Annotated in this window: 109 protein-coding genes and 1 pseudogene (1 of these 110 running past the window's edge); 16 read left to right on the top strand and 94 right to left on the bottom strand. The window is 41.7% G+C overall.

Features of this window, described 5'->3' with window-relative positions:
• A protein-coding gene (locus P7J58_RS00550; protein WP_105153542.1) for a cobalamin-independent methionine synthase II family protein crosses the window boundary here: on the top strand, positions 1 to 1,025 show its 3' portion. 124 nt of this gene lie to the left of the window's left edge; only the last 1,025 of its 1,149 coding nucleotides appear in the window; the start codon falls outside the window, past its left edge; it ends in the stop codon at positions 1,023 to 1,025.
• Positions 1,026 to 1,036: 11 nt separating this feature from the next.
• Here the strand turns inward: P7J58_RS00550 and P7J58_RS00545 are convergent, their stop codons facing one another.
• The 7 genes from P7J58_RS00545 to folE are packed head-to-tail and all read right to left on the bottom strand — an operon-like array spanning position 1,037 to position 4,762.
• Entirely contained in the window at positions 1,037 to 1,261 is a 225-nt protein-coding gene (locus P7J58_RS00545; RefSeq protein ID WP_408555318.1) for a hypothetical protein, read from the bottom strand.
• Complete coding sequence (locus P7J58_RS00540) at positions 1,252 to 2,028, bottom strand: hypothetical protein (protein ID WP_408555319.1); 777 nt, start codon at positions 2,026 to 2,028, stop codon at positions 1,252 to 1,254. The genes P7J58_RS00545 and P7J58_RS00540 overlap by 10 nt, the downstream gene beginning before the upstream one ends.
• The gene (locus P7J58_RS00535; RefSeq protein ID WP_408555320.1) at positions 2,025 to 2,510 is read right to left on the bottom strand and encodes a hypothetical protein; all 486 of its coding nucleotides are present in this window, start codon (positions 2,508 to 2,510) and stop codon (positions 2,025 to 2,027) included. The genes P7J58_RS00540 and P7J58_RS00535 overlap by 4 nt, the downstream gene beginning before the upstream one ends.
• A 21-nt stretch (positions 2,511 to 2,531) precedes the next feature.
• Positions 2,532 to 3,026, bottom strand: coding sequence for a 2-amino-4-hydroxy-6-hydroxymethyldihydropteridine diphosphokinase (folK, locus tag P7J58_RS00530; RefSeq protein WP_408555321.1), 495 nt, complete (start codon positions 3,024 to 3,026; stop codon positions 2,532 to 2,534).
• Entirely contained in the window at positions 3,023 to 3,385 is a 363-nt protein-coding gene (gene folB / locus P7J58_RS00525; RefSeq protein WP_408555322.1) for a dihydroneopterin aldolase, read from the bottom strand. The genes folK and folB overlap by 4 nt, the downstream gene beginning before the upstream one ends.
• Entirely contained in the window at positions 3,378 to 4,190 is an 813-nt protein-coding gene (gene folP / locus P7J58_RS00520; protein ID WP_408555323.1) for a dihydropteroate synthase, read from the bottom strand. Before folP ends, folB begins: the two co-directional genes overlap by 8 nt.
• A gap of 8 nt (positions 4,191 to 4,198) precedes the next feature.
• Positions 4,199 to 4,762 carry a GTP cyclohydrolase I FolE gene (folE, locus tag P7J58_RS00515; RefSeq protein WP_408555324.1) on the bottom strand — a complete coding sequence of 188 codons (564 nt, stop codon included), beginning with the start codon at positions 4,760 to 4,762 and terminating at the stop codon, positions 4,199 to 4,201.
• Positions 4,763 to 4,929: 167 nt separating this feature from the next.
• On the opposite strand from folE, the gene P7J58_RS00510 reads away from it, so the two are divergent.
• Entirely contained in the window at positions 4,930 to 5,412 is a 483-nt protein-coding gene (locus P7J58_RS00510; protein ID WP_398582668.1) for an NUDIX hydrolase, read from the top strand.
• A 116-nt stretch (positions 5,413 to 5,528) separates the two neighbouring features.
• On the opposite strand, the pseudogene P7J58_RS00505 reads toward P7J58_RS00510, so the two are convergent.
• The 3 genes and pseudogenes from P7J58_RS00505 to P7J58_RS00495 form a co-directional block, all read right to left on the bottom strand.
• Positions 5,529 to 6,991 (bottom strand): annotated as a pseudogene (locus tag P7J58_RS00505) (IS1182 family transposase).
• A gap of 87 nt (positions 6,992 to 7,078) precedes the next feature.
• A complete protein-coding gene (locus tag P7J58_RS00500) occupies positions 7,079 to 7,756 on the bottom strand; it encodes a DUF4956 domain-containing protein (protein WP_408555325.1) in 678 nt (225 codons plus the stop codon).
• Positions 7,743 to 8,486 (bottom strand): polyphosphate polymerase domain-containing protein, encoded by a 744-nt coding sequence (locus P7J58_RS00495; RefSeq protein ID WP_408555326.1) that lies wholly within the window; start codon positions 8,484 to 8,486, stop codon positions 7,743 to 7,745. Before P7J58_RS00495 ends, P7J58_RS00500 begins: the two co-directional genes overlap by 14 nt.
• A 190-nt stretch (positions 8,487 to 8,676) precedes the next feature.
• On the opposite strand from P7J58_RS00495, the gene P7J58_RS00490 reads away from it, so the two are divergent.
• The gene (locus tag P7J58_RS00490; protein ID WP_408555327.1) at positions 8,677 to 8,979 is read left to right on the top strand and encodes a hypothetical protein; all 303 of its coding nucleotides are present in this window, start codon (positions 8,677 to 8,679) and stop codon (positions 8,977 to 8,979) included.
• Positions 8,980 to 8,999: 20 nt separating this feature from the next.
• On the opposite strand, the gene P7J58_RS00485 is transcribed toward P7J58_RS00490, so the two are convergent.
• The 29 genes from P7J58_RS00485 to ligA form a co-directional block, all read right to left on the bottom strand.
• Positions 9,000 to 9,266 (bottom strand): DUF2087 domain-containing protein, encoded by a 267-nt coding sequence (locus P7J58_RS00485; RefSeq protein ID WP_205032946.1) that lies wholly within the window; start codon positions 9,264 to 9,266, stop codon positions 9,000 to 9,002.
• Positions 9,267 to 9,320: 54 nt separating this feature from the next.
• On the bottom strand, positions 9,321 to 11,720 hold the full coding sequence (gene pheT, locus P7J58_RS00480) for a phenylalanine--tRNA ligase subunit beta (RefSeq protein ID WP_408555328.1): 2,400 nt from the start codon (positions 11,718 to 11,720) through the stop codon (positions 9,321 to 9,323).
• Position 11,721: 1 nt separating this feature from the next.
• On the bottom strand, positions 11,722 to 12,243 hold the full coding sequence (locus P7J58_RS00475) for a GNAT family N-acetyltransferase (protein WP_408555329.1): 522 nt from the start codon (positions 12,241 to 12,243) through the stop codon (positions 11,722 to 11,724).
• Positions 12,244 to 12,908: 665 nt separating this feature from the next.
• Positions 12,909 to 13,952 (bottom strand): phenylalanine--tRNA ligase subunit alpha, encoded by a 1,044-nt coding sequence (pheS, locus tag P7J58_RS00470; protein WP_024403151.1) that lies wholly within the window; start codon positions 13,950 to 13,952, stop codon positions 12,909 to 12,911.
• Between the two features lie 455 nt (positions 13,953 to 14,407).
• Positions 14,408 to 16,132 carry a glycoside hydrolase family 3 protein gene (locus tag P7J58_RS00465; protein WP_408555330.1) on the bottom strand — a complete coding sequence of 575 codons (1,725 nt, stop codon included), beginning with the start codon at positions 16,130 to 16,132 and terminating at the stop codon, positions 14,408 to 14,410.
• 10 nt (positions 16,133 to 16,142) lie between these two features.
• Positions 16,143 to 17,933 carry a glycoside hydrolase family 3 protein gene (locus P7J58_RS00460; protein WP_408555331.1) on the bottom strand — a complete coding sequence of 597 codons (1,791 nt, stop codon included), beginning with the start codon at positions 17,931 to 17,933 and terminating at the stop codon, positions 16,143 to 16,145.
• Positions 17,934 to 18,296: 363 nt separating this feature from the next.
• Positions 18,297 to 19,097 (bottom strand): HAD family hydrolase, encoded by an 801-nt coding sequence (locus P7J58_RS00455; protein ID WP_408550944.1) that lies wholly within the window; start codon positions 19,095 to 19,097, stop codon positions 18,297 to 18,299.
• On the bottom strand, positions 19,097 to 19,936 hold the full coding sequence (locus tag P7J58_RS00450; protein WP_253215301.1) for an SDR family oxidoreductase: 840 nt from the start codon (positions 19,934 to 19,936) through the stop codon (positions 19,097 to 19,099). Before P7J58_RS00450 ends, P7J58_RS00455 begins: the two co-directional genes overlap by 1 nt.
• A gap of 1 nt (position 19,937) precedes the next feature.
• Positions 19,938 to 21,038 (bottom strand): mannonate dehydratase, encoded by a 1,101-nt coding sequence (locus tag P7J58_RS00445; RefSeq protein ID WP_408555332.1) that lies wholly within the window; start codon positions 21,036 to 21,038, stop codon positions 19,938 to 19,940.
• 13 nt (positions 21,039 to 21,051) lie between these two features.
• On the bottom strand, positions 21,052 to 22,452 hold the full coding sequence (gene uxaC, locus P7J58_RS00440) for a glucuronate isomerase (RefSeq protein ID WP_408555333.1): 1,401 nt from the start codon (positions 22,450 to 22,452) through the stop codon (positions 21,052 to 21,054).
• A 1-nt stretch (position 22,453) separates the two neighbouring features.
• Positions 22,454 to 23,074, bottom strand: a complete 621-nt coding sequence (locus P7J58_RS00435) for a bifunctional 4-hydroxy-2-oxoglutarate aldolase/2-dehydro-3-deoxy-phosphogluconate aldolase (RefSeq protein ID WP_408555334.1) — start codon at positions 23,072 to 23,074, stop codon at positions 22,454 to 22,456.
• A 123-nt stretch (positions 23,075 to 23,197) separates the two neighbouring features.
• A complete protein-coding gene (locus tag P7J58_RS00430) occupies positions 23,198 to 23,914 on the bottom strand; it encodes a FadR/GntR family transcriptional regulator (protein ID WP_408555335.1) in 717 nt (238 codons plus the stop codon).
• 45 nt (positions 23,915 to 23,959) lie between these two features.
• Positions 23,960 to 25,759, bottom strand: a complete 1,800-nt coding sequence (gene uidA / locus P7J58_RS00425; RefSeq protein WP_408555336.1) for a beta-glucuronidase — start codon at positions 25,757 to 25,759, stop codon at positions 23,960 to 23,962.
• Between the two features lie 15 nt (positions 25,760 to 25,774).
• Positions 25,775 to 26,803, bottom strand: coding sequence for a PfkB family carbohydrate kinase (locus P7J58_RS00420; protein WP_408555337.1), 1,029 nt, complete (start codon positions 26,801 to 26,803; stop codon positions 25,775 to 25,777).
• Positions 26,804 to 26,858: 55 nt separating this feature from the next.
• Positions 26,859 to 28,412: an MFS transporter gene (locus tag P7J58_RS00415; protein WP_029185891.1), complete on the bottom strand. Its 1,554-nt coding sequence runs from the start codon at positions 28,410 to 28,412 to the stop codon at positions 26,859 to 26,861.
• A gap of 186 nt (positions 28,413 to 28,598) precedes the next feature.
• Positions 28,599 to 29,438, bottom strand: a complete 840-nt coding sequence (locus P7J58_RS00410) for a DNA/RNA non-specific endonuclease (RefSeq protein WP_408555338.1) — start codon at positions 29,436 to 29,438, stop codon at positions 28,599 to 28,601.
• A gap of 29 nt (positions 29,439 to 29,467) precedes the next feature.
• Positions 29,468 to 29,659: a DNA-directed RNA polymerase subunit beta gene (locus tag P7J58_RS00405; RefSeq protein WP_408555339.1), complete on the bottom strand. Its 192-nt coding sequence runs from the start codon at positions 29,657 to 29,659 to the stop codon at positions 29,468 to 29,470.
• A complete protein-coding gene (murA, locus tag P7J58_RS00400; RefSeq protein WP_408555340.1) occupies positions 29,652 to 30,935 on the bottom strand; it encodes a UDP-N-acetylglucosamine 1-carboxyvinyltransferase in 1,284 nt (427 codons plus the stop codon). The genes P7J58_RS00405 and murA overlap by 8 nt, the downstream gene beginning before the upstream one ends.
• A gap of 23 nt (positions 30,936 to 30,958) precedes the next feature.
• Complete coding sequence (locus P7J58_RS00395) at positions 30,959 to 31,183, bottom strand: DUF1146 family protein (RefSeq protein WP_012775178.1); 225 nt, start codon at positions 31,181 to 31,183, stop codon at positions 30,959 to 30,961.
• A 59-nt stretch (positions 31,184 to 31,242) separates the two neighbouring features.
• On the bottom strand, positions 31,243 to 31,659 hold the full coding sequence (locus P7J58_RS00390) for a F0F1 ATP synthase subunit epsilon (RefSeq protein WP_002936007.1): 417 nt from the start codon (positions 31,657 to 31,659) through the stop codon (positions 31,243 to 31,245).
• Positions 31,660 to 31,668: 9 nt separating this feature from the next.
• Positions 31,669 to 33,075 carry a F0F1 ATP synthase subunit beta gene (atpD, locus tag P7J58_RS00385; protein ID WP_002936008.1) on the bottom strand — a complete coding sequence of 469 codons (1,407 nt, stop codon included), beginning with the start codon at positions 33,073 to 33,075 and terminating at the stop codon, positions 31,669 to 31,671.
• Positions 33,076 to 33,094: 19 nt separating this feature from the next.
• The gene (locus P7J58_RS00380; protein WP_002936012.1) at positions 33,095 to 33,973 is read right to left on the bottom strand and encodes a F0F1 ATP synthase subunit gamma; all 879 of its coding nucleotides are present in this window, start codon (positions 33,971 to 33,973) and stop codon (positions 33,095 to 33,097) included.
• Between the two features lie 11 nt (positions 33,974 to 33,984).
• Positions 33,985 to 35,505, bottom strand: a complete 1,521-nt coding sequence (gene atpA, locus P7J58_RS00375; RefSeq protein WP_032497571.1) for a F0F1 ATP synthase subunit alpha — start codon at positions 35,503 to 35,505, stop codon at positions 33,985 to 33,987.
• A 3-nt stretch (positions 35,506 to 35,508) separates the two neighbouring features.
• Positions 35,509 to 36,042, bottom strand: coding sequence for a F0F1 ATP synthase subunit delta (locus tag P7J58_RS00370; RefSeq protein WP_002936016.1), 534 nt, complete (start codon positions 36,040 to 36,042; stop codon positions 35,509 to 35,511).
• Positions 36,043 to 36,549, bottom strand: a complete 507-nt coding sequence (gene atpF / locus P7J58_RS00365; protein WP_024409812.1) for a F0F1 ATP synthase subunit B — start codon at positions 36,547 to 36,549, stop codon at positions 36,043 to 36,045.
• 17 nt (positions 36,550 to 36,566) lie between these two features.
• Positions 36,567 to 37,283, bottom strand: a complete 717-nt coding sequence (atpB, locus tag P7J58_RS00360; RefSeq protein WP_002936020.1) for a F0F1 ATP synthase subunit A — start codon at positions 37,281 to 37,283, stop codon at positions 36,567 to 36,569.
• Between the two features lie 36 nt (positions 37,284 to 37,319).
• The gene (locus tag P7J58_RS00355) at positions 37,320 to 37,520 is read right to left on the bottom strand and encodes a F0F1 ATP synthase subunit C (RefSeq protein WP_002936021.1); all 201 of its coding nucleotides are present in this window, start codon (positions 37,518 to 37,520) and stop codon (positions 37,320 to 37,322) included.
• A gap of 136 nt (positions 37,521 to 37,656) precedes the next feature.
• Complete coding sequence (locus P7J58_RS00350) at positions 37,657 to 38,700, bottom strand: diacylglycerol kinase family lipid kinase (RefSeq protein WP_029173065.1); 1,044 nt, start codon at positions 38,698 to 38,700, stop codon at positions 37,657 to 37,659.
• Between the two features lie 10 nt (positions 38,701 to 38,710).
• Positions 38,711 to 40,669 (bottom strand): NAD-dependent DNA ligase LigA, encoded by a 1,959-nt coding sequence (gene ligA / locus P7J58_RS00345; protein WP_408555341.1) that lies wholly within the window; start codon positions 40,667 to 40,669, stop codon positions 38,711 to 38,713.
• 122 nt (positions 40,670 to 40,791) lie between these two features.
• Here ligA and P7J58_RS00340 point away from each other — a divergent pair, with 122 nt between their 5' ends.
• From P7J58_RS00340 to P7J58_RS00320, 5 genes are all read left to right on the top strand, one after another.
• Positions 40,792 to 40,938, top strand: a complete 147-nt coding sequence (locus P7J58_RS00340; protein WP_002936026.1) for an SPJ_0845 family protein — start codon at positions 40,792 to 40,794, stop codon at positions 40,936 to 40,938.
• 1 nt (position 40,939) lies between these two features.
• Positions 40,940 to 41,845 (top strand): permease, encoded by a 906-nt coding sequence (locus tag P7J58_RS00335; protein ID WP_029185884.1) that lies wholly within the window; start codon positions 40,940 to 40,942, stop codon positions 41,843 to 41,845.
• Positions 41,842 to 42,657: a TIGR03943 family putative permease subunit gene (locus tag P7J58_RS00330; protein WP_408554227.1), complete on the top strand. Its 816-nt coding sequence runs from the start codon at positions 41,842 to 41,844 to the stop codon at positions 42,655 to 42,657. The genes P7J58_RS00335 and P7J58_RS00330 overlap by 4 nt, the downstream gene beginning before the upstream one ends.
• Positions 42,658 to 42,735: 78 nt before the next feature.
• Positions 42,736 to 44,223, top strand: coding sequence for a glucose-6-phosphate dehydrogenase (zwf, locus tag P7J58_RS00325; RefSeq protein WP_408555342.1), 1,488 nt, complete (start codon positions 42,736 to 42,738; stop codon positions 44,221 to 44,223).
• Between the two features lie 255 nt (positions 44,224 to 44,478).
• Positions 44,479 to 45,153, top strand: a complete 675-nt coding sequence (locus P7J58_RS00320) for a DNA alkylation repair protein (protein ID WP_408555343.1) — start codon at positions 44,479 to 44,481, stop codon at positions 45,151 to 45,153.
• Positions 45,154 to 45,209: 56 nt separating this feature from the next.
• Here the strand turns inward: P7J58_RS00320 and P7J58_RS00315 are convergent, their stop codons facing one another.
• Together P7J58_RS00315 and P7J58_RS00310 are read right to left on the bottom strand one after the other, a co-directional pair.
• Positions 45,210 to 46,142 carry an alpha/beta hydrolase fold domain-containing protein gene (locus tag P7J58_RS00315; protein ID WP_408572530.1) on the bottom strand — a complete coding sequence of 311 codons (933 nt, stop codon included), beginning with the start codon at positions 46,140 to 46,142 and terminating at the stop codon, positions 45,210 to 45,212.
• 14 nt (positions 46,143 to 46,156) lie between these two features.
• A complete protein-coding gene (locus P7J58_RS00310; RefSeq protein ID WP_257211351.1) occupies positions 46,157 to 46,285 on the bottom strand; it encodes a hypothetical protein in 129 nt (42 codons plus the stop codon).
• Positions 46,286 to 46,400: 115 nt separating this feature from the next.
• On the opposite strand from P7J58_RS00310, the gene P7J58_RS00305 reads away from it, so the two are divergent.
• The gene (locus P7J58_RS00305) at positions 46,401 to 46,865 is read left to right on the top strand and encodes a TetR/AcrR family transcriptional regulator (RefSeq protein ID WP_099809861.1); all 465 of its coding nucleotides are present in this window, start codon (positions 46,401 to 46,403) and stop codon (positions 46,863 to 46,865) included.
• Between the two features lie 27 nt (positions 46,866 to 46,892).
• Here the strand turns inward: P7J58_RS00305 and ftsY are convergent, their stop codons facing one another.
• Genes ftsY through rnc form a run of 5 tightly spaced genes read right to left on the bottom strand, consistent with a single transcriptional unit; the run spans position 46,893 to position 53,990 of the window.
• Positions 46,893 to 48,158 carry a signal recognition particle-docking protein FtsY gene (gene ftsY / locus P7J58_RS00300; protein ID WP_408555344.1) on the bottom strand — a complete coding sequence of 422 codons (1,266 nt, stop codon included), beginning with the start codon at positions 48,156 to 48,158 and terminating at the stop codon, positions 46,893 to 46,895.
• Between the two features lies 1 nt (position 48,159).
• Positions 48,160 to 48,972 (bottom strand): Cof-type HAD-IIB family hydrolase, encoded by an 813-nt coding sequence (locus tag P7J58_RS00295; protein ID WP_408555345.1) that lies wholly within the window; start codon positions 48,970 to 48,972, stop codon positions 48,160 to 48,162.
• Complete coding sequence (locus P7J58_RS00290; protein WP_408555346.1) at positions 48,962 to 49,771, bottom strand: Cof-type HAD-IIB family hydrolase; 810 nt, start codon at positions 49,769 to 49,771, stop codon at positions 48,962 to 48,964. The genes P7J58_RS00295 and P7J58_RS00290 overlap by 11 nt, the downstream gene beginning before the upstream one ends.
• Positions 49,768 to 53,301: a chromosome segregation protein SMC gene (gene smc, locus P7J58_RS00285; protein ID WP_408555347.1), complete on the bottom strand. Its 3,534-nt coding sequence runs from the start codon at positions 53,299 to 53,301 to the stop codon at positions 49,768 to 49,770. The genes P7J58_RS00290 and smc overlap by 4 nt, the downstream gene beginning before the upstream one ends.
• 2 nt (positions 53,302 to 53,303) lie before the next feature.
• Positions 53,304 to 53,990, bottom strand: a complete 687-nt coding sequence (rnc, locus tag P7J58_RS00280; RefSeq protein WP_408555348.1) for a ribonuclease III — start codon at positions 53,988 to 53,990, stop codon at positions 53,304 to 53,306.
• A 188-nt stretch (positions 53,991 to 54,178) separates the two neighbouring features.
• Here rnc and P7J58_RS00275 point away from each other — a divergent pair, with 188 nt between their 5' ends.
• Positions 54,179 to 55,186 (top strand): acyltransferase family protein, encoded by a 1,008-nt coding sequence (locus tag P7J58_RS00275; protein ID WP_408555349.1) that lies wholly within the window; start codon positions 54,179 to 54,181, stop codon positions 55,184 to 55,186.
• 226 nt (positions 55,187 to 55,412) lie between these two features.
• On the opposite strand, the gene P7J58_RS00270 is transcribed toward P7J58_RS00275, so the two are convergent.
• Both P7J58_RS00270 and P7J58_RS00265 read right to left on the bottom strand, forming a co-directional pair.
• Complete coding sequence (locus P7J58_RS00270; RefSeq protein WP_408555350.1) at positions 55,413 to 56,453, bottom strand: ArsR/SmtB family transcription factor; 1,041 nt, start codon at positions 56,451 to 56,453, stop codon at positions 55,413 to 55,415.
• 11 nt (positions 56,454 to 56,464) lie between these two features.
• Positions 56,465 to 57,736 (bottom strand): MFS transporter, encoded by a 1,272-nt coding sequence (locus P7J58_RS00265; protein WP_408542353.1) that lies wholly within the window; start codon positions 57,734 to 57,736, stop codon positions 56,465 to 56,467.
• Positions 57,737 to 58,009: 273 nt separating this feature from the next.
• On the opposite strand from P7J58_RS00265, the gene P7J58_RS00260 reads away from it, so the two are divergent.
• Complete coding sequence (locus P7J58_RS00260; RefSeq protein ID WP_044773150.1) at positions 58,010 to 59,497, top strand: DUF1846 domain-containing protein; 1,488 nt, start codon at positions 58,010 to 58,012, stop codon at positions 59,495 to 59,497.
• A gap of 216 nt (positions 59,498 to 59,713) precedes the next feature.
• Here P7J58_RS00260 and P7J58_RS00255 read toward each other — a convergent pair whose 3' ends face one another.
• The 6 genes from P7J58_RS00255 to acnA all read right to left on the bottom strand — a co-directional run bounded on the left by P7J58_RS00255 (position 59,714) and on the right by acnA (position 68,471).
• Positions 59,714 to 61,138, bottom strand: a complete 1,425-nt coding sequence (locus tag P7J58_RS00255; protein ID WP_044688012.1) for an NADP-dependent glyceraldehyde-3-phosphate dehydrogenase — start codon at positions 61,136 to 61,138, stop codon at positions 59,714 to 59,716.
• Positions 61,139 to 61,347: 209 nt separating this feature from the next.
• Positions 61,348 to 63,081 carry a phosphoenolpyruvate--protein phosphotransferase gene (gene ptsP / locus P7J58_RS00250; RefSeq protein ID WP_408555351.1) on the bottom strand — a complete coding sequence of 578 codons (1,734 nt, stop codon included), beginning with the start codon at positions 63,079 to 63,081 and terminating at the stop codon, positions 61,348 to 61,350.
• A 4-nt stretch (positions 63,082 to 63,085) separates the two neighbouring features.
• Entirely contained in the window at positions 63,086 to 63,349 is a 264-nt protein-coding gene (locus P7J58_RS00245) for a phosphocarrier protein HPr (RefSeq protein ID WP_024378446.1), read from the bottom strand.
• Between the two features lie 141 nt (positions 63,350 to 63,490).
• A complete protein-coding gene (gene icd, locus P7J58_RS00240) occupies positions 63,491 to 64,684 on the bottom strand; it encodes an NADP-dependent isocitrate dehydrogenase (protein WP_408555352.1) in 1,194 nt (397 codons plus the stop codon).
• A gap of 2 nt (positions 64,685 to 64,686) precedes the next feature.
• Complete coding sequence (locus P7J58_RS00235) at positions 64,687 to 65,805, bottom strand: citrate synthase (RefSeq protein ID WP_408555353.1); 1,119 nt, start codon at positions 65,803 to 65,805, stop codon at positions 64,687 to 64,689.
• Positions 65,802 to 68,471: an aconitate hydratase AcnA gene (acnA, locus tag P7J58_RS00230; RefSeq protein ID WP_408555354.1), complete on the bottom strand. Its 2,670-nt coding sequence runs from the start codon at positions 68,469 to 68,471 to the stop codon at positions 65,802 to 65,804. The genes P7J58_RS00235 and acnA overlap by 4 nt, the downstream gene beginning before the upstream one ends.
• Positions 68,472 to 68,857: 386 nt before the next feature.
• On the opposite strand from acnA, the gene nrdH reads away from it, so the two are divergent.
• From nrdH to nrdF, 3 genes are all read left to right on the top strand, one after another.
• Positions 68,858 to 69,076 carry a glutaredoxin-like protein NrdH gene (gene nrdH, locus P7J58_RS00225; RefSeq protein ID WP_004299071.1) on the top strand — a complete coding sequence of 73 codons (219 nt, stop codon included), beginning with the start codon at positions 68,858 to 68,860 and terminating at the stop codon, positions 69,074 to 69,076.
• A 32-nt stretch (positions 69,077 to 69,108) separates the two neighbouring features.
• Positions 69,109 to 71,268: a class 1b ribonucleoside-diphosphate reductase subunit alpha gene (gene nrdE / locus P7J58_RS00220; RefSeq protein ID WP_408555355.1), complete on the top strand. Its 2,160-nt coding sequence runs from the start codon at positions 69,109 to 69,111 to the stop codon at positions 71,266 to 71,268.
• Positions 71,269 to 71,685: 417 nt separating this feature from the next.
• Positions 71,686 to 72,645, top strand: coding sequence for a class 1b ribonucleoside-diphosphate reductase subunit beta (gene nrdF / locus P7J58_RS00215; protein ID WP_205026213.1), 960 nt, complete (start codon positions 71,686 to 71,688; stop codon positions 72,643 to 72,645).
• 265 nt (positions 72,646 to 72,910) lie between these two features.
• Here nrdF and P7J58_RS00210 read toward each other — a convergent pair whose 3' ends face one another.
• The 34 genes from P7J58_RS00210 to P7J58_RS00045 form a co-directional block, all read right to left on the bottom strand.
• Entirely contained in the window at positions 72,911 to 73,912 is a 1,002-nt protein-coding gene (locus P7J58_RS00210) for a LacI family DNA-binding transcriptional regulator (RefSeq protein ID WP_029188556.1), read from the bottom strand.
• A gap of 94 nt (positions 73,913 to 74,006) precedes the next feature.
• Positions 74,007 to 75,983 carry a heparinase II/III family protein gene (locus P7J58_RS00205; protein ID WP_408555356.1) on the bottom strand — a complete coding sequence of 659 codons (1,977 nt, stop codon included), beginning with the start codon at positions 75,981 to 75,983 and terminating at the stop codon, positions 74,007 to 74,009.
• Positions 75,984 to 76,239: 256 nt separating this feature from the next.
• Positions 76,240 to 79,755: a hyaluronate lyase gene (gene hylA, locus P7J58_RS00200; protein ID WP_408555357.1), complete on the bottom strand. Its 3,516-nt coding sequence runs from the start codon at positions 79,753 to 79,755 to the stop codon at positions 76,240 to 76,242.
• 92 nt (positions 79,756 to 79,847) lie between these two features.
• The gene (locus P7J58_RS00195; protein ID WP_024399466.1) at positions 79,848 to 80,156 is read right to left on the bottom strand and encodes a preprotein translocase subunit YajC; all 309 of its coding nucleotides are present in this window, start codon (positions 80,154 to 80,156) and stop codon (positions 79,848 to 79,850) included.
• A 6-nt stretch (positions 80,157 to 80,162) separates the two neighbouring features.
• Positions 80,163 to 80,978, bottom strand: a complete 816-nt coding sequence (locus P7J58_RS00190; RefSeq protein ID WP_002936073.1) for a PTS system mannose/fructose/sorbose family transporter subunit IID — start codon at positions 80,976 to 80,978, stop codon at positions 80,163 to 80,165.
• Positions 80,965 to 81,741, bottom strand: a complete 777-nt coding sequence (locus P7J58_RS00185) for a PTS mannose/fructose/sorbose/N-acetylgalactosamine transporter subunit IIC (RefSeq protein WP_002936077.1) — start codon at positions 81,739 to 81,741, stop codon at positions 80,965 to 80,967. Before P7J58_RS00185 ends, P7J58_RS00190 begins: the two co-directional genes overlap by 14 nt.
• Before the next feature lie 18 nt (positions 81,742 to 81,759).
• The gene (locus P7J58_RS00180; protein ID WP_002936080.1) at positions 81,760 to 82,251 is read right to left on the bottom strand and encodes a PTS sugar transporter subunit IIB; all 492 of its coding nucleotides are present in this window, start codon (positions 82,249 to 82,251) and stop codon (positions 81,760 to 81,762) included.
• A 9-nt stretch (positions 82,252 to 82,260) separates the two neighbouring features.
• Complete coding sequence (locus P7J58_RS00175) at positions 82,261 to 83,451, bottom strand: glycoside hydrolase family 88 protein (protein ID WP_024413068.1); 1,191 nt, start codon at positions 83,449 to 83,451, stop codon at positions 82,261 to 82,263.
• An 11-nt stretch (positions 83,452 to 83,462) separates the two neighbouring features.
• Positions 83,463 to 83,897: a PTS sugar transporter subunit IIA gene (locus P7J58_RS00170; RefSeq protein ID WP_408555358.1), complete on the bottom strand. Its 435-nt coding sequence runs from the start codon at positions 83,895 to 83,897 to the stop codon at positions 83,463 to 83,465.
• Positions 83,898 to 84,182: 285 nt separating this feature from the next.
• The gene (locus tag P7J58_RS00165) at positions 84,183 to 84,824 is read right to left on the bottom strand and encodes a bifunctional 4-hydroxy-2-oxoglutarate aldolase/2-dehydro-3-deoxy-phosphogluconate aldolase (RefSeq protein WP_024399468.1); all 642 of its coding nucleotides are present in this window, start codon (positions 84,822 to 84,824) and stop codon (positions 84,183 to 84,185) included.
• A 10-nt stretch (positions 84,825 to 84,834) separates the two neighbouring features.
• Entirely contained in the window at positions 84,835 to 85,836 is a 1,002-nt protein-coding gene (locus P7J58_RS00160) for a sugar kinase (protein WP_408555359.1), read from the bottom strand.
• 16 nt (positions 85,837 to 85,852) lie between these two features.
• A complete protein-coding gene (locus P7J58_RS00155) occupies positions 85,853 to 86,494 on the bottom strand; it encodes an RpiB/LacA/LacB family sugar-phosphate isomerase (protein WP_002936092.1) in 642 nt (213 codons plus the stop codon).
• Positions 86,495 to 86,544: 50 nt separating this feature from the next.
• Positions 86,545 to 87,360, bottom strand: a complete 816-nt coding sequence (locus tag P7J58_RS00150) for a gluconate 5-dehydrogenase (protein ID WP_105135053.1) — start codon at positions 87,358 to 87,360, stop codon at positions 86,545 to 86,547.
• Positions 87,361 to 88,060: 700 nt separating this feature from the next.
• A complete protein-coding gene (locus P7J58_RS00145) occupies positions 88,061 to 88,735 on the bottom strand; it encodes a CPBP family intramembrane glutamic endopeptidase (protein WP_222812400.1) in 675 nt (224 codons plus the stop codon).
• A 9-nt stretch (positions 88,736 to 88,744) separates the two neighbouring features.
• A complete protein-coding gene (locus P7J58_RS00140; RefSeq protein ID WP_408555360.1) occupies positions 88,745 to 89,062 on the bottom strand; it encodes a hypothetical protein in 318 nt (105 codons plus the stop codon).
• A 9-nt stretch (positions 89,063 to 89,071) separates the two neighbouring features.
• Positions 89,072 to 89,761 (bottom strand): lysostaphin resistance A-like protein, encoded by a 690-nt coding sequence (locus tag P7J58_RS00135; protein ID WP_408555361.1) that lies wholly within the window; start codon positions 89,759 to 89,761, stop codon positions 89,072 to 89,074.
• Positions 89,762 to 89,786: 25 nt separating this feature from the next.
• Positions 89,787 to 89,972 carry a hypothetical protein gene (locus tag P7J58_RS00130; RefSeq protein WP_408555362.1) on the bottom strand — a complete coding sequence of 62 codons (186 nt, stop codon included), beginning with the start codon at positions 89,970 to 89,972 and terminating at the stop codon, positions 89,787 to 89,789.
• A gap of 19 nt (positions 89,973 to 89,991) precedes the next feature.
• Positions 89,992 to 90,501 carry a DUF3278 domain-containing protein gene (locus tag P7J58_RS00125; RefSeq protein WP_408555363.1) on the bottom strand — a complete coding sequence of 170 codons (510 nt, stop codon included), beginning with the start codon at positions 90,499 to 90,501 and terminating at the stop codon, positions 89,992 to 89,994.
• A 31-nt stretch (positions 90,502 to 90,532) separates the two neighbouring features.
• The gene (locus P7J58_RS00120; protein ID WP_408555364.1) at positions 90,533 to 91,291 is read right to left on the bottom strand and encodes a DUF3169 family protein; all 759 of its coding nucleotides are present in this window, start codon (positions 91,289 to 91,291) and stop codon (positions 90,533 to 90,535) included.
• Positions 91,288 to 91,503: a helix-turn-helix transcriptional regulator gene (locus P7J58_RS00115; protein WP_004299042.1), complete on the bottom strand. Its 216-nt coding sequence runs from the start codon at positions 91,501 to 91,503 to the stop codon at positions 91,288 to 91,290. Before P7J58_RS00115 ends, P7J58_RS00120 begins: the two co-directional genes overlap by 4 nt.
• 12 nt (positions 91,504 to 91,515) lie before the next feature.
• Positions 91,516 to 92,070, bottom strand: a complete 555-nt coding sequence (locus P7J58_RS00110; protein WP_029176221.1) for a DUF3267 domain-containing protein — start codon at positions 92,068 to 92,070, stop codon at positions 91,516 to 91,518.
• A 145-nt stretch (positions 92,071 to 92,215) separates the two neighbouring features.
• On the bottom strand, positions 92,216 to 92,413 hold the full coding sequence (locus P7J58_RS00105) for a hypothetical protein (protein WP_029176220.1): 198 nt from the start codon (positions 92,411 to 92,413) through the stop codon (positions 92,216 to 92,218).
• 203 nt (positions 92,414 to 92,616) lie between these two features.
• Entirely contained in the window at positions 92,617 to 93,069 is a 453-nt protein-coding gene (locus tag P7J58_RS00100) for a cytidine deaminase family protein (RefSeq protein ID WP_024378435.1), read from the bottom strand.
• Positions 93,070 to 93,143: 74 nt separating this feature from the next.
• Positions 93,144 to 95,762: an alanine--tRNA ligase gene (alaS, locus tag P7J58_RS00095; protein WP_408555365.1), complete on the bottom strand. Its 2,619-nt coding sequence runs from the start codon at positions 95,760 to 95,762 to the stop codon at positions 93,144 to 93,146.
• 213 nt (positions 95,763 to 95,975) lie between these two features.
• On the bottom strand, positions 95,976 to 96,461 hold the full coding sequence (locus P7J58_RS00090) for an LURP-one-related/scramblase family protein (protein WP_015646707.1): 486 nt from the start codon (positions 96,459 to 96,461) through the stop codon (positions 95,976 to 95,978).
• 362 nt (positions 96,462 to 96,823) lie between these two features.
• The gene (prsA, locus tag P7J58_RS00085; protein WP_024378433.1) at positions 96,824 to 97,825 is read right to left on the bottom strand and encodes a peptidylprolyl isomerase PrsA; all 1,002 of its coding nucleotides are present in this window, start codon (positions 97,823 to 97,825) and stop codon (positions 96,824 to 96,826) included.
• A gap of 62 nt (positions 97,826 to 97,887) precedes the next feature.
• A complete protein-coding gene (locus P7J58_RS00080) occupies positions 97,888 to 98,607 on the bottom strand; it encodes an O-methyltransferase (protein WP_408555366.1) in 720 nt (239 codons plus the stop codon).
• 74 nt (positions 98,608 to 98,681) lie between these two features.
• Positions 98,682 to 99,230 carry a DUF6630 family protein gene (locus tag P7J58_RS00075; protein ID WP_408555367.1) on the bottom strand — a complete coding sequence of 183 codons (549 nt, stop codon included), beginning with the start codon at positions 99,228 to 99,230 and terminating at the stop codon, positions 98,682 to 98,684.
• Positions 99,231 to 99,240: 10 nt separating this feature from the next.
• Positions 99,241 to 99,684 (bottom strand): hypothetical protein, encoded by a 444-nt coding sequence (locus tag P7J58_RS00070; protein WP_408555368.1) that lies wholly within the window; start codon positions 99,682 to 99,684, stop codon positions 99,241 to 99,243.
• A gap of 1 nt (position 99,685) precedes the next feature.
• Positions 99,686 to 101,488, bottom strand: coding sequence for an oligoendopeptidase F (gene pepF, locus P7J58_RS00065; RefSeq protein WP_408555369.1), 1,803 nt, complete (start codon positions 101,486 to 101,488; stop codon positions 99,686 to 99,688).
• 228 nt (positions 101,489 to 101,716) lie between these two features.
• The gene (locus tag P7J58_RS00060; RefSeq protein ID WP_408555370.1) at positions 101,717 to 102,658 is read right to left on the bottom strand and encodes a competence protein CoiA; all 942 of its coding nucleotides are present in this window, start codon (positions 102,656 to 102,658) and stop codon (positions 101,717 to 101,719) included.
• Between the two features lie 60 nt (positions 102,659 to 102,718).
• Positions 102,719 to 104,722, bottom strand: a complete 2,004-nt coding sequence (metG, locus tag P7J58_RS00055; protein WP_408555371.1) for a methionine--tRNA ligase — start codon at positions 104,720 to 104,722, stop codon at positions 102,719 to 102,721.
• Positions 104,723 to 105,062: 340 nt separating this feature from the next.
• Positions 105,063 to 105,809 (bottom strand): hypothetical protein, encoded by a 747-nt coding sequence (locus P7J58_RS00050; RefSeq protein ID WP_408555372.1) that lies wholly within the window; start codon positions 105,807 to 105,809, stop codon positions 105,063 to 105,065.
• Positions 105,810 to 105,890: 81 nt separating this feature from the next.
• A complete protein-coding gene (locus P7J58_RS00045) occupies positions 105,891 to 106,502 on the bottom strand; it encodes a DUF3885 domain-containing protein (protein ID WP_029180000.1) in 612 nt (203 codons plus the stop codon).
• Positions 106,503 to 106,814: 312 nt separating this feature from the next.
• Here P7J58_RS00045 and P7J58_RS00040 point away from each other — a divergent pair, with 312 nt between their 5' ends.
• Positions 106,815 to 107,495 carry a lysostaphin resistance A-like protein gene (locus P7J58_RS00040; protein ID WP_408555373.1) on the top strand — a complete coding sequence of 227 codons (681 nt, stop codon included), beginning with the start codon at positions 106,815 to 106,817 and terminating at the stop codon, positions 107,493 to 107,495.
• Positions 107,496 to 107,593: 98 nt separating this feature from the next.
• On the opposite strand, the gene P7J58_RS00035 is transcribed toward P7J58_RS00040, so the two are convergent.
• From P7J58_RS00035 to P7J58_RS00025, 3 genes are all read right to left on the bottom strand, one after another.
• On the bottom strand, positions 107,594 to 108,475 hold the full coding sequence (locus P7J58_RS00035) for a DUF975 family protein (RefSeq protein ID WP_099876035.1): 882 nt from the start codon (positions 108,473 to 108,475) through the stop codon (positions 107,594 to 107,596).
• 111 nt (positions 108,476 to 108,586) lie between these two features.
• On the bottom strand, positions 108,587 to 109,975 hold the full coding sequence (locus P7J58_RS00030) for an amino acid permease (protein WP_408555374.1): 1,389 nt from the start codon (positions 109,973 to 109,975) through the stop codon (positions 108,587 to 108,589).
• A gap of 159 nt (positions 109,976 to 110,134) precedes the next feature.
• On the bottom strand, positions 110,135 to 111,796 hold the full coding sequence (locus P7J58_RS00025; protein ID WP_332423242.1) for a hypothetical protein: 1,662 nt from the start codon (positions 111,794 to 111,796) through the stop codon (positions 110,135 to 110,137).
• Between the two features lie 155 nt (positions 111,797 to 111,951).
• Here P7J58_RS00025 and P7J58_RS00020 point away from each other — a divergent pair, with 155 nt between their 5' ends.
• Positions 111,952 to 112,779, top strand: a complete 828-nt coding sequence (locus P7J58_RS00020; RefSeq protein WP_024398279.1) for an exodeoxyribonuclease III — start codon at positions 111,952 to 111,954, stop codon at positions 112,777 to 112,779.
• A gap of 89 nt (positions 112,780 to 112,868) precedes the next feature.
• Here P7J58_RS00020 and P7J58_RS00015 read toward each other — a convergent pair whose 3' ends face one another.
• The 3 genes from P7J58_RS00015 to P7J58_RS00005 are packed head-to-tail and all read right to left on the bottom strand — an operon-like array spanning position 112,869 to position 114,998.
• A complete protein-coding gene (locus P7J58_RS00015; RefSeq protein WP_408555375.1) occupies positions 112,869 to 113,717 on the bottom strand; it encodes a class C sortase in 849 nt (282 codons plus the stop codon).
• Between the two features lie 43 nt (positions 113,718 to 113,760).
• Positions 113,761 to 114,036 (bottom strand): hypothetical protein, encoded by a 276-nt coding sequence (locus P7J58_RS00010; protein ID WP_029179994.1) that lies wholly within the window; start codon positions 114,034 to 114,036, stop codon positions 113,761 to 113,763.
• The gene (locus P7J58_RS00005) at positions 114,033 to 114,998 is read right to left on the bottom strand and encodes an Rpn family recombination-promoting nuclease/putative transposase (RefSeq protein WP_408555376.1); all 966 of its coding nucleotides are present in this window, start codon (positions 114,996 to 114,998) and stop codon (positions 114,033 to 114,035) included. Before P7J58_RS00005 ends, P7J58_RS00010 begins: the two co-directional genes overlap by 4 nt.
• Between the last annotated feature and the right edge of the window lie 345 nt (positions 114,999 to 115,343).

Below are 115,343 nucleotides of genomic sequence, written 5' to 3'. Positions count from 1 at the left end.
ACAAAGAAACTGAAGCTTCACTCATCCAAAAAATTGTTGCAGAACAAAAAGAAAACGGTTTGGATATTGTGACAGATGGAGAATTTGGTCGTTCAATGTGGCACCTAGATTTTCTCTGGGGCTTCGACGGTATCGAGCGTTACATTGCTGAGCATGGCTATCCATTTAAAGACCATGATGGACAGATTTTTGAAACACGTAAGGATATTGGATTGCGTATTACTGCTCCACTTTCTGCAAAAAATCACCATTTCATTGATATTTTCAAACAAGTGAAAGAATTAGCAGGAGAAACTGTAACCAAACAGACTATTTTCGGTCCAGCCCATGCCTTTAATGAATTGACAATTTTCAATGGACAAGTTGGACCAAATCAGGTCTACAAGACTCATGATGAATTAAAAGCCGGGCTCATCGCTGCCTATAAGGAATTTTTAGACCAGTACAAGGAAGCTGGTGGACAAATCGTTCAATTTGATGACTGCCTTTGGGAATTATTCGACCCTGCTAACCCTGTACCTTTCTTACCACAAGACGATTCTGAAGCATTGGCTGCTTTGGCTGACGAGTTTGTTGCTATCAATAATGCTGTTATTGATTACGGGCATGAAATTGGCTTGACCGTCTGGACGCACAACTGCCGTGGTAACTATGAAAGTCGCTCTGCAGCTGGCGGAACTTACGAAGCTATTGCTGAAAAATTCCTGCGTGACCAAAAATACGATCGATTCTTCCTTGAGTGGGATGATGAACGTGCAGGTGATTTAAAAGCTTTGGAAAGCTTGCGTGACAAGAATGTCGAAGTCGTTCTTGGTCTACTTTCAAGTAAAACTTCTGATTTGGATGATGAAGAACGTGTTTACAAATTACTCGAGGAAGCAAGCAAGATTATTCCAAAAGAGCGTCTCTACTTGTCACATCAATGTGGATTCGCTTCATGTGATTCAGGTAATGAATTGGCCATCCCGCAACAGTGGGCAAAGATTAAACAAGGTCAAGAAATTGCAGAGAAGTTTTGGTCTTAAGCCACTTCTTGTTATTCGTGCATAAAAGCCCCGCCATTTGGCAGGGCTTTTATTTGTTTATTAATCAATCCTAATATAGCAAAGGCGCCAACAGTAAAATCACAAGTAAGGCTAACAAATACCCAACTGTCACTAGGATAAATGAATACTTGAGTCCACGTTTCATACTTATACTCTTCGAAAATCAAAATCAGACGTTGTTGACTTGATTTGATGAACTTCAGTTCTATCTGCATCTGCGTCGCCTAGTCTGTTTTTGATTTTCATTGAGTATTAATTTCGAAAGATTGTGGAAGGTAATCATCACGCCAGACTGAGGCACAACTGTCAAGATAGCTGATGCAACAACTACTACACGATGCAGCAACTCTGGATTAATCCCCATTTCTAAATAGGCAGGAAGGAAATTACTTGAAGCAATACCTACCGCACCAGAAGAGGAACCGATAATACCACTAACCAATGCTGTCGAAACAGATAAACTAATCAGCGGCGATCCTGGTATTTGTTGAATCCATTCTTGAATGACTGCAAAACCTGCTGACAAGGTTAACACCGTCCCAAATGCTACTGTACTAGAAGTTGCAAAAGCAGGCACGATAGATGCCGTTGCCGCAGCATTCAAAATTTCTTTTTGATTTGGCAGATATGGATAAAAAATCAAGGCTGATAGAAGAATAGAGAACAACAAACCGATTGCTAGGACATTCGGCACCTTGTTCATAATGAAGATTGTTCCAATCAAACTAACGAGCGGTAAAACAGATAAAAATAGATTTGGAGTCTTATCAGAAACCACTACTGCAGTTTCATCCTCTTCTTCCGTATACGTCTCTCCATTTGCTAGACTTTTCTTGAGGCAGTAGGCCATGTAGAGCAAGCCAAATACTAATAGTGTCAAGCTGGCTGCCAAACTGATAATGGGTGCCGCGGTCAAGCTAGTTCCCAAAACTTTTGTCGGAATGACATTCTGGATGGAAGGTGCCCCAGGAAGAGTTGTCATCGTATAGGTACCTGCTCCCCCAAAGACAGGAATGGGAAAAGTGCCCAGTTGATATTCAACTCTTTAAAGAGGGGGCGTGAAAGGGGAAGCAAGGCAAAAATAACTACAAAAATACTGACACCACCATAGGTCAGAATGGAAGCAATCAAAGTGATCGCTAACAAGCCCTTATAGGGACTATCTTTTCCCATTACTTTCAAAATGCTATTGGCAATCGTCTGCGTAGCTCCACTTGCCTCCATATAACGTGCCAAGATAGACCCCAGCATAAAGATGGCAAAATTATTAATCAAAAAACCTGCTAAGCCCGCCATATAAGACTGCTCTTTACCCAACATAACTTCCAAAACATTCATCTGATTGGTCAGAATGATGATTAAACTAGCTAGTGGTGCCGCAATGATAACATGTAAATTTTTTGATGTCCAATAAATAATGGCTACAATAGCCAATAAAACTCCTAAAATTGCTAAAATATCCATAGTTCTCCTTATTTTCCCTTTTTAGTCAAGGGAGATTTTTTTAATGTCTGACGTATCTCCTAAATTACTTACTAGCTCTTCTACACTTTGACCCAAACTTGGATGTCGATAATCTGCTGCAATATCAGCCAGTGGTAAAAGAACAAATGCCCTTTCATGGGCATAGGGATGGGGAACAATGAGGTTTTCTTCCTCAATCACTTCCTCATCCCAAAAAATAATATCTAAATCGATGGTACGTTGGCCCCACTTTTCAATCCTGTTCCGATCCAGAGCCAGTTCAATCTGCTGGCAAAGGCCTAAAAAGTCTTGGGCAGATAAATCTGTTTCAACCTGACAGGCCAGATTGAGGAAATCAGCCTGATCTGTCTTGCCCCAAGCTGGTGTTTCATAGACGGGAGAAACCAAACCAAGTCGACAGTCAGGATGACGGTCTAAGGCTTCTAAAGCCGCCTTTAAATAAGCTTGACGATTCCCCATATTTCTGCCAATGCTGAGATAGGCTAGATGCTTCATGGTCGTTCACGCTCCAATTCAATCCCGACAGAATCATAGTGTCCAGCAATAGGCGGATTTTCCTTGTAAATGGCCAAGCGAACCTTCTCCGCCTTTGGAAATTGCTCAAAAATCTCTTGGCAAATAACACCCGCTACCTTTTCTATAAGGATGTAGGGCTTGCCTTCCACAACTGCTTTAATGGTTTCAAAGACCATACCGTAATGAACCGTATCTTCTAAATTGTCAGTTTGTGAAGCTGCTGTCAGGTCAACATACAAATCACAATCAACTGTGAAAATTTGACCGAGGACCTGCTCTTCTTTGAAAGCACCATGGTAGCCGTAAAAGCGGCATTTATTAAGAGAAATCTTATCCATGTTTTCCTCCCTGAGTCAACTGATCCCAGACCTTAACAATGTCACGGTTGGCAGCGACATTGTGGACACGGACCATTTTACAGCCTTTTTGGACTGCCCAGGCAGACAAGGCTGCCGTTGCTTGATCGCGGTCAGTCGGTAAGCTATTTCCCCCAAGCAGAAAATCCACCACGCGCTTACGAGATATTCCAAATAGAACAGGATAGCCAAGACCAGTAATGTGATCTAAACCTTGTAAGAGATCTAGATTATGTTGGACATTCTTCGAAAAGCCAAAGCCTGGATCCAACCAAATATTGTCTGCGGCTATACCAGCATCAAGTGCTGCTTGGGCACGCTCGGTCAGAAAGTTTTTGACCTCTCCAACAACATCCGCATAGCTTTCGTCTTTCTGGTTGTGCATGAGAATAATTGGTACCTTGTACTCCGCAGCTAGTGCTAACATATCTCCATCATAAAGACCCGCCCAGACATCATTTAATATATCTGCGCCTGCTTCAAGCGCTGCTCGTGCTGTACCTGTTTTATAGGTATCGATGCTGACAAGACAGTCATATTTTTCTTTGATAGCGCGGATAATCGGAACCACGCGAGCAATCTCGTCTTCTTCAGACACAAAGCTTGCACCTGGACGAGTGGACTCCCCACCAACATCGATGACAGTCGCGCCGTCTGCTAATAATTTTCCAACCTGAACTAAGGCTGCTTCTACTTCATTATAGTTACCGCCGTCAGAAAAGGAATCTGGGGTCACATTGAGAATTCCCATGATAGTCACTTGATTTGCTAAATCTTGAATGGACATAGAACCTCCTACTTATTGTGGATCATGGATAAGAGTTCTCGACGCAAAATTGCATCTTCCTTGTATTTGCCAAGGGCAACTGTGGTCACTGTTTTACTACCCGGCTTGCGAATGCCACGCATACTCATGCACATATGCTCTGCTTCTACCATGACAAAGACACCTTCTGGTTCAAGGGCATCTTGAAGTGCATGAGCCACTTGATGAGTTAAGCGTTCCTGTAATTGAGGGCGACGGCTTGCCACCTCCACTGCACGCGCCAATTTACTAAGACCTGTCACCCGCCCTTTACTCGGAATATAGGCAACATGTGCAATTCCGTAGAAGGGTACCAAATGGTGTTCACACATAGAATGAAAAGGAATATCCTTTACCAAAACAACCTCTTCATGTCCCTCTGAAAAGACAGCTGTAAACTGGTCCTTAGGGTCCTCTTGTAGGCCGTTAAACATCTCTATATACATTTTAGCTACACGTTTTGGCGTATCCAGCAAGCCCTCACGGTTTGGGTCTTCTCCTAATAATTCCAATAATTGGTAAATGGTTTGTTCGATTTGTTCTTGTTTTGACATAATACATCCTAAATAGTTTGATGCTCTTATTATACCGTAAAATCCCCTTTCAGAAAAGGGCTTTCAACTTCCGAATGCAGAAACTGTCCCCGACCAATTTTAATCTAGCCCATACCCATCGACTAGCTTTGTGATATAATGGAGGAAATGATTTTCAAGGAGCTACTATGACCAAAAAACCTGTCCAACTAGCGACGATTTGCTACATTGATAATGGCAAAGAATTTCTCCTACTCCATCGCAATAAAAAAGAAAACGATGTCCACCAAGGAAAATGGATTGGGGTCGGTGGCAAGTTGGAACCTGGTGAAACTCCACAAGCCTGTGCCATTCGCGAGGTCTTTGAAGAAACAGGACTGACCGTCACCAAGCATGCCCTCAAAGGGGTCATCACCTTTCCAGACTTTACTCCAAACACTGACTGGTACACCTATGTCTTTAAGATAACTGGCTTTGAGGGAAACCTAATAGAATGCAACGAAGGAGATTTAGAATGGGTTCCTTATGACCAAGTGCTCTCCAAACCAACCTGGGAAGGCGATCGGCATTTTCAAGAATGGCTCTTGGAAAACCGTCCATTCTTCTCTGCCTGCTTCCGCTATGATGGGGACAAACTGCTGGATTACAGCGTTGATTTTTATGAGGAGTAATTCTATAAACAGAAAAAGCCTTGGCAATCCAGGAGCCCACTGAAAAAGTCTCCAGTTACTCCGACTCTTATAAAAAATAGGAATTCTCCTAAATGATTGGGAGAATTCTTATTTTTCTACTCTTCCTTTTGGTTTATTAAGGTCATAATTCGCTTCATATTGACTATAAATATGGTGGTGGCTGCTTGTAATTCCATGTTGAAAACACCTGATGCTCTGGGACATCAAGACCGTGTCTTTGTTTCAATTCCGCATTTTTGGCTTCAATCTTGTAACGGTTTCTTGCTATTTCTTTGAAGTAAGGTGTTTCCTGGAATCGTTTTTGAAAAAGATGCTCATGACTCTTAATCGTAACGGAATAGGTCTTAGTCTGTGCACCTTCTTTATAACATCCCTCTTTACTAGGGCAAATCTTACATTTTTCCACATCAAAGTAATGCGTAATAACCTGATTACTATTTTGATTTTTCTTACCCGTCCGAGCTTTTCGAACAGCCATATGTCCTTGAGGGCAGACAAAAAGCCCCGCATCCTTGTTGTATTCAAAGCAATCGCCTTCCTTACGACAGCCCTTGGAAACAGAAGGATTTAGTTTTGAAACCAAATGAACGTTTTCTTTACGTGCCAGTTTTATGTTCTCTTTGCCCGAATAAGCCGCATCACCGATAATTGTTTCAACAGGAACTCCATTCCGCAGAGTCTTCTCATAAAGGTCTTTCAAATACTTACCATCACTCTTCTCACCAGAAGTTACGACACAAGCAGTAATAATTCGTTCATCTGTCATGGCAATATGCTCTTTGTAACCATAAAATGAGGTGTCCGCTGATTTATGCCCGATTCTTGCTTCCTCTTTCACAGAAGCTTCCATGTGTTCAATATCATCCTCGACAGCCTCTTTCAGATAGTTGAGTTTCTGCGAAATTGCAGGTAAATCGGTTAATTCTTGGTGTTTCTCGATAATTGAAATCAGTTGTTGAGAGTATTCCAACTCTTTTTCAAGATTATCTTCCTGAGGTTTTGTAGGAAATTCATCCTTTATTCTTTCGGCATATTGGTAAATCGTTTTCCGAAGTGCTTTCGACCGTTCCCTAAGGACCTCTTGAGGTTTCTTGTGACGATAATGGGATTTGGTATGTGTCGCATCTACAATGAGGATTTTTTGTTTAATGAGCTTGTGCTCAAGGGCGATTTGAACCGACTTTTGAATCAATACATCCAACAAGCGTTCATCTTTAATACGTAATTTTCTGAATTTGGTAAGAGAAGAGGCATCAATAACAGAATCCTCTGGAGCTAGACCAAGGAAATACTTAAAGGCCATATCCGATAACGAACGCTCGACAACATCGACATCAGATAAATGATAAATATCTTTCAACAAAAGGTATTTAAACATCATGATGGGTGAGTAAGCCTTTCGACCAAAGTCGACACAATAATGTTTCTCTAACTCATCATAGATAAAACTAAAATCACAGAGTTCCGTTAGCTGCCGTAAAAAATGATTTTTGGGAACAACAATATCATACAGGGGAGAATAGGAACTAAGATCTAACTGAATTTGATTATCAAGCATAGGAATCACCTCGACTCTAGTATAGCAAAAAAAGACATCAAGTTGATGACTTTTTCAGTGGGTTCGCAATTCAGGGCTTCTTTGATATTACAAATATTTCTTCTTAGGCATTTGCTTATTCAATACGACATCCAAGGGACCGGCTGATAGCACTGTATCGACCAATCGTTTGTCTGTAATTTTCTTATCAAGAAGGACTTGATATTCTAAGACAAGCGCTTCTTTTTTCTTTTTGTACTTGAGGGAAATTAAATCAGATTGCTTACAAGACTTACCAAATTGTTTTTCAAAAAATTGATCGTAATCAAAATTCATTGGTACAGTTACCAAAAGGTGACGACGATTTTGATTGACTTGCGCAAAACTACTATTTTCAAAGATAAGGATACATACCGATAAAACAAGAGTCATAAAGACCGCCAAACCTAGGAATCCCATACCCGTTGCCAAACCGATTGCCATCGCTAGCAAGATAGCCAACATTTCTTTTGATGAACCCGCAGCAGAACGGAACTTAATCAAACTAAAGGTCCCTGCAACCGCAACACCTGCACCCAAGTTAGCATTTACCAAGGCAATGATAACAGCAATTAGGGTTGGCATTAGGCTTAATGTAATGACGAATTCTTTCGTGTAATTGGCTTTGTATTTATACACAGCCGCATGTAGGATACCCATGGCTAGACTGACTCCAAAAACCATGGACATCTGCGCTAAGGTGATACTGCTATTGGCTGTTGAAAAAATGCTATTAAACAACTGCATGTTGATTTACTTCCTCTCCAGTGATGTTGTGGGCAAGTTTATAGGCATTGCCGTATTTTGAGAATGATTGTTTTTCAATTTGATATTTTTCAAGCAAGGCTACCAACCATTCTGGTCGTTCTTCAGGAACCTTTACTTCCATGATAACTTTTGTAGGATCCAAAAGGTCTTTACCAAACTTACCTTCCATGGCATCTACATCATAATCGCGGTAGAGCAAATTCTTGTCAATTGTGAGTCGAACTTTTCTATCTTCAATCCCTTTATAGGAAACACGATCATAGTAAATATACATTTTAGGTTTAATTGTGCCGTAGCGTTCTCTCAACATTTCGAGTTCTGAGGTTACCTTATCATCCTTGATTGTAGAATCAATCACCCCATTTTCGATATAATTTGTTACGGAAACTGGGTTTGAAGTTAGACGGTATTTATAGCCAATTTTATTTTCTTTTTTCTTGATTTCAAGAAAGGCTTGACTCGATTCAGATGGTGTCGCATCATAGACACGCATGCGAATCTTCTCACGTCCATTCTTTTTGGCAAGTGAATCTTGAATCATATCGAAATCTTCATTATCAAAGTAGATATTGGTAATCGTTGATGTCGCAAATTCATCTGCCATCATGTACTGACGAAGTTCCTTTTCTAAAAGTTCAAAAGTTTTTTTATCAACGATATATTTAGTCTCTTTACGCTTAAACTGCTTTTGTACGATTCTAGTTTTCATGTTTTTCCCTCTTTATCTCAAAACTTCTTAGCAGTTGCCTGCCTCATTTACAATACTTAGTTTACTGAACAACCTTTAAACGAAACTGAAAATAAAATTAAACAAAACTTAAACTGCAATTAAGTTGAAATTCTTTTGTCATATTTCGATCTGTGTTACAATTAGCATAATGATAACAAAGGAGAAAACTATGTACGAATTTGTCTTAGAATACGGCTCTTTCCCCGTAAAACTCATCGACGGTTTTGTTAACAATCGCTCAGAAATCCCTGATTTTCTAGCAGAAGATGAAGAAATGATTACCCGCTTGAATGAGATTAACGAACTCTTCCACCAACTTTTCTTAACAATCGAATGCAAGTTTGACTACATCGGCAAACAATTCCCTGACAAGATCGAACAACTACGAGAACTCTATCATCCCCTGGCAGACGATTTACTAGCTAAGTATGGTGAGGCAGTCGAATTGAAGATTGAACCTTTTATTTTGTAAGACAAAAGAGATGACCGCAATCATCTCTTTTCTTCTATTCTGTATTCCAAACCATACTGATCACGCGATAAGTAGCCATAATCCACCATGTAGCGTCTCAATATAGCATAGTCATCATAAATCTCAGCTAGAAAGGCGTTGACTTCTTTTTCAGTGAAGGTCGATCCTTTCTTAGCCAACTCTTCTTGTAAATAAGCAAACAAGACCTGCTTACTTTTCAACTTTTTCGGAATAACAATCAACTTCCCATCTCGGAAAAATTTTTCTTGAATATCTTGAGTGTTCATACTTCCCTCCAAAAAATCCTAGCCCACAGACTAGGATTTGACTAGATTTACAAATTATCGAATTTCAGCACCAAGCTCCACCAAAGCCTTACTAATTTTCTCCATATACTTAGCCACTTCCTCATCTGTCAGGCTATCCGCAGGATTTTGGAAGGTCAGGTTGTAAGCCATTGACTTCTTACCAGCCTCAATATTATTGCCCGCATAGACATCAAAGAGGGTCACTTTAGTCAAGCGTTTCACGCCAGCACCAGCAATGGCATTCAGGACATCCTGATGCTTGACATCGCTGCTCAAAAGCAGGGCAATATCACGGCTAACCGCTGGGAATTTAGAGATTTCGGTAAATGGCTGAGCAGGCTGGAGAGCTTCTTCAATCGCATCCAGATTGATTTCAGCCACATAGGTTTCAGGAATACCGTAATCCTTGGCCGTTTGAGGGTGTACCTGACCGACAAAGCCGATAACCGCCCCATTCAAATGAATTTCAGCTGTACGACCTGGGTGCAAGGCCGCAATCTCACTTGTGGCTACAAAGTCAACTGCCAACTTGTAATGACCAAAGATAGCTTCCAAAATCCCTTTGGCATGGAAGAAATCAACGGGTACAGCAGGTGTTTGGAAGTCTTTCTCAGCTACCAAACCAGTCAAGACAAGGGCAAACTTATTGATTTCTTGTGGCAGGTCCTCTTTTGGATTGCCAGACTGTTCAAAGATTTTACCGATTTCGTAAAGAGCCAAGTTCTTGTTCTTACGCGCTACGTTGTAGGCAACTGTGTCTAGCATACCAGACACCATGTTCTGACGAAGGGCAGAGCGATCAACGGTCATCGGCCACATGAGTTCGGTGACTGCGGTTGGACGAGCCGCAAACTCCACAGCCTTCTCAGGCGTTGTCAGAGCGTAAGAAATGATTTCTGTCAGACCTGCACCTTCTGCCAGGCTACGAACTTGGCGACGGATGTTCTGGGTCAGGGTCAGCTCACCTGCTGTTCCGTCCTCTTTCGGAAGAGTGGTCGGCAGATTATTATACCCATAAATACGAGCGATTTCCTCTACCAAGTCTGCTGGAATGCGAATGTCCCAACGACGACGCGGTACTGCGACTGTGAACTGACTTGCATCGCCAGTTGTTTCCATCCCTAAACGACGGAAAATGTCTGCGATTTGAGCATAGTCGAGGTTGGTCCCGAGCGAGCGGTTAACGTAATCAATAGTTGCTGTGACTGGGACATCCGATGTGTCCACGCTACCCGCAGAAATGATACCAGACAAGACCTGACCGCCAGCCAGTTCCGCAATCATAGCAGCGGCTGTATCCATAGCTTCCGTCAAGGTCGCTACGTTGATGCCCTTTTCAAACCGAGAAGAAGACTCAGAGCGAAGGTTGAGGCGACCTGAGGTCTTGCGGATAGACTTGCCGTCAAAGAGGGCAGCTTCCAGCACAACGGTCTTAGAACTGTTGTCAATTTCTGTGTTAGCACCACCCATGACACCACCGAGGGCAACCGCCTTGTCCGCAACGGAAATAACGATGTCATCGGTAATCAAGTCACGCTCTTCGCCGTCAAGAGTTACCAAGTTCTCACCCTCTTTTGCCTGACGAGCTACGATTTTCTTGCCGTCGAACTTATCAAAGTCAAAGGCGTGCATTGGCTGACCGAAGTAGAGCAAGATGTAGTTGGTGATGTCGACCACGTTGTTAAGTGGACGAATACCTGCGTTCATGAGCAGATTTTGCAACCACTGCGGGCTTGGTGCGATAGTCACATTTTCAATGACACGAGCCGTGTAGGCAGTCACCTTGTCTGATTCAATGGCCACTTCAATCACATCGCTGGCTTTTTTATCGCTTTCTTCCAAGGCCACAGGCTTGAAGTTGACCTTGCTGTCATAGATAGCTGCCACTTCGTGAGCCACGCCACGCATGGAAAGGGCATCGGCACGGTTTGGTGTGATGGACAGCTCGATAATCTCGTCGTCCAGGTCCAGGTATGAAAAGACTGGCTCACCCACGACTGCATCTTCTGGCAGGTGGTAGATTCCGTCCGCATAGACCTTCGGCACAACTGAGTCGGACACGCCGATTTCGCTCAATGAGCAGAGCATACCCAAGGATTCAACTCCGCGGATTTTGCCTTTCTTGATCTTGTAGTTGCCAGCGATACGAGCTCCTGGCAGAGCGACGATCACCTTGATGCCTGGCTTGACATTTGGAGCACCGCAAACGATTTGCGTGATTTCCTCACCCACATTGACCTGACAAATATTGAGGTGAGTATCTGGAATTGGCTCAGCAGACACAACCTGACCAACAACCAACTTAGAAAGGCCAGCACTCTTTTGCTCAACACCTTCTACTTCAATTCCTGTTGTTGACATTTTTTCAGACAAGTCATGGCTTGTCGCTTCAAAGTCAACCAGTTCTTTTAACCATTTATAACTTACTAACATATTATCCTTTCTGGTGCAATGGCCGTTTCAGTAGCCAATCCACATCAATCTTATCACCGACCGCAAATTCATGCTGGCCAAATTTTTCAAATCCGTATTTGGAATAGAATTTCTGAGCCTTGTAATTATGTTCCCAAACTCCCAGCCAGACCCAGTCACAACTAGACTGCTCTGCTTTTTCCAAAGCAAATTCAAACAAGACCTTCCCAAGACCGCGACCTTGATAGGCCTGCAAGAGATAGATACGCTGGATTTCAAAGGCATTTTCCAACTCCTGCTCCGTCTGGGCAGAACCTTGGTTGAGCTTGAGATAACCAGCCACCTGTTCATCAACTCTTAGAAAATAATGCTGGCAATTGGGATCAGACAACTCCCTTGTCAAAACCTCCACGGAATAAGCCTCCTCGAAGAAAGCCTCCAGCTCTTCTGGATCATTATCATGGGCAAAGGTTTCAGCAAAGGTCTGCTTGGCCAACTCCTGCAAAACAGAAACCTCTTCTAATTGTATAGGATCAATTTTCATCTCATTGCCTTTCATTACCTAAGTGGACTAAGTAAACCGCTAGAGCAGCTACCGCTTCTCTCAATCAACAATCTACTAACTTTATCAGATTACGACGGTATTTCAAGCGAAACGATATTTTTCGCATGAAATCTTAGTAAGGTAGCTAGGAAAATCGCTCAATAGCGATTCCCCTTCACTTACTCGTGCGGAGTTACGACGCTCTAAGGTTGAAAACGACATTTTTTCAACCTTAGAGCTAGTGAGACGATTAGACAGTTCGCCATAGCGACTGTCGTCTCATAAATAGGTGCTTCAGCACCATTTATGAGTATCGGATTCCGACGGTTTCTTGTTGAAAGCGATACTTTTTCAACTCTAAACCTAGTGAGGGGAGTAGGTAGACCGCCATAGCGGCTACCCTTTCTCTCAATCAACAATCTACTAACTTTATCGGATTACGACGGATTTCAAGCGAAACGATATTTTTCGCTTGAAAGCCTAGTAAGGTAGCTAGGAAAGTCGCAGAGCAGCGATTCCCACACCTTAAATAGTGCGAGATTACGACGTTCTAAGGTTGAAAACGACATTTTTTCAACCTTAGAACTAGTGAGACGATTAGACAGTTCGCCATAGCGACTGTCGTCTCATAAATAGGTGCTTTAGCACCATTTATGAGTATCGGATTAAAACTGCTCCGAGAATCGTACATCGCCTTGATAGAATCCACGAATATCGTTGATACCGTAACGGAGCATGGCAATACGTTCCTGACCAAGACCAAAGGCAAAGCCAGAGTACTTGGTCGAATCAATGCCACTCATTTCCAATACTTGCGGGTGGACCATGCCGGCACCGAGGATTTCAATCCAGCCTGTTTTCTTACATACGTTACAGCCGTCACCACCGCACTTGAAGCAGGAAACATCCACCTCAACAGAAGGCTCAGTGAATGGGAAGTAAGACGGACGCAGGCGAATCTGACGCTCTTCACCAAACATTTTCTTGATAATCATTTCAAGCGTACCTTTGAGATCGCCCATGGATACATTTTCACCGACAACCAAGCCTTCAATCTGGTGGAACTGGTGGCTGTGGGTCGCATCATCCGTATCACGACGGAAAACACGTCCAGGCGAAATCATCTTCAAGGCACCTTTAGAAAAATCATGTTGGTCCATGGTACGCGCCTGAACAGGCGACGTATGGGTCCGCATAAGGATTTCTTCTGTGATGTAGAAGGTATCCTGCATATCACGCGCTGGATGGTCTTTTGGCAAATTCATGCGCTCAAAATTGTAGTAGTCTTTTTCCACTTCAAACCCGTCAACGATTTGGAAGCCCATGCCCAAGAAAATATCTTCGATTTCCTCAGAAGTTTGGGTCAAGACATGACGTTTTCCAACCTTGACCTGACGACCTGGCAAGGTCACATCAATGGTTTCGGATGCTAATTGTTGTTGAATTTTTGCGGCTGCAACCTTCTGAGCTGTCTCTTCAAAGGCAGCTGTCAGCACATCACGCACTTCATTGACCTGTTTACCAACGATTGGTTTCATTTCGTTAGACAGGTCTTTCAAGCCTTTCAACAAGTCCGTCAAAGACCCTTTTTTACCCAAAACCGCAACACGCAGGTCTTGTAGTTCTTTTTCTCCTTGGTGCTGGATTTCTTTTAACTTTTCAAGCGTGGTTTGGCTTAATTCAGCCAACTGTTGTTCAATGTTTGACATAATTCCTCCAATAAAAAAACGCTTGACACCACTCGTATCGGAGCGTTGTCACGCGGTACCATCCGTTTTCATCTGCAAGGCAGACCTTAGTTCTATGAACCTATATTCACAAGTGAAGTGCTTGCACATAAGAGATGGTTTTCCGCTAATCAAGGCAGTTTTTTGAGGGAATACTGACTGTATTTTGAAAAAAACTAACGATGAGTAGCTGAAAAACTAGCCTTAGATGGAAGTGCTGAACTGTGAATACAGGTTCTAAGTCCTTGTGTGAGTGAATTCGACCAACTTTCACTGATTGAGCTTGCAGTCACGGCTCAACTCCCTGAGCAGTTTCCATAGGTGTACTAGTCTCACAGACTTCTATTCAATTAAGAATATTCTATCAAAAATAAGAATGTTTGGCAAGAAATCTTCCTAGAAAACTCCCTCTATCTAGGATAGAAAGGAGTTTAGTTTTATAGTTTTGCTTGCCATTTATTGGCCCAAACATTCTCATTTGGCACACCATAGAAGTCATCTTTTCCTTCTAATTTATCAAGGAGGGATTCGATAGTATTTTTATTGTGATGGTAGGCATTGATAGCAGTTTTGACCATGGTAACATCGTGAAGGTGAGTTGTATAGTTTAGTGAAACGAAAACGGTTGGAACTTCATGTACATACCAAGGAACCTCATTGGACATGGCCGTTTTCCACTGGATGCGGTAATTATTCTGCGCTCCATATCCAATGACATTGGCAACAGTCAAGGCTAAATCAACTTCTTCTCGGTATTGCAGCGTTTTACCTTTGATTCGAGTCGTACCATCATTGACAGTCACTTCATAACCACGCGCTTCCAAGGCAGCTTTAAGGTTATCAACCACTTCTGTACTTGCCGCCATAATCCCTTCTTTTTCACCTTCTAAGTAATACAAACGGATTCTGCGGTGGGTTTCTGGACTAATTGGAAGATTTTTCTGGGTATCCTTCAACAGCGTAATTGCTTTATCTGCTGCTTCACGTTGCCAAGCCAAGTGTTCTTCACAGCCGATAATAGCCAATTCATCAGCTGATTTTAGTAAGGTTCCTTCCGCTTGCTTGACATGCAGATTGAGTTTGGCTTTCAGACCTAAAATGCGACGGAGAGCATCATCAAGGCGTTCTTCAGTAATCACTCCCTTGCGGTAGCCATTGAGCATAAATTCAAAATCTTCTTCTAAGTTATTGAAGAATAAGAACATATCGCAACCCGCAGCAATGGCTGCAGGTACGTAGTCTTCACGACGCATGGCTGCTGTCATCCCCAACATGTGGCTGGCATCGGTTATGACCAAGCCATTGAATTCCAATTTTTCTTTCAATAAATCTTGAATCAATTCAGGAGCCAGTGTTGCAGGCAAAATGTCTTCGTCCTTCAAAGTTGGGTTGAGTCGTTGTTGGTAATATGGCAAGGCTATATGACCCGCCATAATCATCTCAACACCAGCTTCAATATGATGACGATAGACACGACCAAAACTCTTGTCCCATTCTTCTGGAGAGAGCTCATTGACACCGAGGACTAGGTGCTGATCACGTTCTTCTGTACCATCTCCTGGGAAATGCTTGATGCATTGAATAACATCTCTTTCAGCAGTCAATCCTTCTAAATAGGCACTGGTATAGGCAATAACATCATCCGCATTTGTGCCGTAGGCTCTGGTATTGACGATGGTATTGCGCCAGTTCTGAACAATGTCCACGCACGGATCAAAGTTGACATTTACACCTAATGCAGTCTCCTCTCTCGCAGATACGAGACCTGCTAGGTAGGGAATACGAGGATCCCGACTGGCTTCCGATTGAGCACCTGAAGAAATATAGGTTCCGCCTTTCACAGCCCCATCTCCACCTGAGTCACAGTTCGCTGCAACCAAGAGAGGTACTTTTGAATAGCTTTGCAACTCGTTAATCAGTCCTTGTACCTGTTCTGGACTGCCGTTCATATAACGAGCACCACCTATATGGTATCGGTTCATCAATTCCTGATTACTCAGATTATTTCCACTAAAGGCATCCCCTCCGAAGAAGAATAGATTAACAAACAATTGACCGATTTTTTCTTCATCAGTCAGATGAGCCAAGGTATCTTCTACCCAGGCAATCTGCTCATCATTCAAACAATAGGGTTTCTTCCGCAAATCAACTAATCTAGGCATCTTTTCCTCCTTATTTTCCGCGCCAAATCTGTGTATCTACCAAGCCACAGTAGGCATCAACAGGCGATACTCCTGTAAAGTCTGACTCTCCTGCTAGTTTAGCAACCAAGGCTTCTAATGTGACAGGCAAGCCATCGTAAGCATTGATATAGGTTGCAACCTGTGGCATATCTGCAAGTGCAAATGGGTGCTGAACAGAGACAACAATGGTTGGAATTTCGTGAACATAGAAAGGCTGGTCTGGTGTTCCCTTGGCAGCTGGCCAAATAATCCGCTGAGTTGTCCCTCCTGAGTTGACATCGACTAAATTGATAATCAAATCATAGTTATCTGTGATTTCCGCAATAGGACGCTTGGAAGCATAGACATTTGCAATCGCTGCCGGTCTTTCTTCTTCTGGCAATTTAGCAATCCGTGCTTCTGTATTTTCCCAGATAGATACTTGGTGCCCTCGAGCTTCTAATAGTTCTTTCAGCGTATCGGCTGCTCTCTTCTTGCCAGCATTGATCATGGCGCCAAAACCACCCTTATAGCCATCTACTTCTACCAACAAAATACGTTTGTAGCGTTCTGGATTGACTGGGAAAATTCCTTCTTGTTTGGCTTTTACCAAGGTAATCGCCTTGTCAGCTACTTCTTTTGCAAGCTGTTTTGCCTCATCTCTACCAATCAAAGCCAGTGCTTCTTCTTTTGGCAACATGATTTCCTGACGACGACCTTCAAACAAGTGAAGACCGAGTTTAGCTTTCAAGCCCAAGGTACGACGAAGAGCATCATGGAGGCGTTCCTCAGAAAGCAGACCATTTTCCAATCCTTCTTTCATCCATTGCAAATCTTCTTCTGGATCGTTGAAGAAAAGGAAAAGATCACATCCTGCCTCAATTGCTGTAGGCAATAGCTCTCGACGCGGCATAGATGCTGTCATACCGATCATGTGACTGGCATCCGTTACAATGGCACCATTGTAACCTAACTCTCCACGAAGCAACTCATCCAAGAGGGTTTTATTCAGCGAAGCTGGCAACATGTCATCCAATTCACGTTCTGGATGCATTTCTTTCTCAACATTTGGCAAATGAATGTGCCCCGCCATAATACCTGGAAGACCTGCGTCAGCCATCTCACCGTAAATCCGTCCAAATGTTTCCATCCATTCAGACTTGGTCATGGGATTCGAAGCAAAAGAAAGATGATGGTCACGTTCATCAATACCATCGCCTGGGAAATGCTTAGCAAACGACACAATTCCGTGTTCCATAATGCCACGCATGTATTCTTTGGATAATTCAATGACTTGGTCTACATTAGCTCCCCAAGTTCGGTTTGCAATGATTGGATTGCGCCAATTACGGCTGAGGTCCATAATCGGTGCAAAGGAGGCATTGCAGCCTACCGCAGCTGCTTCAAGTCCTGCAACTTTCCCCATTTCATAAGCATAGCGGGGATCAGCTGTCGCAGCAATCTTGATTTCATCCCCAATTTTCGTTCCATCCGTAACAGCGCCATTCCCACCAGATTCGGTATTGGCTGCAATCAAAAGGGGAATCTTAGACTTGGTCTGCAAAATATAGTTTTGCTCCCAAATATCTGCAGCAGGTCCAGGATTGTAACGAACAGCAGCAATCTTATAATCATTTAATACTCCAGTCAGATAGTCTTCCGTCCGCTGGCTCCCCATGTTGACAAAGAGATGACCGATTTTTTCATCCAAGGTCATCTGAGCAATGGTTTCTTCAATCCAAGAAATAGCCTCTTCGTCAAGGCTGTAAGGTTTCTTCCGTAAATCTACTAAATGTGTCATATTTGCCTCCAAAAAAGAAACTGAGAAAAAGTCCTAACACTACTTCTCAAAGTTAGTGTCAACATCTCAGCGCAGTGGTTGATTGGCTTTAACAGTCCAGTGGACTGTTAAAGGTTGGAGATAAGATTTGCGAAGCAAATCTCAGCAATTCGTGTACTACACTCCAAATCTGACCATTACGACAGTTGCGAACAAAGTTCGCTCCATTTCCAACCTCAAACTGTCTCCCAGACAGTTTGAGCTGTGCGGGGGTGGGAGTGAAACAGTCTGGGGATAGACTGTTTCAGCTCAACAACTAGAAATAAAGACTTGTTGACGAACTCTTTTTTGAATGGTCGAGTTCTTTCCTGCTCCCCCTTCTCTCTAGTCGTCTAAATTATTCCAAAATGCCTGTGTCAATTTTGTTTCTTTCTCACCTGTGAATGCTTGATGAGCAAATTCATCTGCAATTTTTTCTGTCAAATCTGTCCAAGATTGCATCTCTCGTCCTACTAAAATAGGATAGAAATGGACACCGTTCAATTCCGCTGCCTTTAAATCACCAGGCGAGTCACCAATCATCATAATCTTATCAGGACAATACCCTTCCTCTATTAACAGTTTGATGACATCTTCTTTCTTACCACGGTCTTGACAGTACAATTCTGTAACATAGTCCATCAAACCTTGGTCTGTCCACTCTTCTTCTACTGCTTCCTTATTAGCAGAAGAAACAACGTAGACTTTTCCTAACTGGCTCAATTTTTCCAAGCCCTTGTGAACGCCGATGAAGGCTAAAACAGGACCGCTATACTGCTTAATGGCTTGATTGACTTGAGTGGACCATTTTAAAGCGAGTTCCAAATCTTTAGACGGCTGCTCCTCTATCAATCTTTCCAGAGAAGCATTTGACAAAGAATCTGTGGTCGCGACCCAATTTTTCAAGTTGTCTATACCCGTCACACCTGCAAATTCTAGGCCTTTGACTAAGCCTACAAAACGGTTAATGCCACGTTCTCGCGAGTACAGATTAACTCGATTCCATTCAGCTAAAAACGGTTCTTTATCTTTGACATCAAAAACATCTGCAGCCAAGGGGCCGAAAAAAAGTTTATGTTTGTAGGTCATGGTGTCCATGGCGCAGCCATCAGAGTCCACACAAAATACGTATTCCATCTTCATCATTAGACTCCTGAATAGGCTGAGAAGCCACCGTCAATCGGTAAAACAACACCATTGACAAAACTTGCCAAATTCTCATCTGCCAAGAAGAAGACTCCTCCGACCAACTCTTCGGCTTCACCAAACCGTCCCATTGGTGTATTGGTCAAAATCTTGTTGGCACGTGCGGTCGGTTGACCTGCCTCATCAAACAGCAAACCACGGTTTTGGTTGGTAACCAAGAATCCAGGCGCAATCGCATTACAACGGATGCCAACTTTTGAAAAATGGACTGCTAACCATTGGGTAAAATTACTAATAGCAGCCTTGGCACCTGAATAGGCTGGAATTTTTGTCAAAGGAGTAAAAGCGTTCATGCTGGAAATATTGATAATATTTGCTCCAGAGCGACCGATCATATCCTGTGCAAAGACCTGTGTTGGCAATAAGGTTCCTAGATAATTTAGATTGAACACAAAGTTGATACCTGCTTCATCCAAGTCGAAGAAAGTTTTGGTATCAGCTGGCAGTCCAATCTCATGGAATTCATTGTCCGTTGTCGCTTTGGGATTATTTCCTCCTGCACCATTGATTAATATATCTACAGGACCAAAATCTGCTAGGACTTGCTGGCGAACTTCTTCCAAATTCTCCTTAGAAAGAACGTTAGATTTATAGGCTTTCGCAACGCCTCCTGTTGCTGCAATCTCATCAACGAAGACCTGAGCCGCAGCCTCATTCAAGTCCAAAAGCGCAACCTTTGCACCTGCCTTAGCAAATTCTTTTGCCAAATAGCCACAAAGAACGCCTCCTGCACCTGTAATAACAACGACCTTATCCTTAAACTCAATAACACGTGACATATTAGCTCTCCTTATTTCCAACTGTTTTGACTGTAATTCCAAAATCTGGTGTCTTGCCTGCTGCTCGCATATTGGCTTCATAGAGACCGTTAAAGTAGGTTGCCCCAAGGGCTCGGTCATACAGACCATAACCAGGTGTCTTGGTCTGGTCTCCCCAGATACGACGACCGTGGTCTGGACGCAAGGCACCAGTCCAGTCATAGTCTACCAATAATTTAACAACAGCGTTCATGTCAATGTCACCAGCCTGTGACAAATGTGCAGTTTCTTGGAAGCCCCAAGCACCTGCCGTCACATTGCGCGTATGCATAAAATTGATGCGATTGCGTTTGAGAGCATATTCTGTCATGGCAAGGACATTATTTTTCGGATCAGAAGCATAGGATCCGACACACATGGTAATTCCATTGTGCTCTGAATCATAGAGATTCAAAAATCGTTCAACGGCTTCTTGACCAGTGATGATGCGCGGTAAACCAAAGATTCCGTAGGGAGGATCATCAGGGTGAATGGCCATTTTGACGCCAGCCTCCTCAGCCGTTGGCATAATCGCTTTGATAAAATACTCCAAATTCGCCCATAAATCTTCTTCGGAAATATTCTGACGATAATTTTCGATAATAGCCTTCATTTCTTCCTTGGAATAGGATGAATCCCAACCTGGTAAGTTCAAATCATCCGCCACAGGATCAACACCTGCTAAATCAGATTTAAGGAAAGCTAAAGAGGTCGATCCATCTGGAAGTGGGTGATGCAAGTCTGAACGGGTCCAGTCAAACACAGGCATGAAATTGTAGCATACAACGGGAATACCTGCAGCCCCGACATTACGGATGGAAGTTTTATAGTTTTCGATTAACTCATCACGATTTGGCTTCCCTTGTTTGATGTCTTCATGGACAGGAATGGATTCAATAACAGTAATTTCAAGTCCTGCCTCTTCTACCATTTTTTTCAGCTCTAGTATGTTTTCAAGGGGCCAAGCTTGACCAACTGGCACATCATAGACAGCAGTCACAATTCCCTGCATACCAGGAATCGCCTTAATCTCCTCAAGTGTCACAGGATCCTTTTTCCCATACCATCGAAATGACATTTTCATGATTTACTCTCCTTTATTGTTCAAAAAATTCTTTGGCATTGTAATAGGATATGGCTTCTACAAACCGCCCTAAACGATTGTAATCTTCAGGCACTTCTTCATCAACAATCCATTGTCCAACATAGGTCGCTAAAATGCGTCTGAAATAATCATGCCGTTGATAAGATAAAAAGCTACGCGAATCTGTCAACATACCAACAAAATTAGCAAGCATACCCTGTTCTGCATAGGCATTCATCTGGTCAATCATGCCCAACTTGGTATCATTGAACCACCAACCAGCACCAAATTGTAGCTGGCTACGAAGCCCTTCCTCATTGGACTGGAAATTCGCCAAAGTATTGGCCAGAGCAATGTTGTAACTTGGATTGAGATTGTACCAAATCATTTTTGGAAGGGCATTTTCCTTGACCAAGTTATCTAACAAACGATTCAAATTCACAGTCAGACATGTCTGGTCGCCAATCGAATCCACACCTACATCTGCTCCAAGTTTTTCAAACAGTCCTGTATGGTTGTTCCGTAAGGCACCAAAGTGAACTTGTGTCACAAAACCATGTTTCTTGTACAGTCGACACAGTTCTCTAAAGATGGCAGTCTGCCATTTATTGATACTGGATTGGCCAGCCTCTTTCCCTGCAAGTCTTGCTAGTAAAATATCATCAAGCTCTTCAAGGCTTGCTTCTTCGTATGAAATAGCCGTAAAGCTAATGTCACTTGCTCGGCAACCGTGTTGAGCAAAATAGGAAACGCGCTGACCAAGTGCCTCTACAAAACTTGCAAAGTCTCTTACTGCTATCCCTGTTACTTCCTCCAAGCGTTTAATAAATGAATTGAAATTTCGATGTTCTATAAAGGCTTCATCGGGACGAAAAGTTGGTGCCACTACAGTATCTATAGTTGGGTCCTCAGCCAAGCGCTTATGCCATTCCAAACTATCTAGTGGATGGTCAGTTGTCCCAATAAAGGTCACCCTAGCATCCGCAATCAGTTTCCGTGGACTCATTTGATGTTCTTGTAAATAGCCATTGAGCTGATGATAGAGTCGCTCTGCATTTTCTTCGGTCAACAATTCCTCAACACCGAAAACCTGTCGCAATTCCAAATGACTCCAATGATAGAGAGGATTTCCGAAAGCCCGTTCCAAGGTTCTTGCCCAAGCCTTAAACTTATCTAATTTACTTGCTGAACCTGTGATTTCTTCCTCTGAGATACCATTTGCCCGCATCAAGCGCCACTTATAATGGTCACCCCCCAGCCACAGATCAACAATATCTTCATAAACCTTATCTTCAAAAATTTCCTTAGGATCCAAGTGGCAATGGAAATCATAGATAGGAAGTTCTGCTATTTTCCCGTAAAGCTCCTTAGCAGGCTCATTTTTTAGCATAAAGTTTTTATCATTAAAACTCATTTCATCCCTCCAAAGCTGCAACAAAACTGCGAGCAATCGTCGTTACACTTTCATAGCCTTCAGCCTGCACTCGACTTGCCAGAGCTGAACCGACTCCAACAGCACAAGCGCCTGCCTTTTTCCAATCTGCAACATTTTCAACTGACACTCCGCCTGAAGGCATCAAATCTACGTCAGGAATAGGACCGTGAATATCCTTGATAAATCCAGGCCCCAACACGCCACCAGGGAAAAGCTTGATAATAGGACATCCCGCCTGACTAGCTGTGACAATCTCTGTTGCAGTTGCACAGCCTGGAAAGTAGAGTACCTCAGCCTCTTGCGCCAAGTCTTGAATTTCTTTATCAAAATGAGGACTAACCAGGAAACTAGTCCCTGCATCAATGGCCGCTTGTGCCAGCTTAAGATTCATTACTGTTCCCGCCCCGATGACTACGGAAGAATCGTCTGAGAACTCCTCTTGTAATTCCTTGATCACTGTCGCTGCATTTGGAGTCGAAAATGTAATTTCAATATTTCGAATACCTCCCAAAATCGCATGGCAAGCGATTTCTTTCGCATCTTCTTCATCTTTTCCGCGAATCACTGCGAAAAAGTAATTTTCTTTTAATTGCTTTAACATCTTGACCTCCAATTAGAAAGCGTTGTCATTTATAGTTTTAGTATACAATTCATCAGATGAATTGTCAATAAAAAAGCAAAAAAATACCCAGAAGAATTCTTCTAGGCAGTCTATTTTGTATTTCTATTTATGATCATTGAGACCATGCAAGGTCATATCTTTATCGAACCATTCGCTTAAAACAACCTGTCTTACCGATATAATATGTGCTAACATGCTGTCATAAGCCGCAACAGGGTGGCGTTGCTTGATAGCCATTAAGATGTTCCTGTGGGCCTGTAAACTATCCGATTTCATCTGACGATTTGAATAATTTTCATTGATCAGATGAATAGATTGATTAATGACAGGCATCAGACTAGTCATTGCCAGATTCCCACTCATCTCAGCTAGCATACAGTGGAATTTCACATCCAACTCCAGATGCTTCGTGTCTCCAGCTGCAACGGCCTCTTCAATAGCAAGGACAATTTCTTCTAGTCGAGCAATATCTTCGTCCGAAGCAAACTGAGCGACACGCTCCGCAATTCTCGGTTCAAGCAAATACCGCACCTCAAACAAATCCGTCGTCAACTTCACACGGTCTCTTACCAAAGAAAAACCTAAGGGATCCTCTGATACTCCTTTTTTAGAGCTGATATAGGTTCCCGACCCTTGGCGCACCTCCAGAATATTTCGAGTAGTCAAACTTCGAACAGCTTCACGAACAGTCGAACGTCCAACTTCTAAATCTTGGGCCAATTCATACTCATTTGGAAGCTTGTCACCAACTTCATATCCTCTTTCCAAAATCAATTCCAATAAGCGTTCCGATGCTTTTTCTACCAAGGGTTTCGCCATGTGCTTGGTCCTCCAATACAACTTTCTATTTGCTACTATTATAGCTCATTTCCTCTTATAATGGTAGTTTGGAATGGCAGTCCAACGTTTCTTTATTTCTCTAACAATTTGCTTCGGTTGACGATTCCGTGAGAATAACCCCTTATGATTTCCTTGAATCCGAATGATACCAACCGTGGTTTCAAAATCAGCAAAATTCCAGACCTGCTCACCAACCAAATTAGGAATAGAATCAAAGACTCGATGGTTCATCTCATAGTAATCCACCTGAAATTCCTCTGTATAAGGAATATCCCACATCGAATGCAAGCCTGGAAGAGTATCTGCACCATATTCCGTCATCAAAATCGGCTTGTCAGGATAAAGTTTTTGCCAAGTCTCCAACTCTTGACGGAGCCCTTTCTCTGCCGCCTTCAAGTCACCATGAGCAACATACCAACCATAATAACGATTGAGACTGACAACATCGACCAAATCCATAACCTCATCCTTATCAGGCGTTGCTGTCATAATATTGACCAAGGTCACAGGACGCTTAGAAGGATCTCTGTCCCTCATGCGCTGAATCAGAGGTTCAAAGTAAGCACGTGCTCCCTTTTCATGCCCTGCCGGTTCATTGGCGACAACCCACATCACTACAGATGGATGGTTCTTATCACGCGCTATCAATTCATCAATAACCAGCTCATGAGCTTCCTTGGTTTGCATAACTTCCCAAGTGTTTTTTACTTCTTCAGAATCACCTGTCAAATTCAAGGCTGCATTGAAAAGCTGGAACAGACCGACTGCTGGCACTTCATCAATGACAACGATTCCCAAGCGATCTGCCAGCCGCATCATTTCCTCAGAATAGGGATAATGGGAAGTCCTAAAAGAATTTGCTCCAATATCCTTCAGTAAGTTCAAATCCATCAGATTGGCTGCTTCATTGAAACCACGACCATTAATAAAGGTATCTTCATGTTTACCAAATCCCTTGAAATAGAACGGTTTTCCATTGATAAAAAACTGCCCATTTTCAACCGCAACACTACGAATGCCGAATTGTTCTGAGTAGGTATCTAGCAAGTTTTCTCCGTCAAATAATTCAACTTTAGCAGTATAGAGATAGGCATCCAAGACCTCCCAAAGGCGTGGATGTTCAATGACCATTTGTCCATTTTCAAGAAGACCTACTTCCTGTCCCTCTTGATCTAAAATAGACATACGGATGGAATCGTACTGCCCAATTGTCTTCACATCAACATTTACTACTGCCTGAGTCAAATCTTGATTTTGCTCAGTCCGAATAACAATATCCTCAATCCTATTTTTTGGACGTTTATAGAGATGGACTGTCCGCTGGATACCAGCATAGTTGAAAAAGTCAAAATTTTCCTTGACTGTCTTTACAATTTGACCATTCTCATCCACTTCTTCACTATAATTCCCTACTGGAAGGGTTGTGTAATTCAACTCATTATTTGCACAGACTGTCAAACGGAATTGGTCAGCGTCGTATAAGTTTGATGGAATCAAGCATTCAAAAGGTGTGAAACCACCCTTGTGCTCCCCGATTAGCTGACCATCTGCATAGACTTTGGCCTGATGTGTCACCGAACCAAAACGCACAACCAACTCTTCATCATCAGCTACTACTGGAAGAGCTACCATCAGTTCATACCAATTATCTCCGACAAAACGACGTTTGTCCTTATCAACAACAAGATCATTAAAAGAACTTGGTACAACCATTACTTCATCTGTATCTAACAGAGTATGAACATCATTGTTCCCTTGCTTAAATTTCCATATTCCATTTAAAGAATAAACTGAGCGTGTTTTTGTCTGTATTGGATACAACATACTTTTTCCTTCTTTCTATCGTTTTATTTCACGTGACCCTTTTTTCAATAGCAAATCAATATCTGATTGACTGATGACATTAATGTCCCCTTCAATGGTATGTTTGAATTGAAAACTAGCCATACCTAAGTCGAGTATTTCCCGTGGCGTTTTTTCCTGCAAATAGCCAAAAATAATTCCTGCTGTAAAGGCATCCCCTGTCCCAACTCGGTCCAGAACTTGAATGGATTCTTTTTCCGTTTCATAAAGAATACCATCTTGATACAAGTATGCCTTCAGCAAATACTCATTATTGTAGGTCATTTCCCTCTGGGTAAAAGCAAGACTTTGCAAAGAATAAGTCTCCGCCAGACCTTTAACCACCGCCAACAAGACTTCTTTATTTTCATAGGGGCGTTTCAACCCCAATTCATCCTTCACATCTTTTCCAAATTCATTGAAGAGTTGAATAGGCTCTAGACCAAAGCAAATATCTGCCAAACTGACAAAAGGAGACAATTTCTCCCTCGCTTCTTCAAAAGAAGACCACAAACTTTCTCGATAATTCAAGTCAAAGGAGACCTTAACACCCTGCCCCTTTGCCATTTCCATCAAACGAAAGGCCAGTCGATAAATATCAGGATTCAAAGCGACCGTTATACCACTCACATGAAACCAATCGACACCGTCAAACATACCTTCCAAATCATAATCTTCTTCCTTGGATAAGCTGAAAGCAGAATAATCACGGTCGTAGGTCACCTGGCTAGGTCTAAGAGAGAAACCCTTTTGATAATAATAAAGCCCCAGCCTTCCCTCTTTTCGAATCACATTTTTCTGTCCAATCTGTCTTGCAAAGAGAAAGTGTTCTGCCATTTTTCCCACTTCATTCTTAGGCAGTGCTGTCACCAACTCGACTGAGTGACCAAGCTGAGCCAAGCTGACTAAAACATTCAACTCCGAACCACCAAACTGACAATCTAAACTCGTGGCCTGTGTTAAGGTCTGATAATGAGGAGGAGATAGCCGCAATAAAACTTCTCCAAATGCTAAGATTTTTTTCATACCGCCTCCTAGATGAAAGACCCAGCTGGAAGCCTCCAACTAGGTCGTTAATGTATTATTTATCGTCGTACTGGTCAACCTTATATTGAGTTACATCCACATAATCCATATCAGATAATGGAACATTTTTTGCAATCGCACGCACACGTTCTTCATCTTTTGCCGCTTTCATAACATGGATTTTCTCTTGAATACGAGCCATTTCTTCACGGTCTAGTTTGTAGAATTTCATCAAGAACAAGGATACGCTCAATACCGCTGCTGGAATCACTGTCAACAGGACAATCAGTGCCATTCTCAAATCTGTTGAGAATGCTGTTTCAACAGTTGGGTACTCTTTACCAAAACCGATACCTGCTAATACAAATCCAACAACCATTGGAGCAAATGAAGAAGCGATTGAGTCTGTCAATGAGAAGATAGTCCCAATCATACCTGACAAGTAACGACCAGATACTGATGTTTCATAGTCTGTAATATCCGCACCCATGGTCAATACCAAACCAGATGGGGCACTAGATGCGTAGCGAGCAATGATATAAACAACAAAGAAACCGATTGTGTAGAGATTCCAATTTGACAAGTCTAACATCCCTGGTTTAGCAGAAAGAAGCATAACTGCTAGAACGATGAGACCTGTAATACCTAATTGCAGTGCAGTTACATATGCAAAACGTAAACCTTTACGACGAGCTAGCTGAGCTGCTCCAACAGTTACGAGAATACCAGGTAAAATCAGAAGCATAGACATCTTTCCTGAAAGGGCATAATCACCAAAGATGATACCATACAGCATAACCCCGATAACGGAATCTCCAAACAGTTGAGCAACAAATTTTACAAAGGCTGCAGAGATTGAAAGAACCTGCAAAGGTTTGTTTCCTTTGATAACTTTCCAGTAGTCTTTCAACTTCGTTTCTTGTGTCTTCTCACCAAGACCAAAGTATTTCTTATTGTCTTTCTCCCAAATACCGATAATAGCAAGAATACCCAGAACAGCTGAAATTACTACTACACCGAGGAACAATTCTTGGAAGAAACTTGGAGTGAAACCACCATGTTTCGGAACCAATGTCCCTGATACAACAACCTGACTACCAGTCATCAACACAGTTGTGGCAATACCATCAACAATATTAAAGATTGGACGTTGCTTTGGATCATTGGTAAGCGCAACTTGTCCTGCTTTTGTAATAGTCTGTTGCAATGAATAACCAATTTTATGGATAATCATTACAAGGATGAATAGAGGAAGACGGAGACTCTCACTAACTCCACTTAAACCTAACATCATAAAAAGAGAAGCTGCTGTAATGATATTCCCCAAAACCAAGATGGGACGATATTTACCAAACTTAGTATCCGTTTTATCAATGATAACTCCGATTGTAGGATCGATGAACCCATCAAAAATACGAATATAGCCCATGAGTTGACTAACAAACAGGGCTGCCAGACCAAGCACGCCTGTCGATAAATAAGTCACGAAAGTAAAGGCAACCAAGTAAATATTCGTCGATGAATTGTTCATCGCAAATAATATAATTTGCCATAACTTGGCTTTATTATAAGTAACGTCTTCGACACGTTGCTCAACATGTTTTTCCATTGGAAATTCCTCCTAAATGTTTTCTACGACAAAGTCGTAAGCGTTTTCTTTAACTATATTCTAATATTCATCAGATGATTTGTCAACTGTTTTTGTAAATATTTTTAATTATACGTAAAAAAAGACGATTTTATATGAAAATCGTCTGATATATTTGATCTAGCGAGGGAGAATTCGTCTGACTATTTATTGATTTACTGTAATTGCCCCACTATTGTAGTTAATACTGAGTCCGCTCTGCACGTTAGGTACAAAGACATTAAACTCCAAGCTGCCATCGGATGATTTTGCTTCCAGATGACTTCCGACTGGAAGCAAATCATCCTCATCAGCATAGATCAAGGTTACACGGTAGCGAACACGTTTATTCTTGTCTAAGGCTTTTCGTACTAAGGTTTCAAAATAGTTTTGCCCCGTCGAATCCTCAGCTCTTGCCTGATTGGCCCAAGCTGTTTGAACTGCGATATTTTTAGGATTACTAGTCGAAGCATCGTAGCCTTTTAAACCGCCAATCAAGGCATAGCCCAGCAGATGCCCTCTATCAATCGCATGATCATAGGCACCTTCCAAATCCTGCACCTGATGCCAACCTGCTGGAGTCCATGATGTAGTTCCGTTTCCTGTTTCGTTGCGGTCCTTGTACTGTCTCGTCGCCTTGGTCATCAGGGCATTTGCCACCGTTGGAACCGTTTCTCCTTGCACAGTCTTTGTCTTATTATCCGCATAGGGCTTACTTGTGACCGATGCATCTAAATCCGTTTGATTCCCGTTAATAATAAATGCTCCAGCACCATTCCATTCAATCGAATTACCCAGTTGTTTTTTTACACTCCCCGTCAAGACAGAACGAGCCAATTCCTGACTAGGTGTGCTCTCACTTGCCTTAGACTGATTGACATAGTAGGCGTGATTCGCTGTTGACTGACTATTTGAGTTATTGAGTAGATAGCCACCACCGACAACAACTATAGTAGCTATCAAACTTAGCAGACTCATTGCTTGTTTTTTTACATTTTTCTTCGCCATTTTCTCTCCATCAAAAAAGCAGGTCTAGCCTACTTTCCTGTAAATTTACTCATTAATTCTTGCCACTTAGCTGGTGACAACACCGCAAATACATTGTCTCCATCTCCTATGACACCGTAACCAACCATTAATCCTAAAATAAACACCAAAATAGCAATCAACAAAACAACTGCTACTAAGATTAAATTTTTACCAACATAGCTAAGATTATCCTTATCCATTTTCATCTTCTCCACTCACACGTTCAATCGTTGCACCTAAAGCAGCTAATTTCTCATGAAAACGATAGTAACCTCGGTCTAAGTGCGTTAATTTACCTACAATCGTCTCACCTTCAGCAACCAAACCAGCCAGAATCAAAGCGGCACTCGCTCGTAAATCAGTAGACATAACCTGAGCACCTTGCAGAGCTTGTCCTCCCGTGATGATAGCTGTATCTCGTAAAATTTCCGAATGCAAATCCATCCGACGCATTTCTTCCAAATGTTGGAAACGATTCTCAAATACCGTTTCAATCATGGTAGATTCACCCTTTGCAACTGCCATTAGGGCTGTAAATTGAGCCTGCATATCCGTTGGGAAGCCTGGGTGTGGCAAGGTTTTTACTGTTACAGGTTTAAGCTTATCCACTTGCGAACGAACTCGAATCCCTTCAGCTTCTTCCGTCACCTCAACTCCCATTTCCAACATCTTAGAAATGAGTGGACGGTTGTGCTCCCAGACAGCATCCTTCACCAAGACATCGCCGCCAGTCATTGCCGCTGCCACCATAAAGGTACCCGCTTCAATACGATCTTGCACCACTTGGTGTTCTGCACCAGTCAATTCTTCTACACCAGTAACCGTAATTGTCTCTGTGCCTGCTCCCTTAACTTTGGCCCCCATTTTGTTGAGGAAAATAGCCAAGTCAACAATTTCAGGTTCCCGCGCAGCATTTTCCAAAACAGTTGTACCCTGCGCAAGCGTTGCAGCCATCATCAAATTTTGCGTTGCCCCAACACTTGGGAAATCAAGATAGATATGAGCTCCCTGCAAGTTCTCCGCACTTGCTTCAATATATCCAGCTCTTTGTTTAATTTTAGCCCCCATAGCTTGCAAACCTTTCAAATGCAAATCAATAGGACGGCTACCGATGGTACAACCACCTGGCATAGAAACCTTAGCATAGCCATTACGTACCAAAATCGGACCAAGAATAACAATAGAAGCCCGCATCTGACTGACATATTTGTAAGGAGTTTCATTTCCAAGTTTGCCAGTTGCATCAATATCGATTGATTTGGTAGCTTCATCAAATTTAACCCGAACTCCCAGACCACGTACAACATTATTCATTGTATAGACATCAGACAAAATAGGAACCTGAGTCAATTTGGTTTGCCCTTGACTTGCTAGAACTGTTGCTGCCAATAAAGGCAGAACGGCATTCTTCGCCCCCTCAATCTCAACCTGTCCTTTCAAACCGTTTTTACTACCTGTAACAATAATTGTATCCATTTCTTATCCTTTTCTTACTTAAATCACATATTTGCAAAAGAGCGTCCCATCATCAACAATTCTAAAAAGAAAGTCGAGACCAAGTATCCCAGTGCTATTGCCAGAAAGAGAATCAGCAAATTGATTTTACGCTGATTGTCCCCAGTCACCTTCAACCACCGTGACCAATCAACTGTTGTAACCAAGAGATGATGAGCCAGATAGATAAACAATATATGACTAAAAAACTGTAAAATTGAAATTACCATGTTTCCATTATACCATGAAATTAAAAAATGGAACTGAACCAAGTTCAATCCCATATAGATTAATGTTTCCCAACACGAATACGATTTATCGCACGTTGGAGGGCGACTGTTGCACGCATCTCCATATCAATATTACGAGCAGTCTGTGCTTCTTCCAATTCACGTTCCGCGCGCAATTTGGCACGTTCTGCACGACTAATATCAATATCTCGTTCCCGCTCAGCGGAATCAGAAATGACCGTAATAATATCCTTGTTGACTTCAATGATTCCACCATTGACCGCAATCCAGTCTACATGGTTTTCATCATCAACACGACGCACTTTCATTTCACCGATTTCCAAAACTGCAATCAGTTCTTCATGTCCAGAATAGACACCCATCTCACCATCAACCGTTTTGACCAAAACAAATGCTGCATGATGGTCATATTTGATACCGTCTGGTGTTACGATTTGTACAGTCATTTGTCCCATAAGCCACCTCTAGAATTTCATTTTAGCAGCTTTAGCGACCACATCCTCAATTGAACCAACATTTCGGAAGGCATCTTCTGGTAGATGGTCGTGTTTGCCGTCCAAGATTTCCTTAAAGCCTTTCACCGTTTCAGCTACTGGCACATAAGAACCTGGCATACCTGTAAATTGCTCCGCAACGTTGAAGTTTTGAGAGAGGAAGAATTGGATACGACGAGCGCGACCAACCAAGGTCTTCTCTTCATCTGACAATTCATCCATACCGAGAATGGCAATAATATCTTGCAATTCTTGGTAACGTTGAAGGACACGTTTTACTTCCATAGCTACTGCATAGTGCTCTTCACCAACGATTTGTGGAGCAAGTGCACGTGATGACGAAGCCAATGGATCCACCGCAGGGTAGATACCAAGCTGAGTCAACTTACGCTCCAAGTTGGTAGTCGAGTCCAAATGAGCGAAGGCTGTCGCTGGGGCTGGGTCTGTATAGTCATCCGCAGGTACGTAAATAGCCTGAATAGATGTAACAGAACCTTTCTTGGTTGAGGTAATACGCTCCTGCAATTGTCCCATCTCAGTTGCAAGTGTTGGCTGATAACCAACGGCTGACGGCATACGACCCAAGAGGGCTGATACTTCTGAACCAGCCTGAGTGAAACGGAAGATATTATCGATGAACAGAAGAACATCCTGTCCTTCCACATCACGGAAGTATTCCGCAATGGTCAAACCAGTAAGAGCAACACGCATACGAGCTCCTGGTGGCTCATTCATCTGACCAAATACCATGGCCGTTTTTTCAATTACTCCTGACTCTTTCATTTCCCAATACAAGTCGTTCCCCTCACGAGTACGCTCACCAACTCCGGTAAATACAGAGATACCACCGTGTTCTTGGGCAATATTGTGAATCAATTCTTGGATAAGGACGGTTTTACCAACGCCGGCACCACCGAAGAGACCAACCTTACCACCTTTTAGATAAGGTGCTAGGAGGTCGATAACCTTAATCCCTGTTTCCAAAATTTCGCTTGAAGTAGATAATTCGTCAAAAGCCGGCGCTTTCTTATGGATAGGCTCACGTTCAAAATCTGCCGGAAAAGACTCTTCAAGGTCAATGGTATCTCCCAACACATTGAAGACACGACCCAGCGTTTCTTTACCGACTGGAACAGAGATGGGACGACCTGTATCGAGAACTTCCATCCCACGTGTCAATCCATCCGTTGATTCCATGGCAATGGTCCGTACAACGCCATCACCAAGTTCCAAAGCCACTTCAAGCACGACTTTTTGTTTGGAATCATCATTTTTATATACAACGAGTGCGTTGTTAATCTCAGGAAGTTTATCTTCTGCTGCAAACGCAACGTCTACAACTGGTCCGACAACCTGAGTAATTTTGCCTGAACTCATTCTATTTCCTCTATTTCTATTACTCAAGGGCTGAGGCACCAGCTACAATCTCAGTAATTTCCTGAGTAATCGCTGCCTGACGAGCCCTATTGTATTGGATTGTCAAATCGTTAATGACATTCTTAGCATTATCCGTCGCTGTCTGCATGGCTGTCATACCTGCTGCATTTTCAGCAGTTTTGGCATCCAAAATCGCTCCATAAATAGTTGATTCTGCATATTGAGTCAAGAGTTGTTCCAAAATAACCTCACGGTTTGGTTCCAACTCAAAGGTAGCTGTATAACCATCTGCTTCATTGTGGTCCAAATCTTCTACAGGAAGCATCTGTTGTACACGCACCTGACTGGTCAAACTATTGACATGGTGGTTATAACAAACATACAACTCATCAAAGAGTTCATTCTTGTACATCTCAACAGACTTAGAAATGATTTTTTGAACCTCTTCAAAACTTGGATTGTCTGCTAAACCACGCAATTCAAAGACAGGATTGATACCACGAGCACGGAAGAAATCAGCTCCCATACTACCAATAGCAATAATCTCATACTCATCTTTTGAGTCATGGTCCTGTTCAATCATTCCCATCACAGCCTTCAAAATACTGGAATTATAAGAACCTTTTAGTCCACTGTCAGATGTAATGACAATATAACCAGATTTTTGAACTGGACGACGAATCAGCATTGGATTGCTTGTATCTGAAGCCATCAATTCTCCACGCAAGAGATCCGTTGTAATCTGACGAACCTTACTAGCGTAGATCTGAAAGGATTGCGCTAATTGCTCTGATTTGGCTAGTTTAGAAGCCGAAACCATCTGCATGGCACCGGTGATTTGACTGGTTTTCTTAGTAGATGCAATTTTTGATTTGATTTCATTTAGAGAACCTGCCATTATTCACTCCTTTACTTAAAGACAGACTGGTCTTTGAAAGCTTGGATAGCAGCATTCAATTCATCTGTATCAGGAAGATCTTTTGTTGTACGAATAACATCCAAAAGACCATCGTAGTGCAAATCAAAATATGCGTACAGTTCTTCTTCAAATGCCAAAATATCATCAATTGGCACTGAATCCAAGAAGCCATTTGTCAAAGCATACAAAATCAAAACCTGTTTTTCAACTGGAAGTGGCTTATGCAATGGTTGTTTCAACACTTCCACAGTCCGACGACCACGGTTGAGTTTGGCCTGAGTTGCTGCATCCAAATCCGAACCAAATTGAGTAAAGGCTTCTAATTCACGGTATGAAGCCAAATCGATACGAAGGGTACCTGCAACCTTTTTCATGGCCTTAATCTGTGCAGAGCCACCTACACGTGATACAGAAGAACCTGCATCAATGGCTGGACGGATACCAGAGTTGAATAAATCGTCCTTCAAGAAGATTTGTCCATCCGTGATTGAAATCACGTTGGTCGCGATGTAAGCTGAAATATCTCCCGCTTGTGTTTCAATAAATGGTAGAGCTGTAATGGAGCCGCCGCCCAGTTCATCTGAAACCTTTGCTGAACGCTCAAGCAAGCGACTGTGCAAGTAGAATACATCCCCTGGATAGGCTTCACGACCCGGAGGACGACGAAGCAAGAGAGATAATTCACGGTAAGCTACCGCTTGTTTTGACAAATCATCGTAAACAATCAAGACATGTTTGCCTTCATACATGAACTCTTCTGCCATCGCAACACCAGCATAAGGAGCCAAGAAAAGCAATGGAGATGGTTGTGAAGCCGATGCTGTTACTACGATTGTGTAATCCAAAGCACCATATTGACGAAGCGTTTCAACCTGAGTACGAACAGTTGACTCTTTCTGACCGATAGCCACATAGATACAAATCATGTCTTGGCCTTTTTGGTTGAGAATAGCATCAATAGCTACAGATGTCTTCCCTGTCTGACGGTCACCGATAATCAATTCACGCTGACCACGACCAATCGGAACCAAAGCATCAATCGCCTTGAGACCAGTTTGAAGCGGTTCATTAACCGACTTACGTTGCATAACACCTGGTGCTGGATATTCAATCGGACGAGTCTTACTAGTACGAATTTCACCAAGACCATCTACAGGTTGACCAAGTGGGTTGATGACACGACCAATCAAAGCCGAACCAACTGGCACTTCCATAATTTTACCAGTACGACGAACAACTGACCCTTCACGAATATCGGTAAATTGTCCGAGAATGATGATACCAACATCGTTAGTTTCTAAGTTTTGTGCCATACCAATGGTGCCATTTTCAAATACCAAAAGCTCTCCACTCATGGCATTGTCAAGACCTTGCGCACGGGCGATACCGTCACCGATATAGGTTACGACACCAGTCTCTGTGTAGTCAAAGTCAGGCTGAAAGCCTTCAATTTGTTGTTTTAGTAAAGCGCTAATTTCTTGTGCATTAATCAAAAGAACACCACTTTCTATTTTCTAAAGTTTTTTTCTAACGTCCTTCAACTGTGTCCGAACGCTTGCATCGATTACCTTATGGTTAACCGTTACAATAAAACCACCGAGGAGACTTTGATCAAGTTCTTCCGTGATATTACGTACACGCAAGGAAAATCGTTGTTCTACCAAGTGACGGAGACGCTCTTTTTGAGCTTCTGTCAACGGATAGACTGAAACCACACGGGCTTCAAATTCATTTTTAAATTTACTGATTTGTAATTGGACACGCTCAAGGGTTTCAAGAAGCAAGTCTGCATGACCATCACGAATAACATCTTCAATCAAGTCATTGATTTGCCAGAAACTAGATTGACGTACCGTCCTTACAAAGTCAGCCTTTTCTTCTCTCGATACTGTCGCTGACAGCAAGATTCGATTCAGCTTACTATCATGAATGATGGAAATCAAGTCAGAAATCTGGTCATACATATCCCAAATATCTGCATGATCACTGACTTTTTCAACAAATGATAGAGCATATTTTTGCACGATGGCATTTTCTCTAGCGTTCATCTACTTGTCTCCTAGTTTGTCCAAATAACGGTCAATCAAGTTACTATGAGCTTGTTGGTCCAAATCTTCCAAAATAATTTTGCTTGCAAGATCAACTGCCAATTCAGCAACTTGAACGCGCAAGTTTTCCTGTGCCTCTCGTTTTTCAGCTTCAATTTCCATTGTCGCTTTTGTTTTTAGAGCTTGAGCCTCAACTTCAGCTTGTTCTAAAATTCGTTTTTTCTCTAGTTTTGCACGTTCAACCGCATCTTGAATAATCTTTTGACTTTCGATACGTCCCTGTACCAACTCATCTTCACGTTGTTGAACAAGGTTTGCTGCTGCTGTTAATTTTTCTTCTGCAGCATCAATATCGTTCGCAATCTTATTGGCACGTTCTTCAAAAATACCTGTAATTTTATCCCATGCAAAAACACGAATAAGAATAATAAGTACTGCAAATGAGACTGTTACCAAGATAAAGTTTCCAAGAATGGTACTAGATTGCATTGTAATAGTTGTTGCCATAGTTGTCTTTCCCTTTCCTATTCACTCTCACTACTGATTTTTTTATTTAAGTACATAGATACCAACATGATAAATACATATCCCTGCAAGCATGAAATGAATACAGAAAATGCTGTCCAAACAACGTTCAGAGCAAAGGCAATCGGATATGCAAGTGCACTTTGTTGAGATAATTGTAGAAGAAGAGAGACAAGCACTTCACCAGCATAAATGTTACCGTACAGACGAAGAGCAAGCGACACAAGGTTGGTCACTTCTTCCAAAATGTTCATTGGAGCCATAGCCCAGGGTGTCACAAAAGATTTGAGGTATGCCTTGAAACCGCGACGACGAATACCCTCAACATGACAAAATACTGTTGCAATTGTTGCCAAACCGAAATCGTAAGCCATATTGGCCGTTGGAGAAGTCCACAAATTATGTCCTTCTGCTGTTTCCAATTTGGTCATCAAACCTAGATTATTGGCAACCAAAAGGAAAGTAAAGACTGTAAAGAAGAACAAGGAATACCGCTTTGCTTCCGCATCGCCAAGATTCCCTTTTGTAAAATTGATGGTCAATTCGTAAACGTACTCCAAAACATTCTGTTTTCCTTTTGGCTTGAGCTCCATCCGACGACTAGCCCAAAAAACAAGTAAGAAAATAATGGAAATGGTAATGACAGAAACCAATACCATGGTCAGGTCAAAGGTTACGGGACCAAGGGTAAGGGTTGGACTTAAATGTTCTTCCAATGGAGGTTCCCCCCTTTTCTATTTCTCTATTTTCTACTATTTCAAGACAAATGTCATAGCCAAGGTTACGAAGAAAGTTCCCTCGATAAAGGCAACACCCAAAAATACACCAGCCATCAATTTACTTTGCATTTCTGGTTGACGTGCAGTCGAACTAAGGTATGAAGCCACCAACAGTCCCTCACCGATACTTACACCAAGACAGGCCAATCCAAGGGCCAATGCGCCTAAACTCATAACGAATTCTCCTTTTAAAATTTAATACCATGTAAGGATACTCCTAAAACATCTATTTGTCAAGAAAATACCGCCATTGTAAGCGTTTAATTCGTTTTTGTAAAATAAAAAGAAAAGAGTATTTCATCTTTTCTTCCTATTTAATAGCTTCATCAATATGGTCTGTTTCTTCAATGAATCGTTTGGCCATATCTTCTCGATTCATCTGATCAGTATCAAGAGTGATTGCATGGTCAGAAACCAGATCTGTATCTGCGAAAAACTCTATATGGTTTGATAGGTTGTACAGACGAACAGGGGCTTCCCCACCAAACTCTCCATCTAGATTGAGCAGTAGACGGTTATCCGGGTTAAGATTTTCGATGGATAGGCTCTTGGTTTTTATGTATTCAACTAAATCACTCTCAATGTGTTTGCCACCGTCTAAGACTTGACGAATCAGATGCAGAATTTCAAATAGATTCCCTGTTTTAACCATCAATAAGGTAAAATTACCATCATCTAACTTAGCATCGGGAACAATCTGTTCAAAACCTCCAATTGAATTGGTTAAGGCAACAAAAATCATTGAAACCGAGCCTTCAAACACGCCCTCATCATGCTCTACACGAACAGGTGTAAATTGTACTTGTGGCAGGAGTTCTGCTCCTTTTACTACATAGGCCAAATAGCCAAACATGGTCTTAAGTTGACTGGGAACACTGTAGGTCAACTCCGTAAGTGTACCTGCCGCAGCAATATTGATAAAATAATGTTCTTGATGAAAACCATTTTTTTGATTTTTGGCTAAACCAATATCCATTAAAATTGTCTGCTGCTTACCGATAACTTTAGCTGCTTCTACAGGATTTCCCCTAGGCACTTTTAAAGCACGCGCATAGTCATTGGTGGTGCCAGTCGGTATGATGGCCATCTGCGGACGTTTTTCAAGCGGAGCAATTCCATTGACGACTTCATTGATCGTTCCATCTCCACCAGCCGCGATAATCAAGTCAAAGCCTGCAAGCGCCGCACGTGTAGCTTCATTCTTTGCAGAGTCTTTCTCAGCAGTTGTTTGGAAAGCTGAAGTTTCATAACCGTAGCCTTCCAAAATTTCCAATACTTCGGCCACATTTTTCTTCATGATTTCTTGACCTGAGGTCGGATTATATATTAGTCTAGCACGTCTTCTTTCTTCCATCGTTTTACCTTTACAAGCTCTCTAACCAAGCCTCATCTTTAATTTCGATACCTAGCTCCTGTGCTTTGGTCAATTTACTGCCTGCATCTGTTCCGGCAACCACAAGATTAGTTTTTTTAGAAACAGAACCTGCTACATTTGCCCCTAAAGCTTCTAATTTGGCTTTGGCTTCGTTTCGTTTCATTCGCTCCAATTTACCAGTCAGTACAACTGTCATACCCGATAGCGCAGCATTTTCATCTACTACTTGTCCGAGATAGGTCAAGTTTACCTTAGCTTCCTTAAGTTCGGATAAAAGTTGTTGCGCACCCTCACTAGCAAAAAAAGTTGTCAAAGACTTAGCAATAACCTGACCAAGACCTTCTAGCGAAGCAATTGCTTCTTGATCAGCAAATGCTAGAGTTTCTAAATCACCAAATTTTTCTACTAAAATCTTACTTGCCTTACTACCTACATGGCGAATGCCTAGTCCAAACAGGAGGCGTTCTGCTGAGTTGCTCTTAGAAGTTTGAATGGCTTGATAGAGCTTGTCAGCTGATTTTTCTTTGAAACCTTCCAAGGTCAATAGGTCATCAACAGTTAATTTATAAATATCAGCAACATCGTGTACCAAGCCTGCTCCAAAGAGTTTTTCAACGATTGAAGACCCTAGTCCTGCGATGTTCATGGCATCCCGACTTGCAAAATGTTCCAACTTACTCATCAGCTGGCTAGGACAAATAGGGTTGATACAGCGGAGGGCAACTTCGTCCTCATAGTGTTGTAGGTCGCTCTGACAAGACGGACAATGACTAGGAATGGGCATGATTTCTTGCTCTTTTCGATACTTGTCCACCACTTTCAGAACTGCTGGAATAATATCTCCCGCCTTATAAACAATGACCGTATCGCCAATACGAATATCTTTTTCGGCGATATAATCTACGTTGTGCAAGGTCGCTCGACTGACAGTCGTTCCTGCCAGTTGAACAGGACTAAGATTGGCAGTTGGTGTCACAACACCTGTTCGGCCAACAGTCCAATCAACCGACAAGATTTCTGCTTCTTTTTCCTCAGCTGGAAACTTGTAAGCTACTGCCCATCGTGGCGCTTTTACTGTAAATCCTAGTTCTTCTTGTATAGCTAGGTCATTGACCTTAATCACGATACCGTCGATTTCATAGGGCAAATCTTCTCGCCGCTCTGCCATTTTTTCAATAAAAGCCCAAACTTCATCCATGCTATCGGCCAACTGGTAGTCGTGGTTGGTCACAAATCCCAGAGCATCCAGTTTCTCCAGTACTTGTGACTGACTAGTCGCTTCAGATGGACTAGCCTCTTGGTAGAGGAAGGTAGCGAGACCACGCTGGGCCACCACTCCCGTATCAAGCTGGCGGAGGGTCCCTGCTGCTGCATTACGCGGATTAGCAAATTCAGCTTCACCAGCCTCCTGACGCTGTTTGTTAACACGGTCAAAAGAAGCCTTTGGCATATAACACTCACCTCGGACAGTGATGTCCACAGCTTCGGGTAGGGTCAAAGGAATATCAGCCACTCGTTTGAGATTTTCTGTGATATTTTCACCGACACTACCGTCACCACGTGTAGCACCCACGACTAAATTACCCGCTTCATAGGTCAGGGAAATAGATAGACCGTCAATCTTCAATTCACAGATATACGTTGCTTGAGGAAATTCCTTGCGAACTCGCTGGTCAAAAGCTTCTAATTCTTCACGAGAAAAAGCATCCTGCAAACTAAAAAGAGGATAAACATGACTATATTTTTCAAATCCGTCTAGCACCTTTCCCCCGACCCGATGGGTAGGACTATCTGGTAAAATCAGTTCTGGATGAGCTGTTTCCAGTTCTACTAATTCACGATAAAGCGTATCATATTCTGCATCTGATACGCTAGGTTTGTCCAATTGATAATACTCTTTAGCGTATTGATTGAGCACGCTAACTAATTCTGATATTCTTGTTTTCATAAGAATATTATATCATGATTTGAAGGTGCGAACTATATTTGCGCTTCAATAAAAACAGATTCCTTTAGATAATTTTTAGTAAAAAATGTATAATGTGTATATAAAATTTTTGGAGGTGCCCTATGGCTGTAACCTATAAACGACAAGATGATTTAGAAAAGATGCTGGAAGAATTTGCTTCATTTGAAAAACTGGAAGAAATTGAGTATCCTGATCCAAAATCAAAAGAAAATTCCGAGAAAAACAACTTGAATCAGGATAAAAAATAATATGTTCGGTCTTGATCAATTACCTACCTCCGTCCTACAGGCGGGGGCTATTTTCCTGTCTATCATGATTGAAGCCTTGCCCTTTGTATTGATTGGAGCATTGATTTCTGGCTTTATTGATGTGTTTATCACCCCTGAAAAAGTCCATAAACTCCTTCCCAAGAACAAGTTTCTTGCCATTCTATTTGGAACCTTTATCGGCTTCATTTTCCCGTCTTGCGAATGTGGTATTGTCCCTATTGTCAATCGGCTATTAGAGAAAAAAGTACCTAGTTATACTGCTGTTCCCTTTTTAGTAACGGCTCCTGTGATTAATCCCATCGTCCTTTTTGCAACCTTTACTGCTTTTGGCAATTCCCTACTTTTCGCCTTCTATAGAGCCCTAGGAGCCATCATTGTATCCCTAGTATTGGGAATCATTCTTGGTTTTTTCGTAAAAGGACCCATTCTTAAAGGAAGCAAGTTTGACCAGCACCAGCATGATTATTCAGATAAAACCAGCTGGCAAAAAGTTGGCTTCGCACTTATTCATGCCATCGATGAATTTTTTGATACGGGACGTTACCTAGTCTTTGGTTGTCTCTTTGCCAGTCTCGTACAAGTCTATATTCCAACTGCTGTCCTGACTACCATCGGTCACAGTCCATTAACAGCTATTTTACTGATGATGTTGCTGGCCTTTCTACTTTCCCTATGTTCTGAAGCCGATGCCTTTATTGGTGCATCACTACTATCCAGCTTCGGATTTGCCTCAGTAATGGCTTTCTTAGTTATCGGACCCATGGTGGATGTTAAAAACTTGCTCATGATGAAACATTATTTCAAAGGGAAATTTATAGCCGGTTTTATCATTACTATCACTCTCGTTATTTTGGGATATAGTCTGATACTTGGAGGTGTAGTATGATTCGTTTTTTAATTCTTGCAGGCTATTTTGAGATGACCATGTATCTTTATGTCTCTGGAAAATTAGACCAATACATCAATCTGCACTATAGCTATCTAGCCTATCTATCCATGGTTTTATCTTTCATACTTGCCATCGTACAATTGTATGTCTGGGTAAAAGAAATTCGAGTACATAGCCATTTAAAAAGCAAAATTGCCAAACTATCAAGCATTGGACTATTGCTCATTCCTCTTGCTATAGCCTGGCTCTTTCCTACGGTAAGCCTGGATTCAACAACTGTTGCTGCCAAGGGCTATCATTTCCCACTAGCAGCAGAAAACGATGCTAATACACAAAACCAAGAAGGGACGACTGTTCAGTATCTCAAGCCTGATACTTCTATTTATTTTACGAAATCTGCCTATCAAAACCAGATGCGTGAAATTGCTGATAAATACTTGGCTGAAGAAACCATTGTCGTTACTAATGAAAACTATATGGAAGTGATGGAAGCAATCTACGACTATCCTACGGAATTTTCAGGAAAAACGATTGAAATGACTGGATTTGTCTACAACGACCCTGACAATAGCCAGCAATTTTTCCTTTTCCGCTTTGGTATTATTCACTGCATTGCTGATTCTGGGGTATATGGCTTACTCTCTACGGGGGCTACCACAGAATTTCCTAACAATACTTGGGTAAAAGCTAGAGGAACAATCAAGATTTCCTACCACACATCGTTGAAACAAAATCTCCCAACACTTGAATTACAATCGATGGTTCAGATTGAACAGCCAGATTCCCCGTATGTCTACCGCGTTTTCTAATAAATGGGATTTAAAAATGAATTTTCTGACAATTTATGCTATAATAGTTCTTATACTCAACAGAATAGGAATGAAATTATGTCATCACATGTATTGTTTACCATTTTTGGTGCCAGTGGCGACCTTGCCAAACGCAAACTTTATCCGTCCCTTTTCCGTCTGTATAAGGCTGGACATATCAAAGAAAACTTTGCAGTCATTGGAACGGCCCGCAGACCTTGGACCAAGGAATTTTTTGAGCAAACCGTCATTGAATCACTAGGTGATTTGCCTGACACACCACGTCAAGCTCATGAGTTTGCAAGTCATTTCTACTACCAAAGCCATGATGTCAATGACACGGAACATTATGTAGCTCTTCGGAAATTGCAGGACGACTTGTGTGAAAAATACGATACCCAGCACAACAAGGTCTTCTTCTTATCCATGGCTCCAGAATTTTTCGGAACCATTGCCAAACACCTCAAATCTGAACAAATCGTTGACGGCCAAGGTTTTGAACGCTTGATTATTGAAAAACCTTTCGGAACTAGCCTTGCTACAGCTACCAAACTCAATGATGAATTGGCAGCAGCCTTCAATGAAGACCAAATCTATCGTATCGACCACTATCTAGGCAAGGAAATGGTGCAAAATATCTTTGCGGTTCGCTTTGCCAATATCATTTTTGAGCATATCTGGAACCGCGATTACATTGATAACGTCCAAATTACATTTGCTGAAGCGATTGGTGTTGAGGATCGTGGGGGCTACTACGATCATTCTGGCGCCTTAAAAGACATGGTGCAAAACCATGCCCTTCAAGTTCTTTCCCTTCTAGCAATGGATAAGCCAGCCAGCTTCAAGGAGGAAGATGTCCGCGCTGAGAAAATCAAGGTCTTCCAACACTTGCGTCAGCCTTCTGACGAAGACCTCAAGCGCAACTTCATCCGTGGTCAATATGCAGCAGGTTCCATCGACGGAAAAGACTACGTTAGCTACTTGGATGAACCAAATATTGCCGAAGGTTCTCAGACAGAAACCTTTGCTGGAGGGGTCTTCTTCGTTGATACTGACCGTTTCCGTGATGTTCCTTTCTTCTTCCGTACAGGTAAACGTCTGACAGAAAAGGGCACGCGCGTGACCATCACCTTCAAGCATGCGGAAGATATTTTTGGTCAGCCTTCTGAAGCCAATGTCTTGACCATCTTCATCCAACCAACCGAAGGCTTCATGCTATCTATCAACGGTAAGGAAGTTGGTTCCCACTTTGCTCTTACTCCTGCCAAACTCAACTTCCGCCACAATGCAACTGCTCTTGGAAATTCACCTGAAGCCTACGAAAAACTATTTTACGATGTCCTAAATGGTGATTCTACTAACTTTAGCCATTGGGAAGAAGTGAAAGCAAGCTGGAGCTTGATTGACCGCATTGTTGATTTGTGGACAAGCAACCAAGTCCCACTCCACACCTATCCAGCTGGAACTATGGGACCTGAGGCAGCCTTTGATTTGCTAGAAAGCTACGGTTGCAAGTGGGTCTGGACGCCAGATGTTTGGTATCGTGAACGTGGTTTGTTGAAATAGTCATTTAGTTTATCTTTGATTACTTAGACGTATGAGGAAACTCCGTTTCCTTATTTCCAACTTCAAATAATCTCATCATTATTTGAACTCACTTTGCCGTACTCCACGAAAGTGACTTGCTTCGCATGTCTTATTTCCAACCTAGAACAGCCTCTAGGCTGTTCTAGCAACCTGCACCTCGTTGCCTTGTACTAAAAGCAAACTAAACGACTACATATGAAAACTGGAGCAATCCAGTTTTTTTCGGAGATATTTATGACTGAATTAAACACTATTCTCACCCAACTTGAAGCAGCCAGCCATGCTGGCACCCTCAAGCGTTATGAAAAAATTGGCGAAACTAAGCCCTACTACGGCGTTCCGATGGGAGCTATTTCTGGTATCGCCAAGGCCTATAAAAATCGACTGGACTTGTTTGCTCCACTCTGGCAAACAGATATCCTTGAAGCACAATATTTAGCTATTCAAATTGCCAAAACAAAACCTGACCAGCTGACTTCTACTGCTTTAGAAGCTTGCCTCAATGAACAAGTTTCGGTCAACGTCCTCGATAAGCTGGCTTCCATCATTCTTAGCAAACGAAAAGACAGCAAGAACTGGGAAGAATACTTACTCACTCAAGACCAAGCCATTTTTCAACGCATTGGCTGGTTCCTTCGTGCCAAATATTTTGCTGGAAAAACTGCCTCAAATCAAGAAATTGAAGAGACTCTAGACCATATTCGCCAGCATTTACAGAATGCAGACCCACTTGTCCAATGGACCATGAACCAATGCTTGGTGGAGATTTCCGTTGCTTACCCTGACTATCTAGAACAAGGCCTTGCAATCGGTAAAGAGTTAGCTGTCTATGTGGACATGAAAGTACCAAAAGGCTGTACTTCTGCCTACGCACCAGACTGGATTGAGGCTTTATTGCGGAAAAAATGAAAACACAAAAGTCGCTAGTTCATTGAACTAACGACTTTTTGCTTTTATATTTTCAACTAATCAACCGGCATATATTTTGCGAGGTATTCTTCCACCAGCATCATATACTCTTTATAGACAGCATCGTCATTCTGTAAACCGTGACCCGAATGCTCGGCTGTAAGAAATTGATAGTCAACTCCTTTTTCTTTCAAGGTTTCTTCCAATCGGATTGCTGCTTTATAAGGCTGGACCTTATCCTCCTTGCCATAAAAAACTACACTTGGTACAGTTTCTTCCGTCACCCAATAAACTGCAGAAATTTGGTTGACAATATCCTTGTAGCTACCATCTGCAATCATTTCCTCTGTAATTTCTTGACCAGACATGGAACTGGTAAGCCCTGCAGCAGCCTCAAGATTAGTATCCGCTCCGTAGATGCCCCAATCCTCCATGTAAAAACTAGAAGGTCCAACAGCTCCAAAAGTCAATACTACTGGAACAGGAGCTTCTTTGGCATCTCGATAAGCATAAATCATTGCCAAGGCATGTCCTGCCGAGCCTCCTGCAACTGTCATTTTATCAATGGAGTAACCTTCTTTTTTAGCCGCCTCAATCACATATGGAATACTCTCCTTGATTTCTTGAGCTTGTGATGTTACACTGGCACCATTTGTTTCGGTTGCCAAGGTATAGTTGATGCCAGCTGCTACATAGCCCTTAGAAGCAAGCCATTGCAACATCTGCTGGTCGTCTTTTTTATCGCCACTCGTAAATCCACCCGCATGGAGATAGACAACCAGTCCATAAGATTTTTTACTAGTATCAGCAGGCAAATAAAGGTCAAACTTCTGTGCTTCTTCCTCTCCGTAGGACAAATCAGTCACCATTCTCCCCACCTGGTCAGACCATTCCACCGTATATTCTTTAGCCCAAGCAGGTTTCAAAAAGTTTTTTGAAGCCACACCCGCAAGAAGAGCTATCACAAATACCAGAATTCCGAAGCCCACAAACTTTCTCCTTCTCATAAAAAATTACCTCCCCAAAGTGTTCCACCTAAGAGTAGGTTAAGAAAAATACGGACCAACAAGCGACCAATTAAAAATCCAACAACTGCGATAATCCCTAAGATAAGCCAACGTTTGATTGTCATTTTTACTCCTTGACATTTCAATTTATTTCATTTAAGATGTAACAAGTGTAACATAGTCTATTTTCTAAGTCAATACCACAGGACCACCATGTAACAAAAGGAGGGAGTTTGTAACATGACTGCACAAGATTATATCCAAGAAGCCTTACTGCAACTCATTCAACAAAAGGAGTATGAAAAAATCACCATAACTGACATTGCAAAACGGGCTGGGGTAACCCGAATTAGCTTCTATCGAAATTTTGACAGCAAGGATGCTATATTGGAGCTAGCCTTGAAATCTGCATTCCAAGCCTATCAAACAGAGCATGGAACCGACCTATCCTTCTCGGCACTGTTTGCCTTTTTCCAGCAGAACAAGAGCCTGATTGACTGCCTCTACAAGAGCGAAAAGGAAATTTTTATCGCCCAGCTTCTAACAGACAAGCAAAGCCTTTCTACATTACCGACTGAGGTTGCCTATTCCTATGCCTTTGTCGGCTATTCTATTCTAGGAGCCTGCACTGCTTGGTACCAACGGGGCATGGTGGACACTCCAGAAGAAATTACAAAGATTATGGACCAACACAAAAGTAGCTAACTGTCACAGTTAACTACTTTTTTCATTCTATACCAATCCCTCCAAGAGCCCACGCACGAACTCTTCGGATTTGAATTCTCCGATGTCATCGATTTTCTCACCGAAACCAATCAGCTTGACTGGAATATCCAGTTCCTGACGGATAGCGAGGACGACACCACCTTTTGCTGTACCGTCCAGTTTGGTCAAGACAAGACCTGTCAATGGGGTAATTTTAGCAAATTCCTTGGCTTGACTAAGGGCGTTTTGACCTGTGGAGGCATCAAGTGCTAAGAGGGTTTCATGCGGTGCATCAGGTAGAGTCCGTTTAATAATGCGACCGATTTTTTCCAGCTCTGCCATGAGGTTGTCTTTATTCTGCAAACGACCTGCTGTGTCAATCATGAGAATATCTACGCCTTCTGCCACGGCACGTTTTACCCCGTCAAATACCACACTGGCTGGGTCTGACTTTTCTGGACCTGTGACCACTGGCACATCGACTCGGTGACCCCACTCGACCAGTTGGGCTACCGCACCCGCACGGAAGGTGTCCGCTGCGACCAACATGACCTTCTTACCAGCCTGCTTGTACTTGTAGGCCAACTTACCGATAGAGGTCGTCTTCCCAACGCCGTTGACACCGACAAAGAGCATGACTGTCAAATCATCTTGAAAATTGATTTGCTCACTGAATTGACCATCTTTTTCGTAAATATCCACCAATTTTTCGATGATAACCCGACGGAGTTCATCTGTCTTCTTAGCTTTCTGTAGCTTAGCTTCATAGCGGAGCTCCTCTGTCAGAGTAGAAGCAACTTGCACACCTACGTCTGACAAAATCAGCATTTCTTCCAACTCTTCGAAAAATTCTTCATCAACCGAACGGAAATTGGCAAAGAATTCATTGAGCCTTGCCCCAAAGCCTGTACGGGTCTTTTTCAAGGTCCGCTGGTACTTGTCCTGCTCACTTTCTTGCTCGACTGGAGCAACTTCCTCAACAGGCTCTTCCTTGACCTTGGTTTGAATAGCAGGGTCAAAGCCTTGTTCCTGCGCTTCCTTCACTCGAGCCGCAGCGGCTTCTTTAGCTGCATAATATTGAGCCATCATGTCTAAGGTCCGTTGTTTCTGAGCTTCTTGCTCGGCAGTCAAGTCAGTAGGTGTTGGACTGTCCTGTTCGTGACTAGCTGGCTCTGTTTCAGATATTTCAACGTCCTCGCCAGTAACCAACTGTTCTACTTCAATTTCTTCAACAACTTCTTCTCTAGGCTCTTCTTGAGCCTTTTGTCCAAATAATCGATCAAATAATCCCATATTAGTCCTCATTCAATACATAGTGCTCGATGGCCCAAGCAATGCCATCTTCATCATTGGTTTTTGGCAAAACAAGGTTGGCCGCAGACTTGATTTCATCAGTCGCATTCGCCATGGCAACACCCAAGCCAGCCCATTCAATCATCGAAAGATCATTTCCTTCATCACCACAAGCCATAACTTCTGACTTGTCAATCCCCAGATGTCCAATCAACTTGGCCAAACCATTTGCCTTGTGAACACCTTTTGGACTCCATTCGAGCAAGATATCACGCGATTTGAAAATCTCGAAACGCTCGTGAAGTTCCGCAGGAATTTTTGGAATTTGTCCCTCCAAAAAGTCTGCTGCCACAGCTGAAACTGCCTTATTGTAAACAAAATCTTCTGGCAGTTCCTCATCTGTCACAGGGATTTTATTCAAAAGTGGATTGGCTGTTAGATAGAGAGATTCATGGGCAGCAGGTAGCGAATAGACATCGCCACCATAGAGAATATCCAGTGGCAAGTCCAAATCATTTGTCACACGACGGATAGCACGTACATCTTCAATAGTGAAGCCAACCTTATCCAAAACCCGACCTGTATTTTCCTGGACTAGACCACCGTTAAAGGTGATGGAATACTGGCTTTCACCTAGCAAATCCAATTCTTCTAGAAAAGTACCGATAGCTTGCAAGGGCCGTCCTGTTGTCAGAACTACATAAACTCCACGCTCACGCGCTGCCTGCAAGGCCTTTTTATTGGCTTCTGAAATCCGTTTGTCCGATGTCAGAAGTGTTCCATCCAAATCCAATGCAATCAACTTAATTGCCATTTACTTCCTCCTCTAAATAGGCTAATACTGCTCCATCATTGCAATGACCAATAATAGAATCTGCCTTGGCCTTCACGTCCTCTCTTGCATTTTCTGTCGCAAGAGCCAGACCTGCAAAGTCAAACATATCCAAATCATTTTGATTATCACCAAATGCCACTACATCCTGACCGGTAATTCCAAAATGAGCACAGAGATGGCTCAATCCAACTGATTTATTTGAACCATTTGGAATTATATCAATATTGTCAAAACCAGTTGTCATGGCCGTTACGCCTTCAAATGTATCATTTAACCATCGTCTGGCATCGTCCATTTCCTCAGGAGAAAATTTGGCATTGATTTTTATAATCTCTTCTCGAACTTCTTCAAATGTGTCTACCAATCGAAAATGTGCGTAATAATTCGTCATCGCTTCTAAAAACTGAGGCTCAGCATTTTTTAATAAATAAAAGTTTTCGAGTCCAGACAGCACCATGGAACGACTGCTACCAAAGGGACCTGCATCAATACCCGCGATAATCGGCAGATAAATTTCAGGACTAATTGGTTCATCCATAAAGATAGTCTGCCCCTGATATTCAACGATTGATCCATTTTCTGCCACAAAACCGATTTCATCTACAAAATCTTCAAAAACAAGTTTCAGGCTTTGCATAGATCGCCCACTTGCTGCCACAAATAAATAACCTTTTTCTTTGAACTGATTCAGTATACGACGAAACCGTTCCTTATCAAAACTATGGTCTTCTCGTAAAAAGGTACCATCCATATCACTGGCGTAAATTTTGTTAATCATAATTTCTCCACATCTTTCAGCTTAACGGAAACAATCTTGGACACGCCAGATTCCTGCATGGTCACCCCATACATGGCATCCGCTGCCGCCATGGTCCCTTTACGGTGGGTCACGACGATAAACTGACTCTCCTTATCAAAACGGTTGAGGTAGTCACCAAAACGTTTGACATTGGCCTCATCCAAGGCTGCCTCCACCTCATCGAGAATTACAAAAGGAATGGTCTTAACACGGATAATGGAAAATAGCAGAGCGAGGGCCGAAAGGGCTTTTTCGCCACCTGACATAAGATTGAGAGATTGAATTTTCTTACCCGGAGGTTGAACTGAAATCTCCACACCCGCAGTCAATAGGTCACCTTCTGTCAAAATCAAATCCGCTGAACCACCGCCAAACATTTGTTTGAATGTCTGCTTAAAGCTTTCACGAATAGCTTCAAAAGTAACCTTGAAGCGCTCTTTGACTTCATCATCCATCTCGTGGATAGTATCTAGTAGTAAATCACGCGCCGACAAAATATCTGTCCGTTGCTCATTGAGGAAGGTAAGGCGATTATTAACCTCGTCATACTGCTCAATAGCATCCAAATTGACTGGACCCAAAGCACGAATAGCTCTTTCTAGGTCTTTGAGGCTTTGTTCAGCAACTGCAAGATTCTCAACTTCCTTGGCCTGAGACTGGGCAGCTTCAAAACTCAATTTAAAATGCTCGGTCAAATTACCAAGTAGAGTCCGTAATTTATCGCCCGCTTGCTCACAATCCGCCTCTAACTTAGCCTGCTTACGAATCAAATCATCATTCTTAGTCCGAGCTTGTTGCAATCTTTCTTCCAAGTCTTCAAACTGCCCATCAATATCTTCCAACTCAAACTTTAAGCGAATTAGAATCTGATTGGTCTGGTTTTGCTTATCAAATGCCGCCTGCAATTGTTCTTCAAGAATCTCAATACTAGTATCTTCAAGAGCTTCTAGCTTCTGGTCAATCATATCCTCTAAAAGAGAAATTTCCTTATCTGCAACCACTTTTTCTTCTTGCAAACGTCTCAGATCTGTCTGTTCAAAACGAAGTTGGCTAGTGAGTTCAGCCTGTTCCAAAGTTAGTTGACTCTTCTGAGTCTGTAGTTTCTGCAAGCTTTCTTGAATACTGTCGCGATTATCACGGACTTGATTGATTTGTTGATCCAAGGCTAGTTTTTTCTCATTCAAGGCTTGGACATTTACTTCTTCCTTAGCAGCAGCCTCTTCTAGCTCAGTCAAAATGGTCGGACTAACCTGACTCATTTGCAGGTCATACTGGGCTGATAGCTGAGCCAGTCTATTTTCTGCCTGTTCCTGATGAATCCTTGCGCTCTGCTGGTTCAATCTAGCTTCTTCCCCCTCCGCCTTAATCGTTTCCAAGGCTTCTCTGGTCTGGTCTAAGCTAGTTTTCTTAGCTGCAACCAAGCTTTCTTGCTCCTGCAACTGGCTAGACAGCTCTGCTATTTCTCCTAAAAGAGCATCGAGTTCTGGTTTGATAAAGGTCGTGCTGTTATTTCGATTACTACCACCAGCAAAGGCTCCACCAGGACGGATTTCCGCTCCATCCATGGTCACCATACGCACTTGAAACTTGGTTGCCCGCGCCGCCTGATTGGCATGGTCAATGGTATCAAAAATCGCGATAGTGCCTAGCAAATTTTGGAAAATCGCATCTAAATTTGGCTGATAAGTCACCAAATCACTCGCTAAACCCAAAAATCCATCGGAAGATTCTAGCAAAGAGATTTGCTGTCCAGAAAGCTGACGTGGCTTGATAGTTGTTAGAGGTAAGAAGGTTGCCCGTCCTTGCCGTTTTTCTTTCAAAAATGCGATAGCTCGTTTAGCAGTCGCTTCATCTTCAACGATGACGTTTTGACTAGCACCGCCAAGAGCAATTTCCAAAGCCGTTTGGTAACGAGTATCAAAGGTCAATTGTTCACTGACTGCTCCAATAATTCCTCCTAAGCTTGGTGCCGCCTGTAAGACAGCCTTAACCCCTGCGTAAAAATTGGAATGATTTTTTAAAATAGCTTCCAAACTAGACTGGCGAGCCTGCTTGCCTTTCAACTGATCCAGCAAATCAAACAAGCGACCTTGCTCAGCCTGATAAGCAGTCTGGGTTTGATCCAATTCCGATTTTTTGGTCTGATAGCTCTCAAGTAACTGGCGTAACACGTGATCAGCTTCTTCTAAACTTTTCCGACTCTTATCAAGTACTTCTTGAGCTGTTTGTTTTTCCGTCTGCAAGCGTGCCAAGTCCTCAGATTTACTCTCAGAAAGACTGATTTGATTGGCAATGTCCTGCTGAAGCTTGGTCAAGCGGTTTGAAGCTTCCGCCTCTTCCTGCATGAGCGCAACATACTGCTCACGCAGATGGTCCAAAATCTGATCTGGATCTTCTGAGAAGTAGGAAATTTCCTTATCCACCGCAGCAATATCTTCTTTCAAGCTAGACAAAGAACGCTCCAACTGAGCAATTTTTTCTTGCCTTTGCCCAATCTGTTGTTCCAAACTAGCCCGCTTCACTAGCATGCTTTCCAAACGCTCCTGAGCCTCTTGACGACTGGATTCATTCTGACTGGATTCCAGTTTATGAACCTCAATTTTTCGCTCCAAGTCACTGATTAACTTGGTCAAATCCAGTAAAACAGCCTGTTCACGTTCCATCTGTTCAGATAAACGATGACGCTTTTCTTTCAAGGTCTGGTTTTCCTGTTCCAATTCAGACCGCTGTTGGTAATAGCTGGTCAATTCAGTTTTGACAGATTCTAGTTCAGCTTCTTTTTCCGTTAATTTTTCCTTACCAAGCGTCAACTGAGCCACCAAAACATCCAGGTAAAGTTCTTTGCGTTGCCCATCCAATTCCAAAAATTTCTTGGCTGTTTGAGCCTGCTTCTCCAAGGGTTTAACCTGATTGTCCAACTCGTAAATAATATCATCCAAACGGTCCAAGTTACCTTGAGCCTGTTCTAGCTTACTTTCCGTTTCTTTCTTACGGGTCTTGTATTTTAAGACCCCAGCTGCCTCTTCAAAAATAGCACGGCGTTCCTCTGGCTTGGAATTAAAAATCGCTTCTACCCGCCCTTGAGAAATAATCGAGAATGAATCACGACCCAAGCCAGTGTCCATGAAAAGATCATGAATATCCCGCAAACGAACCTTCTTTCCGTCAATGAGGTATTCACTATCACCAGACCGATAAATGTGGCGTTCTACCTTGATTTCTTTCTCTTTGTGAGCAATAAAACCCGAACTATTATCTAAGGTTACAACAACAGAAGCGTAATTGAGTGGCTTACGGCTTTCCGTTCCTGCAAAGATAACATCTGGCATCTTGCCTCCACGCAGGCTCTTGGCAGAAGATTCCCCCAAGGCCCAACGCAGACTTTCTGTAATATTGGACTTGCCAGAACCATTCGGTCCCACAACGGCCGTCACTCCACGGTCAAAGACCACCCTGGTCTTATCCGCAAAGGACTTAAAGCCCTGCATTTCAATCGATTTTAGATACATACCTATCCTCTAGCCTCCACAGCATTTTTTGCGGCGGCTTGTTCAGCTAATTTCTTAGAGCGACCACGGCCACGACCTATAACTCGGTGATCCGCAGACACCTCCACTTCAAAGGTCTTATCATGGGCAGGTCCTGACTCGGCTACCACACGATAAGTAATGGCGATTTCACCATTGACCTGCAGAATTTCCTGCAAGGCAGTCTTGTAGTCAGTCACGCGCTCGAAGTTCCCTTTTTCCAAGCGAGGAATCATGACCTTATGGATAAATTCCTCCACGGTCTTTTCACCCTTGTCCAATAGCAGAGCTCCTAAGAATGCCTCGAAAGCATCTCCTAAAATAGTATCGCGATTGCGTCCTCCAGACTTCTCTTCCCCCTTACCAAGACGAAGAAACCGATCAAAACCACAAGCACGTGAAAAACCAGCCAAAGACTCCTCACGTACAAAGGTCGAACGCAACTTGGACATCTCACCTTCGGGTCTATCAGGATATTTTTGATAGAGATATTTGGAAATCATCAACTGGAGAACAGCGTCTCCTAAAAATTCCAAGCGCTCATTATGTGAAATTTTTAGAAGGCGATGCTCATTGGCATAAGAAGTATGGGTAAAAGCCGTTTCTAATAAATTCAAATCCGAAAAATCAATCCCAAAATCAGCCAATAATTTTGCATGTAAATCTTTCATCTATATGCTCCTTTCTAACTTAAACGAAATAGATGGTTTACATTTACTCCGTCCTAACATTATACCATATTTTCCACTGGACTTCTCTTGTCAACTAAGTTTCAGCCAGCACCTCTCCACATCTTTTTGCAAACATTTACATATCCAGCCTTTTTCGATAAAATGGAAGAAAAAAGAAGGGAGTTAAGATGCAAAACAAACCAAAACCACTCAACACATCACTACTCTCCCTCCTACAATTCACCGGAGCCATTTTAGTCATCGCCCTCCACTGCCGCAGATTATTTGAAGCAGACCAGCTCCACTTCATCCAAAAATCAATCTTTAGCCGCATGGTCGTTCCCTACTTCATGGTCACAGCCAGCTTCTTCCTCCGACGCAACTACCCCAGCCTCTCCAAACAATACCTCATCCGCTACAGCAAACAATACCTGACCTGGTCCGCCCTCTACCTCCCCTTCTACCTCATCTACCTACACCTCCAGGAAATCCCCCTTTCCTACTATCCCCTCGCTCTCCTAGTCGGACTGACCTACACCGGCACCAGCTACCAACTCTGGTACATGCCCGCTTTCTTGCTTGGCCTTGTCCTCATCCACTATTCCCTAAAGAAATGGGGCTGGCGCGTCACAGTCAGTCTTGCCTGCCTTCTCTATCTCCTAGGATCTGTTGAAACCTACTCCTCCTACCTGGCAGAATCGGTTTTCCTGACCGCATTTGATAACTACAAAAACTTCTTTTTCACCAGCCGCAACGGCCTCTTCTACGCACCGATTTTTGTCCTGACAGGCTTTTATCTAGCCGACAAACTCAATCAACCCATTTTCCAACACCGACAAAAAAACAAACTACTTGTCTGCACAGCCCTTTTAGCCTTTGAAGCCACTATCATCTATCTCAATCAGGGCTACGACAAGAACTTTCTATTTAGCCTGATTCCATTCACAGCCTATCTAGTCGCCTGGACCCTAACCACAGACCTCTTCCGCAAGAAAAAATTTCAATTTCTAAAAGAATACGCCAGCTATTATTATTTTATCCATGTTATCCCAGTGGAAATCAGCTTTTTCTTCCTAGAAACTAGTTCCCTGACCAAAATACAGCAAGGTTGGCTGGTTTTCTTTATCACCATCATCACTTGCCAACTGCTCAGCTGGTTAATCATTAACACTCAAAGAAAATCAAAAACAGACTAGCTCCAACAGTCTGGGAATAGACTGTTGGAGGTCGGAAATTAGACGAACTTGGTTCGTGACCGTAAGATGCAGATAGAACACTGTTCCTTATTATATTTCAAGGGAACAGGCTGAAAAGATCCACTGGACCTTTTCACTCATCAAATCAAGTCAACAACGTCTGATTTTGATTTTCGAAGAATATAAGCACAAAAGAACCTTGTAAGACTTAACTTACAAGGCTTTTTTACAAATCAAAATCCTCTTTCAACTTATCAATCACCTGTTGGAGCAGGTCGCGATTGACACTGTATTTGACATTCTTGTCTTTAGCATTAAAGAGAAGCAGGTCGCCGTTAATCAGTTTCTGGGTGTGGAAAGACACTGCCGCCCCTGTAATAGCCAGGCGTTCTGCAATGTCCTTGCTCTTGGCATGAGGCTTGGTCAGCTCCACCAAGACCTGATAGCGCGTGCTATCGCTGATGACTTTAAGAGCCGTTGTCAAATCATCCAGATCCAGCTCGTCATTTGACAGCATAATCTGATCAATTCGACAGGACGCTAAAAGAGCGACTTTCATATAGTCAAATTGTTCATTGCCATAATAAGCAAACCAATAATTCCACGGACTGAGAACGAAGAAGTGGGCAGTTTCTACACCCAAGCTATCCAAGCTAGTCATGGCTAACTGCTTGGATTCTCTGTAGAGTTGTTCAATGTCAAAATCCCTAGCAAAGGCTTCTCGCTCAACTCTTGCTTGCTCAAAATAGGGCTGATAGATTGGGAGCATCTTATCCAAGAGATGGACAGACCGCTGAACTGTTTCTAAAGGATTGCGAATGGCCAGTGACCAGTACCACTTATCTGCCGGCTTTTTATCCGTTTTTTCCAAGAGTTCCATGAGGCTGAGAGTCTTCTCACGATGTCCGTCATTTTCAGACGCCAACATGGTTCGCATGGCATCTTCTACTTCTTCTTGAGACAGCTTTAAAATCAATTGACAAGCTTCCTCAACTGTCTTTGGATCCTGTCCATCATTCAAGAGATAGAAATAAAGACTATGCAAAATGTTGAAGATATGTCCCCAGATAAAGACTTGATTGACTTCCTGACGAAAATCTGCCAACTTTTCTTCCATCTCATCACGAATGTCCAAGGCATCTTTGAGAATGTCTTTTTCTTTCTGTGAAAAATCCGCCTCAAACGGCTCCTCACGCTCCTTGACAATCAAGGGAATAAAGAACTTTTCAACAATCTCGCTTCTATAATCTCGGTAATCTAATTTCATACGTATACTTTCTAAGCTTTAACAACTACTTCATTTTTAGGCCTACGCCCCACAAGAATAGTATAGCTTACTAGTCCCACAGAAAGCAAGAGGAAGATGAGAGAAATACTTGTCGCAGAAAGCACCGTCACCATAAGAGCAACCAAGGCTTGACCAGCTACCATACCAATCTGGCAGAAAGCATCAATCCCACCACCGACAGTTGCCAATTTATCCTCTGGCAGTTCATTCATAACCAGAGCACTCATTTTCGGGTTGAAAATTCCCAGTGTCACTGCCGTTACGAAGATCACTGCCAGCACCACATAAATATTGTGAAGAAAGAAACCTGAGAAAAGTAAAACAGGCATAAGAGTAGAAAACTTGAGGAGGTTGACCAAGCTAACATTTTTGAAAAGAGCCATACCGATACTTGACCCCAAGATACTACCAACTGAGAAGAGAATGGAAATCAGAGCCACCGTTGTCCCCGCATTGACAATCACAAAGTCTGAAAACTCCTTCATATTAAGAATTGCTAATGGTGAGAGGGCAGTAAAAATCGCATTCAAGCTTGCAATGGTAATGATTGACGCTTTAAGAACAGGAATATTCTGCACGGCTTGGTAGGAATCTTTGATACTCTGACCAATTCCCTTGATAAGTCCTGCTTCTGTTTCGGTTTGTTCAACTTCTTGGATAGGACTCTCTTTCAACAACTTGGCAAAAGCTGGACGGAGGGTTGCCATGATGGCAAGGCTGACCAAGAAGGTCCCTGCATTGAAGAAGGCGAGATTCTGGTAAGACATAAATCCGATCAGGATGGCACCACTGGCTTGAAAGGCGATCTGCAAGAGATTTTTAACAGTCATTTTAAAAGCCATAGCTGTTTCACGGTCTTCAGCAGCCACAACCCGCAAGCTGACTGGCATATAGAGACCGTTTTCGTATTGACCAGCAAGGTCAGACAGGAAGTTGATGACGCAGACCACTGCCACAACCCACAGGGCTGGGGTAAATCCCATGAGGAAACCAACCAAGGTATACAAACCAACACGAACCAGTAGGGTCGCTAGGATGGTATCCAATTTGTTTTTGGTCTTATCTGCCCAGATTCCGATGAAGAGGCCTGCCAAAATCGGCAAGGTTTCAGAAGCGGTAATCATGGCCAGAGCAAATTTGGTATCTGGTAGAAGCAATACATAGTTCATCAGGGCTAGATAGTAAAGCGTATCGCCAAAGTTGGAAATCAAGTCCGCTACAAAGCTGGACAGGAACAATTTATTGTTGACTAGTTTTTTCATAAGAAACTCCTTTTAATAAAATTAAATATTTGTTTAATCTTATTTTACACTTTATTTTAATAAAGTCAATATTTAATTTTATAAAAATTAAATATTTTTTAAACACTTGTTTAATTTTTCTTCTATCTGACTTTTTCTTGACAAGATTAGCACAGTTTGTTATAGTATTGTTCGGGCACCTCTTTTGAGAGGTCGGAGAAAAGGCTCCCTAGTTTTAGGGAGCTATTTTTTGTTTTCCCAGAGATTAATACACATTTGGAGGACATATTTATAATGAAGAAAATCGCATTTGATTCAACTAAATACTTGAATTTGCAACGTGACCACATTTTAGAGCGTATTGCCCAGTTCGAAGGCAAACTCTACATGGAATTTGGTGGAAAAATGCTGGAAGATTTCCACGCAGCCCGTGTTTTACCTGGCTATGAACCAGATAACAAAATCAAACTCCTCCAAGAATTAAAAGACCAAGTAGAAATTGTCATCGCCATCAATGCCAGCAACATCGAGCATTCTAAGGCACGCGGCGACCTAGGTATTTCTTACGACCAAGAAGTCTTCCGCTTGATTGATACATTTAATGATATTGATATTTATGTTGGTTCTGTGGTCATTACCCAATACCGCAACCAACCAGCCGCAGACGCCTTCCGCAAACAGTTGGAAAAACATGGTATCAAGTCCTATCTCCACTACCCAATCAAGGGCTATCCTTCTGATATTGACCACATCATCTCACCAGAAGGTATGGGCAAAAATGACTACATTGAAACTAGTCGCAACCTCGTCGTTGTCACCGCACCTGGACCTGGTTCAGGTAAATTGGCGACCTGTATCTCCCAACTTTACCACGACCAACTGCATGGCGTAACATCAGGCTATGCCAAGTTTGAAACCTTCCCAGTTTGGAACTTACCACTCCACCATCCCGTTAACTTGGCCTATGAAGCAGCAACTGCCGACCTAGACGACCTCAACATGATCGACCCCTTCCACCTGCAAACTTACGGCAAAACTGCGGTCAACTACAACCGTGACATCGAGGTCTTCCCTGTCCTCAACCGTACCTTTGAACGTATTTTGAACAAATCACCTTACGCCTCACCGACAGATATGGGCGTTAACATGGTGGGCTACTCCATCGTTGATGAAGAAGCTGCTATTGAGGCTTCCAAGCAAGAAATCATCCGTCGCTACTATCAGACACTCGTTGATTTCAAGGCAGAGCGGGTGAGCGAGCAAGCAGTTAAAAAGATTGAACTCCTCATGAATGAAGTCGGTGTGACACCAGCAGATCGTAAGGTTGTTATCGCTGCGCGCGAAAAAGCAGAGCTGACAGCCAGCCCTGCCCTAGCTATTCAGTTGCCAAATGGAGAGATGGTAACAGGTAAGACATCCGACCTCCTCAAGCCAACTGCAACTGTTCTCCTGAATGCCATCAAGCAAATTGCTAACATCGATGATGAAACACTTCTCATCGAACCAAACTACATCCGTCCAATTCAAGAATTGAAGGCAGATTATCTGGATAAGACCAATACACGACTCGATGCAAGTGAGATTCTTAACGCCCTTGCCATTACTGCACAAGACAGCCCTCTTGCTGCACGTGCCATGAAAGAATTAGGCCAATTAAATGGTAGCGAAGCCCACTCGACTGTTATCCTTTCTGATGAAGACAAGAGTGTCCTTCGTAAATTAGGTATCAATCTTACCTTTGACCCTATCTACCAACACAATAAGTTTTATCAAGCTAAATAACCAAATCCTGTTCTAATCTCATTTTGAGGTTGGAACTTTTTTCGTGAATGAGTGGTTGCCTGTATATAATAAAAAAAAGGCTGGGACAAAAGTCCTGGCCTCCTTAGTTTTTTTCAATAGTTAAACTTGACGCAGTGGTTGAGTGGGCTCTAATTAGGGAGTGGGAAAGAACTCGACCAGTTTAAAAAGAGTTCGTCTTCCCACCCCCTTATTATTTTATTGAACGTCAAATACCACTGACTTCACTTTAGTCATCGCTTCGATACTGTAACGGATACCTTGTACACCTGCTCCTGAACCCTTGACACCCAAGAACGGGAAGTTATCTGGACCACGTTGCGTCTTAGCATTGATATGAACCGTACCAACTTCTAATTTAGAAGCAAAATCAAAAGCAAATGGATAGTTGCTTGTAAAGATAGAAGATTGAAGACCATACTCAGATTGGTTACACAATTCCAACATTTCATCCAATGATGAAACACGAATAATTGGAAGAACTGGTCCAAATGGTTCTTCCCAAGCAATTTCCATATCTGGTGTAACATGGTCAAGAAGGGTTGGCCAAATCAAGTTTTTCTCACGTTTGTATGGTGTCAATTCCGTTGCACCTTTAGCCTGTGCATCTCGAACTAGGCCTTCAATAAATTCTGCTGATTGTTCGTCAATAACTGGCGTAATGTCCTTGTTCTCAAATGGATCACCGACAGTCAATTTCTCAACTTCTGCTTTCAACTTCGCAGCCAATTCATCAGCTACAGAATCCATAACAAGAACACGCTTAATAGCCGTACAACGTTGACCTGAATAGCTGTAGGCACCACTTACAATTTCTTTTGCAGTGTGGTCCAAATCCGCATCTTCCATAACAACTGCTGCATCCTTACCACCCAATTCAAGCATAATTGGACGAATGCCTGCTAATTTACCGACTTTTTGACCAATTGGCGTTGAACCCGTAAAGTTAATGAAGTTTACTTCTGGATGTTCAATGATGTAGTCACCAATTTCTGAACCGCGACCAGTAATGGTATTAAAGACACCCGCTGGGATACCAGCATCTGCAAAAGCTTCCGCCAACAATAGACCAGAAATTGAACCCTGTGTAGGTGGTTTAAACATAACTACGTTGCCACCAATTAAAGCAGGTGCAATTTTTGAAGCCGATAAGTTAACAGGGTAGTTATACGGTGCAATCGCCAATACGATACCTACAGGTTCACGACGAACCAAAGAAACCTTTGACTTAGCAGTTGGCTCGTAGGTTCCACCCTCTAAAGATGAACCATAAACACGCAAACCTTCTTCTGCAGCAAAACGAATGAGGTGGGCAGAACGATCCACTTCTCCGATGGAAGCCTTGATCCCTTTCGAAACTTCTTTAGCTAAAATTTCACCGATTGCATCTTTACGTTCTTCCAAAATATTTGCTGCCTTATGCAAATATTGAGCACGTTCAAATGCTGAAAGGGCACGCCAAGCAGGTAATGCCTTTCTAGCAGCTTCCATTGCCTGATCAACTTCTTCTTTTGACATAGCAGGAACTGTACCAAGTTTTTCTTGATTAATCGGTGAGTGAATCGCGATTGATTTTTCTGATCCAACCCAAGAACCGTTAATATAATTATTATACGCCTTCATTTCTTCCTCCTTTGAGTATAATGTGATTATTGTAACATAACAAATCTTATTTTGCAATAATTTTTAGAAAATTTCAAATTTTCTTTCAAATTAATTTCAATCTTCAAAGTATTTTAAGCCGTATATCTCAAAAAATATATAGTACTCAATGCTGGAGCATACAAAAAAAGTTTGAAGTAGTTTATCTACTCCAAACTTTAAATTTCTTATTAATCGAAATCAACATACTCTTTTTGAAGTTCAAGAACTTCTTCTGCCGTTGCACATTCTGTCAAGGCACGGTGAGCATATTCTTCCATCTTAGCTGTATCAAGTTTCTTCATAAGGCTACGTGTACGAAGTACAGATGTTGCACTCATAGAGAACTCATCCAAGCCCATACCTACAAGAAGTGGAACAGCTTGTTGGTCACCAGCCATCTCACCACACATACCAGCCCATTTGCCTTCTGCGTGAGCAGCCTTGATAACATTGTTGATCAAGCGAAGGATTGATGGGTTATATGGTTGGTAGAGGTATGAAACTTGTTCATTCATACGGTCAGCAGCCATTGTGTACTGGATAAGGTCGTTTGTACCGATTGAGAAGAAGTCAACTTCTTTGGCAAATTGGTCTGCAAGCATTGCTGCTGCAGGGATTTCAATCATGATACCAACTTGGATATCATCCGCGACTGCAACACCTTCTGCCAACAAGTTTGCTTTTTCTTCTTCAAGGATTGCTTTTGCTGCGCGGAATTCAGTCAACAAGGCAACCATAGGGAACATGATACGAAGTTTACCATGTACAGAAGAACGAAGAAGGGCACGCAACTGAGTACGGAACATTTGGTTACCAGTCTCAGAAATAGAGATACGAAGAGCACGGAAACCAAGGAACGGGTTCATTTCGTGCGGAAGATCGAAGTAAGGAAGTTCCTTATCACCACCGATATCCATTGTACGAACCACAACTGGCTTGCCATTCATACCTTCAAGAACAGCCTTATAAGCTTCATATTGCTCATCTTCAGTTGGGAAGTCTTGTGAGTCCATGTACAAGAACTCTGTACGGTAAAGACCAACTGCCTCAGCACCGTTATCATTTACACCTTCAACGTCTTTTGGTGTACCGATGTTAGCTGCCAATTCAAAGTGTTTGCCGTCAGCTGTAACAGTTTGAGCATCTTTCAACAGAGCCCATTCAGCTTTTTGTTTTGCATAAGCTTCACCAGCTGCTTTAAATTCTGCAATCACTTCTTCAGAAGGGTTGATAACAACCTCACCTGTGATACCGTTAACAGCGAGTACATCGCCATCTTTAACGATTTCAGTAATGTTATTAGTACCTAATACAGCAGCAATCTCAAGTGTACGAGCCATGATAGCTGAGTGGCTTGTACGACCACCGATGTTTGTTACAAAGGCTTTTACAAACTGTTTGTTCAATTGTGCTGTATCTGAAGGTGTCAAGTCGTGTGCGATAACGATTGACTCTTCATCAATTGTCGCAGGGTTTGGCAAACGAACGCCAAGCAAGTGAGCTAGGACACGTTTTGCAACGTCGCGGATATCTGCTGCACGCTCTTGCATGTATGGGTTATCTTCCATACCTTCAAAAATAGCGATGAACATATCCGTTACTTCTTTCAAACCAGCCTCAGCGTTTGTTTTCTTAGCACGAATAGTTTCCTTAATTTGACCAATCATTTCTGGGTCAGCAAGAACCATCAAGTGTGCATCAAATACGGCTGCGGCCTCTTCACCTAGGCTAGCTACTGCGTTCTCACGAATAAGAGAAAGCTCGTTTTGAGATGCTGCAAGAGCTGCATCCAAACGAGCTTCTTCTGCATTTGTATCTTCAACTGTAACAGTTTCGAAGGACAAATCTGGCTGAACGAGTAGATATGCCTTAGCAACAGCAACACCATCTGATGCTGCAATTCCTTTAAGCATTTCTGTCATATTCTTATGCCAATCCTTCTTTTTCCATTGTTTCAGTGATAGCTGCGATTGCGTCGTCAGCATCAGCACCTTCAGCAGAGATTGTTACGTCAGCGCCTTGACCAACACCAAGACTCATAACACCCATGATAGATTTAAGGTTAACTGATTTATCTTTGTAGTTCAAAGTGATGTCTGAAGCGAATTTGCTAGCAGTTTGAACAAGCAAAGTTGCTGGACGTGCGTGAATACCTGTTTCTGCCACAATGTGGAAATCTTTTGAAGCCATATTTGGATTCTCCTTTATTTTTACAAAATTGTGAGTTATTTGTGATAACCCTTACAAAAGACATTATACCACTTTTTGAAATCATTTTCAAGATTTTTTTACCTTTCTTTCATGTTTCCGTCATAAAAAGAGAGGTTCATTTTACTTTTTCTTCATTATAGAATCTATTAGAACTTCTGAAAATTGACTAGTAGATTGATGAGCAACGTCCAAAATTTTAGCAAAATCAAGCGTAACATTTTTATTTATAAAAGCGTCTTCCAAGGCCTGAATAATTAAAGCAGCTGCTTCTTTCCAGCCTATATATTCCAACATCATACAAGCCGAAAGCAAGAGGGAACATGGATTAGCCAGATCCTTTCCTGCAATATCAGGAGCAGTTCCATGTGTCGCTTCAAAGATAGCATGACCTGTCTGATAATTAATGTTAGCACCCGGTGAGATGCCTATTCCTCCGACCTGAGCCGCAAGAGCATCTGATGCATAATCTCCATTTAGATTTGTAAGAGCAACCACCTGGAAGTTTTCCGGTGCCAATAAAATCTGCTGCAGAAAGTTATCCGCAATAATGTCATTTACTACCAAAGTCCCCTCTGCAAGTTCTGTAGCAAATTCTTCTTTCGCCAATTCATAACCCCACTTGCGGAAACCGCCTTCTGTAAATTTTTGGATATTCCCTTTGTGTACTAATGTCACGGTTCTCAACTGATGTTTCAAGGCATAATCAATTGCAGAGCGAATGAGGCGTTTACTCCCTTCTTCCGAAATCGGTTTGATACCAATACTTGAAGATTCTGGAAAACGGATATTTACCACTCCCATTTCTTCTTGCAGAAAGGAAATGACTTTGGCAACTTCATCTGAACCAGCCTCCCATTCAATACCTGCATAAATATCTTCTGTATTTTCACGAAAAATAGTAATATCCGTCTTTTCAGGCTCTTTCAGCGGACTTGGCACTCCCTTAAAATAGCGAATCGGACGCACACAGGCATACAAATCTAATTCTTGACGAAGTGCAACATTAAGAGAACGATGACCTTTCCCAATCGGCGTCCCCAAGGGACCTTTGATTGCAACTAAATGCTCACGGATTATTTCCAGTGTCTCATTCGGCAAAGAAGTTCCTATTGATTCATAAGCCTTTTCTCCTGCCAAAACCTCCCTCCACTGAATAGAACGTTGACCTGCATAGGCTTTTTTCACTGCAGCATCAATAACTTTTTGACTGACTGACCAAATATCCCTGCCAATACCATCTCCTTCAATATAGGGAATAACGGGATAATCTGGGACAATTAACCGTCCCTCTCTCATCAGGATTTTTTCTGCCATATTTACCTCTTTCCAATCGGGATGTAAACCAAATTCCTACCGCCTAAGTAGGAAGAGCGCGGACGAATCAATTTATTATTTTTCCGTTGTTCCTGGACATGTGCAATCCACCCCGCCATACGGCTCATTGCAAAAATCAATGTAAAAATATCACTATCAATACCTAGTACATGGTAAACTGTCGCCGAATAGAAGTCTACGTTTGGAATTAAACCTTTTTTGTTTTTAATAAAGCTCTCTACTTCCTCTGACAATCTATAAAACGCTTCATCGTCTGTTCCGAATGTCAAATCACGCGCCATCTCCTTCAAATACTCTTGACGAGGATCAACCGTTTTATAGACTCGATGACCAAATCCCATAATTTTTTCCTTCGAATCCAGCTTCTTCTGCAAATATCTCTCGGTATCACCACTCTCGCGAATAGCTAACAACATGTCAAACACTCGTTCATTTGCACCACCATGCAATGAGCCTTTCAGAGTCCCAATTGCCGTGGTAACACAAGAATATAAATCCGTTAACGTTGATGCCGTGACACGCGCAGCAAAAGTAGACGCATTCAATTCATGATCAGCATGAAGCACCAAAGCTTTGTTAAAGGCTTTGATTTGCAAATCACTCGGCTCCTCACCATTCAGCATATAAAGAAAATTCGCCGCAAAACCCAGATCAGACCGCGGTTCAATTGGAACCAATCCGCGTCTCAAACGAGCAAATGTTGCAATAATCGTCGGAACCTTGGCCATAATCTGAATAGATTGTTCATACAAAGCTTCTAACGAATTCTCTTCAGCGTGTACATTATATACTCCAAGGAGAGATACTGTCGAACGCAACACGCTCATAGGATGCAAATGTCGCCGTGATTGAATCAGAATACATTGCTCTACCGCATCAGAAATAGCATATTCCTCACGCAACTTTTTCTCAAAATAATTCAATTCAATTTGCGTTGGCAAATGCAAATTCCAAAGGAGGTAAATCACTTCCTCAAAAGAAGCGTTATTCTCCATCAATTCAGCAATGTCATATCCTGCATAGGACAAGCGGTCATTTTCAATTGCACTGATTCGCGTATCACAGGCAATCGCATCTTTTAACCCATTCGTTTCTGTCATACCTTTCCTCCTAGTTTCTTTCTTACTACCATAGGTAAAATACCTCCGTGGCGATAATAACGAATATCCGCCTCTGCATCAAACCGCACCAGAGCTTGAAACTCCTTTGTAACATCGTCTGTTTGCGCATGGACTGTTACAATTTGACCAACACCGGCATCTTCTGGCAAGTCGATTGTATAGCTCTCATGTCCAGTCAAGCCAAGACTTTCTGCCGACTGACCTTCTAAAAATTGTAAAGGAAGAACACCCATCATCACTAAGTTTGAACGGTGAATCCGCTCAAATGACTCAGCAAGAACAGCCTTCACACCAAGTAAACTTGAACCCTTGGCTGCCCAATCACGGCTTGACCCCATCCCATAGTCTTTACCAGCAATAACAATACTACCGATACCAGCTTCCTTATATCTCATAGCCGCATCATAGATTGAAAGAATCTCATCACCAACTCTTGTCCAACCACCAATTTTTCCATCTGCCAGCTCATTCTTTATACGAATATTTGCAAAAGTCCCACGCATCATGACTTCGTGATTTCCACGACGACTTCCATAAGAATTAAAATCCTTATAAACAATGCCATTCTCTTCGAGATAACGAGCGGCTGGACTCAATCGCGCAATATTCCCTGCCGGGGAAATATGATCTGTCGTTACAGAATCGCCAAATTTAGCCAAAACAGATAAATTTTCCAGTGGTTTTATGGATAAATCTGCCTGCATATTTTCAAAATAGGGCGGATTTTGAATATAGGTAGAAGATGAATTCCAATTGTAATTCTTATCTGTCTTTGTTTCAATCGCATTCCAAGCCTGACTATCTGTAAATACCTGTTGGTATTCTTCCTTATAAAGGTCACGAGTCACATAACGCTCAATGTAGTCATCTACCTCCTCACGACTTGGCATGATGTCCGCAAGGTAGACAGCTTGTTGCTTCTCATCATACCCCAGCGGTTCCCTTGTTAAATCTACATTCATATTTCCCGCAATAGCATAGGCAACTACTAGCGGAGGGCTCGCTAAGAAATTAGCTTTTACCAATGGATTAATCCGTCCTTCAAAGTTACGATTTCCAGATAATACCGCAGAGACCAATAAATCTTCTTCCTTAATCGCCTCCGCTACTTCAGGACGCAGATCACCTGAGTTACCGATACAAGTTGTACAACCATAACCAACCAAATTGAACCCTAAGGCATCTAGATAGGTCTGCAAACCTGATTTTTTCAAATAACCAGTCACTACTTTTGAGCCTGGTGCCAATGACGTCTTGACCGTCTTAGAAACCGCCAAACCTTTTTCTACCGCATTTTTTGCCAGTAATCCTGCCGCCAAAAGGACATACGGATTGGATGTATTTGTACATGAGGTAATCGCCGCAATAGCAACATGACCTGTTTGAATTTGCTCCTCTCCTTCAACGTACTTAACCATGGCTGTTTTATCTAACTCTGCTTCCTCCAAACCAAATCCACGCACACCTACTTCACGTATTAAACTAGCCTGAAACTCTGCTTTTGCATCTGTTAGTTCTATCAAATCTTGTGGTCTTTTAGGACCAGAAATAGATGGAACTACTGTCGATAAATCCAATTCTAAAACCTTGCTATAAGACGGAAAACGTTCAGCATCATAGAATAAATAATTAGCCTTAGCATAGGCTTCTGTCAACTCCACGTGCTCCTCCGAACGGTTGGTCAATCTCATATAATGTAAAGTTTCTCCATCAATCGGGAAATAGCCACAAGTCGCACCGTATTCTGGAGCCATATTGGAAACCGTTGCTCGATCCGCTAATGTAAGAGAAGATAAACCTGATCCAAAGAATTCGACAAACTTCCCAACTACATTTTCCTGACGTAGAAGTTGAGTGACCTTAAGCGCCAAATCCGTTGCAGTAGCAACCTTAGGCAATTGCCCTGCTAGGCGAACACCAATCACCTCAGGGATAGGAAAATAAGATGCTTCACCCAACATTGCAGCTTCCGCCTCAATACCACCTACACCCCAACCAAGTACACCAATACCATTAATCATGGTCGTATGACTGTCTGTACCAAACATAGAATCTGGATAAAGCAAACCATCGTTGTTGATAATAACATCGCTTAGAAATTCAATGTTTACCTGATGGATAATTCCTGTCGCTGGAGGCACAGCACGATAATTTTCAAAGGAATTCTCTGCCCATTTCAGAAATTCATAACGTTCATTATTTCTCTCGAACTCTAAGTCAATATTTTTCTCCAGAGCATCTTCAGTCCCAAAAAAATCAACTTGAACAGAGTGGTCGATGACTAAATCCACTGGAATTTCTGGGTTAATCAATTCAGGGTTTCCATCTGCTTTCACCACCGCATCACGCATGGAGGCTAAATCTACCACAACAGGAACACCTGTAAAATCTTGCAAAATAACACGACTAGGTTTAAAGGGGATTTCTCCTTTAGGAGATGCAGCCTGATAATGAAGCAACTCCATTATGTGATTTTTTGTAACATCCATACCATCTTCTTTTCTTAAAAGACTTTCTAATAAAATACGAATAGTATAGGGAAGTGAATGAATATCCACTTTTTCTTCCGTTGAAATCGAATCCAATGCATAATATGAATATTCTTTCCCTTTATGAAACAAGCTTCTTCTATGTGATTTTTCCATATTTTATAACCTCTTTCAGCATTATTGAATAGTATAGTACAAAAGGTAATATATATTCAATACATGTATAACCATAAATGTTATATTTTGTGACACCGTATGTTTCCTTCAAAATATTATGACATTTGCAAAAAAGCTAATTTATATTTTCCCGAGAGATTGTTAGGGTTCTCAAACTAAATAGAAACAGCTATGTAGACGCTATCTTTCGACTTAGTGGCAATGAGCTGAGGTACAATATATGGTGTTTTATAAAAATATTATGCACTATATTTTGTGATTTTAAATAAACTTCCTTCTTGACTTTAACCTTAAAATCTTGTATCCTAGATTGGTAACAAAATTGGGATTTTTTATTAATCCCTTATGGACAAAGGAGAAATTGAATGGTAACGATCTATTCAAAAAATGATTGTGTACAGTGTAAAATGACCAAGAAATTCTTGGACCAACATAGTGTAGATTATAAAGAAATCAATCTAGATGAACAGCCTGAATTTATCGATCACGTAAAAGGTCTCGGTTTCTCAGCTGCACCTGTTATCGAAACTGAAAATGATGTTTTCTCAGGTTTTCAACCAGGAAAACTAAAAGCCTTGGTTTAACTCCCTACTGTTTATAGAAAGAGATTGCGATTATGAGTTTAAAAGAGCTAGGCGATGTGTCCTACTTCCGTTTAAATAACGAAATCAACCGTCCTGTTAATGGGCAAATCCCACTCCACAAGGACCAAGAAGCGGTTAAGGCCTTCTTTAAAGAAAATGTTATCCCAAATACCAAACAATTTGATTCCATTTTGGACAAGATTGCCTTCTTATTAGAAGAAAATTATCTTGAGAAAGAATTTTTGGACCAATACAGTCCAGAATTTATCATCAGGATTGATCAATTCTTGAAAGACCAAAACTTCCGCTTCAAGTCTTTCATGGCTGCCTACAAGTTCTACAACCAGTATGCCCTCAAAACAAACGACGGTGCCTACTATTTGGAGAGCATGGAAGACCGTGTTCTCTTCAACGCCCTGTATTTTGCAGAAGGAAATGAAGAGTTGGCCTTGAACTTGGCTAACGAAATGATTCATTTGCGTTACCAGCCAGCTACTCCTTCTTTCCTCAACGCAGGTCGTGCCCGTCGCGGTGAGTTGGTATCGTGTTTCCTCATCCAAGTCACTGACGATATGAACTCCATCGGACGTTCCATCAACTCTGCTCTGCAATTGTCCCGTATCGGTGGTGGGGTTGGTATCTCTCTCAGCAACTTGCGTGAGGCAGGGGCTCCAATCAAGGGCTACGAGGGAGCTGCTTCTGGGGTTGTTCCTGTCATGAAACTTTTCGAGGACAGCTTCTCTTACTCTAACCAACTTGGCCAACGCCAAGGGGCTGGGGTAGTGTATCTGGATGTTTTCCACCCAGATATTATTTCCTTCCTTTCGACTAAGAAAGAAAATGCCGATGAGAAAGTTCGCGTGAAGACCTTATCACTCGGTATCACCGTTCCTGATAAATTCTACGAATTGGCACGTAAAAACGAAGACATGTACCTCTTCAGCCCATACTCAGTTGAGTTGGAATACGGTGTCCCTTATAGCTACCTTGACATCACAGAAAAATACGATGAATTGGTGGCAAACCCTCGCATTCGTAAGACAAAAATCAAGGCACGTGACTTGGAAACAGAAATATCCAAACTCCAACAAGAGTCTGGATATCCATACGTTATCAACATCGATACTGCCAACCGTAGCAATCCTGTCGATGGTAAGATTATCATGTCCAACCTCTGTTCAGAAATTCTTCAAGTACAAACTCCAAGCGTCATCAATGATTCTCAGGAATACTTGACCATGGGGACAGATGTATCATGCAACCTTGGTTCAACTAACATCGTCAACCTGATGAAGTCACCTGATTTTGGACTTTCTGTCCGTACCATGACACGCGCTTTGACTTATGTGACGGACCACTCGCACATTTCTGCAGTACCGTCTATCGAAGCTGGAAATGAACGTGCGCATTCTATCGGTCTTGGTGCCATGGGACTTCATTCTTACTTGGCTCAGAACTTGATTGATTACGGTTCAAAAACTGCCGTAGAATTTACCAACATCTACTTCATGCTCCTCAACTACTGGACCTTGGTAGAATCAAACAATATTGCCCGCGAACGCAAGGCTACTTTCCATAACTTTGAAAAATCAAAATACGCAGACGGCACTTATTTCGATAAATACGTGACTGGTGACTACCAACCACAATCTGACCGCGTCAAAGAACTTTTTGAAGGCATTTTCATTCCAAGTGGACAAGATTGGGCGGAGCTTCGTGAAAAGGTAAAAGCTGACGGACTCTATCACCAAAACCGCCTAGCTGTTGCTCCAAATGGATCTATCAGCTACATCAACGATGTTTCTGCTTCTATTCACCCGATTACCCAGCGGATTGAAGAACGCCAAGAGAAGAAAATCGGTAAAATCTACTATCCAGCAGCTGGTTTGGCAACTGAAACCATTCCATTCTACAAGTCTGCCTATGACATGGATATGCGCAAGGTCATTGATGTCTACGCTGCTGCAACAGAACACGTTGACCAAGGCTTGTCCCTCACCCTCTTCCTCCGTAGTGAGCTTCCAAAAGAACTCTACGAATGGAAAACCGAGAACAAGCAAACCACCCGTGACCTCTCTATCCTCCGTAACTACGCCTTCAACAAAGGGATCAAGTCTATCTACTACATCCGTACCTTTACCGATGACGGCGAAGAAGTCGGCGCAAACCAATGTGAAAGTTGTGTGATCTAAGATGTGAGGGCGTCAAAAGGACACAGCAAAAATAGGAAATACCGCAGAGATGTCTTGCATCTCAAAGGGATTTATCTTTTTTGCCAAGTCCTTAGCCCGAACTCGATTTCGACGTAGCAAGTTTAGCTGTTGATAAATCAACTAGCTAATCTACGCCAACCGCTATGAGCGGATTGGCTAGCTACCTTACTAACTTCGAAACTGAAGAAATATCGTCTTCAGTTTCTACGTGTCGTAAGACATTGATGCTAAAGCATCAAATGAATGAACGGTACTGACTACCTTACGACACTGTCGTTCATGATGTGAAGCAACTAATGAGCGCTCGATTAAAAATCCCTTTTAGGGGATTTTTTTACAGGCTACTATCTATTTGTGATATAATATTTGAAGTATAAGAAAAAGAAAGAGAATATGATGGAAACCTACTACAAAGCCATAAACTGGAACGCCATTGAGGATGTGATCGACAAGTCAACTTGGGAAAAATTGACCGAGCAATTCTGGCTCGATACGCGGATTCCCTTGTCAAACGACTTGGATGACTGGCGTAAACTGACTGCCCAAGAAAAAGACTTGGTTGGTAAGGTCTTCGGTGGATTGACCCTCTTGGATACCCTTCAATCTGAAACAGGGGTCCAAGCACTCCGCAATGACATTCGTACTCCTCATGAAGAAGCTGTTTACAACAACATCCAATTCATGGAGTCAGTCCATGCCAAGTCTTACTCTTCTATCTTCTCAACCTTGAACACCAAGTCTGAGATTGAGGAAATTTTTGAGTGGACCAATAGCAACGAATACTTGCAGCGCAAGGCAAAGATTATCAACGAAATCTACGAAACAGGTACACCGCTTGAAAAGAAAGTAGCCAGCGTTTTCCTAGAAACCTTCCTCTTCTACTCTGGTTTCTTCACGCCACTCTACTACCTTGGTAACAACAAGCTGGCCAACGTTGCGGAAATCATCAAGCTGATCATCCGTGACGAGTCTGTGCACGGTACCTACATCGGCTACAAGTTCCAACTTGGTTTCAATGAATTGCCAGAAGAGGAGCAGGACAAACTCCGTGACTGGATGTACGACCTGCTCTACCAACTCTATGAAAACGAAGAGGGCTACACACGCTCCCTCTACGATGCAGTTGGATGGACTGAGGAAGTCTTGACCTTCCTTCGTTACAATGCCAACAAGGCCCTCATGAACTTGGGTCAGGATCCACTCTTCCCAGATTCAGCAGATGATGTCAACCCAATCATCATGAACGGTATCTCAACCGGTACATCTAACCACGACTTCTTCTCCCAAGTTGGTAACGGCTATCTTCTTGGTGAAGTAGAAGCTATGACAGATGATGATTATTTATATGGGTTGTAGATCTGGAAAAATATCATTTCTATTTTTCTGGTTTAGAAATCTGTTGAGTTTTAAATCATATGTATGATATCGCTATCATAATTCATAATATTGATATACCATCTTAAGAAGATTGGTATAAAAATAGGAATTCTCCCACCAGTTAAGGGAAAATTCCTATTTTTTTGTATATATTAGGCGAGTCAAGGAGGATTTCAGTGAGCTCTCAATCCGAATATCCTACTTCGTTCTGCTCCTCTTCCTAAGAAGTAAAATTTAACTTAACTTAGAATGTAGATTCTTTCCAATGAACTGTGCAATCTAAAACCTGTTGTCGTTCCACTTGGTTTCCACCCTCAATCTGATTGATCAGCATCCTTGTTGCTTGACACCCTTCTTCAAAGGCGGGTTGAACAATGGTAGAGATAGTAGGGGATGAAAAATTTGTCCATTCAGTATTGTCAAACCCCAAAAGACCAACCTGAGGAAAGTCATATTTAAGTTCTTTCATAGCATTAAAAACTAAAGGTAACGCCCAGCAATTCGGAACGAACACTAGGGTCTTTTCCTGAGGATTTACCACCCCTTGAAGAAAACGTTTAATTTCCTCTATGTCCGTATTTTCATCTGCAATTGTTAAATCTTGATAACTTTGTTTACAATCTAACAAAGCATCCATAAACCCTGTAGCTCGTTCAATCCGTGTACTTAAGCGACTAATGTCAGCTGTAATAAGAATAAATTTTTGATAGCCATTTTCTACACATAGTTGAGTTGCATCATAGACAGCATCGTAATTATTTGTCTTAATCCAACTGGTACGATGTTCGTAAAGTTGACTGTCAAAGAAAACCATATGCTTTTTCTTATCCTCAATAATGCGCGAATATTTTCTAAAATGCGATGTCGGCTGAATAATAAAACCATCTACACCCAACATCAGCATGCTCTCAATATACTTATCTTCGCTTTCTTGATTGTAATTGCTGTTTCCGATGATAACTTGATAGCCACTCTTATGCGCTTCTTCTTCTATACCTTTGACAATTTGATTGGAAAATGTATTTGTAATATCTCCAATCAATACTCCAATCAACTTAGTATTTTTTGAATTTAGGCTCCGCGCAACAACGCTGGGTTTATAGTCTGTTTCGCGAATGACTCTCTCAATTCTTTCGCGTGTCTCTTTGGACATCTTTTCATATTTACCATTTAAGTAAAAGGAAACTGTTGTTTTTGAAGTCTGAGCCAGTTCTGCAATATCTTTGATGGTAAACTTCTCTGACACCTTACCGATACCTCCTTTAATTACTTTATTCTATCATACTATCCGTACTTTATCAGTTATTTTGCACAGAAATGACTGTATTTTTCTGTCCCTTCTAATTTTTGAGTCGGACAACTTTTCTCTTATCCCTATCCACTACTAAGCACTTACCTCTCAACTTATAACCAGCCACTTGAAGTAATTTCTCTCCCTTATATATATCATTATCAGAAACCACTAACAGAATATTCAGTCCCTTTCCTTGACAGCTAAAAGCCAAACCACTTTCTATCAAATGATAGTCTGTTTGGTAAACTGGCAATTGCTTGACACGAATTGTTTCATCTGCTAATAGAGTAAATGTAACTAATCGATCTCGAAAACTCTCTTTTTTGACCAGTTTATTGGTCTCTACTAGTTGGTTGTATCGGGGAGAACGCACGGTTTTCTGGATTTCAAAATCCTTTTGACTATATAGCCGAAGATCATTTAACTGCTCTTCTCCAATCTTGACCTTTTCATCTAAAATCAATTGACTGGTCAACTCATGCTGGCCTGAGCAATCAACGCTATCCACTATCAGCAATAAATCGCCTCCAACCATAAGGAGCTGTCGTTTATGCCAGTAAGGCAAGCCTTGGCTGGTCTGAGCCTGATAAATGCCCTGCATCCAATGACAGCGGTCAAAACCCTTATAACTGTGACTAATAAACTGAGGATATGTGTCATATTCCCATGAACCCTTTATCTGCTCTGGAGCATTGTCATCAAGGATACAAGTACTGTGAGCCCAAGCACTTTTAAGCAAGTAGCGCTCCTCGCATTCACGGTAGCTGAAACGACCGCTGTCAATTACGATTGGTTGTCCTTTATGGTAAAAACACAAGCTATTTTGGTCAGAGTGGCTGTGGGCACTTCCCATGGGACCGGCCTTGAAACATAAATAGCTGTCCACTTCTTTGACAATACTGTGACCTGATTCAGAAAAATGTTGTCCCCCTGACAAGCTGAGTTGAGCGGTCAAGTGTTCAAATATGCGCAAGCCATTTTCTCCGACCAAGAAGAGAACGCCTAAATCTAGCTTGGAATTATCTACTAGGTAGGTGCCATCTTCAAAGAAAATCGCAGTCATCTGTAAGATGTCAGAAGTACAATGAACATCGCTATCGCCAAGAGCCACACTTTTACCATCTGGTCCCGTCATCTGTAAGACATAGTCTGCCATCTTTTTCAAAATAGGTGTCCACTGTTTTCGATAATCTGGCAAGCTGAAAGCTAGTCTTAGCAAGAGTTTATAAACTTCCACATGGTAGAGAAAAGACTGCTCAAACTGAGTTCCATCTTCCAATATCTGAGTTTGAATTTGCTCTTCGATTTCCTGACGAGCAAAATGGTGAAGCTCTACTAAATCCACCTGATCGCCGATATAAGCATGGGCCAAGAGCATTGCGCCAGTCTGGAAAATTCCCCAATTACTCAACGTATCTTTGGCACGGTAATGACTGTGAAGATAAAATAATTGTTTTTGAATGGATACTAACAGTTGGCTACGCTCAGCTTCACTTAGTCCGCCCCAATCAATTAAAAATGGGAGAATATTGAGCCAGCTTAAACAACGGATAGCTGTATCTAAGGTGCGACTGCTCGTTCTTTTAGGATACCAATCTGTCACTTGTTCTATCCAACTAAAGATAAACCGTTTAACCTGCTCCATGTAGCGCGAATCTTTTTCAACCAGATAGGCCAAAACTAATTTCCACAAGTATTCCTGCCGATTGAGCATAAAGGTCCATTCCTCATCCCTATGGCAGTCGGCTGTCCAGTCAAGAGGAGCAAGATGATACCCGACTGAACAAGGTTCCATATCCCAATTGTCTTCAAAGATAAAAATATCATTTAATAAATTTTGACAGGAAAGGAGAAGCTCTTTATAAGCTGCATCTTGTTGATTGAGAATATAGGTTTTGACCGACTCTGCTGACTGATTAGCTACTATTTTTTCGAATATTGTTTGCATAACAAGTCCTTTCTCTATTGCTTCTCCAAAAGAAGAGAGGCTGGGCAAAGCCCAGATCCACTCCTCAAAGTTCATATCAACATCTCAGCGCAGTGATTGTTCGGCTTTAACAGTTCAGTGGACTGTTAAAGGTTGGAGATAGGAGTTCCAAAACAAATCTCAGCAATTCGTATTTCATACTCCGAATCTGATCTAATCAACTATGCGGGGGTGGGAGTGAAACAGTCTGGGGATAGACTGTTTCAGCTCAACAACTAGAAATAAAGACTTGTTGACGAACTTTTTTATCCGTCGAGTTCTTTCACGCTCCCCCTTCACCCACGAATTTCATTTAGGAGTGCGATCTGCGACACTTGAAATCCACCACTGCCCCCAAGGTTAGCAAACCTAAGAAACCAAGACCTAGACTTGCTTCTTCTCCTGTCTGGGGCAGACGGGGCTTACTCGGCTTTGTTTTTTCAGCGGCATGATGAACCACTTGTTTCACCTCTGGACTTGGTTGGTTTTCCTTGAGTTGTTTTTCTTCTTTTTCTGTTTTTTCGACACTTCCAGTTTGTTTATCAGAACCTTCTGGCATAGTAACCTTCCAGACAGTGGATGGATAAGCCGCCGTTGGCTCCATCTCAACAGTCAGACTGGAACCTGCCTTTGTCAACTCAATGCCATTCTTTACGGTTCGGGTAGACGGATTGTAAAAGGCGATGCGATAGCCACCTTCGACTTTCTGAATGGTATACAAACCGGCATCTGTTAAGGTAATATCATCTGTCAGCTTGTAGGCTGTATCCGTGTATTTCACAACGCTCCAGACATTCTGTTCTTGGTCGTATACCACTTGCAAATCCCTGTCTTGATGAAGCAATTTCACACTAGCAGCTGCCTGATTTACTTTTTCCATAGATTGGTTTGGAACAAGGACATAAGCATAGTTACTTGATGTTTGTGCATGTTCATGCCATAGGCTAACAAAGGAATTGCTCACTTCTTCTTTGGACTGGTTGTGGTTGATGTCGCTCCATTTGCCGGTTCGCTGATCTAACTTGGCATGAGTCGGCAATTGGTTCAAGAAGACATAGCCTATGGACTGATTGTCCTTGCCATTGGTCATGTAAAAGGATTGAGTCTTATCTGTCACTACTTCTTTGGACAAATCAACTGGCTGGCCATTTATGTAATAGCTATATTTTTCTCCGGTCAAGAGTTTACGATTTTCAATCGTTGTCACGGCGCCTTGAGCAGATTGATGCTGTATATCAGTACCTAGGAAAACAATCTTATTTCCCAGAACAATCCAAGCCTTACGAGCAGTCAGACTATTGTTCCAGTTATTGAAATCCATTGCAATCGTCGCCAAGCGGTTGCCTAACTGGCTTGCTCCAACAAAGTCACTTGCAAGAGTTACCTCGCCACTGCCGTCTTCTCGTTTGTCCTTGGTCGTTGTCGTTCCCGGTAAGCGATACGGGTCAACTGTTGCCCAGTAGTGGTTACTGTAATGACTCAAATCATCATTGTAGAGGTAAAACATACCATCTGCTGTATACCAACCCTTGCGGTTTTCATTGTTCATATCTTCATAGTTTTGAGTTCTAGAAGAGTACATGGACAAAGCAAAGGTAAAGCCTTCTTGAGCACTTCGATAAACAAACTTATCCATATTGTTGAAGGCTGCAATATAATCTTTATCCACTTCAGCAGGGATTTGATTATCAGTTAAAAGCTTGTTGACCAAATCAATATCCTTATAGGATTTGAGGCTGCGGTAGCTGTCATAGAAGGTATCAGAGGTCAGCTGCGCCTTAACAAAGGAGAGAAGTTTGGTTTTTTGCTCAGGCTGAGCCGATTCTGCAATACGGACCAAAGACCTTAAAATCTCCATGGCCTGAACATGTGATTCACCAGTTGCCCGACTGATGGAACGACCGCGGGTCATATCCATCAATTCACCGCGAACCAATATTGGCATAAAGGCTTTTTCAATCCATTCATAAAGAATGTTGGTCTGTTCTTCCTTGAGGGCAAACTCCGTTGGCTGAATAACCGGTAGTAACTGTGAAAAACCTTCAATAAGGACATTCCCGTACGCTCCTGTGTAGGCAACATTGGTGTGGTCGATAAAGGAGCCGTCCTTGTAGAAGCCCTCTCCCTTATCTACAAATTTCATAATCGTTGTCAAACCTTGCGCACCAGCCCTCACACGGTCAGCATCTTCGCGAAGAGCTCCTTCCAAGATGGCCACCTTGCTCAAATCCGTCTGATTACCACCAACTGCTGGGACTGGATTGGTCAATGTTTTACGGATAGTGGTTGGATCTGGTACAAATTTCGAAATCGGTTTGGTATAGGTTATAATCTCCTCTTGACTAAAGTAGGGATACATGTAGATTAGTGTATTGACAACTGCACGTGGAGTCCCAATTTCATAATCCCACCAATTCCCATCAATTGACTTATTTTCATTATAAACATTGGTGTAAAGCCAGTTCATTCCTTTTCTGACCAAATCGATAAGTGAGCGGTCGTGGTAATAGGCTGAGTCTGGATTCTCAACTACTTGAGCCATCTGCTCCAAGCGGCGATAGACCGTTGTCAGGTGGCTGGATTTACTAAAGTCAATATCGTTGAAAATCGTTTTGCCCTGCTCTGTTGGTTCAACCCATTTTTTAAGAGAAGAAGCTACGCCGGCATCTAAACGCCCTAGAAAGGCTTTCATCTGAGTATCATTAGATTGGTAGCGTTTATTGGCTAAAGAAATATCTTCCCAGTTGTTCCTTAAGGTATCAAAGACTGTTGCTTGATGCTTCGTAACTGTCAGCTCGAAACTAGATAGTTTGGTGTCTTTATCATAAATATCTACCTGAGTTTTTCCAGCCACAAGCGGACGAATCATATTTTTCTCCACAGTGGCCACAGTCGCATCTGCAATACGATAGGTCAGGTCTGGGCGAACAGGCAGGTAAACCTTATTGCTAGCAAGGGTAATTTCCCCTGTTTCAGGTTGGACAAGTTCTGGGCTTGGCTCTGGTGTTTCTGGTGTTTTTTCAGCATATTCTACCAGCGAGATGTTATCCAGCCAGGCTTGGCCTATACCATTCTCAAAAAACAGCTCCACCTTCAATTTACGAGTTTCGGGAGAAACTGTTAACTCCTTCTCCACCTTTCTTTGTTGTGTACCAGCCACAAAATTTGTGAAAGTAAATTCTTGCGGGCTCAAATCCTTGCCTTCTGCAGTCAAACTGCGCAAGCGAACACGAACACCGCTTCCCTTCAGATCCTTGGTTTCGACATCATAGCTAAAGAGGTAGCGCTTGCTAGGATCTACATCCACTGTTTGGTGCACTGCCACTCGGTAAGTATTTGTTGAAGAAATATGAAGTTTCCCATCATCAATAGAAACAGCTCCATTTTCTTTTTTAATATCATTCGGAATCCACGTTTCCCAGTCTGTAGCAGCCGATTCTTTCCAGTTTCCTGATGGTGCCGTTGTACTGATGAACTCCCCATTGGCTACTAGGTTCTTCTCTTCTTTTGTCGCCTGAACAGCTTGCGGACTGGCAACAGTTTCTACAGCGGTGCTTGAAGGCTGGCTTTCTGTTGACGTAACAGGACTAGCTTCAGAGCTGACCTCACTTGTCGTTACTGGTTCTGTCGTATGATTAGCTACTTCTGTCGCTTCTGAAGTTGTTTCCACTAACTGACTAGTTTGTGGACTAGCTGTTTCTGTACTTGGCAACTGATTGGCTGCAACCCTTGTTCCCAATATAGACAGCGCAATAAGAGCTGAACAAACTCCAATTTTATATTTACGAATGCTATAATATCGCTTCGTTTGACTGGTAAAAATCCCCATTGGTATTTCCTTTCCTTTTTATACAGTGTAAAACAATGTTACTACAACATTTTTTATTTCGCAATCGCTTTTCTCTCTTAAAGAAAGAAGAACTACTTCGTAAAAAGTAGTTCTTTGGCTTTTCCCATAATCGACTCTTTTTCAACGTAAACAATAATGCCTTTTGCAATCTGTAGTTCTACCAAGCTATCTGTTAGTTTGATAATTTTACCATGCAGTCCAGAGAAGAGGATAACCTCATCTCCAGCCTGTAAGGTTGATAAGTAGCGTTGGCGTTTTTCCAGTTGCTCCTCAAGAGCTTTTTGTTGTCGTTTACGATTGACATAAGACGTAAGTACAGGAAGTATGGTCGATAGAGCTACTAAAATAATTAGTGCATAGTAGAGTGTTTGTTGATCCATAATTGCTTATGCAAGGATGCCTAGCCAGCTACCCAAAATACCGATGATAACTGTCAAGATAACCAATTTATAGGTAGTCCATTTCTTGTTCTTGATGAGATAATAAACTAAAATCGTAAACAAGGCAGGAAGCAATGCAGGGGCAATCTTGTCTAACATTCCCTGGATGGTTACAATTTTCTGATCTGCTCCTTCTGTTAATTCACCCGCCGCAAAGGTAATTGGCACCGAAATTTTTACAAAGGTTACTGCTAAACCAGAGATAACTGTCACACCGATGATATTGGCTACCTTAGAAATTGTTGCCATTTGGTCACTCAATTTATCAATCACGCTGGTACCAAATTTATAGCCATACAATCCAGTCAATAACTTGATAGAGGTCAAGATAATGTTCATTCCAAGGAAGAAAAGAATCGGTCCCATAACCAGTCCTTGACCTGCTAGAGAGGCAGCAATCGTAGATAAAAGGGGAGCTAATACAAATTGTGAAAGTGAGTCACCAATTCCTGCCAACGGCCCCATCAGTGCCATCTTAATCCCACGAGTCTCTTCTTCTGGGAGATCATTTTCTAACATGACCAAATGAAGACTAGTAATGAATGGAAGAAAATGTGGATTGGTATTGTAAAACTCACAGTTTTCTTCTAAAGCTTTAGTTAATCCTTCTTTGTCGTCACCAAAATGCTTCTTAAAAGCTGGATACATGACATTTGCATAGCCAATCCCTTGATAATTACTGTAATTGAAACCATTCTGCAAGAAGAAGGCCCGTAGAGATGTGTTGAGATAATCTTTTTTAGTTAGTTTAGATCCAGTCATCGTGTGCTTCCTCCTGTTTCACTGCCACTTGTTCTGGTTTATTAAAGAATTCTTTAAGTGCAAAGATACTACCGACAATTGCGATACCAATTACAGGCAGTTGTAGATAGGCTGCACAAACATAGCCGAGCAACACAAATGGGATCAATTCTTTCTTAGCCATTACAGACAAAATCATTGCAAAACCGATAGCTGGAAGCATCTTACCTGCTACACTCAATCCGGTTAATAATACTGGCGGAATCATTTCAACCAATTTCAAAAGAGTATCCATTGAATAGGCACCCAAGAAACCGAGAGCAAATCCTAAAAAGGCGAAAGTAATCACTGTACCATTTGCAACACGTTTAAATTTAGAAAGGTTTCCTGCACGAAGATGTTTGATAGCTGATTCTGGAGCACCCGCATGTAGAGTATATGCTGAAGTTTGTAAGAATTGAATACCTACCGCAATAGGTGTTGAAAGTGCTAAAGCTGCTTCTGGTGTTACTTTTCCAGCACTTGTAATAGCCATCAAAGTACCAAAAATACCAGGTCCGATTGGATTTGGAGGAACGGTCCCCCCAGCACCAACACCAAATCCCATGTATGCCAGCTCACTGATAGCACCCATAGCTAAAGCCGTTGGTAGATCTCCTAAAATGATTCCGACCCCAAAAGAAAGCACGATACATCGGTTTGTGTAAAGCCCCAATAATAGACCGCTAAAACAGAAAGCTGTCCACAGACCAATAAGAGCTGCTTGAATTAGACTGATCGTCATGATAATTCTCCTTATTTTTTAAATATAATCCAATATATTAACTTCAACTGCCCCATCATTACCAGAAGGCGTTGTCTTTGTGTTGAAGCGAATCTTATAAACATCGTTCAACTCTCTCACTATAGCCTTATCTTCTGAACCAAAAAAGATAGACCGTGTTACTTGCGTTTTTCCAGGCGCATTATGAATATTTCCAATATTTAATTCTGTGATTGGTACTCCACCTTTAACCAAAGTTAGTGCATCTTGCAAATCTTTAATAACTAAGAAAATAGTTTGAGCAGGATTAGCCTTATGAATCACATCAATCACTTTCTGCAAAGAGAAGAAACGCATAGCTACTGAATCAGGAATAACCGTTTTCATTAATGTCTGCTGAATCTTATCCTCACTAACCTTATCATTTGCCACGATGACAGTATTACAACCTAAGGATTTAACCCATAGTTGTCCCTGTCCATGAATTAGTCGCTCATCAATACGAGCCATTACAATATTTGGTGTTGCCATTTTAACCTCCTACCAATATAATTCCCAATCTTTATAAAAACGAAGCAAAGCTTCTAAGTAATAATAATCGCCCCAAGTATTTCCTTCATTGACACCTTTTCCTGAATGCCAAGAGTAGACCCCATGTAAAAGCAATGGGCGACCTGGAGCTAACTCACGATTAGCATAGTTATCAATCAAGGACCGTAGCATCGTGTGCATAGCGTATTTATAAGTTTCCTTGTCCTCATCAACTTCTGGCAAATATTTAAGCATCTCGTGAATACCACAAACCGCTATTGCTGTCGCAGAAGAATCACGAGCGTGACCACTACCATCATTAAAAATTAAATCCCAATAGGAAACGTTATCCTCTGGCAAACGATTAAGAAAGTAGTTGGTTACTCCTTTAAACAAATTTAAACATGCGGGATCTTTAATTTTACGGTAAGCTAACGGAATACCGTAAATACCCCAAGATTGACCACGCGCCCAGGAAGAGTCATCACTAAATCCTTGTCGAGTAACCCCTTTGAGCGGTTTTCCTGTTTCAGGGTCAAAGTAATAGGTATGGAATGTTGAAGCATCATCTCGAATAACTGTATTAACAGAAGCGTAGAAATGACTAAGAGCTACATCATAATATTTCTGCTCACCTGTCTCCTCATAAGCAAAGAAAAGTAATTGTAAATTCAGCAAACAATCAATAATCAGTCGATAATCTTCTGCTTTACCAAGTTGCCCCCAGGCCTGAATAAAACCTCCCTTTTCTTGATAGCGCTCCATTAATTTATCAGCAGCCAAGAGCGAAGCTTCTAAAGCCTCTTTACTACCTGTCAATTTATAATCAGCTACCGTTGATGGTGAATACAGGAATCCCAAATCATGATGATCCAATTCAATTCTTTGTTTGACACGTTCCAAGAAAGATGTCGTATTCTTTTTTGCCAGCGCTTTCATTTTGTTATTCAAAGAATACTCATGTCCTAACCAAAGCGCACCCGTCCAAAAACCATTTGTCCACTCTGTATTATCCATCTTTGGATAATGGTTATCAAATGTGGCCGGAGTTGGGAACGACTCACCAAAATATTCACAATTGATAACAAGTTGTTGAATCGCCAATTCTATTGCAGCCTCAACTTCTTTCTTACTCAATAGAGTGGAATTTTCAAACTCTCTTTTTTTAGCAATCGACTCAATCAAAACGTCCTTAATCATACATCTCTCCCTCATATACCATCTTCAAATAACTCTTCATCATGGTTATCCTCTGCTAACAGACTGACAGAATCAACGATTCCATCTTTAGAAGTGGTAATCAATTTACCAACCAATTGTTCTAAATCATCTGTTAACCGTGAAAAATTCGCTTCCAAAATCATCGCAAGATTTAAACCTGAAAGAACGACAACATTCTGCTCTTTCTGTTCTGTTGCTAATTCTACACTAACTTTAAAAGGTGTACCTCCTAGTAAATCAGTTAAAATCAAAACTTCTCTTTCGCCTAATATAGCTGCTTTGATGCGTGCTTTTAGTTCTTGCGCCGACATTCCTTCACTAAAATCAATTGCCTCAATATTCTCCACCTCTCCTGCAATTAAATTTAGTGAAGTAAGAATCCCACTAGCAAACTGTCCATGAGCAACGACAATCACTTTAATCATAATTCTCTCCTTTTAACTTTACCGGTTTACCTACACTTTGTATTGTAGACTATTGACAACCACTTGTCAATAGATTTTATAAAAAAATGTAAGCGTTTTATATTTTGTTGGACTTTTATTAAAAAAATATTCTCCAGCTCCCTCTTTTCATAAACAGGAGCACCAAATCTCTCCATGTTTCCGTTCAAAATTTCCCCTGTAACATCTCACTTTCTCCCACATTCAATCCCGTTGGAGGCAGGAGAAAGTGAAAACGTTAAAATACAGTCCTTATTTTGAAATAAACTACTTCATCTTATCTCTAACACTTGTATAAGAGGACGCTAATTCTTGAATTGTGCCGAACTCTCCTTTAGTAGCTAATTGATTAAATTCCCCACCAATACCAAGAACAGTTGCACCAGCGTTAAACCATTCTGAAACATTATTAAGCTTTACTCCACCGGTTACCATGATTGAAACATGCGGTAATGGTCCTTTGATTGCAGTAATATAGTTTGTCCCCAAAACACTACCAGGAAACAGTTTAACCATTTCACAGCCTGCTTCCAAAGCATTTGTAATCTCCGTTAAAGTCATACAGCCCGGAAGATATGGCACTGCATAAAGATGACAGATTTTTGCAACTTCTATATTAAAAGATGGTGAAACAATATAACTTGCTCCTGCCATAATGGCTTGCCGTGCCGTTACAGAATCTAGAACCGTTCCAGCCCCAATTAAAACAGAAACATCATCTTTATGGCATCGACTAAGTTCTGTAATAATCATATTCGCATCAGGATTTGTATAAGCAACCTCTATAGCTGTAATTCCTCCTGCAATACAGGCCTGTGCCGTCTTAAATCCGACTTCTTTGTCATCTCCTCTAACGACTACAACAAGCCCTTGCTCCTTCAATTTTGAAATAATTTGTGATGGACTCATTTTTTCTCCTTTATCGTATAATGTCATTTTTCCCCTCTAATAAAGACTCAACTTTGCTAAGAGATTGCCGCATGTGATCCCCTTCTATGCTGCATTTATAAGTTCCACTAGCAACAGCAAAATCTAAAATCGCCTTTAACGACGTCCTCTCTAACAATTTATATAATGCCCCAGCAACAAACGCATCACCACTGCCAACACGTTGTAACACCTGAGTTTTCAATTCTTGAGAGCAACAAAATTCATCAGCTAATCCGTAAGCCTTATATAAATTTCTGCCTAGTTCATCTGTCTGCCTAAGCGTATGGAAGATTGCTTGGAACTTATAGGCTTCCTTTAAAGTTTGCATCCGTTCTCTTATTGTATGGACAGTAGCCGTATCTCTTTCAAATAATTCCCAATCTTTTTCATTAGCCATAATAGGTTCCAGACCAAAACAATAGTCTGCATAGGTCGCAAATTGCGAGAACACTTTTTTTGCATCTCTTAATCCAATCATCTTAGAACGCCAATTAAGATCCATCGAAATCGGAATTTTACGACGCTTTGCTTCTTTTAATACTTGAACAAGCCATGCCCTAACAGCTGAACCAATGGCCACGGTGATACCACTAAAGTGAACCAACCCAACCTCTAAAAACAATTGATCCATATCAAAATAATCGACTTGAATAGCTTCCAAACTAGACTGCCCCCGATCATAGTAGACTTGACTAGAACGGCAACCAAATCCTGCTTCCATGTAGTATACTCCCACACGTTCCCCCTTACGTTGAACACTGGAAGTATCAATCCCTTTCCCATCTAAGAAATCTAAAAATCTATCACCTAGAGAGCCTTGTGGTAGTGCGGTCAAAAGCTTGGTTTCACATCCAAATCCTTGAAGATTACAAGCGACATTGATTTCTGAACCTCCAAAAAACACACGACTTTCTACACCATCTGTCAATTCTTGATAGTTTGTTGGTGTAATGCGAATTAAAGGTTCACCAATCAGTAATACCTTCTTCATAACCGCCCCTCACTCTTTAACTTTCTAATACTGTTTTTAAATATGCTGCAATTGACTCGTCCTGACAGTTGGCAAAGAAATATTCTTGGAAATGTTCACCTGAAATAGTTTCTTTCAAAAAATCTTGATCAATTTCTTGAAGTACTGTCAGTAAGTCTTTATAGGTGACTGCTTTCATTTCATTCAAAATACGGGCATTTCGTTGTTCTGGAATAACGCGTTCACGGGGATAACCGCCCCCCATTTCCTCTGCAAACAGTCGCTCAAAAAGTAATTTGAGATTTAATTCAGCTCCCCAACCGAATCCCTTTGCAAATGGCAGAGACAAAGCATTTCCTCCATTTATCTGTGAAAAGAGGTATGCATCCGTCGGATCTACCGCGAAGCCACAAACTACCCCTGGAAAACTATTAGCCGCCAACATGGCACCTACCCCCGTGCCACAACCTGTAATAACAAAATCCGCTGCCTTACTAACTAGAAGGATTGAAGCCAGCAGACCATTTTGTACATAAGTCAACTGACTTTCTCCCTCTTTACCATACATTCCATAGTTAAAAACATGATACCCTTTAGCATCTGTTACTGACTTCAATGTTTCAAAAATAAGACTATTTTTAGCCGCCTGACTATTTTCATTAATAAGTGCAATTTTCATCGTTTTTTCCCTTCTTATATCAAAATTTGTTAAATTTGTTAATTCGTTTATTACGCTTCCGGCTGTTTACCAATGTAAGCTAGAATTCCTCCATCAACATAAAGAATGTGCCCATTCACAAAATTACTAGCATCACTTGCTAAAAAGACTGCTGGACCCATCAAATCCTCAGCTTCACCCCAACGAGCTGCAGGGGTCTTCGCGATAATAAATTGATCAAATGGATGACGAGAACCATCCTTCTGGAGTTCACGTAACGGAGCTGTTTGTGGAGTTGCAATATACCCAGGACCAATGCCGTTACATTGTATATTGGCTTCACCGTATTCCGAAGCAATATTCTTCGTCAACATCTTAAGCCCACCTTTAGCCGCTGCATAAGCAGACACTGTTTCTCGTCCTAACTCACTCATCATGGAACAAATATTGATAATTTTCCCATGTCCCTTTTTAATCATAGATGGAATAACCGCTTTAGAAACAATAAACGGAGCATTTAGGTCAATATCAATAACTTGACGAAATTGAGCTGCTGTCATTTCAATCATTGGAACCCTACGAATAATACCAGCATTATTCACTAGAATGTCAATAACTCCAACTTCTGATTCAATTTGAGCAACCATAGCCTGTATTCCATCCTCATCAGTTACATCGCAAACATAGCCATGCGCATTAATACCTGCTGCCCTATAGGCTGCCATTCCCCTATCAACCAACTCTTGATTAATATCATTAAAAACAATTGTCGCCCCTGCTTTGGCATAGGCTGATGCAATCGCAAAGCCAATCCCATACGATGCTCCTGTTACCAATGCAATTTTTCCTCTCAGAGAAAATTGATCCAATGAAAATTGCTGATTCATATTCGTAACTCCCTTGTATTTTATTTTGTAAAGCGTTTACAAATTGTATTGTAATATAGTAAACCGGTTTTGTCAACGATTTTTATCATTTATTTTAAATACTTTCAAAACGAATCTTGATATAATCTTATAAAATTCGAGTATCTTCATTCCCCAAGCAATAAAATATACTTAGCACAAATATGATTTTCTTCTTCGATTTTATCAATCATTAGTAAACATTTTACATGTCATTATTCATATACTATCCAAAATTGGCTATACTACATTCACGAAAGTAAACCATACAAAATGGGAGCGGGAAGTGATACGACAAACTCCCTCACTACCAATTTCCCACCTCAAACAATCTCCAGAATATTCGAAAAATCAACCACTCCTCCGAGATGTTAACAGGAACTCAAACACTAACATTTTTACCCTGTGTTTACTACTCTAAATAAAAAATACCCTATTGCAACGTGCAACAAGGTACCATCTATCTCAATCATATATTCTGTAATTCATTTTATATAGTCATATCAGTTTATCTTTGATTACTTCGACGAGCGAGGAAACGTCGTTTCCCTATTTCCAACCTAGAACAGATTTTAGGCTGTTTTAGCAACCTGTAGCTATTGAGGCGAACTTGTTTCGCCCTATCTCCAGCCTTCAAAGGATCCCGAACCTTTGAAGCGAGTACTAAAAGCAAACTAAATGACTATACCAAAAATACAATCATCAAATAAGAAATACCGTTGTTGAGCATATGTAGCGCAATCGGATAACGAATATCACGTTTGATCAGATAGAGCCAACCAAGATTGAGTCCCATCGTGAAATAAATCAAAAATTGGGGAAGGGTTGCCGGCATATGGACTAGACTAAATAAAGACCCCGTTACAACTAGAAATATTCCCACAGCCTTCATATCTGCTATTTTAGGGAAGAAATAGGTCGCTAAAAATCCACGGAAGATCAATTCTTCTAAAATTGGAGCAAAAACCACTACTGAGCTAAATGCAATCAAGGGATAAGCTGATACGAATTCGATTACAAGCTTTTGGTTTTCACTTTCTGGAACTGGTACAATAAATTGGAAGATAAAAAATGCAATATAGAGTAATATCGGCCATTGAATCTTATGGAACCATGAAGCTGTCACACGATAGTCAACAGAATGACGTGGATAGATATACTTCCATAACAGAATGATGAGCGCAATGGAGAGAACAAGACCAATTATCGCACAAATCCAAATTGTACTATCAATCAACTGGGCAGGAATGTCAGGAATCGTTTGTAAGGTTGGTCCTACCATGAGAAAACCTGAAGCAATTTGATAGGCAACAAAGTATAGAAATAGTAATGCAGCGTGTTTGATAAATTTCAACATAATCCCTCCCTAAAAGCTCAAGTCAACAATATTATCGACTCGTACCAACTTGGTTTCAAGCTCCCCATTCGCTAATTCACGAGAAATTTTAACCCATTCCTCATCAACTGCCAAAATGGTGTATTCATAAGTGATAGAAAATTCCTCATCAAAGCGGATTTTGGCTTTACTTCCGACCAATTCTTTCAATAAAACTGACATCTGATTTTCTCCTTTTGTAGTTTTCTGCAATTTTTTTACCCTAGCTTGCAATTGCTTCACTTTTTTCCTATCTAATAGAGAATTGAAAAATAGAAATCCTACTAGAATCCATAAAAATAATTCCATCCTATCCTCCTATATCAAGCCCAGACTCTGCATCAGTAACATCAACAAAAATCCGAGAAGATTATTCAGACTGTGTAGAATAAGTGCATTGGTATATTTGCCAGAAATACGAAAGGCAAGTCCAAGGACCAGGCCCATACCTCCGTAGACAACCCAAGATCCGATATTGGTCGGATTGTGAATAAGTCCAAACAGAAAACTCGATAGCAATAATCCCACAATCGAATCCTTACCAAAGACTTTCCCCATAAGAATCCCTCTGAAAAGCAGTTCCTCCAAAACTGGAGCAAAGAAAACTGCAAAGAGAAATAAAACTAAGGTTGGCAAGCCTGAATTGTTGATAATTTCCTGATTGGCAGTCGTCTGACCGTATCCCTCTTCCAGCATAATCAATTGCCCACCGATTATTTTCAGACCAAACATAACGATAAAGGCGAGGACTATAAAACCAACATTCGCACCCATCCCCCACTTCTGCTCACCTTTCCACAGACCTAATTTACCAGTCAAGATAAGACCAAGCAATACAGCAAGCAATATGAGCGCTGCAGCAATCAGTAGGTTAGTCCCATCAAAATTTGGTAGGGTAAACACAGCCATCTGGGTCAATACATTTAGTGCAACGACAGCCAGTCCCACAAAGAGAAATTTCCAATTTTTAACTACATTCCAATCTTTGACACTTCCAAGTCTATTCATAGCAATCTCCTTCACATACACTAAGTCAGTTTTCATTACTTTCTTTTTCGATCAATAGCAGAGCAGGCAAGCCCAAAACCATCGGCAAGAGGATATTCAGGGTTGACACATCAATTTGACCAGTAGCCAGCCACTCTCCGAAAATATAGCCAACTGCGTAGAGACCAAGGCCGATTATTAGGACAAGATAAATTTTCATAAACACTTTCATGTGCTAACCTCCATCTAAACTAAAAAAGTTTGATTTTCTTACGGTTAACAATATAGAAACTAAGGAATCCCACCAGGGTCAGAAGAACAACTGTCATGGGAGTAACAAACTGGAAATACTCCGCTGCAGATGTTCCACTTTCCTGTGGAATTTGTAACTGCCAGAGGCCAATACTAACCAGCAAACTCAAAACGGCAATCTGTAGGGCTTGAAACAGAGTTCGTTTCATCATTTTCTTCCGAGCCAATTTCACATCAGCCTTGGCAACCACCAATTTATCTAGACCCAACTGTTTGATAATGGCGTCCTGTTTAAATTGAGAATATACCAATGTCAAGAAGAGGCTGATTCCCATAACATCTTCTCCCAGCGCAAAGCTAACTAGGAAGCTCACCAGTGTCACTGTCATAAAGAGCATATACATATTGTTGCCGAAATTCGTCAAGGCCGCATAAGACACCTCGTCTAATTCACCAACAATATCGTAGAAATAACGAATTGCTCGAATGTGTAGATTATCCTTTTTCATAACTATCACCTAAAACTCTTTCATAACATTCTTATTTGAAGTAACGACGAACCATGCGAACCTGCATGACATTGATGTAAATATGTAAAAATGCAACTACAAGAAAGGCTGTAATTTGTCGTTCCTGCAATAGCATACTGAGTACAAATAGGAATAGATACAAACCTGGTAACACAATTTGGTTCAAGGTGAAGACGATTTGGAAACTCATTTCGTAGTTTGCTTGTTTCTCACCTTCGTCCATCGCCTCAGCAAAGTCCTTCATTTCTTTTACCGTAGCAAAAGCAGAAAGCTTATATTCACGAATTTTCTGAGTTAATTTCATGATAAAAATCTGAGAAATGAGAAGAATGACATAGAAAACTGCATCAAATATTGACCCGTACATGAGTGCCCCCTTTTCTAAGAAGGTAACTCCAAAACCTAATCCTAAATTTAAAAGAGTCAATGACGCAGCAACATTGAAAGATATGTTCGCGTATTCTAGGTTACGAAACATTTTCATATATGTCTCATCAACACGTTCTTCATCCTCATCTGAAATAGAATGGTAAAGTTTATGAGTTTGGTTAGCCTTAAGAATAAAATATACGGTTCCAGCGAAAATGACAAAAGTAACGATACGCAAACAAAATAGAAAGTTATCTAGATTGACAAAAGGCGGTAATCCAAACTTAGAAATCAATACTCCAAAAAATCCATAAAATGCACCGAAAATTGCTCCTAAAAACAAATAGGTAAGATTCCTCATCCATCTTTGTTTTGTCGTTAATTGTTTCCCCTGTTTCATTCTTCTACCTCCACTAATTGAAAAACATTTTCCACATTTTCGTTAAAAATTTGAGCAATTCGCATGGCAATGACCACCGAGGGCGTATATTCTCCCCGCTCAATCAAGCTAATGGTCTGTCGCGAAACTTCTGCTAATTTTGCCAACTCAGTCTGATTGAGGCTATCCCGTGCCCGCAACTCCTTGAGCCGATTTTTTAAGACATATTCCATAAATTTTCCTTTCTAGGCTTGGTAGATAATCAAGCTCTTTTCTGTTACAGCTACTTCTACCGCCACCTCTTTGAATTTTGCCATCAGTAAGTAGGTATAATAGAAATCCCCAATACAAGCTGCTGAATGCATGGTTGCTAGAATCTGATAAGCCCCTTTGTCAAGCCAACCAAACATTGCAGATGCTGTCAACCCCAAACTAATCAGAACGAAGGGGGCAAGGGCAATTACAACTGTTTGGAAACGATTATAAAGGGAGTTGGGACTGATTGCATAAGCCATCCCTGTTTTCCATTTAAACCCGTATTTGACAGGATTTTTGGGACAAAAAATTTTAAAAAACAGTCCATGAATCCATTCATGAATGATAACAAGCATTAAAAAAACAAATAGTGCTTCAATGAATTGCATCTCATTCATAACATTTTGAAACTCAACTTTAGAAGCTATGAATCCAAATAGCCAAAAGAACGGAAACACTAATAAAACTGTAGTTACATACAACCTTGTTGCCAACTTTTTATCGCTTCTAACATCTACTTCATATAATTTCTTTTTCGCTTCCATTTTTCTTCTCCTTCTATTTTCTGCAACCTAGACCAAACTATATAGTCCTAGAGCAACTCCAATAAATAATCCGACAATACAGGCTCCTGCAATCATAATCGCTGCCATATCTGCTGAAATGTGTCGTTTCATGGTCTATCTCCTTCTACTTATTTACTTTTTTCTCCATTTGTAAACTTGCTTCGATACAAGCAATTGAAGCAATTAGAGTAGTTATTAGAGCTGTATCCATATCGCTCCATCCCAGCAAATCAGAAAGAAGAATGTAAGCCAATAATAGAATGGACCCTATTTCGACTGCACGCGCAACGGTTGTTCCTGTAATCATAAAGGGTTGTTTCATTTGGTGACTCCTTATCTGTTCATCGTATTAGATGAATCCTTTTGATTTTTATCTTGATATCATTGTAACACTTCTTTTTCTTTTTGACAAGTATCTTTGTCAAAAAAATAATAATTTTTGTCAAAAAGTTTATGAATGTTGTCAAATTGACTAGAATGCCATACAAAAAACTCTTCTACCCAAAGGATAAAAGAGTTCATTTGTTATTCCAAGTGATCCACACCAGCTTGCATTCTTTCTTCACCCCACCAGTAAGGCATGAGTTCGCCTAATGTGATGGTTTCTCGTTTGTCAAAATCAACCATGATTTCTGTCTGTGCATTCTCAGCCGACAGTTGCATCAAAAATTCACGACAAGCTCCGCAAGGCATTCCTGAACCTTCTCCAAAGGGAGCTTGATCTCGAAAAGCAATAATGCGTTTTATCGTCGTCTGCCCACTATCCTGAAACATATTAAAGGCAGCTGCTCTCTCTGCACAAAGATGAAATACACCTGCTGTTGCCTCAAAGCAATAACCGGTGTAAATTTGCCCATCTTCTGCCTCAATTGCAGCAACAACATGGTTTGAATAAATAAAAGGCGAAACATAATGCGGAGCATAGTGGACTTTTGCCTGATCATACAACTCTTGCCAAATATCACTTACATGTTCCATTATTATTCCTCATTCCAATTTTGAAAGATATCCCCTTGCTAGTCACTCTAGCAAAGGGATATACACTGACTATATTATAAGTTTTCAGCTACGCTGTTCAAGAGGTTTTGGATTGCAGAGGCATCGCTACCACCTGCCATGGCCATATCTGGCTTACCACCACCACGACCTGCTACGATTGGTGCAAGGACTTTGATGAGGTTGCCTGCATGAACATCGCTTGATTTGCTGGCTACAAGGACATTGACCTTATCACCGATTGCCGCAACCAACACCAAGACATCAGAGTAGTCTTTCTGCTTCCAGTTGTCAGCGAAGGTACGGAGGGCACCTGCATCTGAAACTTGGACTTGGCTAGCAATGTAGCGAATGCCGTTAGCATCCTTGACCTCTTTGAAGACATCACCAGCAGCAGCTGCCGCTGCTTTTTCTTTCAGAGCTGCATTTTCTTTTTGCAGGTCACGAACTTGTTGTGCAAGACTTTCAACCTTGTTTGGCACTTCCTTGATCTGTGGTGACTTGATGGTTGCCGCTACTTCTTTGAGGGCATCTTCTTGGTCACGATAGGCAAGGAAGGCCTCACGGCCTGTTACCGCAATGATACGGCGAGTACCTGAACCGATACCTTCTTCTTTCAAAATCTTGAAGATACCGATTTCAGCGGTGTTGCTAACATGGGTACCACCACAGAGCTCCACAGAATAGTCACCGATAGTAACAACGCGGACTTCTTTACCGTATTTTTCACCAAAGAGAGCCATTGCCCCCATTTCTTTAGCCGTATCAATATCGGTTTCAACCGTTACAACTGGAATGGCATTCCAAATTTGCTCATTGACTTCTTCTTCAATACGACGAAGTTCTTCCGCAGTAACTGCCTCAAAATGCGTAAAGTCAAAGCGGAGGAAGTCTTGCTCGTTCAAGGAACCAGCCTGTGTTGCATGCTTGCCGATAATATTGTGAAGAGCTGCATGGAGCAAGTGAGTTGCTGTGTGGTTCTTCTCAACGCCCTTACGGCGTTTTGTTTCGATTTCAAGTGTGTAGGTTTGACCAACTGAAATGCTTGCGGACAGTTCAACTGTGTGCAATGGTTGACCATTTGGTGCTTTCTGCACATCGATGACAGTCGCAACAATGTCTCCAGCAGCATTTTTCACAAAACCATGGTCTGCAACCTGACCACCCATTTCAGCGTAGAATGGTGTTTGGTCAAAGACAAGGAGGGCTTGACCTTCTGAGACTGCTTCTGTACGCGCATTATCAGCCACAATGACAGATAAGCTTGCTTCAAGAGCTGTTTGGCCGTAAACAAAGGTCGACTCTTCTGTGATAGCAGCCAGGGTTTCATTTTGCATACCCATTGAACCACCTTTGACAACTGAGGCACGTGCACGGTCTTGTTGCTCTTTCATAGCCGCTTCAAAACCAGCAATATCAAGGGTCATTCCACGGTGCTCAGCCAATTCTTCTGTCAATTCTACTTGGAAACCATAGGTATCGTAGAGTTTGAAAATGTCACGACCATCAATCTCAGACTTACCTTCTGCTGCTAATTTATCCATCAATTGCTCAGCAAATTGTGAACCTGTATGGATAGTACGAGCAAATGACTCTTCTTCACTCTTAACAATCTTCTCAATGAAGGCACGTTTTTCAAGTATTTCTGGATAGTAGCTTTCCATGATATTGCCAACTGTCTCCACCAATTTGTACAAGAATGGCTCTGTAATGCCTAAACGTTGACCATGCATAGAAGCACGACGAAGCAAACGACGAAGGACATAACCACGGCCTTCGTTGCCTGGCAGGGCACCATCACCTATAGCAAAGGATAGAGCACGGATGTGATCTGCAATAACCTTGAAGCTCATGTTGTCGCCATCTTGGTCATAGGTCTTACCAGAAATCTTTTCTACTTCACGAATGATTGGCAAGAAGAGGTCCGTTTCAAAGTTGGTCTTAGCCCCTTGGAAAATAGCTGCCAAACGCTCCAAACCAGCGCCCGTATCAATGTTTTTGTTTGGCAATTCCTTGTACTCAGAACGTGGTACCGCTGGATCAGCATTGAATTGTGACAGAACGATATTCCAAATCTCAATGTAACGGTCGTTTTCAATATCTTCTTCCAAGAGACGGATACCAATGTTTTCAGGGTCAAAGTCAGTACCACGGTCAAAGAAAATCTCCGTATCTGGACCAGAAGGACCTGCACCGATTTCCCAGAAGTTATCTTCAAGTGGAATCAAGTGGCTTGGCTCAACACCAAGAGCAATCCAACGATTGTATGAATCCACATCATCTGGATAGTAAGTCATATAGAGCTTGTCTTTTGGAAAGGCAAACCATTCTGGGCTTGTCAAGAGCTCAAATCCCCACTCAATCGCTTCATCACGGAAATAATCACCAATCGAGAAGTTACCAAGCATTTCAAACATGGTGTGGTGGCGGGCTGTCTTACCAACGTTTTCAATATCGTTGGTACGGATGGATTTTTGGGCATTTGTAATCCGTGGGTTATCTGGAATGACAGAGCCATCAAAGTATTTCTTGAGGGTTGCCACACCAGAGTTGATCCATAAAAGAGTTGGATCGTTTACTGGGACAAGATTTGCTGAAGGCTCAACAGAGTGCCCCTTTGATTTCCAGAAATCCAACCACATTTGACGAATTTGAGCAGAAGATAAATTTTTCATAAGTTAAGATACTAAGGGCGTTAAGCGGACACCGTCAAAATAGGAAACCTGATGAAGACGCTTGCGTCTAGGAAGTGTTTCTCTTTTTGACAAAGTCCGTAGACCGAGTTCATTTCAGAATAAACTCGATGCCCTTTCCTTTCGTTTTTATTAGACTGGTTCAATTTAGCAAGCTAGCCAACTAAACCATTTTTTTAAAATTTTATGTTAAGGTTAAGTCGATGCATCTTCCATCATTTCGATGTAGTCAATTGCGACCACCAGGGAAATGACCAAATCTGCATAGGAGTCCTCCAATACAGTAACGGAGTAATGAGAAGTTAAATGAAAGAGTTCTTTGGAGATTTCAGCTACGAGCATACCATCTGGTCTTTTCAAGCGAAAATCCAAATCCCAGATATTTCCGTCTAGGATTAAACCTAGATTTTCCACAGTATAGCGATCCTTGAAAAAAGTAAATTCCTTTTGCAAGTAGAAAGAATGACCATCTGCCATATCAATGGTAAACTGGGGCAGGAAGGTCAAAAACTTCTTAGTAATCTGACAAACTTCCCCACCTCTAGAATTGGTCACGATAAATCGTTTTGGAATTTCGAGGAAAGAGCCCTCCACTTGATAAGCAAGATCCCCAAAACTATCACGAATATCAAATTTTTCACCACCAAAGGTAAAGCGCTGTTTTACTTGAAATTGCTTCATGATAACCTCCAAAAAAATAACAAGAAATCAAACGAAGGGCGAAAAACCGCGGTACCACCTTCATTCAATGACTTGTCATTCTCATTTCATAACCTATATTCACAAGTGAAGCACTCGTATATAAGAGATAGCATTTCGCTAATCAAAGCAGTTTTTAAGGTAATACGACTGTATTTTGAAAAAAAACTAACGATGAGTAGCTGAAAAACTAGACTTAGATAGAAGTACTAAACTATGAATACAGGTTCTCATATTCAATTGTTCTATTAAGTAGCAAGATACTTGGCCTAGATGGCTCGCAACAACCGCCAATTTTCTGAACTAAGTAATCAAGTATCTATTCTTAATAGGTAAAACGTCAATTATTGACCTGAAGAACTAGAAGATTCTGTTGTAGAAGAAGAACTTTCAGTCGACGAAGAGCTACTTTCCGTTGATGAAGAACTGCTTTCTTCTGTTGTCACATATTGTGAAAGAAGATTTTGGAAAGCACTGTCTTTAACCTTAACGTTTGCTTTTTGGAGCGCTTCTTTCAGCACAGTCGCAACAAATGTTGAATCACTTTGCTTTTGCGCCAAAATAATCTCTTTCAACTTATCTTTATAGTCTTCCCAGTTGGCAGATTTTTCTGACTTCGCTTCTAATTTTACAACATAGTAGCTAGTTGTATAAGTTGTCATATCTACTACTGAAATAACGGATGCCCCTACTTGGCCTGCATCCAAAGCAAAGACCGCGTTTTGAACTTCTGTAGGAACAGTTGTTGAAGTTGAATCGAATTGTACTTCGCCTCCATTGTCTTTTGTAGCAGTATCCGTAGAATTTTCCTTCGCCAATTGAGCAAAATCTGCACCTTCAGCTTGTGCTGCCGCTAAAACTTCATTTGCCTTAGCTTCGTCTGTCAATTTGATGACACGTGCTGTTACTTCTGGGGTATATGCATCATAAGCTGCCTTGTAGTTCTCATCAGTCAATTCCTTTTCAGCAGCCTGTTTTACAGCATACTCAACTAATTTATTAGTACGGATTTGTTCTTTGTAAGTTTCTTGAGTCAAACCAGCTGAAGAAAGAGCTGTTGCAAATGAATCACCATATTGCTCTGCCATTTTGTCATAAGCCTCATCGACTTCTTTTGCAGTCACTTTGTCACCATACTGGTCTTCAAATACATTACTAATAATCATTGACAATAGAACTTGTTGAGCTTGAGAGTTTGTTTTTACCTTCTCATAAAACTCAGACACAGTAATCGTATTACCTTTCATCGTAATGATATCTTTATCAGCTGCATTGGAACAAGCAGCGAGTGTTACTGCAGCAAAGAGTGTTACTGCACCCGCGAGAATTTTTTTAGTTTGCTTCATTTAAAGTTTCTCTCCTTTTTTTCGTTAACCCTTTCATTATAACACAAAAGCTTAAAAACTTCTTAAATTTCTGTAAGTTTTAAGTCAACATTTTCCCTGTTTTTCCTCAACATAAGGAGACCGTCACTCATGGAAACAAGACTAGCAGTCACATCTGGATTATCCAAAGTCGCATCGAATAAACGTTGCAATCCCTTATAAATAGTGCGCTGCCCTCTTCTGACCTCCTTGATGTCCTTGGCAACATCTCCTCCTTGGAAGATGTCATCCAAAATGATTAAACCGCCTACTTTGACCTTTTTCAAGACTTCTGGTAAAAATACAATATATTTTGATTTAGCAGAATCCATGAAAACAAAATCGTATGCGTCATCTGGTAAAGTCGGAAGAATGTCCATCGCTTCCCCTTCCAGCAATTCAATCTGCTGGCGCTGATCATATTTGGCAAAGTTTTCCTTTGCAAAGCTAATCATTTCTTCATTTCGATCAATCGTTGTAATCTTCGAATGCGGGCTATTGTCAGCCATCAGTAACGCAGAGAAGCCAATAGCAGTTCCAATTTCTAAAATACGTTTAGGTTGGAGTGTCTGCATCAGCAAGCGGAAATAAGCTACCGTTTCATGAGGGATAACTGGAATATTTTCTTGACGAGCAAACTCTTCCAGTTCTTTCAAAAAACCTGTATTTTGCGCCTGACGTGTTCGCATAAAATCCACAATTTCTTCCTTGACAACCGGACGGCGCATATTGTGATTTGCGTTTTTACTATATGATTCGACCATAGAATCCATTATATCATAAGCCGACAAGATTTTCTTCCTCAACACACTAAAAGGTAGGTTTCCCCACCTTTTCTTTACATATTTTTGGCGTAATCAATTCGATACCCTAAATTTCCAGCTAGTTCTTGAAGTCGAACAAAAGTCGCTTGCTTACTGAAAAAGAGATAGTAACTATCCGTGTCCATATCTACTGCCCCTAGACAAAAGTTTTCATCAAGATATTTGCTATCAACGACTCTTGCCCATTCTGAAATAGAGGCAGCTGGATTTAATCCATCTGAATCCAATTTGAGAGAAATCCCTGCATTGCGGACTTGATGAAGACGGTCAAAAAAGTAGATAAAATCTTCAAGATTATCCTTATAATCACGCGCACAAATATAATTAAAATGCTCTAGTAATTTTATCAAGATTAACCAAAGATTTTCCTTTTCAGACTCCCCAACACGGTCCAAAAAATCATCGAATGAATCTGGTTCTAGGATGCGTTCAATAGAGTCTAGAATCTGATTCGGATCACTAGCAAAAACCACATCCCTAAGTTGAAGAAATAGCTCCCTGTCACCATTTGACATGAGGTCTGCCAGTTCAAAAATGTCCTGTAATTGTTCTTCCGTTAACATAATACCTCCATTATGAATTTGAAAAATCCCATCTTATATGCGGTGCTACTTGCTCTACAAAATGGTAAATATCATTAAAATCTGCACCATCAAGCTTATTCAAATTGACGACTGCAAGTAGTGCTCCCTCATTTCCTACAATTCGCAAACGTTTCGACTGATAGCCACGATAGACAGGAGAAACCATGTATCGAATCTCCGCAATCTCTTCTAACGAATGGCGCTGGCGTTCACTCCAAAAGTGTTCTTGAAATTCTAGGTGCTGTTTCGTCAAGATAAAAACAGCCTTTTGTTTTCTCAATATATATAAATAAACCAGCAAAGGTTGTAAGAATATCAAATAGACGACACTTCCCATAGATGGCTCAGGTCTGGTCAAACCACCAAGACCAAGCAAGATTAAAACAAGGCTAATTACACCAGGAATGACAATCGAACGTTTATAGGAAATCATATTAGAGGTGCACACCTTTCTCAACGAGAGCTTCTAAGTCTTCCAAACGAGCTTCAAATACCTTGAAGGCATCATTGAGGTAATCTTCCTTGGTCATGTCTACGCCAGCCTTAGCGATGACATTGAGGGAATAATCTGAGCTACCAGCCTTCAAGTAGTTGAGATAGTTTTCTTTGTCTTCTGGGCTACCATTGACAATCTTATTTGCTAGAGCTGATGCTGCCGCGAAACCTGTCGCATATTGATAGACATAGAAATTGTAATAGAAGTGTGGAATACGAGCCCACTCAAACTGGATTTCTGGATTTTCTTCGGCAGAAAGTCCGTAGTATTTCTCGTTTGTCTGACCGTACAATTCATTGAGGAAATCAGCCGTCAAGACTTGACCTTCCTGGTCTGCCTTGTAGATAGCTTGTTCAAACTCGGCAAATTGGGTCTGGCGGAAGACTGTACCACGGAAACCATCTAAGTAATGGTTAAGAATAGCAAAGCGTTCCTTGTCATCTTCTACTTCTGCCAAGAGTTTTTCTGTCAAAAGATTTTCATTGGTTGTTGAAGCAATTTCTGCCAAGAAGAGGGAATAATGACCATAGACATAGGGTTGAGTCTTACGAGTCAACATAGAGTGAAGAGAATGTCCTGTTTCATGGATAAGGGTGTACATATTATCCAAGTTATCCTGCCAGTTGAGAAGCATGAAGGCGTTGGTGTCGTAGGCACCTCCTGAGTATGCCCCTGAGCGTTTTCCTTCATTAACATGGACATCAATCCAGCGATTTTCAAAAGCTTCTTTAACGATAGCAGAATAATCTTCACCAAAGATTTCCAAGGTTTCTTGGCATTTTTTTAGAGCATCTTCGTATGAAATCTTGGTACTGAAATCTGACAATGGAGTATACATATCGTACATCTTCAAATCATCAATACCCAGGAGTTTCTTACGCAAATTGATATAACGGTGCAAGAGCGGAAGGTGCTTGTTGACTGCCGCTACTAATGTATCGTAAACGGATTCTGGAATGAAATTAGCTGCAAGTGATGCGTGACGGGCTGAATCGTACTTACGCAAACGAGCTTTCAAGTTATTGACCTTGACATTAGACTGAAGGGTCTTAGCATATGTATGCTGGAACTGCTCGTAGGTACCGTACATAGCTTCATAGGCTTCTTGACGGACATCACGGTTTTTAGACTCCATAAAGTGAATGTAGTTTCCGTGTGAAAGTGGCACCAAGTGACCGTCTTCATCTGCGATTTCTGGGAAACGCAGACTGGCATTGTCCAAGACTGAGAAGGTTTCAGCAGGTGATTCGAAAATCTCGCTGGTCGCTGCAAGGACTTCTTCTACTTCTTGTGACAAGACATGGTCCTTAGCTGCCAGAAGCTTTTCAAATTGGTGGCTGTACTGAACAAGAGCAGGCTCTTCTGCCTTAAAGGCCTCCAACTGCTCATCAGTAATGGCCATAAATTCAGGCTCATAGAAGGCAAAGGCTTGTGAGAAGGCAGAGTAAAGCCCCATAGCCTTAGCCTGAAATTCCTGGTATTTTCCTTCGCGAGTATCTTGGTCGTTTTTCATAGACGCATAAACATAGAGCTTTTCAATGCGACGCATAAGACTAAGTTGCGTTTCGCTAATTTCTAAGAGACTTTTAGCTGAGTCCAGTAAATGACCTGCAAATTCTTTCGTTTTTTCAGTTTCAACTTGTAAATCTGCAAGTTCTGCTTCCCAGGCATCATCTGTTGGAAAAATAGTGGTCAAGTCCCACTGGTATTTTTCTTCAATTTCGTAACGTTGTTTAGACATAATAAATCCTCCGTATCCTTTATTCTAACATAAAAAATCCCCTCTTTCCAACGGAAAGTGAGGGCTTATTGGTTACTATTCAACTGGAAAACAATTTTTGCCATTCGCCATCGCAAGTCGCCACTAGGCTAACAAAGTCTACAACCTTCACCAACAGTAGCATGACTAACATAAAATATTGAGCATATTTTCAAAAGTAATATATATACCTCCATCAGCTATCTCTATTTACATTGGTTTTCTATAAATGATAGGTGGATACAAGATTTGTTTTCTCTTATCTTTTGCTTTGTCGTAAAACAGATCAAATGCTTGGTAAATCGGTGTCAGGTCTTGTTTGATTTGGGCAAAGCCAATAGCAGAGCTGGGTAGACGGATGTGTGGGTACCATTCTTCTGCCGTCTTTGTCAGCAAATTCTCCCCTCGGCTATAAGACTCTGCCTGCAGGGCTAACCAATTGGGGGATTTGTAATAAAGCTGTTGAGCAATGTAGCGAGGCAAATCCCTATCTAACGGGCATGTAAGATTCGATAAGGCTTGCTTGGCAAAAGGCAGACGCAAGATTTCCAATAAATTTCCCTCGCCAAATGGAAAAACCTTTGTCAGACAGTGGACCTTACCTCGTAAGTCTTCGTGAATAAGGTAACGAAGACGCAATTCTTTTTTCTCGTCATCCAATTCCCAGAGATGAAACCCCATGTTCATGCTAAAAGAGAGAAATTGCTTGTGTAATTTACTTAATCTTTCTTTTATCCATAGACCTTTTCCCAACAGCCATAGAACCTGTAGACCAGTTTCATGATAGGCTTGCGTCCTAAGCTGCAAGCGTGAAATTGGCAGACTGGAACATTGGACTTCCAAGGCTAAACGATCATTGACAAATAAATCAGCGACCTGCCCTATACTAGGCAGGCATTTTTCAAGTTCAACTTGTTCGGCTTTGATTAACCAACTATACAGACAAGACTTAAGTGACAGATGCTGGGCTGACTCATTCTCGGAAAAATAGTGGCAGTCCCGCAGGGTGACATGGGCAAAATGCGAACGCAGAACTTTGCCGGATTTGTATCGTACAGGACCTCTACAACCTGGACAGGAATAGCGACCTTGCGGCGCAGGATTTTCCAAGACATTAAAAACTTGTCCATCTTCATCAAGTGCAACTAACATAAAACCTCCTTTCTATATTAGTTCGCAAAAAAACACCCAGCTGTGCTGAGTGTTGTGAATTTACTCAATCTGACTGCCGTTTGGCACTGATGGGTCTACTGTTAAGAGTGTTAAATTGCCATCGTGTTCGGCTGAGAGGATCATGCCCTGGCTGAGCAAGCCCATCATCTTACGTGGCTTGAGGTTGGCAACGATTTGGACTTTCTCACCGACCAGCTCCTGCTCATTTGGATAGTACTTGGCGATACCAGACAGGATTTGGCGGTCTTGGCCATCACCTGCGTCCAGACGGAACTTGAGCAACTTGTCAGATCCCTCCACCTTGGCTACTTCTTTGACTTCGGCCACGCGGATTTCCACCTTGTCGAAGTCCTCGAACTTGATCGCAGCTTTCTCGTTTTTGAGTTCCACGTCAGCCGGGTCCCACTCTTTTTCTTCCTCTTGGGAAATAGCAGAGCTGCCACCCATTTGGGCTTGGATATAGGCGATTTCCTCTTCCATATCCAGACGTGGGAAGATAGGCGTGCCTTTTTCTACCACTGTCAAACCTGCTGGAAGACCTGCAAAGTCAAGATTTTCAAGGTCAAATGCTGTTCCCAAACCAAGCTGTTCCATAATAGCATTTGACGTCGTCATCATAAATGGTTGAATGAGGTGCGCCACCACACGAAGACCTGCTGTCAAGTGAGCCATAACCGCTGCCAACTTGTCACGGTCAGCTTCTTCTTTTGCCAAGACCCACGGAGCTGTTTCATCAATGTACTTGTTGGTACGGGAGATGATATTCCAAACAGCTTCCAAGGCGCGTGGATAGTCAACAGCTTCCATATATTTGTGGTAACTTGCCAAGTTTTCAGCTACTACTGCCGACAAGTCCGCATCAAAATCAGTCACGTTAGCAACAAAGGTTGGTACCTGACCGCCGAAATACTTGTTAATCATAGCAACTGTACGATTGAGCAAGTTTCCAAGGTCGTTGGCCAGTTCGTAGTTGATACGGCCAACATAGTCTTCTGGGGTGAAGGTGCCGTCAGAGCCGACTGGCAGACTACGCATGAGGTAGTAACGGAGCGGATCCAAGCCGAAACGCTCGACCAACATTTCTGGATAGACCACATTGCCCTTAGACTTGGACATCTTGCCGTCTTTCATTACAAACCAGCCATGAGCAACCAAGCGGTCTGGCAGCTTCATGTCCAACATCATGAGCATGATTGGCCAGTAAATGGAGTGGAAGCGAAGAATATCCTTGCCAACCATGTGGTAAACTGTTCCATTCCAGAAGGTGTCATAGTTGGCTGTTTCTTCTTGACCATAACCCAAGGCAGTTGCGTAGTTGAGTAGGGCATCAATCCAAACATAGACAACGTGTTTTGGATTGGACGGAACAGGTACGCCCCAAGTAAATGATGTACGGGATACTGCCAAATCTTCCAAGCCTGGCTCGATGAAGTTTTTCATGATTTCATTGAGGCGGCCGTCTGGCTGGATAAAGTCTGGATGAGCATTGAAAAACTCGACCAATTTATCCTGATACTTGCTGAGGCGGAGGAAGTAGGATTCTTCTGAAACCCAGGCAACCTCGTGACCGCTCGGAGCGATACCGCCTGTTACCTTACCGTTTTCATCTCGGAAGACCTCTTCTAATTGACTCTCGGTGAAGAATTCCTCGTCCGATACGGAGTACCAACCAGAATACTCTCCCAAGTAAATGTCGTCCTGCGCCAGCAATTTTTCAAAAACAGCCGCCACCACTTCCTCGTGGTAATCATCGGTCGTACGGATGAACTTGTCGTAAGAGATGTCTAGCAAGTTCCAGAGCTCCTTGACGCCAACCGCCATGCCGTCAACGTAGGCTTGCGGTGTTAAACCAGCCTCTTTTGCCTTCTCCTCAATCTTCTGTCCGTGCTCATCAAGCCCTGTTAGATAGTAGACTTCATGCCCCATAAGGCGTTTGTAACGAGCCAATACATCACAGGCAATGGTCGTGTAAGCTGAACCGATATGAAGTTTTCCAGACGGATAATAAATCGGTGTGGTGATATAAAACGGTGTTTTTGTCATGCTTTTTTCCTTTCAAATTCAGAGCAAATGAAACCCTGTTATTGACAACATCCTATTTTATCATATTTTCAGCTAAATCACAAAGCGGTTCTAAATACAAGTCTTCCTTCACATGCTATACATATGATATGATACAAGCCGAGTAGAAAGCTAATACTCAATGAAAATCAAAAGTAGCCTAGGAAACGAAGCCGAAGATAGAACTGGAGTTCATCAAGGCAAGTTGACAACGGATAATTTTGAGTTTCGAAGAGTATAAGGTCTATCTTCTCTATAAAAGTATAGATCTATTGACGAATAGCGAAAAACCGGAACCAGTTTGGAACTGTTCCCGGTGTTCTTATACGATATGGAGTTGTTCAAATACATTTCCCAAATCAGCTATCATTTCTCGATGAAAATCTAAATAATAGGTTTTCTGGTCAGAATCTGGCAGTTTTTCAATATCTGCTAAAATGTCCTGATAGCGTCGTAGAAGGTTCTTACCAGCCACTTTATCTATCTCATCCATTTCACCGATACCTGCTGCTATGTCATCTAAGCTGTCATATTTTGCAAGTACGTCCTCTGTCCACTCACGCTTGTCTTTGTTAAGTGTGACAATCTTTTCTGTTAACCATTCTTCAAATCTTTCCTCTTCTGTCAAAGACTGGTTAGTGGCGGTCTTAGTCTCTCGGTCAACACTGTTTGAACGTAAATAATTGCGATAAAACCAAACGGCAAAAAGAATGACTAGAATGATATTGACTGGAAAAACAAAGCTAAGGGTGAACAGTACGGTCAGCCACAAGATCAACTTGACATTTCTTGTCGCTTTCTCTGCCTGTTTGTTCTCTTCTTCCCACTCATCCAATATAGCCTGGGCTTGGGCAGCATAGGTTTCAACCAATTTTGCCAGTCGTACCTTTTTCTCTGGGTCATCTTCCAACTCCATAGCCAAATAGGCTTGATTCATGCGGGCCTTGGCCGCCTCATAGGTCTGAACTGTCCCCAAATATTCCGTACTGCTATTCATCTGATTCAGCAAGCGATCCGTCTCCCCTTTGATAAAAGTCCGATCTCGTGATGTTAATTTACGGTAAGGCATTAATTTACTCCCTAAAAATTAGTTGTGTGCTATAATATCCTAAGTACTATAGAAGACGGTCATCAGATATACATTTTCTTCCTACCCCCTCACCCTTCTCTCCATCTCCTCCATATCATAGTCAAAAAGCAGGTCATAGCAATCCGTAAAGAGCTCCAAACGTTTATCATCATCTAAAACAGCAATATCAACTCCCCGATCATCGTAGCAATGATAGATGATATTGTCCTGACTAGATAGGAAGAGAACGGAACTTGATAGATAGTTAAAACCTCCATGGTCGGCTTTGACAATCTCCCTCAACAAAGCGTTTAGGTCCTGGTCGGTAACTGGAAAGAGATAGCACTCAAAGACTAGCACATCTCCCGTCCAATCCTCCACTTCTATCAACTCAGGCTCAGGGACTTTGTCGAAGTTAAATTTCGATGAAAAATGCCAGAGGTAGGTGTCTATATCCCTATCTTCCTGTCGAAGGAGCGAAAGGAGCACATAGTCGTATTCTGAACTAGCCTGCTCAAAAAGTTCTACTGCACGTGCATAGGCTCTTTCAAGATAGATTGCTCTTGATAATTCTTCTGCTTCGTCTGCAGGCCCGATTTCAAATCTAAGAGCAAGAGGTGTGCCATAAAAGAATGGACCCACTAGTCGATTATCTTTCAGTTGAAAGGACTTCAGCCATTGATTCAATTCCATATACTATTCTCCTCTTATATAGCTATGTACTATTCTATCATATACTAGGAAATTAGGTCTAGTCTTCTTTGGAAAAATATTGTAGAATAGTGAACTAGTAAAGCATCTAGTAAAAAGAGGTCCTATGAAAACCGAATTTATCAATGAGAAGGCTCAATCAGCTTTCAATCTCAACATCATCACCTCTCCTATTATAGCTATTATTTTGTTGCTAGTAGGAGATTTATTTTCACTCCAATAAGCTTTTTACTCCCATTTAGCGAGACCCTTTCTGTAAGTTTTGAACTGTTCGCTTTCGCTTTTATCAGCCTGATGGTCATTTTATGGGCACGGTATATTGAAAAAAGCCCGTGGGTAGGACTTGGTTTTACTAAAAAAGGTGCGGGAAAAGATTTTCTACTCGGGTGGGGAATCGGAGCTGCAATGCTGACCACTTGTACACTCATCATGTGGGGATTAGGCGCGATTGAATTTACAAGCATCCAGTTCTCTACAAAATTAGTCGGAGAATTTCTTATCCTCGTACTTGCTTGGTCCATTCAAGGCACAACAGAGGAATTATTGACTAGAGGCTGGATGTTTTCATCCCTAGCTGCCAAGCACAATATCCCTGTCGGTATCCTTGTTTCCTCCCTCTTTTTTTCCTTTCTCCATCTTGGTAACGACGGGATTTCCCTCATTCCCCTTCTCGACCTAACGCTCTTTGCCATTTTAGCCTGCTTAGTCATGTTAAAAACCGGTAATCTTTGGGTAATAGGTGGTCTACATGCTGCCTGGAATTGTTTCCAAGGAAATGTCTTTGCCTTTCCAGTGAGTGGGACACAAGCTGGTCAAGCCTTTATCGCAGTAGAAACCTCTGGCCCAGACTGGTTGTCAGGTGGTGCATTTGGTGTGGAAGGCTCAGTTATCAGCCTCCTTATCCAAGCTGGTATGATTACTTGGTTGGTATACGAACTCTATTTCACATCACCATCAAAACAACTTGAACTTTAGCAATGATGATAAAAAATACAGACAGAATCTTGCTGATTGCTAAATCCAGCAGAAACTGTCTGTATTTTTATTTCAATGTAACTGTATAAAATCTATGCTTATCCTAGTTCCGAAGACCAAATGGAATCTACCCTCGAAAGTAACAAAGGATTTTTGGCAATTAAATCCTCATAAAACAGGGCTTGACAGGTCCAATAATAAGGATAAACATACAAGGCCAACAAACCAAAAGTCAGTAAAATACCGATGAACCAACCAATAAATGACAAGTCAAGCATGAATCGACGCCACTTATTGCCTTTCATCAATTGCCAGCTTTGTTTGAATAATTTAAACGGAGAAGAATAAATATTATTTTCCAAATGATCATAAAGAAGAAATTGAACCTGACTGAGACCATAATCTACTAATAGACCACAAACCAAGCCAATCACGACTAAGATTACTCCTATTTGAAAATAGGAGGAGCTAAAAAATCCTGAGAAATCAGGCTGATAGCCAACCGGAGCCCCAACAATGAAAACTGTACTGAAAAATGAAATACTAAGTAAAGCCATCCCAATGACAGCTGGGAAACCAGCTATATAAATAACGAGCATTTTCAAAAAGGTCGTGACCAGAATAGGTAAAAAATTCTTCCCATCCAGTAGACTAAAACACTCTGAAAAGCTGACCTTGTCTCGCTGCTTTCTTACGACTCTTATGAGTTGAAAACACGCCGTCACAATCAAACACTGGACAATAAAATCAAAGATGATTGACGGGTCAAGCGATATATAATTGTGACTCCATGTTACTCCATCTTTTACAATGGTACTTCCCCAAAAGACGATACCCGTTCGTCCCCAGATTTGTTTCAAGCCATAGTTAAGCATGCCTGACAGAAATGAAATCAAGACGGGAGCCATAAATAAGGCTAACATTCCCTCTGTATTCTCCCGAATAAGAGTAGCCCTTGCACGAATATCACTATTAGTCATAAGAAAACTCCTTTCTCTTTTGTTACATATATTATACTACTTTATTTAAAAATGCACCACAAATATATAAAATTGTAGAAAAAATCCCTTCAAATTACGAAGAGAAATCTATTATTTTGCTTCCGAATGACGATAGCCATAACAGAAGTAAATCAAAATTCCAATGACTAAGGATACTCCGAATGCTAACCAAGTATCTAAACTATATTGGAACATAAATGAAAGACAAATGATAATCGAGAGGATAGGCAACAAGGGAACAAGAGGTGTTTTAAATTGTCCATCTTTTGGCAAACCTTCGACTTGACGCAGACGAATAATACCCAACGCCAGCATGATCAAATAAGCTAAGGTACAGATATTGAGGAAAGAAGCAATACTTGCTAGTGGGAAAATACCTGCACAAATAGCTGCAAAAATCCCCACAAGAATGGTCGCATTTTTAGGAACCTTGCTTGTTTGTGTCAATCGGCTCAATGATTTCGGTAGCAAACCATCACGACTGATGGAATAGACCATTCTCGACAAGGCGTAGGTCATCGAAATACATACTGTAATCAATGTTAGGATTGCAACAATAGAAATATAACTCGCTGCCCAATCCAATCCAACTTCTCGAAGTGCAAAGGCTACCGCATCTGCCACATTCAACTTAGTATAGTGAACCATACCAGTCAATACTAATGTCACTACAATATAAAGAATTGTTACAATGGATAGAGACAACACGATTCCCTTTGGTACATTCTTCTCAGGCTTTTTCACCTCATCAATTGCTAATGAAATAGACTCAAATCCCAGGAAGGTAAAAAACATGAGAGACGCTCCCGCCATAATTCCCGCCTGTCCACCATAAATGGCACCAAAACCAAAAGGAGAGAAGTTCGACCAGTTTTCTGGTTTGATAAAGAATAACCCTACTAAAATAAATAAAGCCAACGCTGAAAATTTTAAAACTACCAAGGCTGAATTGAAACGAAGAGCTGCCTTAGAATTAAGCAAGACCACTCCTACCACAAAAATCAAGACGAGAACTGGTAAGAGGTCTACATAGGTACCTGCAGCGGGGTTAAAAGTTCCATTCAGAGCTGTCGGCATAGCGATACCAAAATTAGCCAGGAGTCCTTTCAAATAAGCTCCCCAACCAGATGCAACACTCGATACAGCAGTCAAGAATTCCATGATTGTCAGCCAGCCAGCAATCCAGGCAGGAAATTCACCAAAAACCGAGTATAGATAACCATAGGCACCACCGTTAGTCGGTATACGCGAGGCAAATTCTGCATAAAACAAGGCTGTTAGTCCGACTGAAATTGCTGCAATAACAATTGAGATGATCAGAGCTGGCCCTGCATACTGGGCTGCTGCCAAACCAGTTACCGTAAAGATACCTGTTCCAACCATCGAACCGATACCTAAAAATATCAAATCAACTAAGCCTAAATGCCGACGCATTTGACTATGGCGACCGACTGCTTGTTTTTTTCTAAATAAACTCACAAAATACTCCTTCAGAATAAGAATATGGATACTCGACAGAATAATCTACAGATTCCTGTCAAAGAACCACAACGCCCCATTATACCATAAGTTGAAATATCTCGCATGGGTGACGACAAGCAAAAGAGCAAGGCTTTTCTACCTCACTCTTTCTTCTTATTATTCTGGATTAACCTTAAAGTTTTTAAGATAATTTTTCTTATCTAACTGACCGCTAAAGTGATCTCCTACTTTGATAAATGGCAACTTGTCTGTACTATCTTCCGTTGCTTTGACTTTGTAAATCTTGCCCTCAGACTCAATATAGTAGATTGTCGCACCGCCAATTATTTGACTTGCTAAAGCTTCTACTTTTCCACTGATAACCTCAGTCTGTTCACCAACTTCTCCATTTTCAGTCACCGTCAATCCTGAAAGGCTAGAAGCATCCGTTCCTGTGACTTGAGAAATTAAGAGCGCAATATCGTTGTTAACAGTAACCTGTTGATAATCTTCGGCATCAACAAGAGCGTATGATTTAACCAAGCCGGCATCATCTTTCAAGGATACTAAATAGTAGGCTGTATCTGCCAACTTAACTAGGCTTGGAGCAGTGGCTTTATAGCCTTTTTCCTGCACTTCACCTTCTGCGGACTCTTGCGCTGCTGTTTCAGTCGCCGAAGCCAATTTGTAGTTGGTAATTTCACGAGTTCTCATATTGACAAGAATGAATCCAAGGTTGGATGAATCAGCAGTTGCTGAGGTGATACCTGTGTAGAGATAAATATCTGAGCCGATAGAAATATAATTATAGCTGTCTGTTGTATTTTTCACACCAGTTTGACTGAAAATGGTATTCCAGAAACCATTTTGATAAGTATAGTGGTCATCTACACGGCTGATAACATTGTTTGCCGAATAAACACGGTCTACCCACTCTGGAATATCTTCCAGACCATACTTCTTACTTTCCCCTGTTACTGCATCCAATACAATAGCACCAATCGGATCATTTGATGAAAGTCCAAATTTTGGCTCGTAAATCGTTGCAATATAATACGGATTTCCTTGGTCATCCACTTCGAAGGATGGTTTCCCAAAAATAGTTGTCGGGTATTGCAGGCGAAGATGACGCAAGGTATCATTCAGCAAAAATTCGGAATCTGAATAGTGCATGGCTTTGCTCAACTTGGCAAGTTCTGCCTTCCCTGTTGTCTGATTAACCTTCACGTAGTAACCAATCCCATCTTGATGGTTGCTCAGCCATTTCCAAAAATTCTTATATTCCAAAGGCGATACGCGAAACGGCTGCTGACCGATGGTAATCTGGCGATAATCGTCCGAAATGCCAAACTGAGAGACCTTGTCAATGGTACCTAGATAAGTATCTCCGATTTTTTCGGCTGAGGCGCGATCTAGGAGGGCCAATTTGGATATGTCTGTTTCAGGAAAATCTGCTTTAAAATCCGCATCCTTGACGCTTATGACAGCAGCATAATCCTTAGCACGAAATACACGTGAGTTGATAAGCCCCAGCCCTAACAAACCCAGGACAACCAATACCCAAATTCGTCCCAACCATTTTAAGTAAGCTGGTAGTTGTGAGGTTTTAATCTGATAGGTATCTACTTGTCTCTGACGACCGGAAATCTTGGTCACCTTTTGAAAAGCACCTTTGGAGCTGAACATGGAAAGTATGAGCCAAACCAATCCGACAGATTGAAGGAAAAATATCCAGAAGTCCACACTCAAAATATTTAAAGCAGGCAACTGGTACCAGTAGTAGATTAGCATTTCCAAAACTAGGGCTAACCAGGCAAAAACAAATAATTTTCTTTTCATAATAACCTCCTTGACACAGATTTCTTTGCTACTATTGTACCATACTTTTAATACTGTAACACAAAAATTGAAAATTTTTTTCAAGTTTCCATATTCGCCTGCAACTTTTATTTTTGGTATAATGTAAAACAGTAACAGACTAGAAAAGGAAAATTATGAAACTCATTTCTTGGAACATTGATTCTCTTAACGCTGCATTGACTGCAGAGTCTCCTCGCGCCCTATTATCACGCGCAGTCATCGATACACTTGTGACAGAAGACGCTGATATTATCGCCATTCAGGAAACAAAATTGTCAGATAAGGGACCGACTAAAAAGCATCTAGAAATTTTGGAAAGCTACTTCCCTGGATATGCCAATACCTGGCGTTCATCTGTAGAACCAGCTCGCAAAGGCTATGCTGGTACGCTCTTCCTCTACAAAAACCATCTAACTCCAACCATTACCTTCCCTGAGATTGGTGCTCCAACAACCATGGATTCTGAAGGGCGTATCATCACGCTAGAATTTGATGACTTCTATGTCACACAAGTTTATACGCCAAATGCTGGTGATGGCTTGAAGCGATTGGCCGACCGCCAAATCTGGGACGTTCAGTATGCTGAATACCTATCACAGCTTGACAGCCAAAAGCCTGTCTTAGCCACAGGTGACTACAACGTTGCTCACAAAGAAATCGACCTTGCCAACCCAGCCAGCAACCGCCAGTCACCAGGGTTTACAGACGAGGAGCGTGAAGGATTTACAAACTTGCTAGCCAAGGGTTTCACTGATACCTTCCGCCACTTGCATGGGGATGTCCTCAACGCCTATACTTGGTGGGCACAACGTAGCCGCACCAGTAAAATCAACAACACAGGCTGGAGAATTGATTACTGGCTTGTCAGCGACCGTATCGCCGACAAAGTAAGTAAGTCAGATATGATTGACTCCGGTGCTCGTCAAGACCATACACCAATTGTGATGGAAATTGAGCTATAAATAATACAGTTCACCAAACAAAAAGACTTAGAACAGCCATCAGAAACGGTTATCTAAGTCTTTTTCCTTTTATACCTATTACACTCTACCTATCGAACTTTAGCAACTAGATACTCTCTCACAAGCTTGCCCAACTTGTAGGCAAGATAGACAAACAAGAACCAGCCAAAAAGGGTCAGATAGGCGATGAAACTTACACCTTTCTTGCGATAAGATTCCAGCACTGCTTGACTAGACTGTGTTTTTTCTTCTGAAGCTGCTACCTGCTCGCTACTATCATGATGACGATAGGCATTGACCAAAAGACGATAATCAAAGGGCGGAACCAATGGATCACAGGTCAACAGGGTCAGGACATCTTGTTTTTCAATCGGAAGCAATTTTTGCCAATCGGTTGCCTTGATGATTTCTGTATTTTTGACCCGATAGGTGACTACTTTTTCACCAATTTCAACAAAAATCTCATCGCCTTCACGCATTTCATTCAATCGGAAAAAACGCAAATCACTATACCAACTTCTGTGGCCAGCCAGCACACTACGACGATCCCGACCTCCGAAAGGCAAGTCCGTTCCTGACACCACCGCTACACCCTGATCAAGATGGGAATCACTGGCTCCCACCCGAATAGGTTGGCGGATTTCAAGACTAGGAATACTTACATAGCCGATGATGGTATCTCCAAAATCAGATACGGACTGCTCATCTTTCCTAGTCTCAGCAAAGGGATCAACTGTTGCCAGTTGACCACTCCGCACCGCTTCTTGATAGTGTTCAATGACCTCTTCCTCTTTCTTTGAAAAGCCTGACTCCGTTTTTTTGTAGCCCTGGTAAGCAAAAAAATCCCGCACCTCATGAACTGTCATATTGCTGAACAATAATAAGGGCAACAATAATCCAACTATCATCAATAGATAGCCAACAATTTTCAACTTCATGACCATCTCACTCAGTTGCTCTTTGGATGCTCAACATTCAATTCTAGAAATCAGCTTTTGTCGCATCCAATCCTCCAGTCTTCAAACCATCCAAGTCTTCCTGGCTTAGTCCTGTCAGTCTCGCTATCATTTCATCAGCGAAACCTTCTACTAACATCTGCCGAGCAATCTTGAGCTGACCTTCTAATCTGCCTTCTGCCCGGCCTTCTAACCGACCTTCTAACCGGCCTTCTTCCTGACCACGTCTTCTTCCTAGTATGAACGATGTTTCCAATTCACCAAAATGATTGGCGGCACTATAGGCTAATTGATCAATCATTTATGTTCACCTTTCAAACCATCCAAATCTTCCTGGCTTAGTCCTGTCAGTTCCTTTATCATCTCATCCGTGAAATTCTTCACCAACATCTGCCGAGCAATCTTGAGCTGACCTTCTAATCGGCCTTCTGCCCGTCCTTCTAATCGACCTTCTGCCCGTCCTTCTAACCGGCCTTCTAACCGACCTTCTAACCGGCCTTCTTCCTGACCACGTCTTCTTCCTAGTATGAACGATGTTTCCAATTCACCAAAATGATTGGCGGCACTATAGGCTAATTGATCAATCATCTTCCTTTCCTCCTCTGTCCATGTATTTCTATCCAGCAGGTGTTCGGCCCTGCTGATAGCGTCTGTTTGTTGCTGGCTAAATTCACGATTGGCAAAAAATTCCATCCACAAGCGTTGGTTCTTAGCCAATTTCCCCTCACTCAGCTTGTTCAATTCAATAATAACCATTTCAAATGGTTTCTTCATCTCCCCTTGCTCTCCAAACGGAATTTCCAAAACCTGTCCATTTTCCTCAGCTGTCAAGACAAAGGAATGGATGGGCTGCTTATCGTCGAAATACTGGGTGGCGACCAAGGCGATGGAATAAACAGGCGAAATCTTATCATACATGTCATGGGTTCGTTTGACCTTGTCACGAACATTGGGCAAATCCTTGACCAAGTGCTGACAAGAGTAAGTCCAGAGACGTTTGATAAAGCTGTGTTGATGGACCACCTGAATTTCAATGATAACCTGAGTCCCGTCGTCCAATCTCGCTAAAACATCCACCGTGGTGCTAAAATAGCCCTCCCGTTCTTTCTTCAAATCAGCAATCGTTCCATTTAAAATCTGAACAGACTTGGGACGAAAGCCCAGAAATGTCTCAATGAAATCAATGGTAATTTCGTGGTCATTAAATATCTTTTTTGCCACGATATCAATCATGGGATTGATGCTATGTCGAAATTTTGTCAATTGTGTTCCTCCGATAAATAGAATTGAGCATGACTCTCTATCTATTAATTCGAAGTTCCTAGTAATATTATAGCACTTGAGAGAATTTTTTTCCAGAGACACTCGGTGTTTTCAAGAAAAAATACACCTGCTGATACTTGATTCCAGCAGGTGTATTCTGTCAACAATATGACCAAAGGTAGACTAAGTCTTTTCCCCTTTCTTGTATGTGACCAAGCGGTAGCCTAGCAAGAAGAGAATAATGCCTAGCGATAAAACCGCTATGACCACCGCATTTCCGGTATATGGGATTTCAATACCGGGAGGTGTGACGGGTTTGTTCTTTATGCGGATGACATCCGAAAC

This window comes from Streptococcus suis, assembly GCF_046032535.1.
Taxonomy (GTDB): domain Bacteria; phylum Bacillota; class Bacilli; order Lactobacillales; family Streptococcaceae; genus Streptococcus; species Streptococcus suis_AK.
The sequence above is the reverse complement of the archived record's forward strand: the minus strand, read 5'-3'. Positions and strand labels throughout refer to the sequence as shown.

Bases quoted from the DNA above. Each gene is read 5' to 3' on its own strand.
- P7J58_RS00115 (WP_004299042.1), bottom strand. From the start codon at position 91,503: ATGGAATATGTCTTAAAAAATCGGCTCAAGGAGTTGCGGGCACGGGAT.
- P7J58_RS00165 (WP_024399468.1), bottom strand. From the start codon at position 84,824: ATGAGTCCATCACAAATTATTTCAAAATTGAAGGAGCAAGGGCTTGTT.
- P7J58_RS00075 (WP_408555367.1), bottom strand. From the start codon at position 99,230: ATGTTAACGGAAGAACAATTACAGGACATTTTTGAACTGGCAGACCTC.
- P7J58_RS00050 (WP_408555372.1), bottom strand. From the start codon at position 105,809: ATGCCTTACCGTAAATTAACATCACGAGATCGGACTTTTATCAAAGGG.
- prsA (WP_024378433.1), bottom strand. From the start codon at position 97,825: ATGAAGCAAACTAAAAAAATTCTCGCGGGTGCAGTAACACTCTTTGCT.
- P7J58_RS00295 (WP_408555345.1), bottom strand. From the start codon at position 48,972: ATGGCAATTAAGTTGATTGCATTGGATTTGGATGGAACACTTCTGACA.
- alaS (WP_408555365.1), bottom strand. From the start codon at position 95,762: ATGAAAAATTTATCTTCTGCTCAAATTCGTCAAATGTGGTTGGATTTC.
- folB (WP_408555322.1), bottom strand. From the start codon at position 3,385: ATGGATAAGATTTCTCTTAATAAATGCCGCTTTTACGGCTACCATGGT.
- nrdF (WP_205026213.1), top strand. From the start codon at position 71,686: ATGGAAACCTACTACAAAGCCATAAACTGGAACGCCATTGAGGATGTG.
- P7J58_RS00370 (WP_002936016.1), bottom strand. From the start codon at position 36,042: ATGAACGCTAGAGAAAATGCCATCGTGCAAAAATATGCTCTATCATTT.
- P7J58_RS00355 (WP_002936021.1), bottom strand. From the start codon at position 37,520: ATGAGTTTAGGCGCATTGGCCCTTGGATTGGCCTGTCTTGGTGTAAGT.
- P7J58_RS00305 (WP_099809861.1), top strand. From the start codon at position 46,401: ATGACTGCACAAGATTATATCCAAGAAGCCTTACTGCAACTCATTCAA.
- P7J58_RS00410 (WP_408555338.1), bottom strand. From the start codon at position 29,438: ATGGCGAAGAAAAATGTAAAAAAACAAGCAATGAGTCTGCTAAGTTTG.
- P7J58_RS00420 (WP_408555337.1), bottom strand. From the start codon at position 26,803: ATGAAAAAAATCTTAGCATTTGGAGAAGTTTTATTGCGGCTATCTCCT.
- ptsP (WP_408555351.1), bottom strand. From the start codon at position 63,081: ATGACAGAAATGCTTAAAGGAATTGCAGCATCAGATGGTGTTGCTGTT.
- P7J58_RS00100 (WP_024378435.1), bottom strand. From the start codon at position 93,069: ATGGAACATGTAAGTGATATTTGGCAAGAGTTGTATGATCAGGCAAAA.
- P7J58_RS00320 (WP_408555343.1), top strand. From the start codon at position 44,479: ATGACTGAATTAAACACTATTCTCACCCAACTTGAAGCAGCCAGCCAT.
- metG (WP_408555371.1), bottom strand. From the start codon at position 104,722: ATGACAAAAACACCGTTTTATATCACCACACCGATTTATTATCCGTCT.
- P7J58_RS00405 (WP_408555339.1), bottom strand. From the start codon at position 29,659: ATGGATAAGGATAATCTTAGCTATGTTGGTAAAAATTTAATCTTAGTA.
- acnA (WP_408555354.1), bottom strand. From the start codon at position 68,471: ATGGAAAAATCACATAGAAGAAGCTTGTTTCATAAAGGGAAAGAATAT.
- ftsY (WP_408555344.1), bottom strand. From the start codon at position 48,158: ATGGGATTATTTGATCGATTATTTGGACAAAAGGCTCAAGAAGAGCCT.
- P7J58_RS00130 (WP_408555362.1), bottom strand. From the start codon at position 89,972: ATGAAAGTGTTTATGAAAATTTATCTTGTCCTAATAATCGGCCTTGGT.
- P7J58_RS00070 (WP_408555368.1), bottom strand. From the start codon at position 99,684: ATGATTTCCTATAAACGTTCGATTGTCATTCCTGGTGTAATTAGCCTT.
- P7J58_RS00465 (WP_408555330.1), bottom strand. From the start codon at position 16,132: ATGCCTAGATTAGTTGATTTGCGGAAGAAACCCTATTGTTTGAATGAT.
- pheT (WP_408555328.1), bottom strand. From the start codon at position 11,720: ATGTTAGTAAGTTATAAATGGTTAAAAGAACTGGTTGACTTTGAAGCG.
- P7J58_RS00175 (WP_024413068.1), bottom strand. From the start codon at position 83,451: ATGATTAAGGACGTTTTGATTGAGTCGATTGCTAAAAAAAGAGAGTTT.
- zwf (WP_408555342.1), top strand. From the start codon at position 42,736: ATGTCATCACATGTATTGTTTACCATTTTTGGTGCCAGTGGCGACCTT.
- P7J58_RS00125 (WP_408555363.1), bottom strand. From the start codon at position 90,501: ATGAAAAAGGATAATCTACACATTCGAGCAATTCGTTATTTCTACGAT.
- P7J58_RS00390 (WP_002936007.1), bottom strand. From the start codon at position 31,659: ATGGGACAAATGACTGTACAAATCGTAACACCAGACGGTATCAAATAT.
- P7J58_RS00120 (WP_408555364.1), bottom strand. From the start codon at position 91,291: ATGAAACAGGGGAAACAATTAACGACAAAACAAAGATGGATGAGGAAT.
- hylA (WP_408555357.1), bottom strand. From the start codon at position 79,755: ATGGGGATTTTTACCAGTCAAACGAAGCGATATTATAGCATTCGTAAA.
- P7J58_RS00080 (WP_408555366.1), bottom strand. From the start codon at position 98,607: ATGGTCGAATCATATAGTAAAAACGCAAATCACAATATGCGCCGTCCG.
- P7J58_RS00150 (WP_105135053.1), bottom strand. From the start codon at position 87,360: ATGAATCAGCAATTTTCATTGGATCAATTTTCTCTGAGAGGAAAAATT.
- P7J58_RS00110 (WP_029176221.1), bottom strand. From the start codon at position 92,070: ATGGAAGCGAAAAAGAAATTATATGAAGTAGATGTTAGAAGCGATAAA.
- rnc (WP_408555348.1), bottom strand. From the start codon at position 53,990: ATGAAAGATTTACATGCAAAATTATTGGCTGATTTTGGGATTGATTTT.
- P7J58_RS00040 (WP_408555373.1), top strand. From the start codon at position 106,815: ATGGTCATTTTATGGGCACGGTATATTGAAAAAAGCCCGTGGGTAGGA.
- smc (WP_408555347.1), bottom strand. From the start codon at position 53,301: ATGTATCTAAAATCGATTGAAATGCAGGGCTTTAAGTCCTTTGCGGAT.
- P7J58_RS00185 (WP_002936077.1), bottom strand. From the start codon at position 81,741: ATGACGATCAGTCTAATTCAAGCAGCTCTTATTGGTCTGTGGACAGCT.
- P7J58_RS00460 (WP_408555331.1), bottom strand. From the start codon at position 17,933: ATGACACATTTAGTAGATTTACGGAAGAAACCTTACAGCCTTGACGAA.
- P7J58_RS00235 (WP_408555353.1), bottom strand. From the start codon at position 65,805: ATGACAGAAACGAATGGGTTAAAAGATGCGATTGCCTGTGATACGCGA.
- P7J58_RS00090 (WP_015646707.1), bottom strand. From the start codon at position 96,461: ATGAAGCAATTTCAAGTAAAACAGCGCTTTACCTTTGGTGGTGAAAAA.
- P7J58_RS00290 (WP_408555346.1), bottom strand. From the start codon at position 49,771: ATGATTAACAAAATTTACGCCAGTGATATGGATGGTACCTTTTTACGA.
- P7J58_RS00105 (WP_029176220.1), bottom strand. From the start codon at position 92,413: ATGAAACAACCCTTTATGATTACAGGAACAACCGTTGCGCGTGCAGTC.
- P7J58_RS00195 (WP_024399466.1), bottom strand. From the start codon at position 80,156: ATGGATCAACAAACACTCTACTATGCACTAATTATTTTAGTAGCTCTA.
- nrdH (WP_004299071.1), top strand. From the start codon at position 68,858: ATGGTAACGATCTATTCAAAAAATGATTGTGTACAGTGTAAAATGACC.
- P7J58_RS00025 (WP_332423242.1), bottom strand. From the start codon at position 111,796: ATGAAAAGAAAATTATTTGTTTTTGCCTGGTTAGCCCTAGTTTTGGAA.
- P7J58_RS00205 (WP_408555356.1), bottom strand. From the start codon at position 75,983: ATGAACTTTGAGGAGTGGATCTGGGCTTTGCCCAGCCTCTCTTCTTTT.
- P7J58_RS00270 (WP_408555350.1), bottom strand. From the start codon at position 56,453: ATGAAATTAGATTACCGAGATTATAGAAGCGAGATTGTTGAAAAGTTC.
- P7J58_RS00335 (WP_029185884.1), top strand. From the start codon at position 40,940: ATGTTCGGTCTTGATCAATTACCTACCTCCGTCCTACAGGCGGGGGCT.
- P7J58_RS00145 (WP_222812400.1), bottom strand. From the start codon at position 88,735: ATGTTGAAATTTATCAAACACGCTGCATTACTATTTCTATACTTTGTT.
- P7J58_RS00510 (WP_398582668.1), top strand. From the start codon at position 4,930: ATGACCAAAAAACCTGTCCAACTAGCGACGATTTGCTACATTGATAAT.
- P7J58_RS00140 (WP_408555360.1), bottom strand. From the start codon at position 89,062: ATGGAATTATTTTTATGGATTCTAGTAGGATTTCTATTTTTCAATTCT.
- P7J58_RS00060 (WP_408555370.1), bottom strand. From the start codon at position 102,658: ATGTTAGTTGCACTTGATGAAGATGGACAAGTTTTTAATGTCTTGGAA.
- P7J58_RS00485 (WP_205032946.1), bottom strand. From the start codon at position 9,266: ATGAACACTCAAGATATTCAAGAAAAATTTTTCCGAGATGGGAAGTTG.
- P7J58_RS00545 (WP_408555318.1), bottom strand. From the start codon at position 1,261: ATGCAGATAGAACTGAAGTTCATCAAATCAAGTCAACAACGTCTGATT.
- P7J58_RS00265 (WP_408542353.1), bottom strand. From the start codon at position 57,736: ATGAAAAAACTAGTCAACAATAAATTGTTCCTGTCCAGCTTTGTAGCG.
- P7J58_RS00495 (WP_408555326.1), bottom strand. From the start codon at position 8,486: ATGAAAACTAGAATCGTACAAAAGCAGTTTAAGCGTAAAGAGACTAAA.
- P7J58_RS00035 (WP_099876035.1), bottom strand. From the start codon at position 108,475: ATGACTAATAGTGATATTCGTGCAAGGGCTACTCTTATTCGGGAGAAT.
- P7J58_RS00155 (WP_002936092.1), bottom strand. From the start codon at position 86,494: ATGAAAATTGCACTTATTAATGAAAATAGTCAGGCGGCTAAAAATAGT.
- pepF (WP_408555369.1), bottom strand. From the start codon at position 101,488: ATGTCTAAACAACGTTACGAAATTGAAGAAAAATACCAGTGGGACTTG.
- ligA (WP_408555341.1), bottom strand. From the start codon at position 40,669: ATGAAAACAAGAATATCAGAATTAGTTAGCGTGCTCAATCAATACGCT.
- uidA (WP_408555336.1), bottom strand. From the start codon at position 25,759: ATGTTGTATCCAATACAGACAAAAACACGCTCAGTTTATTCTTTAAAT.
- atpF (WP_024409812.1), bottom strand. From the start codon at position 36,549: ATGGCAACAACTATTACAATGCAATCTAGTACCATTCTTGGAAACTTT.
- P7J58_RS00330 (WP_408554227.1), top strand. From the start codon at position 41,842: ATGATTCGTTTTTTAATTCTTGCAGGCTATTTTGAGATGACCATGTAT.
- pheS (WP_024403151.1), bottom strand. From the start codon at position 13,952: ATGTCAAACATTGAACAACAGTTGGCTGAATTAAGCCAAACCACGCTT.
- P7J58_RS00180 (WP_002936080.1), bottom strand. From the start codon at position 82,251: ATGGCAACACCAAATATTGTAATGGCTCGTATTGATGAGCGACTAATT.
- P7J58_RS00310 (WP_257211351.1), bottom strand. From the start codon at position 46,285: ATGACAATCAAACGTTGGCTTATCTTAGGGATTATCGCAGTTGTTGGA.
- P7J58_RS00020 (WP_024398279.1), top strand. From the start codon at position 111,952: ATGAAACTCATTTCTTGGAACATTGATTCTCTTAACGCTGCATTGACT.
- P7J58_RS00490 (WP_408555327.1), top strand. From the start codon at position 8,677: ATGTACGAATTTGTCTTAGAATACGGCTCTTTCCCCGTAAAACTCATC.
- P7J58_RS00395 (WP_012775178.1), bottom strand. From the start codon at position 31,183: ATGGTAATTTCAATTTTACAGTTTTTTAGTCATATATTGTTTATCTAT.
- P7J58_RS00190 (WP_002936073.1), bottom strand. From the start codon at position 80,978: ATGACTGGATCTAAACTAACTAAAAAAGATTATCTCAACACATCTCTA.
- folE (WP_408555324.1), bottom strand. From the start codon at position 4,762: ATGTCAAAACAAGAACAAATCGAACAAACCATTTACCAATTATTGGAA.
- folK (WP_408555321.1), bottom strand. From the start codon at position 3,026: ATGAAGCATCTAGCCTATCTCAGCATTGGCAGAAATATGGGGAATCGT.
- P7J58_RS00445 (WP_408555332.1), bottom strand. From the start codon at position 21,038: ATGAAAATGTCATTTCGATGGTATGGGAAAAAGGATCCTGTGACACTT.
- P7J58_RS00455 (WP_408550944.1), bottom strand. From the start codon at position 19,097: ATGATGAAGATGGAATACGTATTTTGTGTGGACTCTGATGGCTGCGCC.
- P7J58_RS00475 (WP_408555329.1), bottom strand. From the start codon at position 12,243: ATGAAAATTGATCCTATACAATTAGAAGAGGTTTCTGTTTTGCAGGAG.
- nrdE (WP_408555355.1), top strand. From the start codon at position 69,109: ATGAGTTTAAAAGAGCTAGGCGATGTGTCCTACTTCCGTTTAAATAAC.
- P7J58_RS00340 (WP_002936026.1), top strand. From the start codon at position 40,792: ATGGCTGTAACCTATAAACGACAAGATGATTTAGAAAAGATGCTGGAA.
- P7J58_RS00450 (WP_253215301.1), bottom strand. From the start codon at position 19,936: ATGTCACGTGTTATTGAGTTTAAGGATAAGGTCGTTGTTATTACAGGT.
- P7J58_RS00045 (WP_029180000.1), bottom strand. From the start codon at position 106,502: ATGGAATTGAATCAATGGCTGAAGTCCTTTCAACTGAAAGATAATCGA.
- P7J58_RS00010 (WP_029179994.1), bottom strand. From the start codon at position 114,036: ATGATTGATCAATTAGCCTATAGTGCCGCCAATCATTTTGGTGAATTG.
- P7J58_RS00380 (WP_002936012.1), bottom strand. From the start codon at position 33,973: ATGGCAGGTTCTCTAAATGAAATCAAATCAAAAATTGCATCTACTAAG.
- P7J58_RS00435 (WP_408555334.1), bottom strand. From the start codon at position 23,074: ATGTTAAAGCAATTAAAAGAAAATTACTTTTTCGCAGTGATTCGCGGA.
- P7J58_RS00415 (WP_029185891.1), bottom strand. From the start codon at position 28,412: ATGGAAAAACATGTTGAGCAACGTGTCGAAGACGTTACTTATAATAAA.
- P7J58_RS00430 (WP_408555335.1), bottom strand. From the start codon at position 23,914: ATGGCGAAACCCTTGGTAGAAAAAGCATCGGAACGCTTATTGGAATTG.
- murA (WP_408555340.1), bottom strand. From the start codon at position 30,935: ATGGATACAATTATTGTTACAGGTAGTAAAAACGGTTTGAAAGGACAG.
- icd (WP_408555352.1), bottom strand. From the start codon at position 64,684: ATGGCAGAAAAAATCCTGATGAGAGAGGGACGGTTAATTGTCCCAGAT.
- P7J58_RS00350 (WP_029173065.1), bottom strand. From the start codon at position 38,700: ATGGAAGAAAGAAGACGTGCTAGACTAATATATAATCCGACCTCAGGT.
- P7J58_RS00500 (WP_408555325.1), bottom strand. From the start codon at position 7,756: ATGCAGTTGTTTAATAGCATTTTTTCAACAGCCAATAGCAGTATCACC.
- uxaC (WP_408555333.1), bottom strand. From the start codon at position 22,452: ATGAGTTTTAATGATAAAAACTTTATGCTAAAAAATGAGCCTGCTAAG.
- folP (WP_408555323.1), bottom strand. From the start codon at position 4,190: ATGTCCATTCAAGATTTAGCAAATCAAGTGACTATCATGGGAATTCTC.
- P7J58_RS00275 (WP_408555349.1), top strand. From the start codon at position 54,179: ATGCAAAACAAACCAAAACCACTCAACACATCACTACTCTCCCTCCTA.
- P7J58_RS00540 (WP_408555319.1), bottom strand. From the start codon at position 2,028: ATGACAACTCTTCCTGGGGCACCTTCCATCCAGAATGTCATTCCGACA.
- atpD (WP_002936008.1), bottom strand. From the start codon at position 33,075: ATGAGTTCAGGCAAAATTACTCAGGTTGTCGGACCAGTTGTAGACGTT.
- P7J58_RS00535 (WP_408555320.1), bottom strand. From the start codon at position 2,510: ATGGATATTTTAGCAATTTTAGGAGTTTTATTGGCTATTGTAGCCATT.
- P7J58_RS00170 (WP_408555358.1), bottom strand. From the start codon at position 83,897: ATGATTAAAGTGATTGTCGTTGCTCATGGACAGTTTGCTAGTGGGATT.
- P7J58_RS00245 (WP_024378446.1), bottom strand. From the start codon at position 63,349: ATGGCTTCAAAAGATTTCCACATTGTGGCAGAAACAGGTATTCACGCA.
- P7J58_RS00160 (WP_408555359.1), bottom strand. From the start codon at position 85,836: ATGAAGAAGGTATTACTGATTGGTGAACCTTTAATTCGCATTACACCA.
- P7J58_RS00255 (WP_044688012.1), bottom strand. From the start codon at position 61,138: ATGAAGGCGTATAATAATTATATTAACGGTTCTTGGGTTGGATCAGAA.
- P7J58_RS00135 (WP_408555361.1), bottom strand. From the start codon at position 89,761: ATGAATAGACTTGGAAGTGTCAAAGATTGGAATGTAGTTAAAAATTGG.
- P7J58_RS00260 (WP_044773150.1), top strand. From the start codon at position 58,010: ATGAAGAAAATCGCATTTGATTCAACTAAATACTTGAATTTGCAACGT.
- P7J58_RS00015 (WP_408555375.1), bottom strand. From the start codon at position 113,717: ATGAAGTTGAAAATTGTTGGCTATCTATTGATGATAGTTGGATTATTG.